Below are 111,542 nucleotides of genomic sequence, written 5' to 3'. Positions count from 1 at the left end.
GCGAGCATCGGGCCCCACTGGTGGTAGGGCCCGCGCGCCCACGAGCTGGAGGTCAGCCCCGCCTCGGCGGCCAGCCCGGGAAACTGCGGATCGTGCCCGAACGCGTCGAGCTGCCAGGCCGTCGCCGGATCGCCGCCGAGCACGTCGCGCTGGAAGCCGATCCCGTGCACCATGTTGCGGATCGTCGCCTCGGGCCCGGTCAGGTTGGTGTTCGGCTCGTTGTACGTGCCGCCCATGATCTCCACCCGGCCCTCCGCGAGCAGGCGGCGCAGGTACGCCCGATCCTCGGGGTGGGCGTTCCAGTACGGCTTCAGGTAGTCGACCTCCGCGAGCACGAACGCGTAGCCGGGCTCCCTCCTGGCGGTGTCCAGGTGGAGCCGGACGAGATCGAACCCCGCGTACTGGAACTCCTGCCGGTTCGCCTGCGCCAGGCCGCCCGCCCGGTCCCAGGTGGCGGTGTAGGCCGCCTGGGTGTTCCACCAGACCGGGTCGTAGTGAAAGTGGGGGATCATCCAGACCGTCCACCCCGGCTCGGCCACGAGCAGTTCGCCCTCGGCCGTGCACCGCTCCCGGCCCGCGGCGGCCCGCACGCTGATCGGGACGCGCGCGCCCGGGGCCGCGGCGGGCGCGGCCGCCTCCACGGGCACTTCGATCACCAGGGGCACTTCGACAGCCATCGGCATCTCGGCCCCCACCGGCGCCATGCCGGGGGGCCGTCCGTCCGCCGCGTGCTCGCCCCGCACCCCGGGGCCGGTGACCTCCACCACCGGGGACGCGCCGTCCGGCACCTCGTCGAGGACGACCCGGACCACCTGACGCGGGTCGTCCCGGCCGGCGGCCGGGCGGACGAACAGTTCGGTGGACTCGACGGCGATGACGCGCATGCGCACCCCTAACTGCGGCTCCCCACGGCGGCCGCTGGGGGATGGGGGACGGTCGAGACATCCCCCGCCCGCGCCGGCCTCACCCATGTGATCTTCCGCGGCGCGCCGCCGGGGACGTTGCCGTACGCTGACCATGATCAGCGGTCAGTCGTCCCGTCCGAGAGGGGACCCGGCGATGTCGGTGTGTGTGGCGATCCTGCGGGCCAAGCCCGAACACGCGAACGAGGTGGAGGCGGCCGTCCGCGGCATCGCCGCCGCCACCCGGGACGAGGAGGGCGCCCTGGCCTTCGTGCTCCACCGGCAGGGCCCGGACACGTTCATCATCTACGAGAAGTACGTCGACGACGACGCCCGCGAGGCCCACTTCGCCACGCCGTACGTCTCGGGTCTTGTGGCCCGGTTCGGGGAGCTGCTCGTCGCCGAGCCGCAGATCGAGTTCGCGGAGGAGCTGACGGGCTTCATCCGGTGAGGCGGGCCGCGGTGTCCCCGATGAGCCGGGAGGCGCCCTCCGTGACGGGCTCGCCGTGGCCGAAACAGGCGATCTCGACGTCGAGGGCCGCCTGCCGTGCGAGCGAGGCGACGGCCGCGGGCGGGTCGGCGTTGAACACGCCGAGGATGACCTGCCCGTCGGGGGCGCGCGCGATCGTGTCGCCGGTGAACAGCACCCCCGGCTCCGGCAGGTGAAGCGCCAGGCTGCCCGGAGTGTGACCGGGGACGGCCAGCACCCGCGCCCCGCCGCCGAAGTCCAGCGTGTCGCCGTCGTCCAGTTCGCGGTCCACGCGCACGGGCGGCGCGGGCACGTGCGGCATGCCCGCGTGAACCGCGTCCCACAGCTCCTGCTCCCATCCGGACAGAATCGGCGGGGGTCCGTCCGCCTCGCCCCGGACGAAGGGCGCGTCGTCGCGGTGGGCGTACACGGTGACGTCGCCCCAGGTGGCGATGTCGGCCGCCGAGCCGGTGTGGTCCTCGTGGAAGTGCGTCAGGACCAGGCGCCGTACGTCGGACGGCACGTGCCCGAGCGTACGGACGGCGTCCGCGATGAGCGGCGCGGAGCCGGGAACCCCGGAGTCGATCAGGGTCAGCCCGTCGGGGTCGCGCCACAGGTAGACGTGCCCCACGGGAAACCGCAGGAAATACAGGCTGGGGAGCAGTTCGACCAGATCCATGGGGCGACGTTAGGGCCGCCCCGCGGGCCATCGGTGAGATCTTCGCCGGCAGCGGATCCGCTCTGGGCGGATGCCGGGCATGGAACGTGAAACTTTCCTCGCCCACGGCTGGTGGCGAGTGTCCGGGAGTCACCTCGTTTGACCCGAATTCCCGGCGATTCCTACGGTCGGCGGGACCCCCTAGGAGGACGCGATGACATCCCGGCTGAGACCCGTCTGGATACCGGCGCTCGTGGCGCTGCTCGCCGTGGCGCTCGGCGCCGTCTTCGCCGGCGGTCGCGAGGCCGCGCGGGCGGCGGACGCCCCCTACAAGGATCCGAGCCTTCCGGTGGCGACGCGGGTGAACGACCTGCTGTCCCGGATGTCGCTTGACGACAAGGTCGGGCAGATGACCCAGGCCGACCGGTCGGCCCTGACGACGATCTCGGACGTCGCGGCGTACCGGCTGGGCTCGATCCTGTCCGGCGGCGGCTCCGCGCCCTCCTCGAACACCCCGTCGTCCTGGGCCGACATGTACGACAACTTCCAGCGGCAGGCGCTGTCCACCTCGCTCGGCATTCCGATGATCTACGGCATCGACGCCGTGCACGGGCACAACAACGTCGTCGGGGCCACGATCTTCCCGCACAACATCGGGCTCGGCGCGACCCGCGACCCCGACCTGGTGGAGCGGGTCGGGCGGGCGACGGCCGAGGAGGTGGCGGGCACCGGAATCGACTGGACCTTCGCGCCCTGCCTGTGCGTGGCCCGCAACGACCGCTGGGGCCGCACGTACGAGTCCTTCAGCGAGGACCCGCAGCTCGTCACCCAGATGACGACGATCGTGGACGGCTTCCAGAAGGCCGGGAACGCCTCCATCCTCGCCACCGCCAAGCACTATGTCGGCGACGGCGGCACCACGGGCGGCAGGGACCAGGGCAACACCGAGCTGAGCGAGGCCGACCTGCGCGCGATCCACCTCGCGCCGTTCAAGGCCGCCGTGCAGCGCGGCGTGGGGTCCGTCATGGTGTCCTACAGCTCCTGGAACGGCGCGAAGATGCACGGCAACAAGTACCTGATCACCGACGTGCTGAAGGGCGAGCTGGGCTTCACGGGCTTCGTGGTCACCGACTGGGCGGGCATCGACCAGCTCGACGGCCAGAGCGGCTTCACCGCGAGCGAGATCACCACGGCGATCAACGCGGGCGTCGACATGGTGATGGTGCCGAACGACTACAAGCGGTTCATCTCGCTGCTGAAGTCGGAGGTCCAGACGGGCCGGATCGCGACGTCGCGGATCGACGACGCCAACCGGCGCATCCTGACGAAGAAGTTCGAGCTGGGACTGTTCGAGAGGCCGCTGACCGACCGGTCCTACACCTCCACCGTGGGCAGCGCGGCGCACCGCGCCATCGCCCGCGAGGCCGTACGCAAGTCGCTGGTGCTGCTGAAGAACGCGGGCAACGTGCTCCCGCTCGGCAAGAGCGGCGGCAAGATCTTCGTGGCGGGCAAGAGCGCCGACGACATCGGCAACCAGAGCGGCGGCTGGACGATCAGCTGGCAGGGCTCGTCGGGCAACATCACCACCGGCACCACGATCCTGCAGGGCATCCGCGACGCCGTCGGCTCGGGCGCCCAGGTCACCTACAACCGCGACGGCAGCGGCATCGACTCCTCCTACCGCGCCGCGATCGCCGTCGTGGGCGAGACGCCGTACGCGGAGGGCCAGGGCGACCGCACCGGATCGATGGGCCTGGACTCGACCGACCTGGCCACGCTGCAGCGGCTCAAGGCGTCCGGCGTGCCGCTGGTGGTGGTGCTCGTCTCCGGCCGGCCGCTGGACATCGCCGGTCAGCTCGACCAGTGGAACGCGCTGGTGGCGGCCTGGCTGCCGGGCACCGAGGGGCGCGGCGTGGCCGACGTGCTGTTCGGCGACTACGCTCCGACGGCGAAGCTGCCGATGACCTGGATGCGCAGCGCCGACCAGCAGCCGATCAACGCCGGGGACGGCAAGCAGGCGCTGTTCGAGTACGGCTTCGGGCTGACCTACACGGGCGCCAGCCCGTCCCCCTCCCCGTCGCCTTCCCCCTCGCCGTCTCCGTCTCCGTCGCCCTCGGCGTCTCCGTTCTCGTCCCCGTCCCCCTCGCCGTCTCCGTCGCCCAGCCCTTCTCCCAGCGCCAGCCCGTCGGCGCCGACCGGCGGCTGCGTGGTGACGTACAAGGTGAACGACTGGGGCAGCGGGTTCACCGCGGACGTGACGATCACCAACAGGTCGTCGAGCCCGGTCAACGGCTGGCGGCTCCAGTGGACCTACGCCGGCAACCAGACGGTCACCGGCTACTGGAACTCCACGATCACGCAGTCGGGCCGGCAGGTCACCGCGTCCAACGCCGCCTGGAACGGAACCATCGGCGCGAATGGCGGCACGGCGAGCTTCGGCTTCCAGGGGTCCTACAGCGGCGCCAACCCCGCCCCCACCGCCTTCACCCTGAACGGGACGGCCTGCGCGACCGGATGATTCATGCGCCGGAGGGGGCGGGGACAGAGCGTCCGTGCTCGGAGTGTGCGGGCTCAGAACGTCTGGGCCAGCGCCACCCCCGCCCCCGCGGTGAACAGGATGATGCCGACCGCGAGGAAGATGCCGCCGAGGAGCGTGCCGCGCCCCGCCGCGCTGTCGATGCGGATCCGGGTGGGCCTGGCCGGGTCGTACAGCACCGTGACCTCCTCACCCGGCCGTGCGGGCGGCGGGTTGCTCCCGAAGGTGGTCTCGGCCTCGACCTGCTGGCCGTAGACGGTGGTGAAACGAATGGTCGGGTAGTACGAGGTCCCGTCGTCGGACCGGCTCGCCCGCAGTCCGACGACCAGGCCGCGGGCGCGCTGCGCCCGGCGGCGGAACTCCCGGGCGTTCATGGTGATCCCGCCGCCGATGAGGCCGAAGACAAGCCCGATACCGGAGAGGATCAGTGTGATGAGAGCGGTTTGTGACACGATCGGACCTTAGGGCCCGGCGCTTGCGACCGGCTTGCATCGTTCCCGAACCGCGATGCGCGTACGGTCAGGGGCGCATCCGCATGAGCGTCTCGGCCACGTCGACGACCGGCTCGCCGAGGTCGAAACGGCTGAACAAGTGGATCTGCTCGCCGGCGTCGATCTCCAGCAGCTCGGTCGTCAGTCCGTAGCGGCGGTGGGAGTCCACCCGGATGCGGTCCACGTCGTTCCAGGAGATGCGTTCCCGGCCGGACAGCCCGGTGACGACCAGGCCGTCCTCCCCCGCCGCGAGCCGCACCGGCGCGACCAGGTCGCGCCCGGTCAGCAGGCCGAAGCCCAGGGTCGCCACGCCCGCGAGGAAGAACTGCGCGCCGTCGCCGGCGATCGCCAGCACACCGCACAGCACCATGCCGGCGCCCTTCAGCGCAACGATCCCGCGCGGCACCCGCCATTCGTGCCGCGACTCCTCAACTCCCGCCATCGGGGCAGCGTAACGAATGCGAGGACCTCTCGCGGCTTCTTTCCCGGCCCCCCACGCCGGGCGGCGGCGGCCTGGCCGCACGGGCGCCGCCGCCGTTCCCCGTGGCGTCTCGTCCCGTCTCGTGTCGTCCCGCCGGCAAGATCCACCTTGCCGCCCACCGCAAGTGCCGTGGGCCCGGTCGATCCTCAAAGGGCCCTCGATTCAGATCTCTGACGAGGGTCTTTATCCTTGAGCGGCACCCTGAGCAGATTCTGAGGCTGAGAAGACCATGGCCCTGCGGTTCGAGCATCGCGACACCGAGATCGACGTGAGCATCGTCGACCGCGTGTGGCGCACCCGCAGCGGCGCCGATGACACGATGACGTCCGCAGCGCGTACCTGCTGGCAGCTGATCCTTTCACGGACGCAGGAATGCCTGCTCGCCAGCCTGCGCGGGCCGGAGACGAGGGCGACCACCGCACCGGTCCCGCCGTACACCGAGTTCCTCGGGGTCCGATTCACACTCGGTGCGGTTCTTCGGCCGCATCCGGCAGTCTCGATCATCAATGGGTACGTGCCGTTCCCAGTGACGGACTCGGGCAGAGTCGTCATCGGCGGTGAGGACTGGGAGGCGCCGACGTACGAGAACGTCGAATGCTTCATCCGGCGACTGCTGGACGCGGGTCTGCTGGTGCGGTCGCGCCTCCGGGACGAGGAGCACGTCGCCGGGCATGCCAAGGCCGGCCCGACTCTGCGTACCCTTCAGCGTCGATACCGTGCGGTCACCGGACTGTCGCAGACCGCCGTGACGCAGATCGACCGCGCGAACGCCGCGGCCACGATGCTGCGCGACGGCCACGACTGGCGCGCGGTCGTCGAGGCGCTCGGCTACTTCGACCAGGCCCACCTCGCACGTTCGCTACGTCGCTACGTAGGGCGCACCGCGCGCGAACTGCGGGAGGGCGACCAAGCCTCGATGTCGTTCCTGTACAAGACCCACCCTGGGCCCGGAAGCTAGCGTCTGCCTGCCGGTCAGCCCTGGCCGGCTGTCCGCGACCCGATTTCCGGGGGAGAATCGTGCTGCTCAGCGTCAACACCTTCATCAGTCTCGACGGCGTCATGCAGGGGCCAGGAGCCCCCGACGAGGACCGCTCCGACGGCTTCGACCGCGGCGGGTGGCTCGTTCCGCACGCCTCGGCGCACACCAATGAGGTTGTCGAGAACTGGTTCCGTGAGGCCGACGCCTTCCTCTTCGGCCGCACGAGCTTCAATCTGCTCGGCGGGTATTGGCCGAAGGTCACCGAACCGGACGATCTGATCGCCACCAAGCTCAACACGCTGCCGAAGTATGTCGTCAGCTCGACGCTGACCGACGAGGAAGCCGACTGGAGCCCGACGACCGTCCTGCGCGGTGAACTGGTCGACGAGGTACGCCGGCTCAAGGAGCTTCCCGGTAGGGAACTCCAGGTTCACGGAAGCTGGAAGCTGGTGCAGACGCTGCATCAGGCAGGACTTGTCGACGTCTACCGGCTGCTCCAGTACCCGGTCGTCGTCGGGACGGGAAAGCGCCTGTTCCCGGACGGATCGACGCCCGCGACGTTCACGACCGTGGACGAGAACTCCCGCGTACTGCCCGGCGGCGTCGTCTCGCTGACCCTCACCCCTGCGAGTCTCGGCGCGATCTCCGCGGGTGCGTACACCGTGGACGAGGGGCGCTCGGCGACGGTCCTCGGCTGACACCGGTGTCCGACCGGCTTGATCGCCGGCCAGGGCGAAGGGGCCCCGCCGTACGGCGGGGCCCCGGTGGGTCGGATCGGGGAGAGCTGTCCTTATCCGGCGTCGGCGAGAGTCCTGGACCACCCCCGCGCCCGTGCCGTTCGGCATGGCGTCCGCTGGGCGAGCGAGGCCCGATCCCGGACCTGGGGGGCAGTAGAACGGGGTGTTGTGACACTTCCGCACGAGCAGCCCCGGCGGGACCTGCCCGCGGAGTACGGGCCGTGGTCCACCGTCCACGTGGCAGGGGCGTACTCTCACAGCTCACCGTTGCACCAGGCGTCGGCCTCGGCGCGCAGCGCGTTCTCGTCCGGCACCAGCGGCCTGACGTGGTCGGTCCAGTGGCGCAGGAGCCGGGCGAGGAAGTCCGCGTGCTCTGGACGTGCCGACCCGTGGATGGCGAAGTAGGTGACGATCGGGTGGCCCGCGTCGCAGTGCGTGCACAGGTGCACCTCCCTGATCCCGCGTACTGGGCGGCCCGACGTGTTCGTCCAGGTGTGCGGCAGACGCAGGACGGCGAGGACCTCGCCGGTGCGGCAGCGGGGGCAGGTCTTGTCGGAGGCGGGGGCGTGGCTCATGCGCCGCCGATCGCCGTGGCTCCCAGGAGTGCTTTGACGTCGCCGTAGAACGCCGGCCCTGCGGTGACCTGGAAGTGGACGAGGTCGAGCAACAGATTCTTGGCGTTGCGGCGGTGCAGATGCACGTGTACAGGCGCGCGGCCGGGATGGGCGGTGAGGACGTGTTTGAGCTCTCGGACGAGCAGCGCGTTGAGCAGACCTTCCTGGATCGAGATCACCACGGGTGGCTCGGTGTCGCCCTGGGCGACGTCGAGGAGGGTGATCTCCTCGGCGTAGACGCTCACCATCTCGTCGCGTACGTTGATCCGGCCGCGCAGGGAGATCACGCGGTCCTCGGCCAGTGCGTCGCCGTACAGAGTGTAGGTCTTGGGGAAGACGAGGCACTCTACGGCGGCGTCGTGGTCCTCAAGGGTGACGATCGCCCACGGGTTGCCCTGCTTGGTGACCTTGCGCTGCAGGCCGGAGATGATGCCGCTGATCCTGACCGCGCCATCCTGCCGTCCGGAGGCCAGCAGGTCGGCGATCGTGGTGTCGCGACCGGCGTCCAGGACGCGCTCGGCGCCGTCGAGGGGGTGGCTGGAGACGTACAGGCCGAGCATCTCGCGTTCGTAGGCCAGCAGGGTGGGTTTGTTCCACTCCCCCTGCGGAACGACGATCGAGAAGGCGCCGCTGTGGCCCTGCTCGCCGAAGAGTGTGTTCTGGCCGTGGGCCTCGTTGCGCTTGACATCGATGATCGTGTCGATGGCCTGTTCGTGCACCGCGACCAGGCCCTTGCGGGGGTGCCCGAGGCTGTCGAACGCCCCGGCCTTGGCCAGTGATTCGATCACGCGCTTGTTGCAGACGGCGGACGGGACCTTGGTGAGGAAGTCGTCGAAGTCCCCGTAGGGGCCCTTGGCCTCGCGGGTGGTGACGATGGCGTCCACCACGTTGGCGCCGACGTTGCGTACCGCGCCGAGGCCGAAGCGGATGTCGGAGCCGACGGCGGCGAAGTCGAGCCTGCTGGCGTTGACGTCGGGCGGTAGCACTTTGATGCCGAGACGTCGGCAGTCGGACAGGTAGACGGCCATCTTGTCCTTGTCGTCGCCGACGGAGGTGAGCAGGGCAGCCAGATACTCGCTGGGGTGGTTGGCCTTGAGGTAAGCCGTCCAGTACGAGACCAGGCCGTATCCGGCGGTGTGCGACTTGTTGAAGCCATACCCGCTGAATGGCACCAGCACGTCCCACACGGCCTTGATCGCCTCGTCGGAGAAGCCGCGGCCGCGCATACCGGTCGAGAATCTGTCCCACTCGGCGTCCAGGACCTCTTTCTTCTTCTTGCCCATGGCGCGACGCAGCAGGTCGGCGGCACCGAGGGAGTAGCCGGCGAGTTGCTGGGCGATGGCCATGACCTGCTCCTGGAAGACGACCAGGTGGTAGGTGTCGCCGAGGATGGGTTCGAGCACCTCCTCCAAGGACGGGTGGATCGGCTCGACCTTCTGTTTGCCGGTCTTGCGCAGCGCGTAGTTGGTGTGGGCGTTCATCTCCATCGGGCCGGGCCGGTAGAGCGCGTTCACGGCCGCGATGTCGGTGAACGTGGTGGGCTGCATGAGTCTCAGCAGCACCCGCATGCCGCCGCTGTCGAGTTGGAAGACGCCGAGCGTGTCGCCGCGGGCCAGCAATTCGTACGTCGTGGCGTCGTCGAGCGGGACCTCGAAGACGTCGATGTCGATGCCCTTGTTGGCGCGCACGTTCGCGATCGCGTCGCCGATCACCGTCAGGTTGCGCAAGCCGAGGAAGTCCATCTTCAGCAGCCCCATGTCCTCGGCCTGGGTGAAGGGGAACCCAGTGATGACCGGGCCGTCGGCCTTGGGCTTGACCAGCGGGATCATGTCGATGAGTGGCTCGCTGGACAGGATCACGCCGGCGGCGTGGACGCCGGTGCCGCGGGTGAGGCCCTCGATGCCGGCTGCGGTGTCGATCACGCGTCTGACATCGGCGTCCTGCTCGTACATGGCGCGCAACTCGGCCGCCTCGCCGTGGCGGGGGTGGCTCTTGTCGTGGATGGCGGACAGCGGGATCTCCTTGCCGCCGACCGCGGCGGGGAACGCCTTGGTGATGCGGTCTCCCAGCGCGTACGGCAGGCCCAGCACGCGGCAGGCGTCCTTGACGGCGGCCTTGGCCTTGATGGTGTTGAACGTCACGATCTGGCAGACGCGGTCATCGCCGTACTTGCGCGTGACGTAGTCGATCATCTCGTCCCGCCGCCGGTCGTCGAAGTCGAGGTCGACGTCCGGCATGGTGATGCGTTCGGGATTGAGGAAACGTTCGAAGATGAGCTTGTGCTCGATCGGGTCGAGCTGAGTGATGCCCGTGCAGTACGCGACCATCGATCCGGTGGCCGAGCCCCGCCCCGGCCCCAGCCCGATGCCGTGGTCGCGGGCATACCGGCAGATGTCGGCCACCACGAGGAAGTAGCCGGGGAAGCCCATGACGTCGATGACCGACAGCTCGTAGTCGATGCGGTCGAGCACCTCCCGCGACGGGTCGCCGCTGTAGCGGCGGTGGGCACCGGTGAGGGTCTCCTTGCGCAGCCAGCTCGACTCGGTCTCCCCCTCGGGCACCGGAAAGCGCGGCATCAGGTCCCGGTGGGCGAAAACCTCGCCGTAGTCGCCGACGCGTTCGGCGACCAGCAGCGTGTTGTCGCACGCGCCGGGCACCTCGGCGTCCCACAGCGCCCGCATCTCACCGGAGGGTTTGATGAAGTAGCCACTACCGCTGAACCGGAAGCGGTCAGCGTCTGCCAACCGCTTGCCTGTGCCCACGCACAGCAGCGCGTCGTGCGCCGGAGCCTGCTTCTCTGTGACGTAGTGGGAGTCATTGGTGGCCAGCGGCGGCAGGCCGAGCTGCCTGCCCAGTCTCAGCAGGTCGTCGCGGACCCCGCGTTCGATGGCCAGGCCGTGGTCCATCAGCTCCAGGTAGTAGTTCTCCTTGCCGAAGAGGTCGCGGTAACGGGCGGCGGCCTCGACGGCCCGCTCGTACTGGCCGAGCCGGAGCCGAGTTTGCACCTCCCCCGACGGGCAGCCGGTGGTGGCGATGATGCCCGGGCCGTGTTCGGCGAGCAGCTCGTCATCCATCCGCGGATATTTCTGGACGTGTCCCTCGAGCCAGGCTCGGGACTGGAGACGAAACAGGTTCCGTAGACCTTGGGCGTCGGCCGCCCACATCGTCATGTGCGTGTACAGGCCGCGCCCGGAGACGTCGCCGCCCTCGCCGGTGTCGTCGTTCGAGCGGCGCAGCGCCAGGTTGTCGCTGTAGTACACCGCCTGTCGATGGTGCCGAGAAGCCGGGGCGACGTACGCCTCGATGCCGATGATCGGTTTGACGCCGGCCTTGCGCGCGGACTGGTAGAACTCGTACGCCCCGTGCAGGTTGCCATGGTCAGTCATCGCCACGGCGGGCATCGCCTGGCGGGACACCTCGTCCAGCAGCAGGCCGATCTTCGCAGCGCCGTCGAGCATGCTGTACTCGGTGTGCACGTGCAGATGGACGAAGGATCCCACCAGCTGGTCACCTCTCCTGGTTGTAGGCTCTGGGACGGCTCGCGCAATTCGACCCGAGAGCAGGTGGGGTTGTCCAACAATCGACACGCCGATAAATCACAACCGCTGGTTGTGGCTGAAGGTGGAGGGGATTTAGATCTCGGCGCGGTGCGCGCGTTCGTCGCCGTCATCGAGGAGCGGTACTTCAGCCAGGCTGCGGCCCGGCTGGGGATCAGCCAGCAGGCGGTCTCCAAGCGGATCGCGCGGCTGGAGTCCGATCTCGGTCTGAGGCTGTGCTCCCGCTCCCGCAATGGGGCCGAGCCGACCGAGGACGGCCTGGCGTTTTTACCGCACGCCCGCGCCCTGATCGGAATCGCGGACCGGGCGCGGGAGGTGCTGGGGGGGCGGCGGCGCACGCTGCGGGTGGACGTCCTGGACACCCGGCTGGCCGCCGTCATCGACGTGATCAGAGCCTTTCATGACCGGAGCGAGGGCGTGGACGTCGAACTCGTCACCTCCAACGGCCTCAGGACCGCTCGCACCACGCTCGCCCGGGGATCGGTGGATGCGGCCTTCTGCCGTGTGAGCGGCCCATTGGAAGACCTCGACAGCGTGCCCGCTCACCTGGAGCCGCTGCACCTGCTCGTCGCCCGCGGAAATCCGCTCGCGGGCCGGCAGGCGATCCGTGTGGCGGAACTGGCCGGATCCACGGTGTGGATGCCCGGCAACGCCCCGGGCAGCGAGTGGGCCGAGTACTACCGCCTACTCGGCGCCGCGTTCGACATCGGGATCGACGCCTCAGGGCCCGACTTCGGCTGGGAGCATTTCGTGGCCGACGTCGCCGCCGGCAGGGGAGTGAGCCTGGTCGGCGAGGGAACGCTCGTACCCCGGCATCCGGAGATCATGCGGATCCCGCTGGTCGATCCGACGCCTGTCTATCCATGCTCACTGCTCTTCCACCGGCACAACCACCAATCAGTATTGGAGGCGTTCATCCGCTTCGTCACGGCCCGCTACCTCCGCTTCGACCCCGGCCGTCAGTGGCTCCCGGAAGCCGACCGGGCCTCGTTCAGCTAGGGGGGCCGTCCTAGGGTGTCTCGTCCTCCACGTGCATCGCCTGCTCCTCCGCCGTGTAGCCGCCGAGGTCCGGCCCCACATCCTCCGCGATCATGTCCTTCTCGGTGTCCACACCCATGCCGCCGTCCGGATCGACGAGCCGGCCGGCCTGGCCGGGCTCCGCGGTGCCGTACCTGCCGGGCTGGGCGGGATCGACGGTCACGTAGTCGGCCGGATCGCCCGTGCCCGGCTCCGTGCCGAACCGGACGTCCGCATCGGGCACCTCGCGGGACAGGCGCCCGCCGATGGACTCGCCCTCGCGCATCTCGTTGGGCGTGGTGCCGTACTCGTCGAGGCCCAGGGGCCGGTCGCCGGGCAGCGGCATCTCCTGCGGGTCCTCGGCCCACTGCTGCCCCGGTGTGCCCTCCTGCAGGTCCGGAATGCCTTCGTCCTCGAACCGCGAACGCGGGTCGGGCTGTGGTCTGTTCTCTCTCATACCGGCCCCATGCCCCGCCGTACGGCCTTTAGGCAGGTCAGGTGACGGGGACGATCTCGGCCTGCCGCAGCACGCCGCCGTCGACGTCGAGTATCCCGATGGTGCCGTGCGGCTGGCGGCGGCGGTCGGTGGGCGAGCCGGGGTTGAACACCCGCACCCCGTCGCCGGTGAGGTCCATGGGAATGTGCGAGTGGCCGAAGACGACCAGGTCGGCCTCGGGGAAGCGGCGCCGCATCCGTGCGGTCCGCCCGGCGGCCTGTCCGCTGTCGTGGATCATCGCCACCCGGAACCCGTCGAGGTCGAGGCCGAGCGTCTCGGGGGCGCCCCAGGCCACGACGTCCGGGCCGTCGTTGTTGCCGAGCACCGCGTGGACCGGAGCGTACGCGGACAGCTCCACCAGGACGTCGGCGGTGCAGACGTCGCCGGCGTGCAGGATCAGGTCCGCCCCCCGCAGATGCGCGGCGACCGCGGGCGGGCAGGACTTCCAGCGCCGGGGAGCGTGGGTGTCCGCTAGCACGACGACCTTCACCGTTCCATCTTCCCCGCGAAGAAGAGGTGCCAAATCACATATTCGGGGAATAGGGATTCAGGATCCGCACGACCCTCATGCCCTGCACCCCTACACCGGTCTCCCCCGGCCGGTCCCGCTCGGGAGGAACGATGAGCAGGCAGATCGCCGACGGCTACCAGGCCCCCACCCTGTCCGAGCTCGAGGCGCGCGTACGCGGGCTGGAGACTCAGGTCGCCCGCCTCACCGAGCTGGTCAAGACGCTGTCCGGCCAGAGCAGGGAGAGCCGCTGACAACCGCGCCGCCCGGCCGCGAGGCGGCCCGGACGACCGCGTCCCCGCCAGGAAAAGACCTGACACGACCGCGTCCCCGCCAGGAAAAGACCTGACACGACCGCGTCCCCGCCAGGAAAAGACCTGACACGACGGCGTCCCCGCCAGGAAAGACCTGACGGGGACGCAGACGCCGGCGTGGGTCTCTCTATGCGCGACGCGCGGAGGCGGCGACGGCACGGACCTTCCGGCCCGCGGCCCGCCCGTTGACGTGTCCGTTGCCGGACGCGCCGACGGGCGCCCTGCCGGACCCGGCCGCAGGTGCTCGGCCGGAACCCGGCGCAGGTGCTTTACCGGACCCGGTCACAGGTGCCTGGCCGGACCCGGCCGCAGGTGCTTGGCCGGATCCGTCGGCGGACGCACCGGTCGTCACGGCCTCGGGCCGGGAGTTCCGCGCGCGTCCGTCCAGGCCCGTGCCCTCCGGGACGGGTGTCGCCCGCCCGTAGGACTCGCGCCCGGTGCTCATCGCCATCGCACCCAGCCACACGAGGGTCGCGATCGCGATCACCAGCACGACTCCGAGCACCAGCACCGCCACCGCCGCCAGGGAGACCACGGCTCCCAGCAGCTCCACCATTCAGATTCCTCCAGAGGTCGACCCCGATTACGGCACTCCGGTGGCCGGCGGAAGATCACCCGCCACGTAGAGGAACGGAAATTGCCGGTTATTGGTGCCTTGCCCCGTTTGGATGACTCTCATACCTTACTGATCGGCCAGCGAGGGCCCACCCATGGGCAGGCCGTCGAGCCTGCGCAGGATCACGCCCTCCCGCAGCGCCCACGGGCAGATCTCCAGCACCGGCACCTCGAACAGGTCCATCGCGGCGTCCGCGACGACCGCGCCGGCGAGAAGCTGCGCGGCCCGCCCGGCGGACACGCCGGGAAGCTCCGCCCGGCGGGCGGCCGGCATCGTGGCCAGCCGGGCCGTCCACTCGGCCAGGTCCTCGTGCGTCAGCGTCCGCTTGACGTACGGGCCCTCGCCGGACGAGGCGGCCCCCGCGATGCGCGCGAGCTGGCGGAAGGTCTTGGACGTGGCGACCGCGTGGTCCGGCCTGCCGTACTTCGCGACCGCCCCGACCGTCCGCGCGATCTCGGTGCGGACGTGCCGCCGCAACGCGCGGAGCTCCTCCGGATCGGGCGGGTCGGCGGTGAACCAGTCGCGGGTGAGCCGTCCCGCGCCGAGCGGGAGGGAGACGGCGACGTCGGGCTCCTCGTCGAGACCGGAGGCGATCTCCAGTGACCCGCCCCCTATGTCGGTCACCAGCAGCCGCCCGGAGGACCAGCCGAACCAGCGGCGGACGGCCAGGAACGTGAGCCTGGCCTCGTCGTCCCCCGACAGCACCTGGATGTCCACCCGGGTCTCGGCCTTGATCTGGGCCAGCACGTCCTCGCCGTTGACCGCGTCGCGGACCGCCGAAGTGGCGAAGGCGACCAGGTCCTCCACACCCTTGTCCTCGGCGATGCGGGCCGCTTCGCGCACGAAGGCCGCGAGCCGCGCCGCGCCCTCCGCGCTGAGCCTGTCGCCGCCGACGAGATGCTCGGCCAGCCGCAGTTCCTCCTTGTGGGAGAACGCGGGCAGCGGCCGGGCGCCCTGATGCGCGTCCATCACCAGCAGGTGCACCGTGTTGGAACCGACGTCCAGCACTCCAAGTCGCATGCCCCGACGCTACCGCCCGCGCGGGAAAGATCCATCGTCCCTCCCGGCTCGCAGCGCCCACCCTGGACCCGCCCGGCGCTCACCCTGGGCTCACCCGGCGCTCACTCCGGCGCGACGTCGACGAGCACCTTGCCGACCGTGCCCGACTCGACCGCGTCGTGAGCGTCGGCCGTACGCTCCAGAGGGAAATGGTGAAGGGGCAGCCCGGCCTCCTCCCCCACCCGCAGCGCGCCCGCCTCGACCGCCGCGCGCACGTCGGCCACGGCGGCGTCCTTGACGGCCTCGGACACCGTGTAGACCAGGACGAACTGGTAGCGGACGTTGCGGGTGAACAGGTCGCGCACCGACAGCGCGACCTCGTCTCCCCCGTCGTTCGCGTACACAGCGACGACCCCGCCGGGAGCGGTGACCGCCGCGTCGAGGGCGGCGTTCGGCGCCGGCGCGACCTCCACCACGATGTCGACGCCGCCCGGGGCGACGCCACGGATCTCCGCCGCCGGATCGCCGGTGCGGTAGTTGACGACGTGATGCGCCCCCGCTGCCCGGGCCAGCGCCGCCTTCTCCGGCCCGCTGACGGTGGTCACGACGGTCGCCCCGGCCCAGCGGGCGAGCTGGATCGCGGCGTTGCCCACGGCCCCGGCCCCGCCCGCCACAAGGACGGTCCTGCCGTCGAGCGCTCCGGGGGCGAGCCGGTCCGGTCCGCCCTCCGCCACGGTCAGGCAGCGATGCGCGGTCAGCGCGGGAATGCCGAGGCTCGCGCCGAGGTCGAGCGAGGCTCCGTCCGGCAGCGGCACGACCTGCCGCTCGGGCAGGACGACGTGCTCCTGCGCCGTGCCGTCCGGCCGCCCCCAGGCGGCCTCCCACACCCACACCCGATCCCCCGGGCCCACCGCCGTCACACCGGGCCCGACGGCGTCCACGATGCCGGCGCCGTCCTGGTTGGGCACGGCCTCCGGATGGCCCAGCCGGCCGCGCCGCGCCTTCCAGTCGGTGGGGTTGACGCCCGAGCGCACCACCCGCACGCGTACCTCTCCTGGCCCCGGCTCGGGCACCGGCCGTTCGGCCAGGCGCAGGACGTCGCTGTCCCCGGTCTCGGAATACACGATCGATCTCATACCGGCTCCAAGGCGCCGGTCCGTACCGCTATTCCGGTTCGGCCGTTTCCGCTCGGGTAGTTGCAGGCCGATCGGCGAGGGGGTGCGATGGCATGAGCGTCAGGCAGAGGTACGGAGGCCTGTCGGGCGGAAGGGCCGGTGACCGGCTCGGCGGCACGGCGGGCGGCTGGTCGAGGGACTGGTCGGGAAGCTGGGCCAGGGGCTGGGCGGGGGGCCGCTTCGGCCGGCATTTCGGACGCAGGGGCAGGCGCCTGCGGGCCACGGCCAGGGAGGCGTTCGGCTGGCAGCAGCTGCGCCCCGGCCAGCAGGAGGCGATGGAGCACCTGCTCGCGGGGCGCGACGTGCTGCTGGTGATGCCGACCGGCGGCGGCAAGTCGGCCGTCTACCAGGTGCCCGGCCTGCTCCTCGACGGCCCGACGGTCGTCGTCTCGCCGCTCATCGCCCTGCAGCGCGACCAGGTCATGGGCCTGCTCAAGGCGGGGGCGGCGGGCGCGGTCGCGGTCAACTCGGCCGGCTCGGTCGAGGCGGGCCTCGACCAGGTCACGGCGGGCGACGCCGAGTACGTGTTCCTGTCGCCGGAGCAGCTCGCCAAGCCCGAGGTGGTCGAACGGCTGGCCGAGGCCCGGCCCTCCCTGATCGCCGTGGACGAGGCGCACTGCGTGTCCGCCTGGGGCCACGACTTCCGGCCGGAGTATCTGCGGCTCGGCAAGGTGATCGAGCGCCTGGGCCATCCCCCGGTGATCGCGATGACGGCCACGGCCGCGCCGACCGTGCGCGAGGAGATCGTCGAGTCGCTCGGCCTGACCGGCGCGCAGCAGATCGTGCGGGGATTCGACCGGCCCAACCTCCAGCTCGAGGTTCGCCGGTTCACGAGCGACGACGACAAGCGCAGGGCCCTGGCCGACCACGCCGCCGGGCTCGACGGCGTGGGGCTGATCTACGTGGCGACGCGGCGCCAGGCCGAGGAGTACGCCGATCTGCTGAAGGAGCGCGGCCGCCGGGCCGAGGCGTACCACGCGGGGATGAAGGCGAAGGAACGCCGCCGCATCCACGAGCGGTTCCAGGACGGCGACCTCGACACCGTCGTGGCGACCTCGGCCTTCGGGATGGGCATCGACAAGCACGACGTGCGCTACGTGCTGCACGCCGCGCCTCCGGAGTCGCTCGACGCGTACTACCAGGAGATCGGCCGGGCGGGCCGGGACGGCAACCCGGCCGACACCGTGCTGTTCTACCGGCCCGAGGACCTCGGGCTGCGCAGGTTCTTCGCCGCGGGCCGCGCGGACGAGGCCTTGATGCGGCGCGTCGCGACGCTGGTGCACGAGCACGGCGGGGAGGTGGCCGCCGCCGACCTGCGCGGGCTCCTCGACGTGGGGGCGGCCAGGCTGACCTCGCACGTCAATCTGCTCGAACGGGCGGGCGCGGTCGAGGTCGCCCACGGTGGCGCCCTGCGCTACGCGCCCGACGGCCCGCCGCCGGACGAGGCCGCCGCCCACGCGGTGGAGATCGACGACCTCCGGCACCGGATGGAGGACTCCCGGCTGGAGATGATGCGCGGCTACGCCGAGACAACCGGCTGCCGGCGCCGCTTCCTGCTGGAGTACTTCGGCGAGCCGTACGAGCGGTCCTGCGGCGACTGCGACACCTGCCGCTCCGGGACGGCGACCCCGCCGGAGACCGGCGACGGGCGGTTCCCCATGCACGCGAACGTCCGGCACGCCGAGTGGGGGCACGGGATCGTGATGAGCCGCGAGCAGGACCGGATCACGGTGCTGTTCGACTCCGTGGGCTACAAGACGCTGGCGCTCGGCCTGGTCGACGAGCTGCTCGAAGTGGTCTGACGGAGCAGGAGAAGCACCCGGCCTGCTGGGCAATCATTACCGATCGTGTCCTTCACACCACTTGCAGTGGTTTCACCCTGTGTTGAGACTCGTAGGCGGAGGTCGTCAGTTCGGGGGTGGTACCGGTGCGGGAGGCAGTCAGCGCCAGGGAGACGTGGCCGTTCGAGTGCCTGCACTGCCTGCGTGTCTGGGAGGAGGAGTACATCGTCCACCGCACGCGCGACGAGCAGGGCGTCGACATCGTGATGTGGACCCGGGACGAGGTGGTCGTCCAGCCGCCCTGGTCCGGGATGACCTGCCCCGGATGCGGCTGCGGGACCGTGACCTCGTTCCCCACCGGCTACCTGGCCCACCATCCGGAGACCACGCCGAACCGGCCCGCGGTGGAGACCCCGGCCGGCGAGACGCCCGCCAGGGGCGCGCCGTTCGCGCCACACGCGCTGCTCACCCTCGCGTTCCTGCTGCTGGCCTGCGCCGGTCTGTACGAGCGGCTCCAGATCCGCTGAGCCCGCGCCGGAGCCGCGGCGGCCCCGGCGTCGAATGCCGCGTGGCCGGCGTATCGCTCCCGGCCGCTCGCTCCCGGCCGCCGGCATCGTGGCCGCTCCGGTTGTCCACAGGTTGAATGAGGGGGCCCGGCGGATCCGGCAGAATGAGAGCCTCCCGGAGAGGGCGGCCCCCGAAAAAGGGCGGACCCGGAAGAAGGCGGATCAGGATCGTGACGACGTCCATTCAGCAGCGGATCGCCGAAGAGCTCGGCGTGCGCGAGAGTCAGGTCACCGCGGCCGTCGACCTGCTCGACGGCGGGGCGACGGTGCCGTTCATCGCCCGCTACCGCAAGGAGGCCACCGGCGCGCTCGACGACGCCCAGCTGCGCACGCTGGAGGAGCGGCTGCGCTACCTGCGCGAGCTGGAGGAGCGGCGGGCCGCCATCCTCGAGTCGATCCGTTCGCAGGGCAAGCTCGACGAGGCCCTGGAAGCGCGGATCATGGAGGCCGACTCGAAGGCCCGGCTGGAGGACATCTACCTGCCCTTCAAGCCCAAGCGCCGCACCAAGGCCCAGATCGCCAGGGAGCTGGGGCTGGAGCCGCTGGCGGACGCGCTGCTCGCCGACCCGTCGCTGGACCCTCAAGCGACCGCGGAGGGATACGTGCGCGAGGGCGTGGCCGACGCCGCCGCCGCGCTGGAGGGTGCCAGGGCCATCCTGGTCGAGCGCTTCGCCGAGGACGCCGACCTCATCGGCGACCTGCGGGAGCGGATGTGGTCCCGCGGGCGGCTGATCTCCCAGGTGCGGGAGGACAAGCAGGAGTCCGGGGCCAAGTTCTCCGACTACTTCGACTTCTCCGAGCCCTTCACCCGCCTGCCCTCGCACCGCATCCTCGCGATGTTCCGGGGCGAGAAGGAGGAGGTGCTCACGCTCACCCTCGACCCGGAGGCCGAGGAGCCGAACGACTACGAAGCGCGGATCGCCCGGCGCTTCGCCATCGCCGACCTCGGCCGCCCCTCCGACAAGTGGCTGCTCGACACCGTGCGCTGGGCCTGGCGGACCCGCGTCCTCGTGCACCTGGGCATCGACCTGCGCACCCGCTTGTGGCAGGCGGCCGAGGAGGAGGCCGTGCGCGTGTTCGCGGCCAACCTGCGCGACCTGCTGCTGGCCGCGCCCGCCGGGGCACGGCCGACCATGGGCCTCGACCCGGGGCTGCGCACCGGCGTGAAGGTCGCGGTCGTGGACGGCACCGGCAAGGTGGTGGCCACCGAGACGATCTATCCGCACGAGCCCAGACGGCAGTGGGACCAGTCGCTCGCGGTGCTGGCCCGGCTGGCGACCGAGCACAACGTGGAGCTGATCGCCATCGGCAACGGCACCGCGTCACGGGAGACCGACAAGCTCGCCGGTGAGCTGGTCAAGCACATGCCGCATCTCACCAAGATCGTGGTCTCGGAGGCCGGGGCCTCGGTCTACTCCGCGTCGGCGTACGCCTCCCAGGAGCTGCCCGGCCTGGACGTCTCGCTGCGCGGCGCGGTGTCGATCGCCCGGCGCCTGCAGGACCCGCTGGCCGAACTGGTCAAGATCGACCCCAAATCCATCGGCGTCGGCCAATACCAGCACGACGTGTCCGAGGTGAAGCTGTCGCGCTCACTCGACGCGGTGGTGGAGGACTGCGTCAACGGGGTGGGGGTGGACGTCAACACCGCGTCCGCCCCGCTGCTGACCCGTGTGTCCGGCATCAGCGCCGGACTGGCGGAGAACATCGTCGCGCACCGCGACGCCAACGGGCCGTTCCGCGCGCGGACGGGGCTGAAGGAGGTGCCGCGGCTCGGTCCGAAGGCGTTCGAGCAGTGCGCGGGCTTCCTGCGCATCCCGGGCGGCGACGACCCTCTCGACGCCTCCAGCGTGCACCCCGAGGCCTACCCGGTCGTGCGCCGCATCCTCGACTTCACCAGGAGCGACCTGCGCACGCTGATCGGCAACACCTCCGCGCTCCGCTCGCTCAAACCGTCGGAGTTCGTCGACAGCACCTTCGGCCTGCCGACCATCACCGACATCCTCAAGGAACTGGAGAAGCCGGGCCGCGACCCCCGGCCGGCGTTCAAGACCGCCACCTTCAAGGACGGCGTCGAGAAGCCGTCCGACCTGTCGCCCGGCATGATCCTGGAGGGCGTCGTCACCAACGTCGCCGCGTTCGGGGCGTTCGTCGACATCGGCGTGCACCAGGACGGCTTGGTCCACGTCTCCGCGATGTCCAACTCGTTCGTGAAGGACCCCCGCGACGTGGTCAAGCCCGGCGACATCGTGCGGGTCAAGGTGCTCGACGTGGACCTCCAGCGCAAGCGCATCTCGCTCACGCTGCGCCTGGACGACGAAACGGCGGCCGGCGGCCGCAGGGGCGGGCCGAACGGCGAGGCGCGCGACGACCGGCAGGACGGCCGGCGCGGCCAGGCGCGCCGGAACCAGTCCCGCCAGAACCCTGCTGGCCAGAACCCCGCTCGCCAAAACCAGGGCGGCCAGAGCCAGAGCGGCAGGGGCGGGTCCGGCCGCGGCAACGGCCGGGGCTCGGGCGGCGCGCCGCTCGGCGGGGCCATGGCCGAGGCCCTGCGCCGCGCCGGGCTGACCGACCCCGGCTCCGGCGACCGCCGTTCCCGCTGACGCACCCTGCGTCCCCGCTGACGCACCCTGCCGGATCCAACGGCCTCTTGCGCCCGGCGCCCGCGTTCAGGGCGCCGGGACCGCCGTCAGCGGCCGTAAGAAGTGCCCCGCGAGACGGTGGACGCGGGGCACGGGGCTGATCAGGCACGATGAACGGTCATCCGGTCACTGCTGCTGTTGCTGCTGTTGCTGACCCCCGCGGCCCTGTTGCTGTTGCTGCTGCTGTTGTTGCTGGTGACGGCTGCGGCCCTGTTGCTGCTGCTGTTGTTGCTGTTGCTGTTGCTGTTGCTGGTGACGGCTGCGGCCCTGCTGTTGCTGCTGCTGCTGTTGCTGCTGTTGCTCCCGAAGGTGGCGATGGTGACGGTGATGGTGCCTGCCGTGGCATCTGCCTCCCGGGCAGTCCCCCGTAACCGACGGCCGGACGACCTGCTCGGTCGTGCCGGCGGCGTTGGCGGGCTGCGCCTGAAGCGCGACAGGGACGACGAGGGCCGAAGCCGTCATGACGGCAGCAGCCAGTGCTTCCTTGAACATGGGGTATCCCTCCGTCGGCTCCGTGTCGAGAAAGCGGACGACATCCGCATTCACGGAGCTCGAATCGATCCATCGAACCTTTGGATCTGGACCCTGATTCTCACGCTAAAGGCAACAAACGCCCCAGTCACCCATCAGAGGGCAAATAAGCACTTTAAGCGACAAAAGGCTCAACTATCGAGAACGTCGGACTATCTGCCCCTATTCGAACAGGTCGACGATCACCACTTTGCCGAGGCCTGACACCGTTTCCCCCTGCCGTGGAATTCCACTTTTCACTTTCGGGGTAACGGGCGTCCTCACGGTCTTCCCCGAGGTCGTCCGTGCTTCGCCGGGTCGTCCCCGCTTCCCGGGCGTCGCCCGTGCTCTCCGGGCATCGCCTGGCGGGGCCGTCCGCGCGCAGCTGGCCCGTCGGGGCGGTCCGCACGCTCAGCGAGCCCCGCCGGAGCCGTCGGCGGCCGACGTGAGCAGATCTGCCAGAACGGCGGCGAGCGCGGCGACCCCGGCGAGGCAGTCGGCCTCATCGGCGTGCTCGTACGGCGAGTGCGAGACGCCCGTGGGATTGCGCACGAACAGCATGGCCGCCGGGACCTCGCCGGCGAGGATGCCCGCGTCGTGCCCCGCCCCCGTGGGCAGCACCGGCGCTCCCCCGAGGACGTGCGCGACGCGGTCACGCAGCGGCACGTCGAAGTTCACGACCGCCGTGTAGGACTCCCGGGTCACCTCGGCCTCCTCGGCCGCTCGCGCCGTCTCCTCGACGAGCCTGTCCAGCAGGGCGGCGTCCGGCGCCCGGCAGTCGAGCCAGGCGCTGACCAGCGAGGCGATGGCGTTGGTGCCGTTGGGCTCGACCCTGATCCTGCCGAAGGTGGCCAGGGCCCCCAGGCGCTCGGCGTTCGCCCGGGCGGCCAGCACCGCCGCCGCGTACGCCGGCATGGGATCGCGCCGGTCCTCCAGGCGGGTGGTCCCGGCGTGGTTGGCCTCCCCGCGGAAGTCGAAACGCCAGCGGCCGTGCGGCCAGATCGCGGAGGCGACGCCGACCGGGTGTGGCGTGGCGGCGAGGTGGCGGCCCTGCTCCACGTGCAGTTCCACGAACGCGCCGATCCGCGTCAGGCGCTCGTCGTCACGCCCGGCGGCCGCCGGGTCGCGTCCCGCCCGCTCCATGGCCGCCGCCAGCGTGACGCCGTCCGCGTCGCGTAGCGCCCCTGCCGTCTCGGGACGGACGGCGCCGGTCATCAGCCGCGATCCCAGGCAGGCCAGTCCGAACCTGGCGCCCTCCTCCTCGGTGAAGTTCACCACCGCCAGCGGCCGCTCCGGCCGGAGTCCGCGCGCCCGCAGGGCGTCGAGCGCGGCGAACGCCCCCGCCACGCCCAACGGCCCGTCGTACGCCCCGCCGTCGGGCACCGAGTCCAGGTGGGAGCCGGTCACCACGGCGTCACCCGCCGTGGGATCGCCCAGCCAGGCCCACTGGTTGCCGTTGCGGTCGGTCTCGTACGTCAGGCCGCGGTGCCGCGCCTGTTCGGTGAACCAGGCCCGGCACTCCGCGTCTGCCGTCGTCCAGGCGTGCCGGCGGTATCCGCCCGTCGCGTCGCACCGGCCCACGGGAAGCAGGTCGCGCCACAGCCGGCGGAAACCGTCCGCCACCTCCTCCGGCAGGACCCGCGCCGCCCCCTCAGACATCGGCGTCGGGGCCGGCCGGCTCCGCCTCGGCCATCGGGACGCGTACGCCGCGCTCCCCCGCCACCTGGGCGGCTCGGTCGTATCCGGCGTCCACGTGCCGGATCACGCCCATCCCGGGGTCGTTGGTCAGCACCCGGCGGATCTTCTCCCCGGCCAGCGGCGTGCCGTCGGCGACGGTGACCTGTCCGGCGTGGATGGAGCGGCCGATGCCGACCCCGCCGCCGTGGTGGATCGACACCCAGGACGCGCCGGAGGCGACGTTGACCATGGCGTTGAGCAGCGGCCAGTCGGCGATCGCGTCGGAACCGTCCAGCATGCCCTCCGTCTCGCGGTAGGGCGAGGCGACCGAGCCGCAGTCGAGGTGGTCGCGGCCGATCACGATGGGCGCGGAGATCTCCCCCGAGGCGACGAGGTCGTTGAACCGCGCACCGGCCCGGTCGCGCTCGCCGTACCCCAGCCAGCAGATCCGCGCGGGCAGGCCCTGGAACCGCACCCGCTCGCCCGCCATCCTGATCCACCGGGCCAGCGGCTCGTTGTCGGGGAACAGATCGAGGATCGCGCGGTCGGTCGTCGCGATGTCGGCAGGGTCGCCGGACAGCGCCGCCCACCGGAACGGGCCCTTCCCCTCGCAGAACAGCGGCCGGATGTAGGCCGGCACGAATCCGGGGAAGTCGAACGCCCGCGCATACCCCGCGAGGCTCGCCTCGCCCCTGATCGAGTTGCCGTAGTCGAACACCTCCGCGCCCGCGTCCTGGAAGCCGACCATCGCCTCGACGTGCCGGGCCATCGACTCGCGGGCCCGGTGGGTGAAGCCCTCGGGGTCCTTGCGCGCCAGCGCGGCCATGTCCTCGAACGCGACGCCCAGCGGCAGGTAGGCCAGCGGGTCGTGCGCGCTCGTCTGGTCGGTCACGATGTCGATCTCCGCGCCCCCCGCCAGCAGCGCGGGCACGGCCTCGGCCGCGTTGGCCACGACTCCGATGGACAGCGGGCGGCGGGCGTCCCTGGCCTCGTACGCCAGGCGCAGCGCCTCGTCGAGGCTCTCGGCGCGGACGTCGAGGTATCGGTGGCCGATGCGGCGCTCGACGCTGCGCGGGTCGCAGTCGACGCAGATCGCCACGCCGCCGTTCATCGTGACCGCGAGCGGCTGCGCGCCGCCCATGCCGCCGAGCCCGGCGGTGAGCGTGATCGTCCCGGCGAGACTGCCGCCGAACCGCTTGGCCGCGACCGCCGCGAACGTCTCGTACGTCCCCTGCAGGATGCCCTGGGTGCCGATGTAGATCCACGAACCGGCCGTCATCTGGCCGTACATCGTGAGCCCGAGCCGCTCCAGCCGGCGGAACTCCGGCCACGTCGCCCAGTCGCCGACGAGGTTGGAGTTGGCGATGAGCACGCGGGGAGCCCACTCGTGGGTGCTCATCACGCCGACAGGCCGGCCCGACTGCACGAGCAGGGTCTCGTCGGCGCGCAGGGTGGTGAGCTCGCGCACGATCGCGTCGTACGACGGCCAGTCGCGGGCCGCCTTGCCGCTGCCGCCGTAGACGACGAGCCGCTCCGGATGCTCGGCGACCTCGGGGTCGAGGTTGTTCATGAGCATGCGCAGGGCGGCCTCCTGCTGCCAGCCGCGCGTGTTCAGCGTGCCGCCGCGGGGAGCCCGGATCGGAGCCCGGCCCCCGGAAGCCCCGTCATCGGAAACCCCGTCGTTGGAAACCCGGCCGTTGGGAACCCGGTCGCCGGAAACCTGCTCGTGTGGGGCCCTGCCGCCGAGGGCACCGCCGCCGTCGTCAGCCACGAGTCCTCCTTCCACCCGCGCCCGCGGCGCATGGTCCTATTCAGTGAGTCCCATCCATCGTGGGTGAATGAATAGATTCAGTCAATGAGGAACACCCCGCGGGCCGCGGCCGACGCCTCGAACGCCTCCAGACGGGCCTGCGCCCCGGGCAGTTCGTCGCACATCGCCTCCAGGAGCACCCGGCCGAGCATCATCGGCGCGCACGCCGTGTCGAACACCAGGTGCGTGCCCACCCCGGCGGTGAGCAGAACGTGCGACAGTCCGGCGAGGGACGGCACCCGCCGGTCGGCGACCGTGACCACGGCCAGCCCGGCCGTGCGAGCGGCCCGGAGGGCGTCCACCAGTTCGGCGGGATAGCGGGGCAGCGCGAAGCACAGCAACGCCGTCGCCCCGGCCGCCGCCGCCTGCTCGACCCGATCGGCCAGCAGCGACCCCGCCTCGTGCAGGGGCCGTACGTCGGGGTGGACCTTCGCCGCGAAGTAGGCGAATCCGGCGGCCTGGGCCGCGGCGGCCCGCAGGCCCAGCACCGGCAGCGGCCGTGACGCGGCGAGCAGGCGGGCCGCCTCGGCGACGGGCCCGGGGTCGTCCAGCGACCGGGCGAGGGCGCGCAGGTTCTCGATCTCCGCCAGCACGGCCCGCCGATATCCGCCACCCGCGCCCGTCGCCCGATCCAGGCCGGGCTCGGGATCCCCGGGCACGGGCCGCTCAGACACGGGCCGCTCAGACACAGGCCGCTCAGACACAGGCCGCTCAGACACAGGCTTTTCGGACATGGGCCGCGTGGACGCGCCGGGTCGCGACGGCGGACGAAGCGAGTCCTCCGCCGTGGCGGGAAGCATCGCCCCGGGCCCCTCCCCCCGGCCCTCGGCCCACCCGGCCGCGCCGCCGTCGGAGAGCCGGGAGGCGGCCGCGTGCGCGGAAGCGTGGGCGTCGGGTCCCGCGTCCTCTCCGTTCCGGCCGGCGCCGTCCCGTTCCCGGCCTGGCCGTACGCCCAGCTCGCGGAACCTGCGCCGGAGACCGGGGTATCCGCTGTAGCCCAGCGCCATCGCGAAGCGGGTCACCGAGGGCTGGCTGACCCCGGCCAGCTCGGCCACTTCGATGCTCGACAGGAACGGCGCCTCGGCGGCGTGCTGTGCGAGGCAGTGGGCGATCCTGCGCTGCACGGGCGTCAGCCGATGCCCCTCGAACAGCCGCAGCAGGCGGGACGCGGCGTCGCCGTCAAGGCCGCCGAGGTCCCCGGAAACGTCGCGGCCGTCGTGACCGGCACCCCGATCGTGGTCGTCACGGAGGTCGCCGCCGTCACTCTGGTCGCGGCCCCCCGGGATGTCGCGGATGTCGCGGCCCCCGGGCAGGTCGCGGCCATCACCCTGGTCGCGGCCCCCGGGCAGGTCGCGGTCATCATGGTCGTCGTCGTGGGCGGCCGGGCCGTCGTCCGCGTGGTGGCCGGTCTTCATCGTCCTCCGCCTCGCCTGCCCGCGCCGGGCCGGTCGGTCTGCATGGTTTCATTCAACACGCAGTCTCCGGGGAGGGTTGTCCACAGGCAAGACGCCGCCGCCGCGACCCGCACGGAGATTGCCTAGTCTGATCGGCAGACCTCAGCAAGGAGATTGCCGTTGATGACCGGTGTTCTGAGAAGTAATGCCCTGGGCCGTCGCCTGGGGCTCGTCGCGGGAGCGGCCGCCCTGGCGGCGGCGGTGTGGGCGGTGCGGGACGTCCCCGCCGCGCTGGGAGCGCGGCCCTCGGGAGAGCGGGCGCATCGGGTGCGGCGCTCGAAACAGTTCCGCGACGGCGCGTTCCGCAACACGACCCCCAGTCCCATCCTCCCGCCGGGGACCAGGCAGCAGGTCCTCCGCGAGTTCCTCCGCCGGACGCAGCGCAAGCCCCGCCTGCCCGTTCCCCTGATGACTCCCGGCCCGTCCCGGGGCGGCGACCTCGACGCCGTCTGGTACGGCCACTCCTCGGCCCTGATCGAGATCGAGGGGCGGCGGGTGCTGCTCGATCCCGTGTGGAGCGAGCGTTGCTCCCCGGCGTCGTTCACCGGGCCGCGCCGGCTGCACCCTCCGCCGGTGCCGCTGCACCAGTTGCCCGAGCTCGACGCGATCGTCATCTCGCACGACCACTACGACCACCTCGACATGGACACGGTGCGTCTGCTGGCCCGCACGCAGTCCGCCCCGTTCCTGGTGCCGCTCGGGGTCGGCGCCCATCTCGAACGGTGGCGGGTCCCCTCGTCCCGCATCATCGAGCTCGACTGGAACGAGGAGGCCACGGTGTCCGGCCTCCGGTTCGTGGCGGCCCCCGGCCGTCATTTCTCCGGCCGCGGATTCCGCCGGGACCAGACCCTCTGGGCCTCGTGGGTCATCGCGGGCGAGCGCCGACGGGTCTTCTATACCGGCGACTCCGGCTACTTCGACGGGTATGCCGCGATCGGCGAGGCGTACGGGCCGTTCGACCTGTCGGTGATCCAGATCGGCGCCTACAGCAAGGCCTGGCCGGACATCCACATGACGCCGGAAGAGGCGGTCCTCACCCACCTCGACGTGCGCGCCGGGGTGCTGCTGCCGGTGCACTGGGGCACGTTCTCGCTCGCCGCGCACGCCTGGAGCGACCCGATCGACCAGCTGTGGCGGGAGGCCAAGGCACGCGACGTGCGCCTCGTGGTGCCGCGGCCGGGTGAGCGCGTGACGGTCGACGACCCGCCGCCGGTGGACGGCTGGTGGCAGACGATCCTGTGAGGAGCCGGTCCCGCGCCGGCCGGTCAGTTCATCCGGGCCGTGTCAGGAGGCATGGCCGCCGGGTGGCTCAACGCGTCGGCGCGGGTCGGATACACGGTGAGCCGCGAGATCAGCCCGAGCAACGAGAACAGGTGACGCATCTGCGGGCTCATCCCGCAGAGCGCGCCGTCACCGTCCTTCGGCGGGGTGCGGACGCAGGCGTCGATGAGCACCCTCATGCCGGCGCTGTCGATGAACCGCAGCTTCTCCACGTCGAACAGAATGCGCGTCGCGGGACGCGCCAGGAGGGGTGCCACCCGCTCACGCAGCCGGGGGACCGTGATCACATCGAGTTCGCCGCTGAGCGTGACGAGGGTGAAGGGAGGTGACTGCGCCACCGACACCTGGAAATCGTGCAAGGATCCCACCTCCGCTGGTGAGATGACCCTACCGGAACAGCTTCCGGAAATACCCATTTTACGCGTCACAGGCGATAAATCCCATATCGCCGACGAGAACTCTGTTCAGGTTTCACCTCCGCCCCTCGGGTAGTCGCGGTTCATGGGCATACGAGCAACGGCGGTCGTCTGCCTCGGGCTGGTCACCGCGCAGGTCACCGCGGGCTGCGCCTCGGCGGAGGACACCTCGGTCGCCGCGACGGCCCAGCGGTTCCTGTCCGCGGCCGGAGACGGCCGGGGCGGACCGGCATGCCTTCTCCTGGCCCCCGAGGCCGCCCGTTCACTGGACGACTGCGAGAAGGACATCGTGTCCGCCGGACTGCGGGCGGGCGCGATCCGCGGCGTCGACGTCTGGGGCGACGAGGCGCGCGTGCGGGTGGACGGCGACACGCTCTTCCTGCACCGCTTCCCGGACGGCTGGCGGGTGCGGGCCGCGGGCTGCCGGCCCCGCCCGGATCAGTCACACACAGGGCAGCCGTACGAATGCGAGGTGCGGACGTGAACGGTGCGCGCACGCTCTACGCGGTGCTGCTGGTCACGATCGCGCTGGTCCTCGCGTACGTGATCGTCGTCGGCCTGGCGGGGAGGTAGCGGCGTTGAAGCGTCTGGTCAGGGACAACGCGCTCGCGCTGTGCTTCCTGCTGCTCTTCCTGGCCGCCCTGGCCGGGCAGTCGGTCGCGGGCGCGGCGGCCTTCAACGAGGAACAGGCGGCCAACGGCGGCTCCCCCGTCACCTGGGCCGGATACGTCACCTCGTCGAGCTTCGCCGTCGACGTCGCGGAGAACTGGCAGTCGGAGTATCTGCAGTTCTTCCTCTACATCCTCATCACCGTCTGGCTGATCCAGCGCGGCTCGCCCGAGTCGAAGAAGGAAGGCGAGGAGGGCCTGGAGTCCGATGCCGAGCAGAAGGTCGGCCCCTACGCCGCCCCCGGCTCCCCCGCCTGGGCCGCGGCGCCCGGCTGGCGGCGGACGGTCTTCAGCCATTCCCTGGGCATCGCGATGGGCCTGCTCTTCCTGCTGTCCTGGCTGGCCCAGTCGGTCGCCGGCCTCGCGGCGTACAACAACGAGCAACTCGCCCAGTTGGAGGACCCGGTCGGCTGGGGCGGCTACGTGACCTCACCCGACTTCTGGAACCGCACTCTGCAGAACTGGCAGTCGGAGTTCCTGGCGGTCGCCTCCATGGTCCTACTGGCGATCTTCCTGCGTGAGCGGGGCTCACCGCAGTCGAAGAAGGTCGGCGACCCGCACGCCGAGACGGCGTCCAGCGGCTGACGGACCTCACCCCACCGGATGACAATCTCGGTCAAAGGCTCCGAATGTCCACGTTTGTCGCATTCCACGGTTTGGGTACGCCCAGCGCCAATCGTGGGAGGAGCACGGAGATGACGTTCAATCCGCTGCAGGAGCGGGGGATCCCGCTGGATCGGCAGCTGCGCAACTGGCGCGAGCTGAATGTCGAACCGATCGATCCCGACCGCGCCGATCCCTACACCCGGTGCCGGATCATCACGATGAACGGCATCGAGATCGAAGCGATCATGTTCAGCCACCATTTCGCCAGGCGCTGCCAGGACCTGGAGGTGCGGCAGCGCCTGGCGGAGGTGCGCTACATCGAGGCCCAGCAGCAGAAGGCGGTCAACTGGCTGCTCCCGGGCACGTCCTCGGTGCTGGAGACGACCCTCGCCTACGAGCAGGTGGCGGTGGACCTGACCGCCTGGGTGGCCCGCATGGAGCCCGACCCCTATCTCAAGCAGGCCTACCAGTTCGGCGTGCTGGAGGACTTCGACCACCTGTACCGGTACGCCAACCTGTACGAGATGATCGAGCACCGCAAGGCGGAGAAGATCGTCGACCAGCTGACCGAGGTGATGCCGGGCCGGCCGACGAAGATGCACCACCGCCACCCGGTCGACAACGTCCGCGAGCACTACGACCGGGAGACGGCGCAGGCGATCTCCAAACTGCACGCGTTGACCGTCATGTCCGCCGAGCAGCAGACGATGAACTTCTACATGAACGTCGGCCCGATGTACATGGAGCCGATCGCGCGGCAGCTCTACCAGGAGATCGGGCTCATCGAGGAAGAGCACGTCACGCACTACGAGTCGCTGCTCGATCCGGGCGAGTCGTGGTGGGAGCAGTGGCTCAACCACGAGTACAACGAGTGCTACCTCTACCACTCGTTCATGCAGACCGAGTCCAACCCGAGGATCAAGGCGATCTGGGAGCTGCATCTGAACATGGAGCTGGAGCACCTGCGGATCGCCGCGGACATGTTCCGCCGGCACGACGGACGCGACCCGGAGCAGGCGGTGGCCCGGGAGCTGCCGAAACCGGTGACGTTCGAGCCGAACAAGGAGTACCTGCGCGAGCTGATCTCCACGCAGATCGACTACACGACCCTGGGCACCGGGTATGTCCAGGAGGCCCACGAGCGGTTCCAGCGCTGGCAGGACCAGCTCATGGGCGGGGAGGAACCGCCCAGCGAGCGCGTCATCGACGAGAACCGCGCCAGGTCGGGCGACGAGTACCGCCTGGAAACCGAGGGCACCCACCCCCTCTACAGCCTGCGCACCCACTGAACACTGAGAACGGGCCCCGGCCCGGGTCCGCGGCGTACGCGTGCGGACCCGGGCCAGGGATCACGCCCTTACCTGCGCAGCGCCTGCCGGATCAGGTCGCGCGCTCGATCCATGATCGCCGCCGGCGGGCCCAGCAGCAGGTTCCTCGTCATCGACTCCACCCCCGGGCGCGGACGGGTCGGAGCCATCGCCTCGGCGGCCCGCACGCCGAGCGCCATCGCCCGCCGCTCGGCCGCCGTCGTCTCGGCCCGGAGCCTGGTGAACTCGTAACGCTCCTCGGCCCGCGCGTGCGCGAGCACGGCCAGCCGCAGCCTGTCCAGCTCCGCCATGAAGCCGGGGTGCTCCGGGCCCATCTCGTCCAGCCTGCGGAGCATCTCCTTGGCCTCGCGCTCCTCCTTGAGACGGTCGGCCACCACGCCCGCTCCCCCGTCCACCCGCAGCCGGGTGTAGGGGTGGACGATCTCCTCCTCCGCCGTCTCGTGGACGGCCAGCATGCGCACCAGCCGCCGGAACGGCTCGTCGCGCTGTCCTGGCGCGGCGTGCTCCACCTCGTCGAACATGTCCCTGATCAGCGCGTGCTGGTGGACGAGCAGGTCGACGACGTCGCCTTCCTTCATCAGTTCCGGCACCGGGTGCTGCACGTCGGTCATGTCCCTCTCCCCTCGGATACGGCGCCCGGCCTCCCGCGGGAGGCCGGGCGCCGGACGAAACGGGACCACGGTCGAGCCTGACCGCACATGGCGGATACCCGGCTATCTACCCCTGCCGCACGGTGATCAGCAGCCGATCGGGCTCGACCCCAGCGCCACGTCGTCGTACCAGATGGTGTCGGAGTCGCTGCCGTAGCTCTCCCAGCCCAGGCGGAACGTCGTGGGCCGGGGCGCGGTGGAGCGGCGCAGCCACTGGGAGTCCACGTCGGTGGTCGGCGTGCCGTCCACCCGCAGGCCGGCGACCTCCTGGTCGTCCAGGTACGTACGCATGGCCTGCTGCGTGGTGTCGATCTGGAAGCGCAGGCAGACCCAGCGGTTGACGGGCAGCGGGGCGCTCAGCGCGACGCCGGACGGGCTCTGCTCGGGCAGCGTGGCGTCGTCGGACTCCCGGTTCCACTGCAGGGCGCCGTTCTGGCCGCCGATGCGCAGGTCCTTGCCGCCGTCCCTGGAGTCCGACATCGTGATCATCGCGACGTGGCCCGAGGGGAGCGCGGTGGTGTGGCGCACCCACATGCGGCCGTACACCACGGGCGCGATGCCGGAGACGTTCTTGGTGGTCGAGGCGAAGATGTGGTTGCAGTAGTTGCCGCCGCCGTTGATCCGCAGCGACCTGCCGCCGCTGTGCGCGGTGGCGGTGTCGATCGTGGCGGTGCCGGTGCCCGAGCAGTTCGGAGTGGTCACCTGCCACTCACCGGACGGCGTGCCCGACTGGTCCTCGAAGCCGGCGCAGACGACCAGGCCGGTCCCCGAGCAGCCGGACGGCGAGGGCGTCACCGAAGGACTGGGCGAGGGAGACGGCGAGGGCGAGCGGGACGGCGAAGGCGAAGGGGACGGAGACGGCGACGGCGACGGCGACGGCGACGGCGAGTGGTCGACGGTCGGCGAGGGTGAGGGTGACGGAGACGGTGACGGCGAGTGGTCCACCGTGGGCGACGGCGAAGGCGAAGGCGAAGGCGACGGCGAGGAGGAGCCGCCGCACGGCACGCCGTTCAACGACCAGTCGGACGGCGTCGCGAGGCCGCCCGACCAGGTGCCCTGGAACCCGAAGTCGGCGACGCCGCCCGTGGCCAGCGAGCCGTTCCAGGCGACGTTGGCCGCGGTCACGGTCGTGCCCGACTGGCTGACCTGCGCGCTCCAGGCGTTGGTGATCTGCTCGCCGGTGCCCGCCGTCCAGCGCAGCGTCCATCCGCTGACCGCCGCGCCGAGGTTGGTGAGCCGCACCGAGGCGGTGAAGCCGCCCGGCCACTGGTTGGTCGTGTAGTCCACCTTGCAGACGGGAGCCGCGGAGGCGGTGCCGGGCACCAGCACGACCACGAGGCCGGCGACCAGCGCGGCCAGGGCCGCGACCAGGCGCGCCACCGGAGAGCCCGGCAGGCCGCGGGCGGCGGGGCGATGCCCTCGGACGGGACGGAACTGCTTCATGCGTACCTCGATTTCTGCGCATCTGCTCGTTCGGCACACCGCCCCGCTCGCGCGCCGCGCTCCCTCCCCGAGACAGGCGCCGGGCGATGCGCGGGCGGACACGGGCAAGCGCGGGCATGCACGGACAGGCGAAGGTAGGCGCGCTCCCGCTCGGGGCCGCGGCCACTGGGACAGACGGGTCGCGACGCTGCGGCCCCCGGACGCAGATGTTTTCTCCGGGTCGCGGAACCGGTCAACGGACGCCGCCGCTCCCGAGCCGGGCCCGCCCCGGCGCAAGCGACGCCCGCGCAGCTCAGGGGCACGGCATGGGCCGGAGACGGCCGGGCGCGGGCGACGGGGCGAACTGAATCTTTCACCGTGCGCACCCGCGCGTCGTCACGCCCGGGCCCTCTCATGCCCGCACCTGCCTGGGTTGTGCCCCGCCTGTTGCGAGGGGGCCGGTGCCCCGCGCGCCCGACTCTCGTAGTCTTCGCACTGACACGCGCGAACGCAAAGGACAACCCCCAATGGCAGATGCAGGGTCCTGGGTCGTCGTCGGGCTCGACAACGGCGGCACAAGCAACAACGCGACCGTCCTCGACGCCTCCGGGCGGTTCCTCGTGGACCGGTTGGTCGAGACCCCCAGCCTCGTCCGGGAGGGTCCTGAGGTCGCGGTCGAGCAGCTGCTGCTCGCCCTCGACAACGTGCTGGAACTGACCGGCACGCCGCGCTCCACCGTACGCGCGGTGGGCCTGGACACCCCGGGCCCGGCCAGCGCCGACGGCGTGATCTCCTCGAAGGGCGCGACCAACTTCGTCGATCCCGGCTGGTTCGGCTTCGACTTCCGCGGGGCCCTGGAGTCCCGGCTGGGGCTGCCGGTGGTCTACAACAACGACGGCAACGCGGCGGCCCTCTACTCCCACCACGTACGCTTCGGGCCGGACGCCTGGCAGCACTCGTCGGTCTCGGCGATCGTCGGCACCGGGCTCGGCGGCGGCGTCATCCAGTCGGGACACGTGGTGAAGGGCGCGGCCGGGATGGCCGGCGAGCTCGGGCACGTCCACATCCCTCTGCAGGGCCTGCTGGAGGACGGCCAGCCGCTCCCCGAGTGCAACTGCGGTTTCGTCGGGGACGCCGAGAGCGTGGCGTCGCTGACCGGCATCGAGAAGAACCTGCTGCCCTACTGGCTGACCCGCTTCCCGGACCACGAGCTCCACGGGGTCGAGCCCGTGGGGAAGGCCGCCAAGCTGCTGCGCGGCTACGCCGAGAACGGCGACCCGCTCGCGCTCAAGGTCTTCGAGCAGCAGGCCATGGCCATCGGCAGGCTGTTCACGATCGCGGCCAACTTCACCGACCCGGACGCGTACTTCCTGGGCGGCGGGGTGGTCGAGGCGGCCCCGCACTTCCGCGAGTGGTTCCTGGAGAAGGTCCGCGAGCACACCCTGCTGCGCGAGGAGCAGCGGCGGGTGGCCTCGGTGACGCTGGTCGAGGACCTCGACATGGCCGGCGCCCGGGGCGCGGCGCTCGCCGCCCTCGCCGAGATCGTCGGCCGCTGACACCTGTTCACGATCGGACCCCGCCGCGGCGGGTGGGCTGGACGGATCACCGGCCCGGCCGGGGTCCGGTGAGCGGAACGTCCAGAGCGGGTTGCGAATCTCGTTCGGTTCGGCACGATGCGGACTCGTGAACGACACAGACCTGCTCAACGGCCGCCGCTTCGTCATGATCAGCTCCACGGCCAGCGCGGTCGACGCCGACGCGCCGACCGAGTTCGCCTACGAGGAGTCGGGCGGCGTCATCTGGGGGCACTACACGGGCGACACCGTGGTCCACGGCCGGTTCGTCGGCACGCGGGACACCGACCGCATCGAGCTGTCCTACGTCCACCTGCTGAAGACCGGCGAGCGCGCGAGCGGCCGCAGCACCAGCCGCATCGAGACGGCCGAGGACGGCCGGCTGCGCCTGGTGGAGGAGTTCCAGTTCGAGGGCGACGACGCCACCCACGTCAGCGTCTGCGCCGAAGTGGTCCCCTGACCGTCCCCTCCGGCTAGGTCGCGTCACGCAGCGCGGCGCGGCCCTCGGCCGCGCCGACGAAGCGCATCTTGCCGAGCGGCAGCCCCTGCCCCTGCCCCTGCCCCTGTTCGGGCTCGGGGGAGGCCGCGGGCGCGGGCCGCCGCGGGGCGCCGCGGCCCCGGTCCCGCTCCCGGTCGCCCGGCAGCACGTACGGCCGCCTGAGCACCTCGTCGAGGATGAACACGGTCTCGGTGGCCTTGACGGCCGGGATGTTGGCGAGCCGTTCCGTGACCATCGCGTGCACCTCGGCCACGTCGGCCATCCGCACCTGGATCATGGCGTCGTGCTGCCCGGTCGTGATGGCGCAGTACTCCACCTCCGGCATCTGTGCGAGCTGGGCGCGGAACTGCCGCCACATCTGCTGTCGCACGGTCACGAAGATCAGCGCGACGATGCCGAGACCGGCCCGCTGGTGGTCGATCTCGGCCGTGAAGCGCTTGATCACGCCGTCGGCGCGCAGCGCCTCGAACCTCGTGTAGGCGTTGGCCCGGGAGATCCCCACCCGCTCGGCGAGGGCGGACACCGAGATCCGCCCGTTCTCCCTGAGCACCTCGAGGATCTTCAGATGGGTGGCGTCCAGCTCCAGGCCGATGCCGATCCGTCCAGTGGCGCCGCCCCCGGACCCCGAGTTGCTTGACATTTCGGTCACTGGTCGATCCTCCGTGGGAGATACGTCTCGGCTTGGCCGCACGAGCTGGACTTTCTGCCGGACAATCCTGGACGATCGGCGACCAAACGTCCATACGGCCAAGAGTTGGCCTGTTTTCGGAGGACACATAATGACGACCCGTTCGTGGCAGGTGAGGGCCGGCCTGCTGCCGGTTGCGCTCACCGGCGCCCTCGCCCTCGCGGCCTGCTCCGGCGGCGGCTCGTCCAGCAGCACCCAGAGCGGCGCCGCGGGCAAGACGCTCGTGATCGACACCTCGTTCGACCTCAAGACGGCGGACCCGGGGCGGACGTACGAGCCGACCGGCCTGATCGTCGACAAGGCGACCTACGACACGCTTCTCACGTTCGAAGGCTCCGACGTCACCAAGCCGGTGCCGTCGCTCGCCGAGTCGTACGAACTGTCGCCCGACGGCAAGGAGCTCACCCTCAAGCTGCGGCAGGGCGCGAAGTTCGCCGACGGCTCCCCGGTGACGGCCGACGACGTGGTGTTCTCGCTCACCCGCGTGCGCGACATGAAGGGCACGCCGTCGTTCCTGCTCGACGGCGTGGAGATCGCCAAGACCGACGACACGACCATCACGCTGACGTCGAAGACCTCCAACCCGGCGCTTCCGTACATCCTGCCCAACCCGGCCCTCGGCATCCTCAACTCCAAGGCGGCCAAGGAGCACGGCGCGACAAACGACCCGAGCGACAAGGCCGAGCAGTACCTCAACTCCGCTTCGGCCGGCTCGGGGCCGTACACGATCGAGTCGTTCAACGTGAGCAGCCAGGTCGTGCTGAAGGCGAACGCGCAGTACTGGGGCGCGAAGAAGCCGTACTACGACAAGGTGGTCATCCGCAACGTCGAGTCGGCCACGCAGAAGCTCAACGTGCAGCGCGGCGACAGCCAGGTGGCGCTGAACCTGTCCGGCGACCAGGTGGCCGGCATCTCCGGCGGGCTGCAGGTCAAGCGGACCACCTCGGCGTACGTGTTCTTCCTGCTCGCCAACCAGGACTCGGGCGTCAGCAAGATCACCTCCAACCCCAAGTTCGTCGAGGCGGTGCGCAAGGGCATCGACTACCCGGGCCTGCTGGAGCTGGCCGGTGAGGGCTCGACCCAGGCGTCGGGCATCATCCCGTCGATGTTCCTCGGCGCGCTCCCGGCCGACCAGGCGGCCACGCGTGACGTCGAGGGCGCCAAGGCGGCGCTCGCGGCGAGCGGCGTGACCGACCCCACGGTCAAGCTGGAGTACCCCAGCGAGCTGACCGTGAACGGCCTGTCCTTCCAGCCGCTGGCCGAGCGCATCCAGGCCAACCTCAAGGAGGTCGGCATCACGGTCGAGCTGGCCCCCGCCCCGGTCACCACCGCGCTGGACAACTACCGCAACGGCAAGGAGGAGCTGGGCCTGTGGTACTGGGGCCCCGACTTCCCCGACCCCAGCAACTACCTGTCGTTCGCCCCGGGCAAGCTGGTCGGCCTGCGGGCCGGATGGAAGGCGGGCGCGGACAAGGACGTCGAGTCCGCGGCCGACAAGGCCGGCGCCGCGGTGACCGACGACGACCGCAAGCAGGCGTACACCGACTTCCAGCAGAAGCTCAACGCGACCGGTCCGTTCATGCCGCTGATCCAGCCCGGCCAGAACATCGTGACGGCGGCGTCCGTCACCGGTGTGGAGTACCACCCCGTGTGGACGATCAATGTCGCCGACCTCGGCGCCAAGTAGACGCCGTACGGGGAACCGGGCGGTGCGCAGTCCGCTCGCCCGGTTCCTGGTGCGGCGCATCCTCACGGCTCTGCTGCTGGCGGTCGGGATCACGCTGATCACCTTCGTGCTGACCAACCTGGTGCCGGGCGACCCGGTGGCGGCCAACCTCGGTCAGCGGGCGGTCGGCGACCCGGCGATCGTGGCCCAGTGGCGCGCCGACCACGGCCTCGACCGGCCGCTGCCGCAGCAATACCTGATGCACCTCGAAGGGCTGCTGCACGGCGACCTCGGGACGAGCCAGCAGAGCCACCGCCCGGTGCTGGACGACCTCGCCGAGTCCGTGCCGGCCACGCTGGAGCTGGCCGGGGCCGCGATCCTCGTCTCGCTGATCCTCGGCGTCGGATTCGGCGTGGTCGCGGCGCTGCGCCGCGACCGGCTCTCCGACCACGTGCTGCGGGTGCTCAGCCTGATCGGCATCTCGGTGCCGACGTTCTGGCTCGCGCTTGTGGCGTTCTACGTGTTCTTCTTCCGGTTGCAGGTCACCCCGGGCAGCGGCCGGATCGACCCAGGGATGACCCCGCCGCCGCAGGTCACGGGCCTCTACACGGTCGACGCCCTGCTGTCGGGACGCTGGGACGTGTTCTCCTCGGCCGTCGGCCACCTGGCCGCGCCGGCGCTCGTGCTGGCCCTCTACACGATCGGCCTGCTGACGCGGTTCACCCGCTCGGCGGTCCTCGAAGTGCTCGGGCAGGACTACGTGCGCGCCGCCCGCGCCAAGGGCCTCCCCGGCCGCGTGGTGCTGTTCCGGTATGTCCTGCGCCCGGCGCTGGTGCCCGTCATCACCGTCGCCGGCCTGGCGTTCGGCAGCCTGCTGTCCGGCACCGTGCTGGTGGAGGCCGTCTTCGCCTGGCCCGGGGTCGGCCAGTACGCCTACAAGAGCGCCACCACCCTCGACCTGCCCGCCGTCATGGGCGTCGGCCTCGTGGTGGGCGTGGTCTACCTCGTCATCAACCTGGTCGTCGACGTGCTGTACGGCGTCATCGACCCGAGAGTGAGGGTCTCGTGAAGCGCGCCGGCCTGTTCGCGCGCCGCCGCGGGAGCCGGCTCCCGCAGGCGTGGCGGCGGCCGCTGGCGATCGTCGGCACCGTCGTCGCGCTGGCCTGGATCGTGGTCGCGCTGGCCGCGCCGCTGCTCGCGCCGCACGACCCGCTGGCGCAGGAGCTGCCCAGGCTCGCGCCGCCCGGCCCCGGCCACTGGCTCGGCACCGACCAGCTCGGCCGCGACATCCTCAGCCGGATCATGTACGGCGCGCGGGTGTCCATCCCGCTGACGCTGCTGCTCGTGGCGCTGTCGGTGGTGTTCGGAGGCCTGCTCGGCGCCTGCGCGGGCTACTTCGGCCGGTGGGTGGACGAGACGATCATGCGCCTGGCCGACCTCGTGTTCGCCTTCCCCACCGTCATCCTCGCGATGGTCGTCGCCGCCGCCCTCGGCGCGAGCCTCGGCAACGCGGTGCTCGCTGTGCTCGTCGTCGCCTGGCCGGCGTACGCGCGGGTGACCCGCGGCCTCGTGCTCGGTGTGCGGGAGCGGGAGTTCGTGCTGAGCGGCCGGCTGCTGGGCTTCTCCGCCTGGCGGTCGCTGCGCGTGGACGTGCTGCCGAACGTCACCGGGCCGGTCCTGGTGCTCGCCACCCTCGACATCGGCACCGCGCTGCTGCTGCTGTCGGGCCTGTCGTTCCTCGGGCTCGGCGCGAAGCCGCCGTCGCCCGAGTGGGGCGCGATGGTCGCGGGAGGCGTGGAGGTCTTCGACAGCTGGTGGGTCGCGACGTTCCCCGGGCTCGCGATCCTGACGGTCGTCCTCGCGTTCAACTTCCTCGGCGACACGCTGCGCGACGCGCTCGACCCGCGTACCGCCCAGGCGATCAAGGAGCGTGCGCTGTGACGGCCGCACAGAAGACGGCGGCGCTGACGATCGAAGGGCTGCGGGTGTCGATCGGCGGCCACGACGTCCTGCACGGCGTCGACCTGACCCTGGAGGCGGGCCGCGTGCACGGCCTCGCCGGCGAGAGCGGCTCGGGCAAGACCATGACCGGTCTGGCCGTGCTCGGCCTGCTCCCCCACGGCTCCCGCGCGTCGGGACGGATCGCCTTCGGCGGCCGTGACCTGCTGGAGATGCCCGCCCGCGAGCTCAACGAGGTGCGCGGCGCGAAGATCGCCATGGTCTTCCAGGACCCGGCGACCAGCCTGCACCCGATGCTGACGGTGGAGCGGCAGCTCACCGAGCACATGCGCCACCACCTGGGCATCGGCAGGAAGGACGCGCGGGAGCGGGCCGCCGCCCTGCTCGCCAAGGTGCGCATCCCGGGGCCCGAGGAGGCGCTGAAGCGCTACCCGCACCAGTTCTCCGGCGGCATGCGGCAGCGGATCGCCATCGCCGTCGCGCTGGCCTGCGAGCCCGAGGTGCTCATCGCCGACGAGCCGACGACCGCGCTCGACGTCACCGTGCAGGCCGGGATCCTCCGCCTGCTGCGCGGCCTGTGCGACGACCTCGGCCTCGCCGTCCTCCTCGTCACCCACGACCTCGGCGTGATGTCGGCGGTCGCCGACGAGGTGAGCGTGATGAAGGACGGGCTGGTCGTGGAGACCGGCCCGCGCGGCCGGGTGCTGCGCGAGCCGCGCCACCCCTACACCCGCTCGCTGCTCGACGCCCTGCCCGTGCCTCCTGGGGAGAACTCGCCATGACCGTGCCGCAGACAGGGCCCCTGTTGTCCGTGGAGGACCTGGTCGTGGAGCACCGCACGCCGGGCCGCCCGGTCGTGAGAGCGGTGGCCAGGGCCAGCCTGCACGTCGCCGCCGGCGAGGTCGTCGGCCTGGTCGGCGAGTCGGGATGCGGCAAGTCCACCTTGGCCCGGGCGGTGTGCGGGCTGCACGGCGCGGCCTCGGGACGGATCCACGTCGGCGGGCGGCCGGTGACGCCCCTCGGGCTGCGCCGCAGGGACCCCGCGCTCACCGGCGTGCAGATGGTGTTCCAGGACCCGTACTCCTCGCTGAACCCGCGCCGCCGCGTGGGCGCGCAGATCGCCGACGGGCTGCGGACCGCGGGCGACACCGCGACCAGCCCCGCCGACCTGCTCGAACGGGTCGGGTTGCCGCGCGCGTTCGCCGGCCGATACCCGCACGAGTTCTCCGGCGGGCAGCGGCAGCGCGTCGCGATCGCGCGGGCGCTCGCCGCCCGGCCGTCGCTGCTGATCGGGGACGAGCCGATCTCGGCGCTGGACGCCTCCGCCCAGGCGCAGGTGGCCCGGCTGATGCGCGACCTCGCCGTGGAGTCCGGCGCGGGCCTGCTGTTCATCAGCCACGACCTGTCCGTCGTACGGCTGATCGCCGACCGGATCGCGGTCATGTACCTCGGCAAGGTGGTGGAGACCGGGCCCACCGCCGAGGTGTGGGCCGACCCCCGGCACCCGTACACGCGGGCGCTGCTCGCCGCGATCCCCTCCCCCGACGGCGCCGGCGTGCTACCCGCCGAGTTGCCCGGGGACGTGCCCGACCCCGCCGATCCCCCGGCGGGCTGCCGGTTCCACCCCCGCTGCCCGTTCGTCATGGACGTGTGCCGGGAGAAGGAACCGGACTTCGGGCCGGTGGCCTGCTGGCTGCACGCGCCGGAGCCGTCCTCCCTGTCATGATCGACCCGCTCATGCTGGAGGACGTACGCGCGGGGATGACCGGGGCGGGGGTCGACGCCCTCGTGCTGCGGCCCTCTCCGGACTTCCGGTACCTGCGCGCGGCCTCGCCGAAGGGCGCGGGCGGCGAGAGCTATCTCGTGGTGGCGCTCGACGGGCCGCCCGCCCAGGCCGGCGACCTCGCGCAGGCGGCGGCCCTCGTGCCGCCGACGGCCCGCCGCGTGGCGGTGGACCCGCAGATGCACGCCGCCGAGCTGTTCGCGCTGCGCCTCGACGCGGAGCTCGTGCTGGCCTCGGCCGTGCTCGCGCCGCTCCGCCTGCGCAAGCGGGCCGACGAGGTGGCCGCGATGCGGCACTCCGCCGCGGCGGCCGACGCCGTGCTGCTCGCCGCCCGCGAGCTGGCCTGGTTCGGCGCCACCGAGCTGGCGATGGCCCGCAGGCTGCGGGCCATGCTCGCCGAGACTGGCTCCGAAGGGGCGTCCTCCGTGCTCGTCGCGGCGGGCGAGCACTCCGCCGACGCGCGGCACCAGCCGTGCGAGCGGGTGATCAACCCCGGCGACGCGCTGCTCGTCTCGGTCGGCGGGCGCTGGAACGGCTACTGCGCCGAGGTCACCCGGGTCTTCGCGGTCGCCGAGCCGCCGGAGGACTTCGACGCCATGTACTCGGTCGTCCTCGCCGCGCAGCAGGCCGCCGTCGACCTCGTACGCCCCGGGGTGGCGTGCGCCGAGGCCGCGACGACCGTCCGCGAGGTCATCGACGGCAGCGGCTACGGCGCGTACGCCGCCGCCCGCGCCGGCCGGGGCATCGGGCTGAGCCCGGCGGAGGGGCCCTGGCTGGCGGCCGGCGAGAGGTTCGAGGCCGGGATGACCGTCTGCCTGGAGCCCGCCATCTACCTGCCCGACCTCTTCGGCGCCCGGGTGGCCGACGTGGTCGTGTGCGGCGAGGACGGGCCGGAGCTGCTCAGCACCGGCTCCCGCGCGCTGCACGTCCTCGACCACTAGGTCGTGCCGGACACTCCCTGGCACCGCGCGCCGAATCGGCACCGGCCAGGGCCCCGATCACGGTGGTGCCGCCGACGCGGGCCAGGCGCCGTTCAGCTCGTCACGATGCCGTGCAGGAGCAGGTCGATGAGCCGTGCGGCAAGGCCGGGTTCCTGCTCGGTGCCCGCCATGTAGCTGATGCCGCCGAGCGCCATCAGGACGTCCTGGGGCCTCACCAGTTCCCGCATGACCTCGTGCCTTCTCCCGGCAGCGAGAAGGCGATCCACTGCTTCGGCGAGGTCGGCGCGGGTCTGCAGCCGCTCGCTGTCGTCGGTCAGCACCACGCGGAGGGCGTCGGCCATGCCGTGCTTGGCGGCCATGAAGTCGATGAAGCGCTCCATCCACGTCCGTAGCGCGTCCACCGGGGGCAGCATGGCCACGAGCTCGGGCGCCGCCTCGCACAGGAGCCGCACTTCCTGCCGGTACATCGCCTCGATCAGCAGTTCCTTGGACGGGAACCGGCGGTAGAGCGTCCCGACACCCACGCCGGCCTCACGGGCGACGTCCTTGACCGAGGCGTCGGCTCCGTCGCGGGCGAAGACGGCCGCCGCGGCCTTGAGCAGACGGTCTTCGTTGCGCTGCGCGTCGGCTCGCAGCGGCCTGTGCCGCCGCGCGGCGTCGTCCTTGCCGTTGTCGGCCACTCCCAGTCCCTTCCCTGGCCCTTGAAAGCGGAACCAGTTCCGGTTATGGTTCAAGCGGAACCGGTTCCGGATAAGAGGCTATCGCGGCTACGGGCCTCTCCGCGAGCGGCCGTACTCGGCCGTCGCCGGCGGACGGCATGTGCCGCTGCACACCCCCGCGAAGACAACGACTGCGACATCTGGAGGAAGACGACATGACCGGACGACTGCGGAACACGGTGGCGCTGGTGACCGGCGCCGGCAGCGGCATCGGCGAGGCGACCGCCCGACGCCTCGCCGCGGAGGGCGCGGCTGTCGCCGTCCTCGGACGGCGACGCGGCAGGCTGGAGGATCTCGCGGACAAGGTCCGGGCCGACGGCGGCACCGCCCTCGTCGTGGAGGCCGACCTCACCGACCGGCGGCAGGCCGCGGCGGCGGTGGAAAGCGTGGTGACCGAGCTCGGCCGCCTGGACACGCTCGTCAACAACGCCGGTTTCATGGGCATGGGACAGGCCGCGGAATCCCCGCTCGAGGAGTGGGATCACATGCTCGCGGTCAATGTCCAGGGCCTGCTGTACGTCACCCATGCCGCCCTGCCGCACCTCCTCCGCGCCGCGGAGGACTCCCCGCGGAAGGTGACGGACCTGGTCAACATCAGTTCCACGGGAGGCCGGGTCGCCCGGCCCGGCATGGCCGTCTACAACCTGACGAAGTTCGGCGTCAACGGGTTCACCGAAGCCCTGCGGCAGGAGGTCCTGCTGAAGGGCCTCCGGGTGAGCGCGGTGGAGCCCGGCACGGTGGACACCGAGCTGAGCTCGCACCTCCGCGACGGCGTGCGGCAGGCCGTGGAGCGCCAGATCGCGACCATGGAGTTGCTGCGTCCGGACGACATCGCCGACGCCGTCTCCTACATCGTCACCCGGGACCGTCGAGTCGCGGTCAACGAGATCCTCGTGCGCGCCGGCGAGCAGACCTGGTGACAGGCGGGCCGCCGGCCCGCGCCTCTGGTGTCCGAGCGGCCTTCGTCAGTGGCATTCCATGCCGGCGGCTCACACGGGGGGCTCGGGGTCGTACTGCATGTGCCGGCGCACCTCGCGGGCCCGGACGGCCCCCGCGAGCCGTGCCACCAGGTGGAGCGCCATGTCGATGCCCGCCGACACCCCCGACGAGGTGACGACGTCGCCGTCGTCGACGAAGCGCTCCGCGCGCCGCACCTCGATGGTCGGGTCGAGCTCGGCGAGCAGGTCGAGGGCGCCCCAGTGCGTGGTCGCCGGACGGCCCGCCAGGAGCCCGGCCGCGGCGAAAACGAGCGACCCGGTGCAGACGCTGGTCATCAGGGGCACGCGTCCGCGCAGGTCCCGCACCCAGGCGAGGTGGTCCGGGTCCTTCAGCTGGGGGCGGGTCCCCGCGCCGCCCGGGTGCAGGAAGACGTCCAGGTGGCCGACGTCGGCCGCCGACATCTCGGCGTGCAGCGTCAGCCCCTTGGACGCCCGTACGGCTCCCGCCCGGGGCGCGAACGCGACGACCTCCGCCTCGTCCGGGCACAGTTTCGCCCACACGCCGAAGACCTCCCAGGGGCCCACCGCGTCCAGTTCCTCCACCTGGTCGAACAGCAAGATCCCGATCCGTGTCATGCCCCCATCCTCGCCCAGGGGCCTCCGGAGACGAAAGCACCGGCAAGAGTGGGCAAATAGTCGCTATCAGCACCAGCAACCACAGGAGGCTCGATAGAGGATGGAAAGGTCATTTTCCCGAAGCTCTCGCGGGTCGGGCAGAGATCCGCGTCGGGGACACGTCATCGGGGAGGATCCATGACCACGACCGAGGCGACGCCGGAAACGACCACGGCAGGCACGACTGCCGGCACGGCCACGACCGGCACGACGACCGCCCGGGGCCGGGCGACCCGCGCCCGGACGACGCCCACACCCACGCCCACCCCGGCTCCGCGCACCGGCCCGGGAATGGAGATGAAGGAGGAGCACCGGCCCCAGCTGGACCTGAACCTGCCGTTCCTGCGCGTCCAGCTGCGGGCGCCCGAAATGCACCTGCCGCACGTCGGCATGCCGCACATCAGCGGCCGCGACGTCGGGCACGCCATGGACGTCGCCCGCACGTTCCTCCCGCCGCCCGAGCGGATCATGTACTACGGCGGTCTCGGCGCGCTGGCCGCGCTCGGCATCCTGGAGTGGCCGGTGGCGGCGGCGATCGGCGCGGGAACCTTGATCGCGCAGCGCGCCAGGGGCCGCGAGCAGCGCTGGTCCCCGTTCGGCGGCCCCCAGAAGGAGACCCGCGGGACGATCACGCCCACGCCGGGGACGGCCGCCACCGGTGCCGGCATGCCGGAGCCGGCGACGCCGGCGGGGCGGGCGGCCGGAAGGAGGAGCACCACGGCCAAGGGCGAGGCGAAGACTCCCGCCACCACCGCCCGGCGCACCAGGGCCGGCGCCAAGTAACGCGGGGCGCTCGCGCGGTCCGCGCCGGCGGCACCGCGCGATCGGCGTACAGATCGGCGTACGGTTCTGCGATCGATCGAGGCGCGTTCAGGGGGCGTTCCAGGCGCGCGTTCGAGGGGTGTTCGGGGCGCGCGTTCGGGGCGCGCCGGGACATACGGGGCATCCGGCGGACAAGCGGTGCCGGCCGATGCGCGGCGTCTGGCACACGGCTCGACACGGGCCCACACAGGCTGACAGGCCCACATAGGACGACGGGCCCACACGGGCCGACACGGGCCCACACGGTCGAGGCCGACAGGGCCGGCGCGTGAGCCCGCGTGGTCTGGGGCACGCTCAGGGCCGCGCGGGGGGCGAATCGCGCCCGGGGACCTCGTGATCGGGACTCGTGATCGGGGACTCGTGATCGGGGACTCGTGATCGGGGGCAACGGCAGGGGACGCATGATCAGGACGTGTATCCGCAACGGCCATCGGCCGTTCACCGAACGGTAACCTTAACTACGCCGTTTCGGGAGGTTCATGCGTCACTCTTCCCTAGAAGCCGATTTGTCCTACCGAGGTGTTAAGTGTCCGAGTTCCTCGCCGCCGTCCTCTCCCGGGCGGCCATCATGGTCCTGGAGGCGCTGCTCGTGCGTCTCTTTCAGGCTCTTGTGACGTCGGCCTTCCGCGTCTCGCTGCCACACGCGGCCTGACCGGCGGGCGTCATCACCGTCGCGGGCCGGCGCCACCGGCCCGGAAGCACCGGTTCTCCCCGGGACGACGACTGTCGCATCAGGCGGCGCATCCGGCGTACTGCCGGGCACACTGCCGGCCACTGTCTCGCTCCCCGCGAACCGTCCGGCTCCGCTCATGTGGAGCCCCTCCGCTATCGCGCCTCCGCCGACCTGTCGTCCCACTGACCTGTCATGCCGGGTGAACAGCCCGGTGAATGCGGAAGCCGGCCCCCTCAGGGAGCCGGCCGCTCTCCACACCATCAAGCGGGGACGGGAGCGCCGGGAGATCGTCCCGGCTCGGCGGCCCCTCGTCCCCCGGCGACGGCCACCGGCCCCTTCGTCCGGGCTCCTGGCGGCCTGTCGCCTCCCGCGGGATCGCCGCCCTCGCGCGGGTCAGTCCTTGAAGGCGTCCTTCACCTTGCCCGCGGCGTCCTTGACCTTCTCGCCGGCCTGCTTCATGTGGCTCTTGGACTGGTCGGCCCGGCCCTCGGCCTCAAGGCTCTCGTCGTCGGTGACCTTGCCGAGCCCCTCCTTGGCCTTGCCGGCGACCTCTTCCGACTTGTTGCGGAACTTGTCCTCCGTGCTCATCCGGACGCTCCTCTCAGTTCCCAGAAGCTGACGAACACCCTCTTTCCCCAGGTGAAGGGACTAAACGCCGCTCGGCGTGTCGCCGCTCACACCCCGCAAACACAATCCCACCAAAACGGGAAAAAGTGACGAATCGGGCGTACGCTAGGAATAAGGACTACAGCACACACCTGAAGGGTGGTGTGACGTATGACACACGGTGCCGATATCGGGACGCATCCCGACATCATGCAGATGCGGGCTCGTTACGAGGCCGCCGCGGCGAATCCGGCCGCGCAGCTCGCCGACGGTCTCACGCTCCTGAGCGGCCTGTATCTAGCGCTCTCGCCGTGGATCGTCGGGTTCAGCGGCACGCGGACTCCGCTTACCGTGAACAACCTGATCACGGGCCTCGCCGTGGCGCTCCTGGCGATGGGTTACAGCTCGGCGTTCGGGCGCACCTACGGAATCTCCTGGGTCGCTCCGCTGCTCGGTATCTGGACCATCATCGCCCCTTGGGTGATCCGCGGCGGCATGGCGACGACCGCGACGATCATCAGCAACGTGGTCGTCGGCGCACTCATCCTGCTCTTCGGCCTGGCGACCATGCGGTTCGGCATGATGGAGCGCGGGCGGCCCGGCGGCGGCTTCCGCACGACGGGACCGGCGCACATGGGACCGGCCCACTGACCGGACCCCGGCCTCCGGCGGGCGGCGCCCCGCCCCGCGCCGGCCAGTCGGCGCGCAGGCGCGGCACCGCCGTCCCGGAGACGGCGCATCGGCGCGGCCGACGCCGTTGCCGACGTGTCACCGGCTCCCGTTAGTCTCGTCTCGTCGGGAGACGAGAGGACGGTGGCGGCGTGACGACAACGGCCCCCGTCGCGAGTCCGGTGGACTTCGCGGCCTACGGCGACTACGCGATCAAGGCGGCGACCCGGCCGGACGGGTCGTTCGAGCGGCCCCTGTACCGGTTCCGCGACCGCGTGGCGGCCGACGGGAGCGGCGCGTATCCCGCCGAGCCCGGGCGGTATCACCTGTACGTGTCGCTGGCCTGTCCGTGGGCCCACCGCTCGGTCATCGTCCGTGCGCTCCTCGGCCTGGAGGACGTCGTGCCGATGTCCGTGGTCGATCCCGTGCGCGACGGGCGCGGGTGGGCGTTCCGCGAGGGCCCGGGCCACGGGCCCGACGAGCTCAACGGATTCACGCTGCTGCGGGAGGCGTACGAGGCGACCGAGCCCGGCTACGACGGCCACGTGTCGGTGCCCGTGCTGTGGGACCGGCGCACCCGCCGGATCGTCAGCAACAACTTCCCCGACATCAGCATCGACCTCGGCCAGGCGTTCGCGCGGTGGGCCAGGCCGGGGATCGACCTCTACCCGGAGGATCTCAGGGGCGACATCGACGCGCTCAACGATCGCGTCTACGCCGACGTCAACAACGGCGTGTACAAGTGCGGCTTCGCCGAGAGCCAGGAGGCGTACGACGCGGCCGTGACGGCGCTGTTCGCGGCGCTCGACGAGCTCGACGAGCGCCTGGCCGGCCGCCGCTACCTGTTCGGCGACCGGCTCACCGAGGCCGACGTCCGTCTGTGGGTCACGCTGGCCCGGTTCGACACCGTCTACGTGACCCACTTCAAGGCGAACATCCGCCGCCTCGCCGACTACCCCAACCTCTGGCGCTATGCCCGGGACCTCTACGCGAACCCGGCCTTCGGCGGCACGACGAACTTCGACCACATCAAGCGGCACTACTACGGCACCCACCCGAAGATCAACCCGCTGCGGATCGTACCCGCGGGGCCGGTCGTCGACTGGAGTTCGTAGCTCACGCGGAGGGCAGCGCCTCGCACAGCCGGTCCAGCTCCTCCTCGGTGTTGTAGTAGTGCACCGAGGACCGCACGAGCGAGGGCAGCGCGCGGGCCTCGAAGTCCCACCGGGCGGAGGACGCGGCCGACACCGAGACGTTGACCTTCGCGGCCGACAGCCGGGCGGCCACGTCCCCGCTGTCGTGCCGGTCCACGGTGAACGTCACGATGCCGCACCGCCGCCCGCCCCGGTCGTGCACGGTGACCCCGGGGATCGCGGCCAGCCGCCCGCGCAGCGTCTCGGCGAGGCCGGTCACCCGCTCCTCGATGGCGTCGAGCCCGAGGCTCAGCGCGTAGCCGGCCGCCACGCCGAGACCGATCTTGCCGGCCACGTAGCCCTCCCAGTTCTCGAAGCGCCGGGCGTCGCCCCGCACCTCGTAGGAGCCGGCGGAGGTCCAGGTGGCGGCGTGCAGGTCGAGGAAAGGGGGCTCCAGACGGTCGAGCAGCCGCCGCGAGCAGTACAGGAACCCGGTGCCACGCGGCCCGCGCAGGAACTTGCGGCCGGTCGCCGACAACAGGTCGCAGCCGATCTCGCGCACGTCGACCCGCAACTGCCCGATCGACTGGCAGGCGTCCAGCAGGAACGTCACCCCGGCCTCCCGCGCCACGGCGCCGATCTCTGCCGCCGGGTTGACCAGGCCGCCCTGGGTCGGCACGTGGGTGACGGCGATCAGCTTGACCCGCTCGTCGAGCATGTCCCGCAGCGCGTCTACGGACAGGGCGCCGGTCTCGTCGTCGGGAACCACCTCGACCCGCACGTCGTGCCGCCGGGCGGTCTGCAGGAAGGCGATCGCGTTGCTGGCGTACTCGGCGCGCGAGGTGAGGATGCGGTCGCCCGGCTTCCACGGCAGGGAGTAGAAGGCCATGTCCCAGGCGCGGGTGGCGCTCTCGACGAGGGCGATCTCGTCGCGGTCCGCGCCGACGAGCCCGGCCAGCGCGTCGTAGGTCCGCTCCGACCGGTCGAGGGCGGCGGCGGCCGCCTCGTAGCCGCCGATGCGCTCCTCCAGCCGCAGGTGATCCACCACGGCGCCGGTCACCTGACGCGGCGGCAGGGACGAACCGGCGTTGTTGAGGTGGACGACGTGCTCGCATCCCGGCGTGTCCGCCCGTACCTGTCCGACGTCGATGGTCACGTGGATCCTCCCGGAAGCTGCTGAAAGCCCTATTCTGTCGGGTACGTTGGCCCGTCCCCCGTGCGTGATGCTCCTCAACGGGCCGCCCAGCGCCCCGGTACGGCCACGCTCCCGCCGGGCCGGGTGACGGCCCGAGGGTGGCCCGACCTGGGTTTCGCGAATCCGCCATCGCATAATGAGGTATGAGCACCTCCTCCCCGGCGGGCGGCTGGACGTTCCTCACCAACCACGCGCACGTCCTGCTCGCGCTGTCGCGCGATACCGACGCGCGGCTGCGGGACGTCGCCGAGGCGGTCGGGATCACCGAGCGGGCGGCCCAGGCGATCGTCTCCGACCTGGAGGCGGCGGGCTATCTGCGCCGTGAGCGCGTGGGCCGGCGCAACCACTACACGATCAACCCGCTGGCCCCGTTCCGCCACCCGGTCGAGCGGCACCGGCACATCGGCGAGTTCCTCGACCTGTTCGGGGCCACGATTGACACACGAAGCTGATTTCGTGAATACTTGACCATAGTTCGAGGGGGAGTACCCGGCTTCCTCAGCGTCGTCATCACGGCCGCCGACATAGGGCGTCCCGGCGCGAGGGTCACCGCTGGCGGTGGCACGGGGAGACCGTCGGCCTGCCGAGCCCGCCCATGCGGCGGTGAGGAGGTTGACGATGTCTGTGCCCCTGTGGGTCTGGGCCGCGGTTCTGGCGGTCATTCTCGCCATGCTCGCCGTGGACCTGTTCGCCCATCGCCGGGCCCACGTGGTGGGCGTCCGCGAGGCGCTGGGCTGGTCGGGCGTGTGGATCGCGCTGGGCCTCGGATTCGGGGTCGTGGTCTGGCTCGTCTGGGGGCCGGAGGCGGGCGGGGAGTACCTGGCCGGTTACCTCATCGAGAAGTCGCTGGCCGTCGACAACGTCTTCGTGATCGCGCTGCTGTTCTCGTTCTTCGCGGTTCCCCGCGAACTGCAGCATCGCGTGCTGTTCTTCGGCGTGCTCGGCGCGCTGGTCTTCCGCGCGGGGTTCATCGGCGCGGGCGCCGTCCTGCTCGACCGCTTCCACTGGATCCTGTACGTCTTCGGGGCGTTCCTGCTCTACACCGGCGTGAAGATGGCCAGGCATTCGGCGATCGAGGTGCACCCCGACCGCAACCCGGTGCTGCGCGCGATGCGCCGGCTCATCCCCGTGACCGACTCCTACCACGGCCAGCGGTTCCTCGTACGGCAGGACGCGGACGGGCGGCCTGGCGGACGGTGGGCCGCGACGCCGCTGCTGGCCGTCCTGGTCGCGGTGGAGACCAGCGACATCGTCTTCGCCGTCGACTCGATTCCGGCGATCTTCGCCGTGACCTCCGAGCCGTTCCTCGTCTTCACCTCCAACGCGTTCGCGATCCTGGGGCTGCGGGCGATGTACTTCCTGCTGGCCGGAGCCATGCACCGGTTCGGCTACCTGCGATACGGCCTGGCGGCGATCCTGGTGTTCGTCGGCGCGAAGATGCTCCTGGCGGACGTGTACAAGATCCCCGTATGGCTGTCGCTCGCGGTCATCTGCGCCTGCCTCGTGGTCGCCGTGGCCGCGAGCGTGTACCGGAACCGCCGCGAGGAGCGCGCGGAGACGAACCTGACCGCCCGGGATCGCCGGTAGCGGGTGCTCCTCCGTCTCGCAGGCCCCGCACGCCCGGACACCGGGCCGTACGTCGCCTGAATCGATCTTCCGCTGCGGCGCGGCGATCTGTACTCTCCACACATGGCCGCCTCGGTGAAAGGGATGTCCACGGCGCCGGGGACGGCCGCGTGATCGATGCGATCCTGCCCTCGTGGGTGGCGTCGGCCGAGAAGTTCGGCGACGCGCCGGAGGAGACGCTGTTCCCCGAGGAGAGGCCCTTCATCTCGCGGGCCGTCGACCGGCGGCGGCGGGAGTTCGTCACCGGACGCCACTGCGCCCGGCTCGCGCTGGCCCGGATCGGCGTCACACCGGCGCCGATTCCGCGCGGCGAGCGGGGCGCGCCCGTCTGGCCCGCCGGCACGGTCGGCAGCATCACGCACTGCTCGGGCTACCGCGCGGCGGCCGTCGCCCCCGCGGACGTCGCACGCGCGGTCGGCATCGACGCGGAACCGCACGAACCCCTCCCCGACGAGGTCCTTCCCACGATCGCCTCTCCCGATGAGATCGCCGCCCTCCGGGTGATGGGCGAGGCGGACGGCGCGGTCTGCTGGGACAGGATCCTGTTCAGCGCCAAGGAGTCGGTCTACAAGGTGTGGTTCCCGCTGACCGGCCGCTGGCTCGACTTCTCCGAGGTGGTCGTGGACATCGAGCCCTCCGGCACGTTCCGCGCACGGCTCCTGGTCGCCGACCCCGCCATCGGGACGAACGACCTGCCGGGCCGGTGGACGGTGAGCGACCGCCTCATCGCGACCTCCATCGCCCTCCCCCGGCCTTGACGAACCCGCCCTGACGAACCCGCCCTGCCGAACCCGCCCTGACGATTCAGTTGCGAGCCGTACCGGCGCGGCGGCCGCTCGCCGGTTCCGGTCAGCGCTCGCCGGTCACTTCGCGCGGAAGTAGTGGCCCTTGTCGAGGTCGTCGATCAGCCCCGGCTGCACCGGCTGCCACCCCAGCAGTTCACGGGTCAGCGCGCTCGACGCCGGGGCGTCGAGCCCGATCATGCCGCCCAGCCAGGAGAAGTGCGCGCCCGCCTCCTCGCCCGGGATCGAGACCGCCGGCAGGCCGAGGTGGCGGCCGATCACCTCGGCGACGGTGCGGATCGCCACCCCCTCGTCGGTGACGGCGTGCAGCACCGATCCCGCCGGGGCCTTCTCCAGCGCGAGGCGGAACAGGTGCGCGGCGTCGAGCCGGTGCACCCCGGGCCAGCGGTTGGACCCGTCGCCGACATAGCCGGAGACGCCCCGGTCGCGGGCGATGCCGACCAGGGCCGCCATGAAGCCGTGGTCGCCCTCGCCGTACACCGTCGGGGGCAGGCGCAGCACCGACGAGCGGACGCCGTAGGAGGCGAGGTCGAGCGTCCTGTGCGCGGTGGCCTGCCGGGCGCGCGGGCCGTCGTCGTGCGACGCGTCGGCGGCCGAATCACGCCCGTCCCTTTCGGTCACCACCCGCCCGGGCGTGAGCCCGAGAATCCCAGAGGCGAGGACGAACGGGCGGTCGGAGCCCGCCAGCACCTCGCCGAACGTCTCGACGGCGCGGCGATCCGCGTCGGCGGCGCCCCGGAAGTCACCGCTGAAGGCGATGTCGTGCTTGAACGCGAGATGGATCACACCGTCCGACGCCGCGGCCGCGTCGCGCAGGGTGCCGAGATCGTCGAGAGTGCCGCGGCACACCTGGGCCCCGGCCCTGGCCAGTGCGGCGGCCGAGGCGTCGGACCGCGCCAGGCCGACGACCTCGTGCCCCGCGCCGATGAGTTCGGGGACCACGGCCGAGCCGATCCAGCCGGAGGCCCCGGTGACGAATACACGCATTACGTACTCCAAGCGGTTGGTCGCCCTCCACGCGGGAACACGCTCCGGGGAGGGCATGTCAGTGACTGCCATCAAGTTAGCACCGATGTCAGTGACTGTCATCCGGGTAGGATCCGAGGCATGGGTCGATGGGAGCCGAACGCGCGCGGCCGTCTCGCGAAGGCGGCGCTGGAGCTCTACGTCGAGCGCGGCTACGAGCAGACCACGGTGGCGGAGATCGCCAAGCGGGCCGGGCTGACCGAGCGCACATTCTTCCGGCACTTCGCGGACAAGCGTGAGGTGCTGTTCTCTGGCTCGGACGCGCTGCGGGAGCACCTCGCGGACGCGGTCGCCGGCGCCCCGGACTCCATGGCGCCCATCGACGCGGTGGCCGCGGCCTTCGAGAAGGTCGGCGTCCTGTTCGAGGAGGGCCGCGAGCGTTCCCTGCAGCGGCAGTCGGTCATCGCCGCCAACGCCGAACTGCGGGAGCGCGAGCTGATCAAGCTCGCCTGGTGGTCCGCGACGCTCGCCGACACGCTCCGGCGGCGCGGCGTCGCGGATCCGGCCGCGAGCCTGGCCGCCGAGGCGGGCGTCGCCGCCTTCAAGGTCGCATTCGAACGCTGGATCAGCGGTCCCGCCGAGCCGGACCTGTCGCAGATCGTCCGGGAGTCGTTCGACGAGCTGAAGGCCGTGACGGCGGGCAGGTGACGTCTCCGCCGGCGCGCGGATCGGCCCGGGACTGACGCGCGCGCGTGTCGATCCGGCCTCAACGCGCGCGCGTTCCGGTCAACCCCGTGTGATGACCTGCTTGAGGAAGACCACGCCGTCGATCACGCCGAGCCGAGCCGGGTCGAGCGGGAAATAGGCGAAGTCGCGGGAGACGCGGGGGGCGGGCTTCGTGACGGCCTTCGTGACGACCTGGGCCAGGCTGCGGGCGTCGATCAGGCAGTGGTCCCACGGGAGCGTCGACAGGATGCCCTCGACGGTGTCCGGTGGCGGGATGTCGTCGCCGGCGGCGCCGAAGGCCGAGGCCAGGAAGGCGTACCGGTCGCCCAGGCGCGTCGCGGTGATCGCCCCCGCGCTCCACCACTCCAACTGCTGGTCGCCGAACGGCATCACGCTCTTGTCGCGCTGCAGGTGGAGATTGCCGGCGAAGACCAGGGCCGGGCCGTTCTCGGCGACGGCGCGCAGGTTGGCGGCCATCATCGCGTCCCGCAGGGCCGACAGCCGGGTCCACCGCGCCGGGGACGCGTCGGCCATCCAGTAGTGGTAGCGGAGCAGGCCGACGGCGGTGCGCGCGTACAGCGCCGCCCGGTCCCCGTCCTCCGCGCTCAGCTGCGGCGCCTGCGTCTCGAGCAGCGCCACCAGGTCGTCGGCGATCAGCCGCAGCCGCCGGGCGTCGGCGGACCGGCCGATCGACTGGGACGGGTCCATGGCCGCGGCCTCGTTCGACCAGCGGCCGTCCGGGCCAAGCAGCGTGTCGAGGGTTTCCCGGCTCACCACAGTGCCGGGGAGCGGGCCGTCGAGGAGGGCGTAGAGGCCGGTGAGCGCTTGGCGCGGGCTCGCCGCCCAGTACTCCAGAGGGCCGTCGAACCCGAAGAACCGGAGCTTCTCGTCGTGCTCCTCGTTGTACGCCCGCATCCAGCGCACGAGCTCGCGGTTGGCCGTCAAGGCGCCGAAGCCGTGGCTGAAGCCGCGTTCCAGGGCGTCGTCGAGCGTGCCCGCGCCCGTCGTGACGTAGTCGTCCACCACGAGGCCCATGAGGCAGTCGCTCTCGATGGCGAACGACCGGTAGCCCTCGTGCTCGACCAGATGCCGGAAGATCTCGTTGCGCACCTCGCCCAGCTCCTCCACGAAGTGCCTGGCCTCGCCCAGGCCGAGCAGCCGGGGGCGGGCGGGAAGCGACCGCAGGAACGCCGAGACTCCCGCGCCGTCGAGCGGTCGGGCCGTGTCCTTGATATCCATACCTTTGACGGTATCGTTGAACCCTCGATGTAAACTTTTGCCCGGAAACCCCTCTCTCATCGCACTGGACCTTCAATCGGTGATGCATTCATGAGGCCGGTGGACCTGGCGCGCGAGCACGGCCTGTCCACCCAGGCGATCAGGAACTACGAGGACGCCGGCATCCTGCCCGCCGCCGGACGCACCGCCCACGGCTACCGCACCTACACGCCGCTGCACGCGCACGCCCTGCGCGCGTTCCTCTCCCTCGTGCCCGGGCACGGGCATCAGACGGCCACGTCGATCATGCAGGCGGTCAACCGGGGCGCCGCCGAGGACGCGCTGCGGCTCATCGACGAGAGCCACGGTCAGCTCCTCGACGACCGCCGCACCCTCCACGCCGTCGAGGCCGCGCTCCGCGATCTGGCGCCCGTGCCGCAGGAGCGCGGCGACACGTTCATCGGCCCCCTGGCCAGACGGCTCGGCCTCCGCCCCGCCACCCTGCGCAAATGGGAGAAGGCCGGGTTGGTCCGGCCGCGCCGCGATCCGCGGACGGGCTATCGGATCTACAGCGCTGCCGACGTACGCGACGTCCGGCTGGCCCACCAGCTCAGGCGGGGCGGCTATCTGCTGGAGCAGATCGCCCCGCTGATCGCGCAGGTCCGCTCCGCCGGAGGCGTCGCCCCGCTGGAGTCGACCCTGCGCGACTGGCAGGCCCGCCTGTCCGCCCGGGGCCGCGCCATGCTCAGGGGCGCCGCCGATCTCGACGCGTACCTCCGCGCCCGCCAATCCTGAGGCCGGGTCCCGAGGGCGTCAGGCGACGGCCTCCGGCAGGCAGAGGCCGAGCTGGCTGAACAGCTCCAGCTGGTCGTAGTAGTCCCGGTCGCTGATGATCAGCCCGTTCTCGATGGTGCACAACCCCGCTGCGCGGACCGCGATGCGATGCCCGGTCGCCTCAAGCGCCGACCCTCCGGGCAGCAGAAGCGGCCCGAGGTGCGTGCCGGTCATGACGTACTCGGAGACGGCCGAGACGGCCGGATCGAACACAGGGACCTTGCACCACGGTGTGAGTTGGAGATCCGGAAAGGCCTGCAGCAGGTGCTCGAAGTACCAGCCGATCTGCTCGTGCCCCTCGGCCGCGCCCACCGGACCGACATAGACGGCGTCACGCGCGAAACACCGCATGGCTGCTTCGAGATCGTGATCGTTCAGAGCCGCGATCACTCGATCCTTGACCTCTCGAGCGGTGACCATCATCTTCGCTCCCCCGATGCGACCATCACCGGCTCATACGACACCACGGTAACGCGGCGCCTGATGGTGGGCCCATTCCCCCCGGCACCCGGAGGGTGAGCGACGCGCTCACCGGTGCGGACGAGGCCGAGCCAGGCGGCCCGCGTGCGGACGCGTGCGGGTCCTCGACGGGGTCGCCCACCCCGAAGATCTCGAGAGGACCTTTTCTCCCGCCCGAAATCGGCTCTAGTATCCGGAACACGACCGCGCTGCCGCTCGCCCCCCCGCGGGCGGTATCCGGCGGCCTGTCGTCCATCCGTGCGATCAACGCCGGCCAGGAGGTCGTATGACCGGGCAGTTCACCGCCACTCAGGCCTCCGGCGAGGTGTACGCGCTCGGCGAGGGCCCCGTGTGGGATCCCGACAGGCAGCGCCTGCTGTGGGTGGACATCGACGCGGCAGCGGTGCACGAGGGACGGCTCGACCCCGCGACCGGCGCCGTCGCCGCCACCACGGCGCACACCTTCGGCCCAGCGGGCAACACGGCGGGCGGCGCGGTGGGCAACACGGTGGGCGCGGTCGCCGTCTCCGCCGACGGACAACTCGTCGTCGCCGAGCGCGAGGTCCTCACCCGGGTCGACACCGCGGGCCGCCGCACCGAGCTCGCCCGGGTGCTGCCTCCCGGCGCGCCGAGCCGGCTCAACGACGGAGCGGTCGACCCGGCCGGGCGCTTCCTGATCGGCAGCATGGCGCTGGACGACCGGAAGGGCCAGGAGGTGCTTGCCCGCCTCGACGGCACGGCCCGCGTCCGCCTCGACGACGACCTGACCCTGTCGAACGGCCTGGCCTGGAGCCCCGCGGGCGACCGCCTGTACAGCATCGACAGCACGCCGCACGTGGTGTGGGAGCGTGACTACGACCCGGCCACCGGGGAGACCGGGCCGCGGCGGGAGCTGTTCACGCTCACCGACGGCATGCCCGACGGGATGTGCGCCGACATCGAGGGCAACCTGTGGATCGCGATCTTCGGCGGCGGCCGGGTCGAGTGCCGCGACCCCGGTGGTCGCCTGCTCGCCACCGTGGAGGTCGGCGCGCCCAACGTCACCTGCCCCGCCTTCGCCGGACCGGATCTCGACGTGCTCGTCATCACCACGTCCTCCAGTGGCGTCGATCTGGCCGAGCATCCGGGGTCGGGCCACCTGTTCACCGCCCGAGTGGGCGTACGCGGCCTGGCGACGCCCTACTGGGTGCCGCCTCGATGGTGATGAACCCCGATCCCCCTCAAGGAGACACGACCTTGCCCCTCACCCGCATCGGCGCCGGCGCGCCCGTCCCCTTCTCCCGGTAGTGCGGGCACTGGTCATCACCGGCCCCGGCAGGGCCGAGGTCGTCGACCTCGAACCGCCGGTCGCCGCGCCCGGGCAGGTGGTCGTCGAGGTCGAGCGGGTCGGCGTCTGCGGCACCGACGTGGAGCTGTTCACCGGCGAGATGAGCTACCTGCACTCCGGCCACGCCTGGTATCCGCTGCGTCCCGGCCACGAGTGGTGCGGCGTGGTCACGGCGCTCGGGGACGGCGTCGACCCCGGCTGGCGGGGCCGCCGGGTCACCGGCGACACCATGCTGGGCTGCGGGCGCTGCCGCTTCTGCGGCGACGGACTGCACCATGTCTGTCCCGACCGGGCGGAGATCGGCATTCGCCGGGGTTTCCCGGGGGCGCTGGCCGAGCGGCTCGCCGTACCGGCGCGGGCGCTGCACGCGCTGCCCGAGACGATCGACGCGACGATGGGCGCGCTGGTCGAACCCGGCGGCAGCGCCCTGCGCGCGGTGCGCGGCGCCGCCCTGCAACCCGGCGACCGGCTGCTGGTGCTGGGCACGGGCACGATCGGCCTGCTCGTCGCGCTGCTCGCACGGGCGCGGGGCGCGGAGGTGCATCTGATGGGCCGCGACGAGCCCACGCTCCGGCTGGCCCGCGGCCTCGGTTTCGCAGGCGCGTGGACGCGGGCGTCACTGCCGTCCCTGCAGTGGGACGCCGTGGTCGACGCGTCCAACGCGGCGGACCTGCCCGCGCTCGCGCTCGACCTGGTCAGGCCCGCGGGCCGGGTAGTCTATGTCGGCCTGGCCGGGTCCCCCAGCCGCATCGACACCCGCGACCTCGCGTTCAAGGACGTCACCGCCGTCGGCGTGCTCAGCGGATCGGCCGGTCTGGCCGGGACCATCGAGGCGTACGCGGACGGGTCGGTCGACGCCCGCCCGCTCGTGGCCGCCACCGTCGGCCTGGACGACGCCGCCGGTGTGCTGGCGGGGAGCCGCCCGGCCGGCGCGGGTCCGGGCCCGAAGATCCACATCGACCCTCGGCGATAAAGGGGCGCAGCGGCGCCTCCGGACGGAAGCCTTCAATCATGAGCCTCATCCACGTGGATCCCCCGCACCGCATCGCCCCGGCGGACCCCGCCGTTCTGGCGGCGGTGGAGGCCGTCGCACCGGGGATCACCCGGTCCCGGGTGAGTGACCGGCTGGGCATGGCGCACGACGCCTCGCACTACCTGCTGACGCCGCAGGCGGTCGTGGTGCCGGAGAACGCCGCACAGGTGGCGGCGCTGATGCGGACCGGGTTGCCGTTGACCTTCCGGTCCGGCGGCACCAGCCTGTCCGGGCAGGGCGTCACCAGCCACCTGCTGGTCGACACCCGCCGCCACTTCAGGGATGTCGAGGTGCTCGACGGCGGTGAGCGGGTGCGGGTGCAGCCCGGAGCCGTGCTGCGGCAGGTCAACGCCCGCCTGGCCGCCTATGGCCGCAGGCTGGGCCCCGACCCGGCCAGCGAGTCGGCGTGCACGATCGGCGGGGTGGTGGCCAACAACTCCAGCGGGATGACCTGCGGCACCCACGCCAACACCTACCGGACGCTGGAGTCGATGGTCGTGGTGCTGCCCAGCGGCACCGTGATCAACACCGGAGCGCCCGACGCCGACGCGCGGCTGCGCGCTCTCGAACCCGCCCTGGCCCAGGGGCTGGAACGGCTGCGCGACCGGATCCGCGGCAATGCCGACTCGGTGCGCCGGATCACCGGCCAGTTCTCGATCAAGAACACCATGGGCTACGGCCTGAACAGTTTCCTCGATCACGACAGCCCCGCGCAGATCCTCGCCCACCTGGTCGTCGGCAGCGAGGGCACTCTCGGTTTCGTCGCAGAGGCGGTGCTGCGCACCGTGCCCGCGCACCGTCTGGCCGCGACCGGCCTGCTGGTCTTCCCGGCCTTGCGGGAGGCGATGGCCGCCACGCCCGAACTGGTCGCGGCAGGGCCCGCCGCTGTCGAACTGCTCGACGCGGAGTCGCTGCGGGTGGCCCGGCTCGACCCGTACGCCGATGAGGTGCTGCGGACGCTGGAGGTGCGCGACCACGCGGCGCTGCTGGTGGAGTGGCAGGAGTCCGACCCGGAGCTGCTCGCGGCACGCGAGCGGGAGGCCGGGCAGGTCTTCGCCGGGATGAGTCTGGCCGCTCCGGCCCGGCTCAGCGGCGACAGCGCCGGCCGCGCGGCCCTGTGGCGCATCCGCAAGAACCTGTACGCCGCGGTCGCCGGCGCCCGGCCGTCCGGCACCACCGCGCTGCTTGAGGACGTGGCCGTTCCGGTGCCCGCGCTGGCCGGGCTGTGCGACGCGCTGACCGGGCTGTTCGACCGCTACCGCTACGAGCGCAGCGTGATCTTCGGGCACGCCAAGGACGGCAACCTGCACTTCATGCTCAACGAGCGCTTCGGCGCCGACCTGCGGCGCTACGCCGACTTCACCGAGGACCTGGTGGACGCCGTACTGTCGCGGCGCGGCACGCTCAAGGCCGAGCACGGCACCGGCCGGGTCATGGCCCCCTTCGTCCGCCGCCAGTACGGCGAGGAGCTGTTCGAGGTGATGCGGGAGGTCAAGCGGCTGTGCGACCCCGGCGGCACGCTCAACCCCGGCGTCGTGCTCACCGACGACCCCAAGGCGCACCTGCGCGACCTCAAGACCGTCGCCACGGTCGAGCCCGAGGTCGACCGGTGCGTGGAGTGCGGCTACTGCGAGCCGGTCTGCCCCAGCCGCGACCTGACCACCACCCCGCGCCAGCGCATCGTGCTGCGCCGCGAACTGGCCGCGGCCCAAGCGGCCGGCGACCAGGCGCTCGCCCGGCAGCTCACCGAGGAGTACGGCTACGACGCCGTCGACACCTGCGCCGTGGACGGCATGTGCGCCACCGCCTGCCCCGTCCTGATCAACACCGGCGACCTCACCAAACGGCTGCGCGCCGAACGGCACGGCCGCTCCGCACGGGCGGGGTGGAAGGCAGCCGCGAAGCACTGGGACGGGGTGACCCGGGCCATGGACCTCGCAATGGACGCGGCCGCCGCGTCCCCGGCCCGGCTCGCCGAGGGCGCCAGCCGGGCCGCCCGCGCCGTCGCCGGCCCCGACGCGGTGCCGCAGTGGACCCGCGACCTGCCGCGCGGCGGCACACCCCGGCACGCGGCGCCGCGTCACGACGCCGACGCCGTCTACGTGCCGTCCTGCCTGAACACCATGTTCGCCCCCGCCGACGGCGGGCCCGGCGTCATGGCCGCGCTGCTGCGGCTGACCGAGCGGGCCGGCCTGCGGCTGCACGTGCCGGAGGGCGTCGCGAGCCTGTGCTGCGGCACCCCGTGGTCCTCGAAGGGCTTCGGCGAGGGCTACGAGGTGATGCGCCGCCGGGTGCGGGAGGCGCTCCTGACCGCGACCGACGGCGGCAGGCTTCCGGTCGTCAGCGACGCCGCCTCCTGCACGGAGGGGTTCGAACGGCTGACCGCGGCGGGGGCCGAACCGCCCACGGGCGCGGCCTCGCCCGTCGTCCGGGTGCTCGACGCCGTGACCTTCGTGGCCGAGCACGTCCTGCCGCGGCTGCCGCACCCGCCGGAGGACCGCAGGCGGGCCTCGCTCGCCCTGCACCCGACCTGCTCGTCCGCCCGGCTCGGCCTCGACGCCGCCATCGCCCTGGTCGCCGAGGCGGTCGCGAAGGAGGTCGTCGTCCCGGACGGCTGGCAGTGCTGCGCCTTCGCCGGCGACCGGGGGCTGCTGCACCCGAAACTGACCGCCTCCGCTACCCGCGCCGAGGCCGCCTCGGTGGCCGAGGGCGGCTTCGCCGCGCACGCGTCGGTCAACCGCACCTGCGAGATCGGCATGACCCGCGCCACCGGGAAGACCTACCACCACCTGCTCGAACTGCTCGACGAGATCACCGCCTGAGGGGCTCCGGGACCTGCTCCGGACCTGCTCCGGAACCTGCTCCGGCGCGACGCCGTCTCGCGCCGCCGCCTCCGCCTCCTCCGACGGCCCCGGACGCCGGTTCCGTCCGCCGGGCGAGTATCGTCGCAGGGCGGACGGCATAGGCCAGAACGGACAGGAGTCGCCCATGAAGTTCCTGAGGGCCCGGGAGGTGCCGGGGCGGGTGGCCACCGGTGCGTACATCCTGCACTCCGGCCTGGAGAAGTGGAACGGCGGCGACGAGCAGGCCGCCGGCCTCCACGGCACGGCCGCCGCCGCCTTCCCGTTCCTCAAGTCCGTCCCGCCGCGCCGGTTCCTCAAGCTGCTGTCCGCGACCGAGATCGCGACGGGCGTGGCGCTCCTGACGCCGTTCGTGCCGGCAGCGGTCGCCGGAGCCGCGCTCACCGGATTCTCCGGCAGCCTGGTCGCGCTCTACCTGCGTACGCCCGCGCTGCGCAAGCCCGGCAGCGTCTGGCCGTCCCCGGCGGGCACCGGCATCAGCAAGGACGTGTGGATGCTGGGCGTCGGGCTCGGCCTGCTCGCCGACGCCGCGACCCGGCGGCGCGACGGCTGACCCTGCCGCCTGCGGGAGGCGCGTCAGCGCCACCTGCGGGAAGGCGCGTCAGCGCCATCTGCGGGAAAGCGCGTCAGCGCCCTCCCAGCGCGCGCCGCAGACGACGTCCCAATGTGAGGGGTTCGTCCTCCTCCGGCGCGGCGTCGTCGTCCGGCAGGTCGTACCAGTGCGTGTCGCCGGGGAACGGGTCCGGCTCCGCACCGGGCTCGTCCTCGGCTGCGGCGTCGGCGTCCGGTGCCGCGAACGGCGGGAACTGCTCGGAAACGGCCACGGGTGCGGTCCTCACGGTGAAGCGGGCGCGTCCCGCCCCCCCGGGGACGCCTGCGAGAACTGTACGCGTAGCTTCTGGGCAGCTGCCCCGGTTTGTCCCTGCCGATGTTCGTCCCCGCTACAGAAGATCCGCCGGGCGGGCACGGAGGATGCGGGCCAGCAGGGCGGTCATCTGCTCGCGCTCGACGGGGCCGAGGCAGGCGAACCACTCCCGCTCCCTGCGGGTCTGCTCGGCGAACGCCTCACGCACGGCCGCCTCGCCCGCCTCGGTCAGCGCGACGACCACCGCGCGGCCGTCCTCGGGCACCGGTCGCCGTTCGACCAGGCCGCCGCGTTCGAGGGTGTTGACGGCGTTGGTCACCGCGGACCTCGACATGGCGGAGATCTCGGCGAGCCGTACGGGCTGGGTGGGGCCGAGCAGCCAGAGCTTGAACATCAGCCGGAAACCGGGCAGCGTCAGGCCGCGCGGGCGGTGGATGCGGGTCTCCAGGTCGGTGACCAGCACGTAGGCGAGCTGGAGCAGGTGATAGGCCAGCGCGAACGCCTCCGCGTCGGCCGGAGGCGACATCGCCGCCAGTCGCTCGCGCGCGTAGGCGGCGTACCGCAGGTCCGGTGGCGTGTCCCCGCCGGGATCCGGCCGGATGCCGGGCTCGCTGTCCATCGGTCAAGTCTTGCGTAGCCGCAGGAGTGCCGTGAATATTGTTACGGCCATAACAACTTCTCCTCATTTCCCCGGAGGCCCTCGTGCGCATCGTCATCGCCGGAGCGGGCATCGGCGGGCTGACCGCCGCGCTCAGCCTGCACGCGGCCGGGTTCGAGGACGTGACCGTGCACGAGGCCGCCCCCGAGATCCGGCCGCTGGGCGTCGGGATCAACCTCCTCCCCCACGCCGTACGGGAGCTGACCGAGCTGGGGCTGGCCGACCGGCTGGCGGAGATCGGCGTGGCCACGGCGGAACTGGCCTACTTCAACCGCTACGGCGCGCCGATCTGGTCCGAACCCCGGGGAGTCGCCGCCGGCTACGCCTGGCCGCAGTACTCCGTCCATCGTGGGACGCTCCAGATGCTCCTGCTGAAGGCGGTGATCGAGCGGCTGGGCCCGGACTCCGTACGGAGCGGAAACAGGATCACCGGTCCCGGCGACGAGGACCTGCTCATCGGCGCGGACGGGATCCACTCGGCCGTGCGCGCCCATCTCTACCCCGGAGAGGGCCCGCCGCCGTGGAACGGCCTGGTCCTGTGGCGGGGCGTCACCTACGGCGAGCCGTTCCTCACCGGCCGATCCATGATCATGGCTGGTGACGGCACGCAGAAGTTCGTCGCCTACCCGATCGAGACCGGCGAACACACGCTGATCAACTGGATCGCGGAGCGGCCGCTGGACGGCGAGGCCCCGGACCGGGGGAACTGGAACCGCCCGGCCGACCTGGCCGAGATCGGCAGGCACTTCGCCGGCTGGCGCTTCGACTGGCTCGACGTGCCCGGGATCATCGCCGGGGCCGAGACCGCGTACGAGTACCCGATGGTCGACCGCGACCCCCTGCCCCAGTGGACTTTCGACGGCATCACGCTCCTCGGCGACGCGGCGCACGCCATGTATCCGATCGGCTCCAACGGCGCCTCCCAGGCGATCATCGACGCCCGGGTGCTGGCGTACGCCCTCGCCCAGGGCGATCTGGCGGCGTACGAGGAGATGCGCCGGCCGGCCACGGCGGCGCTGCAGCTGTCCAACCGGGAGATGGGCCCGGAGGTCGTCATGAAGCTCGCCCACGAGCGCGCGCCCGAAGGGTTCGACGACATCGAGCGGGTCATCCCCCACGAGGAGCGGGCGGAGATCGCCGCCTCCTACAAGCGGACCGCCGGGTTCGACCCGGCCTCGCTCAGCGAACGCCCCTCGTGGAGCGTCGATCGGAGTGCCGTCTCGTGAACCTTGAACCGCTCGCCACCTTCCACGTGGATCTCGACCCCGTGCTCGACCTCGGCGACTCGCAGTGGGGCCACCGCCGTGTGGTCAACATCGTCGGCGGCACGTTCGACGGTCCTCGCCTGTCGGGCGCCGTGCTGCCCGGCGGGGCCGACTGGCAGGTCGTCCACGCCGACGGCATGATCAGCGTCGACACGCGTTACACGCTGCGCACCCACGACGGCGCGCACGTCTACATCACCACCAGCGGAGTCAGGCACGGCTCCCCCGAGGTGCTCGGCCGCCTCGGGCGGGGTGAGCACGTGGACCCGTCGGAGTACTACTTCCGGCTGTTCTGCCGCTTCGAGACCGGCGACGATCGATATCTGTGGCTCAACCGCACCCTCGCCGTGGCCTCGGCCGCCCGCGTGGCCGCCGCGGTGCACTACGACGCCTATGCCCTGACCTGAGGAGCCCGCATGCCGAAGCTCGACCGCTCCCCGCTTCCGGTCGCCGTCGAGCACGACGTGCCGATGCCGATGCGGGACGGCACGCTCCTGCGCGGCTCCGTCCAGCGGCCGGCCGACGGCGGCCCGTTCCCCGCGCTGCTCATGCGCACGCCGTACGGCGAGGACTCGTTGCGGACGGCCCCGGTGACGCCCGCGCTGCGCGCCGGGTTCGCGGTGGTGCTGCAGCACTGCCGGGGACGCGGGAGCAGCGACGGCGAGTTCCGGCCGTGGGCGGACGAGGGCGCCGACGGCCACGACACGATCACCTGGATCACCGCGCAACCCTGGTCGAACGGCGAGGTCGTCATGAGCGGCATGTCCTACCTCGCCGGATGCGCGCTCCAGGCGGCGGCGACCCGCCCGCCGGGGCTCAAGGCCGTCGTCGCCTCGATGACGCCGCACGACTTCCACGACGGCCTCAAGTATCACGGCGGGGCCTTCGCGCTGGGCTCGGCCCTCAACTGGGGTGCCTTTCAGACGATGCTCGGCCTGCTGCACGCCGCCCAGGCGGGCGAGGACGTCGGCGCCGGCTTCGCCGCGATTCTTCCCGTCATGGGCGACCAGGACGCCGTGGCGCGCACCCTGCCGGTCGGCGACATCCCCGGCATCCCGTGGTGGCGCGACTGGACCTCGCACGCCGAACGCGACGCCTACTGGGAGGAACTGGCGGAGACCCTGCGCCACGACCGGATCGAGGTGCCGGTCATGCACGTGGCGGGCTGGTTCGACCTGTTCCTCGCCGGGACGCTGGAGAACCACCGCCGCCTCGGCGGTCCTCTGGTCATCGGCCCCTGGTCGCACCTCGCGCCGGGCGCCGCAGGCACCGGACGGCTGTTCTTCGGGGCCGCCGCCTCGGGGCAGGCGATCGGGCTGGAGCAACGGGAGCTCGCGTTCCTGCGAGGCGAGGACACCGGCCCCGCCGTGAAGATCTTCGTCATGGGCGACGACGTCTGGCGGGACGAGGAGGCCTGGCCGCTGGACCGCGCCGTCGAGACTTCCTACTACTTGCATTCGGACGGCCTGCTGTCGCCCAGGCCGCCCACGGCGTACGAGCCGGCCACCTTCACCTTCGACCCGCGCGACCCGGTCCCGACCGTCGGCGGCCCGACCCTGCTGCCCGACCCCACCAATGTCGGCCCGCAGGACCAGCGCGACCTGGAGCGGCGGCCTGACGTGCTCTGCTACTCGACCGAGGTGCTCGCCTCCGACGTCGAGGTCACCGGCCCGGTGTCGGTGACCCTGCACGCGGAGACCTCGGCGGCCTCGACGGACTGGACGGCGAAACTCGTCGACGTGTATCCCGACGGCCGGGCGATGAGCGTGATCGACGGCATCGTCCGCGTCACCGAGCCGTCAGGGATCTTCACCATCGACCTGGTCGCCACCAGCCAGGTCTTCAAGGCCGGTCACCGCGTCCGGGTGCAGATCTCCAGCTCCAACTTCCCCCGTTTCGACCGCAACCCCGGCACCGGCCGGAGCGGAGCGACCGAGGCGGACCTGGTCGTCCAGCACCAGAAGGTCTTCCCCGACTCGTCCATCACCCTGCCGATCGTCCCCCGCCAACGCCGGTCGTCAGTCGTCCGGTAGCGATCAGCGACTCCGCCGCTTCCGTGGACGTATCCCACGGGAGGGTGCCTGTCCTTCGAACGACGCCGCCACAGGACCATCACGAAGAACACGACCGCGCCGATGAACCGTACGGCGCAGGGAGCCACCCTGCTGGTCACGGTTCCCGATCACGCTTCAGCTGCGCTCTGGCAAAGTTGATCACGTACGTGCACAATGACCTTTTGTGAAGGCGTACGTCGGGGTGACCGACGACAGCTGGTACCGCTTTCTGGCCGGACGTCCGGACCTGAGCGAGGTCAACTTCTGGCGGCCCTCCAGCGGCCGGGAGTTCCGCGCGATCGACCATGGCGAGCCGTTCTTCTTCAAGACCCACTACCCGCACAACCGCGTCGTCGGCGGGGGCTTCTTCAGCGGGTTCGCACCCCTCCGCGTCTCCGAGGCCTGGGAGTTCTTCGGTGAGGGCAACGGCGCCGCGAACCTGGTCGAGCTCCATCAGCAGGTCGGGCGGTACCGCAGCCGGCCGATGGAACCGGGCGAGGACCCGGTCATCGGCTGCGTCATCATCCGCGACGTCTTCTTCTATCCCGGGGACCGCGTCGCCGGCCCGCCGCCCGAATTCGCGTCGAACATCGTCCAGGGCAAGAGCTACGACCTGGCCGCGCACCCAGCCGCCGGCTACTTCTACGACCTGCTGAAGCGGGCCGGGATCGGTGAACACGTCGACCTGTCCGAGCCGTGGCACCGCCATGGGCCCGTCTTCGGCGACCCTCGGCTGACGCCGCGCAGGCTCGGCCAGCGGGCGTTCCAGGCCGTGGTGCTGCACGCGTACGAGCGGAGGTGCGCGATCACCGGCGATCGGATCAGGCCGGTCTTGCAGGCGGCGCACATCCGTCCGGTCACCGCGGGAGGCGAGCACCGGCTGGACAACGGGCTCCTGCTCCGCTCGGACGTGCACACGCTCTTCGACCGCGGCTATCTGGCGGTCGACCCCAGGCACCGATTACTGGTCAGCCCGCGCCTGCGCGAGGAGTTCGGCAACGGCGAGGAGTTCTACCGGCGGGCCGGACAGGAGATAACCGTCCCCAACTGCCCTCGCGACCGGCCGAACCGCGAGGCCCTCGAATGGCATCTCGACGAGGTCTTCCTCCGCGCGTAGGCCAGGAAGGCACGGCGCACAGGTGAAGGCCGTGAATGCGAACCGCCGTGGGACGACGTACATCGCAGAGCCTTCCGGCAGCCCTGTCACCGGTGATCAGCGTCAGAGCTCCTCGTCGAGGAGCGCGTCCGAGGACTCGATCGTGGCGGCTGCCGCGATCCAAGCGTTCAGCCGATCGAAGTCACGGCACACGAGGATCTTGTCCTTCAACTCGTCGGGCACCTGGATGTTCCGGGCGTCCAGGATTATCACGACGGCCTCTGCCATGGCCTCGGCCTTGCCTTCTGCCTGTGCCTCGGCTCTGCCCTCGGCTCTGCCCTCGGCTCTGCCCTTGGCGATGTTCTCGCGGGCCCAGTCGCTGAGGTACTCGTAGGTCTCGGTGTTCACATGCTTCTCCAAGTGGTCCCAGATCTTTCCGGGCAGCGCCGCACGCACCATGTCCTTCGGGCAAGGCGACCACGCCGGCTGGCCCCGGTGCTGCGCGTACGAGCGGAAGTGCGCGATCATGGGCTTCCTCCGCGCGCATGCAATGAAGGCAGGCTCACGCGAGGGCCGTGGGTGCGAACCGCCAGGGGACGACATCCATAGCGGAGCCTTTCGCCTGCGGGCTCGATGAGCAGCCCGGCGGCATTCCGTGACGCCCCCACAGTGGGGGGCCACGTCACGGGACGGTGTCAGGAGATGTCATCGAGCAACGCGTCAGAGGAGTCGACTGTGGCGGCGGCCCGGAGCCAGGCGTCCAGCCGGTCGAGGTCGTGACATTTCCGGATCTTTTCGGAGAGGTCCTCGGACACCTCGATGCCCCGGGCCGACAGAACCGTCAGGATTGCCTCGGACTGTCCCTCCGCCTTGCCCTTGGCAAGGTTCTCGCGGGCCCAGTCGCTGAGGTACTCGTAGCTCTCGGTCTTCAAGTGCTCCTCCAAGTGATCCCAGACCTCTCGAGGCAGCGCCGCACGAACCATGTCAGCGTACATACCCCCCAGGTCTCGGTCGAGATTGTGCAGCGCGGCGAACAGGGCGTTGAGGATCTCGGGGCCCTCCGGCGTGGCGGCGTGGTGAATCGCCGAGAGCACCGCGAGCTCGATGTCCTCGGCCGCCTGCCCGGGGTCGGTGATGACGGGTACCTCGTTTGGGCCGGCGACCAGCGGTTTCAGCACCAGGCCAGGATGACCCAGTTCGATCGGACGGGCGCACCAGCGGGCGACCGACGCCTCGGGACACACGACCAGCAGAATGACCGGGCATTCGAGGCGGGTGCGCAGGCTGACGAGGTACATCGGCCAGGACCACATCTTGCCGGGGTCCTGGCGACGCTGGACCTCGACGATGACAGCGAGAACGGGCTGGGGGTCGGCCTCCGGCCGTTTACGGCGGAACACAATGACCGAGTCGGCACGACGTTCGGTGGGTGTGACCTCGGTGAGATCGGCCGATTCGAGGCCCGCGTAGTCGTAGTCGGGCAGCTGGACTCTGAGAGATCGAGTCAGCAGGTCGGCGGCGAGGTCGGGTCGTTCGCAGAACAGGCGGACGAGGGCTTCGTGTTCGGCTAGTGCCACTGCGTGAACGTATCCACGCCGAGATCGACGATGAGGTCACTATAACAATCTGTGATTGTCTCGTTACTCTTCGTCCTTGCCGGCTGCGAGACGGGAGCGGGCCTGTCGCTTGTCTACCACAGGGACCGTTCGCCGGCCGGACGGGTGAGGAGGGCTCGGAAGCTACTATCGCCAGTAGGCCCATACGGGCCTACCTGGAATCGAACCAGGATTGAGAAGGAAGCCACCGAATGGCCTCACCCGCCGGGGCGCAAGGAAGGCGGGAGAGCTAGAACCAGCCCGGCGCCCGTACGGGCAGACCGGATCCAAAGAGTGAGAAGGAAGCCCTCCCATGGCCTTGCGGTCTGGACGATATCAGGCCGGGATCAACTCGTGCAGCGTGGCCGACGTGTAGATCCGCGCCCCTTCGGGGAGATCGGCGGGGGCCTCGAGCCCGATGTACGTGACCTGCCCGCCCGTTGAGGACGCGGAGGACCTGGCGCGGAGCAGGCCGACCAGGTAACCGACGCTGAGGTAGTGCCGCTCCACGATCGAGCGTACGAGCAGCGACGCGGTGATCCGGTTGCCCTCCACCTGGTTGAACGACGGACGGCCCGACAGGTAGAGGTGCAGCCACTTCACCCGCCAGGCATCGTCGTCCCCACGCAGGAAGACGAGCGGCAGCGCGATGCGGCCGGATCCACGCAGGTCGGACTTCATCCGCACGGTGCGCGGTTCGAACGGCCTGCCCTCCTGGGCGGCGTCCCTGGTCATGTAGCCGAAAAACGCCTCGGCGGCCTCGTCGAACGGCTCCCCCGCGTAGATGTGGACCTGCGGGATGATGATCGGCTTGGTCGCCCCGGCGAGACGTACGTCGACGAACTCCGACGCGCCGTCGGGGGCCTCGGTGAGGTCGCCCGAGTAGGTCGCGAAGTCGTTGGCGTAGGACGTCCACGAGATGTGGGTCGGGTTGTCATAGGTGGAGTCGAGCATCAGCGCGGACAGGTCGTAGTCGGTGCGCCGCTCGCGCTGCCGCCAGTGGACGAAGAATCGCAGCAGCTCACCCTCCACGGGCGACAACGACCCGCGGGGTAGCATCCCGAGCCCGGGCACGACGGCCTTGCCCGACAGGGGCAGCGCCACGTCGAGTACGGCGGGATCGACGATCAACTCGCCCGGGTCGGGCAGGCGGCGGCCGATCTCCTCATCCAGGATGGCGAGCATCCGGTTGAGGGCCTCCTCGTCGAGCGGGGCCCGGGTGTCGGATGTCGTCCACGCTCTGCCGTGCCGGTTGGTGAAGACCCGGTCCACGGGAGCGAGCCGGTTCTGCAGGTGCTCGCGCAGGGACAGCAGCACGCGGCCGGAGGCCTGGGCGGCGGCCCGCTCCGCCGCCTCCAGCACGGCGGAGCCGCCACCCGCACGCAACAGGTGGTCGAGGCGGCGCAGCAGTGCGCCGGGCGTGTGCTCCAGCAGCGACACGGCCTCTCCGGTACGGCCCGCGGCCAGCGCGGTCTCGACCCGGCTGCCGAAGCTCGCCGCCTTGCGCACTCCCCTGGCCACGTCGAAGACCTGGGCCGCCCGGGGGAACCGCGGGTGCTCGTGGGGGTGCAGCCGCTCGCCGAGCCGCTTCCACTGCTCCCGGTGGCGGAGCACGTCCCCGTGCTTGGCGGCCGGAACGGCGTCCAGGGCGGCCAGCAGGATGCGGCGTTCGGCACGGCGGAAGGAGCGCAGGCGGGTGGGGGTGGTCAAGGTGACGTCGCCGCCGGAGCAGAGCGCGGCCAGCCGAAGCACGTCCGTCACGGTGTCGACGAGCAGCGGCCGCCCGGCGGCCAGCCGTGCTTCGTTGATGACGGCCCGGTTCTCGCGCACCGGAACGCGTTCGGGCTGGTCGTCGGCGTGCAGGTCGGCGCAGAAGGCGGCCAGCGCGCGCAGAGCGGCCAGGTCTTCGGCGGCGAGCGGGACCTCGGACTCGGCCAGCGAGAGGTAGAGGTCTCGCGCTTCGTCCCGCAGGCTTCCGCCCAGCTCCAGCACCGTCACCCGGTCCTCGGCCAGGGAGACCAGCTCGGCGTGCGCCGCCAGCAGGTCGGCGTAGGTGTGCTGGTAGCTGCCGTACCGCGGCAGGTCCAGCAGGTTGAGGATGCCCGGCCGGACCCGGGCTGCGGCGACCGGGTCGAGCATGGCCTCGCGCAGCAGCCCCGCCCAGAACTCCAGGGTGTCCGGGACGTTTCTCGGGAAGTCGACGAAGTAGGCGTTGTGTTCGACGTGGTCGCCGACCAGGCGGCGGACCGCGGCCAGGACGCGCACGCCGAGGTCGATCACCTGCTCGCCGGGCAACCTGGCCAGGCGGTCGAGCAGCGCCGGCGAGCAGGTGAACCCGACGCTGAGCAGCGCCGCGTCGAGCTGGCGGGCGGCCACCTGACCCCAGCCGGAGGTCTCGTCCCCCGCGCCCTCGACGGGAACGCGGAGACGCCGAGCAATGATCAGAGCTTCCACGCACGCACGATATAGGGCGGATATGTGCTGTTCGCCACTGAAATAAGCAGCGCATGCCGATGACTTCCCGACGGCAGCGCGGCCTCCGTCTGCTGCTCCGTCACCATTCGATGAAGCCGGGCGGGACGTGGTCCACCAGCCAGACGCCGTTGGCGCTCACCCGGAAACGATGCCCCGCCGCATGCATCGCACCCGCGTCGACCACGAGCACGACCGGCTTTCCTCTGCGTGCGCCGACCCGGGTGGCGGTCTCCCGGTCCGGCGACAGGTGGACGTGATGGCGTGCCATCGGCCGCAGCCCCTCCGCGCGGATCGCCTCCGCGTTCCGGGCGACCGTACCGTGGTAGAGGATCGGGGGCGGCGCGACCACCGGCAGGTCGAGGTCGACGGGCACCGAGTGTCCCTGACTGGCCCGGATGCGATCGCCCTCGATCACGTATCGCCGCTTGTCGTTGCCGGCGACCACCTGCTCCAGCTCGGCGCGCGAGACCGGGAACCCGTGCGAGGCCGCCGCCGTCAGCAGCGCGTCGATGTCCACCCAGCCGTGCGCGTCGAGTTCGATGCCGATGCGCTCGGGCTGGTGGCGCAGATGCTTGGCGAGGTACTTCGAGACCCGCACCAGCCGCTGTTCGTCCACACCTTCCTCCAGTCCCCGGCGCCTCGCCGTCGAGATCACCCTATGGTGCCGGTCATGGACTGGGTCCAGCTCGATCCGAACGAGCAGATCGCTCCCGCCGAGCCGGTCGTGCCGTCCGATGGCCGAGCGGATGGTCCTCGCCCTGGCGGGCACGCCCGTACGCGATCCCCAGACCGGTCTCGACCCCGTCGGCACGAGCCACATCGAATGGCACAGCCGCCAGGTCTTCCGGACCCGGCGCGTCAGGGATAGCCGATAGGCTTCGGACCTTATGGACAGCTCGATCCTGGAGAAGGTCCGCGAGCTTCGCGGACAGGGCAACTCCCCCAAGCAGATCGCCCGGGCTCTGGGCATGGCGCCGGCCGCGGTCGCGCCGTACATCAGGGCGGTGGCCGAGCAGACGGGCGGGCAGGCCGCCGAACCCGAACTCGCGGGGTGCTGGATCAACGCGGGCTGGAGCGAGGGACTGGCCGTCCCGGACACGACCGGCTGGGCGGACGACGCCCCGGATGGCCAGGAGACCGCGGGCACGGTGAGCGTCGTGGTGGCGCGCAAGCACGGCTGGGACAAGCTGTCGGTCTGCGCCTATCTCGTCGACGTCTACTGCCTCGGCATCAAGCACGCCCTCGGCCCCGACGTGATGAGCGAGGTGGAGCTGCACCGCTTCCTGCCCAGGTATTTCAGGATCTACCCGCGCGGCTGGCGGGAGGCTCCGCTCGACCTGGCGCGGCACCTCGTCTTCGGCGCGGTCGACTACGCCCGCGATCTCGGCTTCGAGCCGGCGGCGGACTTCGCCGGGACGGCCGGGCATCTCGGCGCGTGGGAGGAGAAGTCGGCCATCACGTTCGGCAGGGACGGCAAGCCCCTCTACCTCGCGGGCCCGAACGACGACGTCAGGCACGTGGTGAAGACGCTGGAGCGGAGGGTCGGCCCGCCGCCCAACTTCGACTTCTTCGCCCCGATGCCGGAGTCGCAGATCTCCCTGGGCGGCCACCGGCTCACCCCCTGACGCCGGAGCGCATGAGGGGCCGGCCATGCCGGACCGGTTCGCTCATCTGTGCGCGAACAGACGGTCCGCCGCAGGGCCGGGCGTGCCAGACTGCCAGGCATGGCAGTCTCGGGCCGACCAGTGGTCATCGACATCCGGACGCGCCGGGCCGCCGAGGAGCGCGGCCCGGCGATCCCCGACGGCTCGGACCCGTTGCTGCGCACGGTGTACGGAGAGATCCTCCGCGACGAGCGGCTGGACCAGGACCGCACACTCGATGACGTGGCGCGTGCGGTGGGCATGTCGAAGCAGTATCTGTCGGAGGTCGAGCGCGGCCGGAAAGAGCCGTCCTCGGAGATGCTGCATTCGGTGTGCGACGCGCTCGGCTTGCCGATCGAGCACCTGCTCACCCGTGCCGTCCGGCGGATCACGGCGTCGCGGCGGATCGCGACCGGCCGGCCGTCGGGTACGCCACAGGCGCAGCTGCTGGCGGCGTGAGCGCTACGACGGCTCGCGGGTGTTGATCAGCTCGTCGGCCAGGCCGTACTCGACGGCCTCGCGAGCGCTGAAGACGCGGTCCCGGTCGGTGTCCTCGCGCAGCCGGGCGACGTCCACCCCGGTGTGGCGGCTGAGGATTTCCTCGGTCTGCGCGCGCACACGCATCACCTCGGCCGCCTGCAGCGTCAGGTCGGAGATGGTGCCCTGCCCCTGCGTGGACGGCTGGTGCAGCAACACGCGGGAGTGGCCGAGCATGAACCGCCGTCCGGGGGCGCCGGCGGCGAACAGCACCGCGGCGGCGGAGGCCGCCTGGCCCATGCAGTACGTCGCGACCTTCGCGCGGATGAACTGCATGGTGTCGTAGATCGCGAGCATCGCGGTCGACGAGCCGCCCGGGGAGTTGATGTACAGGTTGATCTCCTGGTCCGGGCTCTCCGCCTCCAGGTGCAGCAGCTGTGCCATCACGACGTTGGCGACACCGTCGTCGATCTCCGTGCCGAGGAAGATGATCCGCTCGTTGAGCAGCCGGCTGAAGATGTCGAACGACCGCTCCCCCACCGGGGTCTTCTCGACCACGTACGGGATCGTGTACTGGCTCATGACGAGAACCCCATCCGGTTGGGAACGGCGTACGGCGCGATGGTGGGGAAGGAGTCGACGATCGTGTCGATGATCCCGTAGTCGCGGGCCTGCTCCGGGGTGAACCAGCGGTCCCGGTCGCTGTCGGCGGCGATCTCCTCGATCGTGCGTCCCGTCTCCGCGGCGAGGATCTCCTCGGACTGCCGCTTCATGTACTTGAGGTTCTCGGCCTGGATGGAGATGTCGATCGCCGTGCCGCCGATGCCGGCCGACGGCTGGTGCATCATGATCCGGCTGTGCGCGAGACTGACCCGCTTGCCGTGCGTGCCGGAGGCCAGCAGCACCTGGCCCATGCTCGCCGCCATCCCCAGGGCGACGGTGACCACGTCGTTGGGCACCAGCTTCATCGTGTCGTAGATCGCCAGCCCGGCCAGCACCGACCCTCCCGGCGAATTGATGTACAGGACGATGTCACGTTCGGGGTCCGCCGAGGCGAGCAACACCATCTCGGCGCATGCCCGCTCGGCCATCTCGTCGTCGACCTCTCCTGTCAGCAGCAGGGTCCGTTGCTGGAACAGCTTCTCGTTCAGCCGATCCCGGTAACTCGTGCTCGGTGAAACACTCATGGCGCAGTTGTATCCGCCGCACCCCCGCGACCTGTCGATATGTCTGCTGAGGGCAGACCGGTTCGCCCCGCTCCGCCCGGCCGCGGGCGCGGGCGCCCTCCCGGCGCCGGACGCCGCGTCAGGCCGCCCGACGACCGCGCCGATCGCCGCTAGCCCACGTTTGTGGGGTTGTCTCACCCACTTCTCACCAGCACATACTCGACATACACCGCATTCCCGTCAGACAGAGAGGTGAAGGCATGGCCTTCGATCCGAGGGAAGCTCTGCGTGAAGCCGGCATCCTGAACAGCCCGCTGGCCGCCGAAGTCGAGGAGGCGTTCGCCACCTTGACTCGCGAGGAAGTCGCCCTGCTCATCTCGCTCAAGGACAAGCTCCCCACCGCGCTCCCCGGTGTGCTGGCGCACGCCGGCGCCGGTGGCGAGTGGTCGCGGCCCGAGGTCGAGGCCCACACCTATGTGGCGCCGGTCGAGGGCAAGTGCCTGTGCGGGGCCTGGTCGGGCTCCGGGTCCGGAGCGGAGTAGTCAGAACGGTTCGCGGGTGCGGCTCCGGCCGCGCGTCGCCCACAGAGTCTGGGGCCGCACCTGCGGCTGAGAGCGTAAAGGGGAATGATGCCTGGGAAACTGGCCCGGAACCGCTCGTTGATCGACGTACCGGCAGACCTGACCTACTTCGTGCACGACGGGAAGTACCTGGTCCTCAACCCGCAGGTGGGCGGCCGGTACGTCCTCGACGCGCGCGAGTTCGCCGTCCTGGCGGCCCTGGCCCGTCCCCGGGCGGACGGGGAGCCGGCCCCCCTCGACGAGACCGACGAGACCGATCGGATCCTCGCCAGGCTCATCCTGAACTGCATCGTCTACTACAACGGGAACCGTCCGAAGCTCAGCATCAGGGAGCCGGCGCTCCGCCAGGTGTATTACGCGATCACCGACGGATGCAACCTCCGCTGCCCGTACTGCTACGCCTCCTCCGAGAAGTGCCTTCCCGGGGAGCTCACCACCGCCGAGTCGCTCGACCTGGTCTCTCAGGTCGCCGCCATCGGGGCGAAGACGATGATCTTCACCGGCGGCGAGCCCATGCTCCGCAAGGACCTGTTCCGGATCGTGGAGCACGCCAACGACAGCGGGCTCACGTCGAACATCGTCACCAACGCCACGATGATCAGAAAGCCCGAGCAGGCCAAGCGGTTCGCCGAGCTGTTCGGCATGGTCACGGTGAGCGTCGACGGCGGCACGGCCGAGACCCACGACCGCACCCGCGGCGCCGGCTCCTTCGCCCGCACCTACCGCGCCCTGCGGCTGCTCAACGACGCCGGTGTGGTGCCGCGGATCAACCACATCGTCACCTCGGACAACGTGGACGAGCTGGAGGACTTCGCGAAGTTCGCCGAGGGCCTCGAGGTCCACAGCATCCGGCTGATGTACCACAACGACCTGGGCCGGGGCGAGACGGACGAGTACGACTTCGGCTGGGAAGACCACATGCGGATCCAGCGGATCACCTGGACGTCTCCGGCCGCGGGCAAGCTGCTGCCGGACGGCCCGAGGCCGATCACGCCGTGCTCGGTGAAGGCGAACTGCGGGATGGGCGGCAACGAGATCTACGTCAACTCGCTGGGCGACGTGTATCCCTGCAAGCTCGTCACCGGGCGGGCGCACCACGCGGGCAACGTACGGCGGCAGCCGCTGTCGGAGATCTTCGCCGGGCCGCTCCTGCGCCAGATGCGCACCAGCACCGTGCTCGGCGGCGACTACCACGCCGACTGCGCGAAGTGCTACATCAAGGCGTCCTGCGGCGGCGGATGCCGGGCCGCGCACATGGCCGAGTCGAGGGACCTGCGGCGCAACAGCCGTCACCAGTGCCGGATCCTGCGGCACGGCATCGCCACACAGCTGTGGCTGGAGGCCGGTGTCACCCCGTCGGAGCTCGCCGCCGACGACCGCGAGATGACGACACCCCGACTGGTCGTCAGCGGCGACGTCCATCCCGTCTTCGACGACTGGACGACCTACGTTCCCCCCTCGCGCGGCACCGTCAGGGTCGGCGAGTTGCTTCCCATCACGCCGGTATAGAGGAGGTCAGTGTGTCACTGCGGATCAGCGAGGCCGTGATCTGGCAGGAGACCGGGGAGGGTGTCTCGCTCTACCACACCGAGACGGGCGACTTCCACAGCCTGAACGACACCGGCTCCCGGATATGGAAGCTGGTGGCGAGCGACGGCGAGCGGGAGCCGGTCATGTTCAAGCTGTCCCGCGAGTTCGCCGGCAGCAACTCCGCGATGAGCAGGCGCATCGTCGCCGACGTCGAGGAGTTCATCGGCACCATGATCGAGCAGGGCTTCATCGAGGAGGTCCCGGCCGAGCAGCCCGCGGTCAAGGAGGAATCGCTGTCGTGACGCGCCCGCCGGCCCCGTGTCCGCCGATGCCGTGTCCGCCCCTGCCGTGTGCGCCGGGCGCGCGCCCGCCTGGCCTCGTCCGATGACCAGGGCGGTCGTCCTCGGCGGTGGCCTCGCGGGCGTGCTCGCCGCCACCGTGCTCGCCGGGCACGCGGACGAGGTGGTCCTGGTCGAAGGCGACCGCTATCCGTCCGGTCCGCGCCCCCGGCGGGGGCTGCCGCAGTCGCACCACAGTCACGTGCTCGTGGCCGGCGGCGCGCGGGCGCTGGACGCGTTGCTGCCCGGAACGGTCGACGCCCTCCTCGCGGACGGCGCTCATCTGCGGGATCTTCCCGGCGACGCCCTCATCTACTCCGCCGACGGCTGGTTCCGCCGCCTCCACACCGGCGCCCACCTGATCTCCTGCACCCGCGGGCTGCTGGACCAGGTGGTGCGGCGGCGTGCGCTCGGCGGCGGCGACGTCGAGGTCTGGGAGGACACTCGGGCGCTCGGGCTCACCGGAGACGAGGTCCGGGTCACCGGCGTCTCGGTCAGCAGGCAGGGCTCCCCGCCCGAGACCGTACGCGCGGACCTCGTCGTCGACGCGACGGGACGCCGGTCGCAGTCGCCTCGATGGCTCGCCGAGATCGGTGCCGCGGACATCGAGGAGGTGTCGGTCGCCACGGGGCTGGCCTACGCGACGCGCCTCTACCGGGCGCCCGTCGACCTGGCCACCACGATCCCGGCGATGATGCTGCACCCCGGCACAGAGAAGGGGCGGCCGGCTCGGGGGGCGACGCTGTTCCCCGTCGAGGACGGCCGATGGATCGTCACGCTGACCGGCACCCGTGGCGGCGAGCCGCCGACGGACGAGCAGGGCTACGCGGCCTTCGCGCGCTCGCTGCGCCACCCGATCGTGGCGGACCTCATGGCGGAGGCCACCCCCCTCGGCGTCGTCCGGCCGTATCGCGACACCGTCAACAGGAGGCGGTTCTTCGAGCGGGCGCGCCTGCCCGCCGGTTTCGCGGTCGTGGGCGACGCCGCCGTCGCGGTGAACCCGATCCACTCGCACGGGATGTCGGTCGCCGCGCTCGGCGCACTCAGGCTGCGCGAGGAGCTGGCGCGGCACGGAATCGGGCCGTCCCTGTTCGCGGGGCTCCAGGCCGCCCTCGCGGAGGAGGCGGAGCGGTCCTGGCGCATGGCAGTCGAGCAGGACACCCAGCGGGCTGGGCAGCAGGCCGGGCGACGGGCTGGGAGCCGCGTCGAAGAGCGGGCCGGGGACCGCGTCGCGGAGCAGGCCGGGGACCGCGTCGCGGAGCAGGCTGGCCGCGACGGCGCGCCACGGCGGGAGCCCAACGCGTTCGAACGGGAGATCCGCACCCGCCTGGCCCAGGCGAAGCTGAGCAGCCCGCGACTCGCCGCCGAGTTCTTCGGTGTCCAGACGTTGATCTCCGCCGGCACCGCGACGGACAGGTCGGAGATCGCCCGGGTGCTGACCGGGCGGCCGGAGCCCCTGCTCACCGACGAGGAGGCGATCGGGCAGTACCCGGCCCTGGCCGCATGGCGGCGCACCCGCCTCACCGCCGCCACCCGGTGAACCCCCGCACCCAACTGTGATCGCCACCCCGCCGCCGAAGCCGTGTGCCGTTTGGCGGCGATCTCCGGAATGGCGTGGCGTCTTACTCGCGGACACGCCGGCAACCACGCCCCCTGAATCGCCCGATCAACGTTTTCCAATTCGCGTCAGAGGCATCAAGCCGGCGTGACGCTGTTACCGAGGGCAGGCGTTCTGCGGGGGGACCGTGTACTTCGGGGGGTCGTCCATATTCCTGCCGTAACCCTGACCCGTCCAGTACACCCCTAGTACAGCCTTGGGCACACCCGCCGATAGGACGATCGGAAAATCCGAAACATACTTCTGGCCATCGAGTGTTCTCCCCTGAACCACCAACTGCCACGTCTCTTCGTACGTGTCCGTGGCCGGGAGATGCACCGATTGCTTCACGATGGGCTTGTCTCCAGGCAGCAGACACCGCCCCAAGGCGTCCTTCAGAAGAGTCTCACATGTCCCTGTGCTGCGCGCGAATTTAGAGCAGAAATCGGCGACGCCGTTCTTGCCGACTCCAGCGACGACTTCCGCGAGGACCGACTCCGCCATCTCCGGCGTGAACGCGACCGCAGAAGGTGGTTTTGACGGCTCCGGCGCAAATGTGCAGCCGGCTGCCATCAGTGCGGCCACTGCCGTTACCGCGATTCGACGCACGATGATTCGACGCACGATCGGGAGCATATTCCTCTTTCGGGGCATGCCGCACGGCATGCGGCGGCGATAGCCCGCGGGAAATCCGGTCCGCCGAGAGCAGGCGCCCGCCGAAATCACACGCCCGCAGCCACCTGCGCGGTCTCTGGGGAGCGCTCAGGCAGGTTTCGCGACGAGGGCCCTGATCTCCGATCCCCCCAGCGGCGGTGTGACCCTGGTCAGGTCGAAGCCCGCCGCGGCGAGCAGGTCCCGGAACTCGGTCACGCCGCGTTCCCTTCCGCCGGTGTAGACGAGCATGGCGATGTCGCTCATGACGGCTCCCGCCGCCTCCGGCGTGCCGAGGCCGGACGGCATCACCGGCTCCAGCACGAGCAGCCTGCCGTCCGCCGCGATCGACCTGCGGCAACTGCGCAGGATGGCGATGCAGCGCCGGTCGTCCCAGTCGTGCAGGACGCCCTTGACCAGCATCACGTCGCCCTCGGGCACGGCCTCGAAGAAGTCGCCGGCCTCGATGGAGCACCGGTCGGACAGCCCCGCCCGCCGGAGCTCCTCGGCGGCGCCCGCGACCCCGTCAGCGGTGTCGAACAGGACTCCCTTGAGGCCCGGGGTCGCGGCCAGCACCGCGGCGAGCAGCGCGCCGTTCCCGCCGCCGATGTCCACCACGGTGTGGGCGCGGCCGAAGTCGTACGCCCTGGGGAGCGCGGGCGCGATCCGCTCGGTGCCCTCGTGCATCGCCCTGTTGAACACCGCCGACAGCTCCGGGTGGCGGGCGAGGTGGTCGAACAGCGGCCTGCCGTGCGCGTGGTCCCACGCCGCCTCACCGGTCCGCACGCTGTCGGTCAGCGCCCCCCATGCCCGCCAGGTGTCCGGGTCGCCGAGCAGCAGGAGGCTGGAGCGCATCGACCACGGATGGTCCGCGCGCAGCGGCTGCCCCTGCTCGGTCAGCCCGAACCACCCGGGCTCCCCCTCCTCCACCACGCCCAGCACCGCCAGTGCGCGCAGCAACCGGCCCAGCGCGTGCGGGTCGGACCCGGTCGACTCCGCGAGCAGCGTCACCGGCGCGGGCCCCTCGGCCAGCAGGTCCGGCACGCCGAGCCGTACGGCGGCGTAGAGGATCTGCGAGGACTGGTAGCCGAACGCCTTCCGGGACAGGGTGGCGTACCCTGCGAGGCCTCGCGGTCGGTCGCTCATGGGCCGGCTCCTTTCGGCGTCCGACAGGTGGTCTCGCGAGCGCGCAGCCGCAGGGGCAGGCGGCGTACGCCGTGCAGGAACAGGTCGGGCGTCCACTCCAGGTCGGCGGGATCGACCGCCAGGTCGATCCCGGGAAAGCGGCGCACCAGCGCGCCGATGGCCGCCGCGGCCTGCAGCCGCGCCAGCGCCGCGCCGAGGCAGAAGTGGGCACCGTGACCGAAGCCCAGGTGACGGTTCGGGCTGCGGCCGATGTCGAAGAGGTCCGGCCGGGGAAAAGCCGCGGGATCGCGGTTGGCCGCCAGCAGCACCGGCACCACGATGTCCCCGCGCGGGATCACGGCGCCGCCGATCTCGACGTCGGCGAGCGCGTACAGCGGCCGGGAGTGCCCGACGGGGCCGTTGTACCGCAGCGCCTCCTCGACCATCGAGCCGATCAGCTTCGGGCACGCGCGCAGCCGCTCCAGCTGGCGAGGGTGCCGCAGCAGCTCCAGCACGCCGTTCCCGATCAGGTTGACCGTCGTCTCGTCCCCGGCGAGCAGCAGCTGGAACACGCTGGAGACCAGTTCGATGCGGCTGATCCCGCCCGCCCGCTCCGCCTCGGCGAGCCGGGACAGCAGGTCCTCCCCCGGGTGCGCCCGCCGCTCTTCGATCCTCTCGTTGGCGTACGCCATGAACTCCATGCCGGCGCGGCGCACCCGGAACGGGTCCCCGCTGCCCACGATCTCGTCGCTCCACCCCCGCAGCCGGGCGCGGTCCTCGAAGGGCAGGCCGAGCAGCTCGGCGACGACCAGGATCGGCAGCGGCAGCGCCAGGTCCCGGATCAGGTCGGCCTCGCCTCCGGCTGCCGCCATGCCGTCCACCAGCTCGCCCGCGACCCGGTTGACGTGCCGCTCCAGCACGGCCACCGTACGGACGCCGAAGGCGGGCGCCATCAGCCGGCGGATGCGCGTGTGGTCGGGCGGGTCGAGATGGAACACGTTGCGCCGCAGCATGGCCAGCGGGTCGCGGCTCTCCGCCCGGCGGTGCGGCGCGGCGAGATCGGGGGGCAGCCGGTCGAGCTGACGCCCGACGTCCGGGTCCAGCAGGACGCGCTGCACGTCGGCGTACCGCGTCAGATACCACAGCACCCGGCCGCTCGCCGGGCTCACGTACCGGTAGACCGGCGCGTGCCTGCGCATGCGATGGAACAGCGGGTGGGGGTTCGGACGATGCCGCGCGGCCGCCGGGTCGAACGGCTGCTCAAGCGTGATCGCGGTCATGACCCTCCCCTCACGGAGCGCGCCGGCGGTTCTGGGCACGCCGTCCGCCGGTCGTCCCCCCGGTCGTCGTCAGCGGCTCCCGTACGCACGGTCGCGCCCCCTCCTCAGTCGTCCCGCAGGCGGCCTCGTCCCTCGGCCCACCGCTCCGCTCATTCGCCGGCTCACCGTTCGGGGGCACGCGCGCGTTGGACGTCGAGGGCGAAGAACCTCCTGACGGTGTGTCCCAGGTCCGGCATGCCGGTGAAGCCCCGCCGGGCAAGCTCCACCTCGGCCGAGGTTCCCTTGCGGTGCCAGTGGCGCAGGAAGATCTTCGCGCAGATCTCCGGCGGTGGGACGGCGAGCCTGCCCCGGGCCCGCTCCGCGGCCTCGTCGGCGCGCTCGACGATCTCGGACCACTCGTGCCAGTGGCCCGACTCCCTGACCCGTTCAAGGACGACCGGCCTCCAGTCTTCGGACTGCCAGACCGGCCAGACCCGTACCATGACCAGCCGGAGCTGCTCGGCGACGGGGAGGGCGGCGAGCTCCGTTTCCGTGAGCCACGACGCGAGGACGGGCGGCAGGGCCGCGGACTCGGCGACCCCGAGCCGGGCGCGAGTGTACGCATCCAGGCCGAGGCCCTGAGCTGCGGCGAAGTCCGACAGCAGACCGGTCAGCGCCTCCTCGTGCAGGCGGGGGTAGTCGTCGCCGAACAGCCGCCCCGCGTTCACGACGTCCAGGTCGGTCATCCACCTGCCGGGCGCGTACTCGCGCCTCGACCGCCATCGCAGGGCCTCGTAGTGGGTGATCCCCGTCAGCGCCGTGCCGGCCGCCCAGGCCGTTGACCCCTCGCCCGGCCCCTTTCCGAACATTTCGCCGGGCCTCCCGGCGAGGCGCTCGCCGACCGCGCGCAGCGCCGCCATCGCGTCCCGCCGCTTGACGTCCCACTCTCCCGTGCCGATCAGCCGCTCCAGCGTCGCGAGATGGTCGCGGTCGCCGGAGTCCACCGCCGCGTCCAGCTCGCGCCAGGTCCGCCGCATGAAGGGCAGCGCCTTCGCGGCCCGCACGATCCGCTCCCCGGCCGCCGCCGGGACCAGCCCCGTGCGCGCCCCCTCGCGGCAGCCGTACCGGATGTTGACCAGCGCCACCGTCCCGGCGGGGTATCCCCGCTCGGCCGGTCCGTGCACCACGGCGACCTCGTCGTCCCCGTCGACCTCCCCGGTCGCGTACATGTCGAACACGGTGCCGGCGCCGCTCATGCCGTACGGGCTCAGCTCCGCCGCGCGTAACGCGCCCATGCTGGCCGCCCCGATGACGTGCACGCCCTCGTCGAGCAGCCAGAGGATCTCCTTGTGGCCCACCGACAGCCGTTCGCGGTAGTAGCCGTCGATGATGACGGCGGTGTCGTCGGGGCTCCAGGCCTCGGCGAGGAGGTCGCCGCGGGCCACGGGCGGCCGCACCCGCGCGTGCGGCACGACGCCCAGGACCTCGTCGCGGGAGATCGTCGGGCCGGTGTAGACGACCACGTCCGGCGCGCTCATCAGGACACCCCGCTCATCAGAAGACCCCGCCTCATCAGAAGACCCCGGCCCATCAGAAGACCCCGGCCCATCAGAAGACCCCGGCTCATCAGAAAACCTCCGCGCAGACGCGGCTCCCCGGCGCCAGCACCCTGACGACCGGGACGCCGACGTCCTCCCTCGTCAGGTCGACGACGAGGGGCGCGTGCGAGAAGGCGACCGTGGCCCGTTTCACCACGTCCTCCAGGTCGTCGACCAAGCTCTCGTGCGCGTGGACGGGCGATATCGGCGCTCCTGCCTCCTCGGCCGGCTCCGGCCGGCGCTTGGCGCCCAGGTCGTCCTGGATGTCGGGCCGCAGGTCGTCACGCGCGCCCGAGACGTAGCCCAGCCTGGCCTGCGCGGCCTCGGTGAGGGCGCGGCTGAGCGCGATCTCCGAGCTCAGGTGGCAGCCGAAGCCCAGGAACGGCGGAGGGTAGTCGTCACAGGTGATCCGGGCGACGAAGCACGGCAGCCCGGTCGGCGAGGTCAGGGACCTCGCCTCCAGGCGGACGCCTGCCCGTTCCATCGTCACGCAGAGGTCGTCGACCACCGGAGATCCGAGCGAGCGGGGGTCGACCCGGACGCCCCGGTCGCCGCCGGTGACGAAGGCCGTCACCGCGTCCCGCTCGATCACCTCGTACAACGCGTGCAGTACGGCCTCCGCCTGGGTGTTCCCGCTGGCCAGACCGTTGGTCGAGGAGAAGAACGCCGGCGCGTTCCAGCCCCTCCTGCGGACGAGGGTGAACTCCACCACGTCCCTCGGCACGAGGATCCGCGACCCGTCGACCAGCGACCTGGCGGCGACCCACTCCACCGGCAGGCCGTCGTGCAGCAGGGTCGGCGTGCACAGCGGGAGGGCGCGGACGTCGTAGCCCAGCTCTCCGGCCACGTCGCGGGGGGAGGCCGTCGCGACCGGGCTCATCGGCTGCTCCGCGTGCCACAGCTCGATGGCCTCCATCATCGCGGACAGCTTCGCCAGGTCGGGTGTGACGCCCTTCCCCTGGGAGACGGCGAGGGTCCGGGCCGTGGGCCTTATCGCCTGGAAGGTAGGGATGCCGAGGGTGTCGAGCATCGTGATGTCCGCGACCCTGGTGACCCCCGCCCTGCGCGCGGCACGGCCGGCCATCTCCAGCGACGCGGCCGGGTCCCGGGCCCGGTCCGTCCCCGGCAACCGGACCTTCGACTCGTCGGAAAGGGAGAGGATCCACGAGTGGGAGGAGGTGTCTGTCCGCATCGTCCCCTTGCCCTGGTCGAGGTGAGGTGCCGAGGTGAGGTGCCGGATCGGGCCGGCCGGGCCGGCGAGTGCGGGTGCTGGTGCTGGTGCTGGTGCGCTCAGATGTTGCCGGCGCGCTTGAGCAGGGCCCGGCCGCCCACGGCGTAGCCGACGACCGCCATGACGGCCAGCACGAGCAGATCCGCCCATGCCTCGCCGAAACCGAAGACGGCGCCGTCCCGCATGCCGTTGATCGCGTACGTCAGCGGGTTGACCACGGAGACCCACTGCAGCACGGTGGGCATGCTCTCGGTGGTGTACATCGAGGGGGCGCTGAAGACGAGAACGGGCATCGACACGTTCGACAGCACCATGAACGCCTGGTAGTCCGTGATCGTGATCGCGGCCGCCAGGTAGAGCCCGTTGAGCGCCAGGGCCGACAGCGTGAGCGCCGTCAGCAGCGCGAGCCAGTTCTCCGGGCCGAACGGAAGGTCGAACATGATCGCGGCGACGGCGAGGCCGAGCAGGGTCTGCCCCAGCACGAGCGACACTCCGGCGATCATCTTGCCGAGCAGGAAACGCGACCTGCGCATGGGGTACGACCACAACTGGGTGGCCACCCCGCTCATCTCCTCCTGGAACACCGCCATGGCGGACGTGCCGGCCGCGCTGACGACCGACATCGCCAGCGTCATGGGGAGCAGGAAGACCGCGAACCCCACGCTGACGCCCTTGTAGTCGACGACCCTGACGAGGTTGCTCAGCGAGGTGTTCACCAGCAGCAGGTACACCAGCATCGGCGTCAGGCCGAGGATGAGGTAGACCCGGTTGCGGGCGAGCAGCGCGTACTCCCGGTAGAGCACCGCGGACAGGTCCGCCGCCCTCGCGGTCCTTGCGGGGGGCGCGGTGTGGAAGTGCAGCCCGGCGGCCATCGTCACCCCTCGTTCCCGGTCATCCGGAGGAAGACCTCCTCAAGCGAGTCCACGGCGGTCGACACCCCGGTGATCGCGATCGCGTGGTCCTGGCAGTATCGGGACAGTTCCGGCAGCACGTCGCGCGCGTTCGCGTCGTCGATGCGCACCTCGTCGTCCTCGGCCTTGGCCCGCAACCCGGCGGACTCCGCCCACGCGGCCACGAGGATCCCCGAGGCGGGATCCTCGACGGTCACCAGCAGGTGCGTGGTGCCGAACTCCTCCACGAGCTCGCGCGGCTTGGCGAAGCGCAGCACCTTCCCGCGGTCGACGACCAGGACGCGCTGGCTGTTGCGCTCCAGCTCGTCGATGTGGTGGCTGGTCCACAGCACGGTCACGCCGTGCTCCTCGCGCAGCCAGGTCACGAAGCGCTCGACCTGCCGCCGCCCCGCGACGTCCAGGCCGGCGGAAGGCTCGTCGAGGATGAGCAGCTGCGGAATGGTGAGCAGCGCACGCACCAGCTGCAGCCGCTGCCGCTGACCGCCCGACATCTGGAAGACCAGGCGCTGCATCGCACCGGCGAGGCCGAGGAAGTCCGACACCTCCAACGCCCACGGCCGCACGTCGCGCCACCGCAGCCCGCGGAACCGGGCGGCGATCCGCAGGTTGTCGAGCGCCGGCAGCATCATGTCGAAAGGACCGGTCTGGTGCATCGCCCCGATGCCGCTCTTCGCGAGGACGGGCTGGCGCACCGGATCGGCGTCGAAGACCCGGATCTCACCGGAGGTCGGGGTGGTGACCCCGCAGATCATCTTGATCAGTGTCGTCTTGCCGGCGCCGTTGGGGCCCAGGAGTCCGACGGTCTCCCCCTCGGCGATCCCGAAGGAGACGTCGTCCACGGCCGGTCTCTCGCTGCCCCGATAGCGTTTGGTGACCCCCACGGCCGTCACGACATCTCTCAACTCAGCCTGCCCTTCACTTCGCCCTCCCGCTGTCGGAGTGCTCCTGAGCGATGTGAGCGGCTCTCCGCTCGTCCCCGGCCTGACCGGAACGCGTCGCAGGTCGAGTATGAGCCGGGGACGAGCAGGTAACACAACCCCACAAACGTGGGCTACCGGCGCGGCCGGAAGGGCCATAACCGCGGCCATGGTCGGGCCATACCGATCGTTAAGCGCCCCTTTCTAGGGTCGCCGCAAAGGGAGCCCCACCAGGCTTCCCAGTCGAACGGCGATCCGACCCGGGACTGCACATGGACCTTGCTTCCGACGGCCTGATTAATGATCGCGACAGGTGGCTGATCGTCATGCTGGCGAGGGGCTACACGACGACGAGGATCGCCCGCGAGATGCACCTCAGCCGCTACACGGTGGCGGAGCGCATCAGCAAGCTGCTCGTCCAGTTCGCCTGCAGCAACCGCAGTCAGCTCGTGGCCTACTTCTACGCGCACCGGCTCCTGAACGTCGGCATCTGGCCGCCCAGCGTCTCCGGCGTCGTCGGGTAGGCCGCGCCGCCCATCCGCGTACGGACAGGAGAGGCCGGGCGCGTGCATCCCTGCCGCGCCGCCCGTCCGCGTACGGACAGGAGGAGCCGGGCACGCGCATCCGGGCCCGGCCCCGGCGACTCCCTGCCGGGCCGCCCGGTCACCGTGCCGGGCCGGGCCCTCCGGGCCGCGTCATGAGCCGGACGCCGTCGCCTTGGGTGAGGCGCCGGCGGACGGCGACACGGCCGCCGGCGGCGTGGCCGATTTCGCCTCCGGCCCCGTGGCCGCTTCGGTGGCCGACCCCTTGGCCGATCCCGTGGCTGTTCCCGCCGCTGTTTCCGGGGCAGAGGATGTCGGATGCGGCGAGGCGTTCGCGACAGGCGTCGCCGTGTCCGGCGCTCCGGCGGAGATGAAGACCAGCACTCCCGTCGCGACCGCCACCACCGCCACGACCGCGGCGGCGGCAAACGTGATCCTGCGCTTCAGCCGCCTGCGCTCCTCGCGCCGCCGGGCCTCCTCGCGCCGCATGGCGGCGCGCACGCGCTTCACCTTTCGCTGTGACATGGGCACTCCCGAGACCGCTCCCCGAGACGTCGTCGGGCGTCACCATAGCCGCGAGCGCGTAATGGGGATCTAAAACCCGCTCGCGCCGCTCGGCCGTTTCGCGGCACCCGCCGTCCGGCGGGTAGTCTCCGCCGCGTGGCGCTGGATCGTCGCCGCCGTGTTTCCAACGATGGTGAGCACGGACCAGTTGGTCGCAGGCAACCTCCTACGATACGGGAGCCTCCATTGAGCAACACCCTCCCCTCGGCCGCCACCCCACCGCCCTTCGACCCGGAGCTGGCCGCGGCCCTCGCCGTGCTGGGCGAGACCCTGCCGTCGTCGCTGACCCCGGACATGATCCCGCTCCTGCGGGCGGGAATGGCGAACGGCCCCAGCCTGCCCGACGAGGCGCTCAGCCGTGGCGGCGCCTTCGAGGTGGAGGAGCGGGCGGTGCCCGGCCCGGCCGGCGCGCCCGACGTCTCGCTGCTCATCTGCCGTCCGGCCGCCGCCACCGCCCCGCTCGCCGCCGTCTACCACACGCACGGCGGCGGGATGATCATCGGCGACAACCGCGTGGGCGTCGACGTCGTGCTCGACTGGGCTCAGGAGCTCCAGTTCGTCGTCGTGTCGGTGGAGTACCGGCTGGCGCCGGAGCACCCCCACCCGGCGCCGGTCGAGGACTGCTACGCGGGTCTGGTGTGGACTGCCGCCCACGCCGGTGAGCTGGGCATCGACCCAGAGCGGATCATCATCGCCGGAGCGAGCGCCGGAGGCGGGCTGGCCGCGGCGCTGGCGCTCATGGCCCGCGACCGCGGCGGCCCCGCGCTGGCGGGCCAGATGCTCATGTGCCCCATGCTCGACGACCGCAACGACACCCCGTCGTCCCACCAGATGGCCGGGCTCGGCGTCTGGGACCGCACCGCGAACGAGACGGGCTGGACCGCTCTGCTCGGCGCCGCCCGCGGCGGCCCCGGCGTCTCCCCCTACGCGGCCCCGGCCCGCGCCACCGACCTGTCCGGGCTGCCGCCCGCCTTCATCGACGTCGGCTCGGCCGAGACCTTCCGCGACGAGGACGTCGCGTACGCCGGCGCCATCTGGCGGGCGGGGGGCAGCGCCGAACTGCACGTGTGGCCGGGCGGGTTCCACGGCTTCGACCTCATGGCCCCGCAGGCGGCCGTCTCGCAGGACGCCCGAGCCGCCCGCCTGCGCTGGCTGCGCCGCGTTCTCGGCAGCTGACCCGGCCGGGAGCACGGGATGCGCGACCTCGTCGGACGGCTGTCGGCGCTCGACCCGGACGCCGGCGCGGCGGTGCAGGTCATCGCCTACTTCGACCGCCTGGTGGAGACACGGGCGGGACTGGAGGCGATCGTCCGCGGCGCCGCCGTCCTGGCGGGCTGCCCGGCCTGCCTGACCGACTCCGAGCGCGGCGTCCACGTGCGCGTCCTCCCCGACGGCGGCCGTACGGACGCCGGTCCGCCGCCGGATCCGGTCTGGCCCCGCATCACCGTGCCCGGCGGGGCGGCCACCCTCTGGCTGGAGCGCCCATCGCCGCCGGGGCCGGTCGGGGCGATGGTGCTGGAGCGGGCCGCGGCGGCGGCTCGGGGTGTGCTGGACCGGACCCGGGGCCGCGCCCCGGCCCGCCGCGACGGGGACGACCCCGCCCTTGTCGAGGTGCTGCTGGACGCCGCCGCTCCCTCGGCCGTGCGATCGCTCGCCGCTCGCGCGCTGGGCCTGCCCGGTGACATCCCCGTACGGGCCCTCGCCCTGGAGGGCGGCGTGCCCCGCGTCGGGCCCGCCCATCACCCACCTCCCGAAGGGGTCCGGGCCGGCATCGGCCCGGCGGTGACCGTGCCCGACCTGCCGCGCTCGTGGGCGCTCGCCCGCACGGCGCTGCGGCTGGCCGCCGAGGGGACCCCGCAGGATCCGGGGCCGCGGGTGGTGCACTCCGACGAACTGGGCGGGCTGGCGGTTCTCGCGGCGGCCGTCCCGCCCGGCACCGCGCCCCACCCCGACGTCCGCGCGCTCGAACGCGCCGGGTCCGAGGCGCCCTGGATGCTCGCGACCCTGTACGCGGCCGCCTACGCACCGAGCCTGCGCGCCGCCGCGGCACAGCTGACCGTGCATCACTCGACGCTGCAGGACCGGCTCGCGCACGCCGAGCCGCTCCTCGGATGGACGGTGCGCGACCCCCGGGGACGGCTGCGCCTTCAGCTCGCCTTCGCGCTACGCCGCCTCCACCGCGACGCCGGCTCCCCATGAGAGAGCCGATCTTCCGGGCATCGGTCTCCCGCTGACACCTGGTGCCCTCCGTCGCCTTTGGGCACCTGCACGACGACGGGCGGTTGCGCGACGACCGGGACGCGTGGCCGTCGTCAGCCGCCGAGGGCGGCGGACTCCTCTTCCTCGATGCTGCGGTTCCACTCCGGCTTGGAGGACCGCCAGCCGTCCTCGTCACGGCCCCGCCGCCAGTAGCCGGAGATCGACAACCACTCCAGCGGCAGCCCGCGCTCCACCCGCAGATATCGGCGCAGTTCCTTGACGAAGTTCGCCTCGCCGTGGACGAAGGCGTGCACGACGCCCTCGGGGAACTCCAGCTCCCGCACCGCCCGCACCAGCGCCTCGCCCACCTGCGCGCCGCGGCGGTGCAGCCACACAATCTCCGCGTCGCCCTCCGTCTGCAGCTTCTGCTCCTCCTCCGGGCCCTCCACCTCGACGAACACCCGGGCGGACGCCCCTGCGGGGAGCCGCTTCAGCGCGGCGCCGATCGCCGGGAGCGCGCTCTCGTCCCCGGCCAGCAGGTGCCAGTCCGCCTCCGCGCTCGGCGCGTACGCCCCGCCGGGGCCCAGGAAGTGGATCACGTCGCCCGGCCGTGCCCGCAGCGCCCAGGGTCCGGCCAGTCCCTCGTCCCCGTGGTAGACGAAGTCGACCGTCAGCTCCCGCGCCTCCGGGTCCCAGGCCCGGACCGTGTACGTCCGGGTCTTCGGCCACTGGTCGCGCGGCAGCTCGGCACGGATCACCGCCATGTCGAACGGCTCCGGATAGGCCACTCCCGGCAGCGGGAACAGCAGCTTCACGTAGTGGTCGGTGAACTCACCCGCCTCGAAACCGGCGAGCCCCTCACCGCCGAGCACCACCCGGATCATGTGCGGGGTCAGTCGCTCGGTGCGCTCCACCACGCCGGTGGTCGCGCGGGGTGCGCGCCGCGCCGGTTCGGTCGTCGCCATAGGTGGTTCCCTTCATCAGACTTCTTAGGTAACCCTAACCTCGTCCCGGGGACATCGTCACCGTGCCGGGCCCCGCTCAACGGCGGCAGCGGCCCGATCGCGGACCGGATCACGGCTCGCACCACGGCTCGGATCACGCTCGGGATCGCGGCTGCGGACCGGGACGGCGCCGGCGCCGATGCACACGAAGCCGGCCGCCGCCGCGGCCGTCCGCGGGTCGTCGCCCCGTACGGCCCGCTGGGCCTCGGCGAGGGCGGCGGCGGGCGGGCGCCCGGCGGCCAGCCTTTCGTGGAAGGCCACCATGACGGGGGTCGTCGCCGCGTCGGGGATCGGCAGCACCGAGGCGACGAGCTGGGACGTGCCGCGGGCGAGGAACGCCACGGCGAGGCCCATCAGCTCGTCACCGGTGCGCACCACGGAACGGCCGCTGTCGCAGGCCGCGAGCACCAGCGTGTGCGGCACCCGCGGCATCCGTTCCACGTCGTAGGCCATCAGCGGCCCGTCGGCGAGGGCGATGCCGGAGAACAACGGGTTCTCCGCCGACAGGTGGCCGTGTGCGGCGAGATGCGCGAGCCCGGCCTGCGACAGGGCGGCGGAGACCGCCTCCACCGACGCCGCGGCTCCGGCGAGCACGGCGCCGTCGTGGATCGCGCCGACCGCCGCCGCCTCGGGCCCCGCGGCCGGCAGCCGCGGGCCCGCCACCGCGACCACCCGTCCCCCGGCCGCGACACCATCGCGCCCCGGGACCGCGCCACCATCGCGCCCCGGGCCCGCGCCGCCACTGCGGTCACCGTCCGTTCCGTCCGCCGGCGCGGGGCGGGTCCGGGCGAGGTGCCACAGGGTCGCGGACGGCGCGACGGTCACGGGCCGTCCCGCGCAGGACGGCAGGAGGGACCACGGCATGCTGTGCAGCGGTCCGGTGGGCACCACGACGAGCGGCCGGTCGCCGATCTCCGCCAGCGGCCCGAGCAGCAGGGCGTCGAGCCGGGCGGCCGCGGCGTCCCGCAGCGCGGCGGACGCGGCCAGCGCTTCGGGCCGGGCGTCCGGGCGCGCGTCGCGCCGCACGGCGAACGTCAGCCGCTCGATCAGGTCGGCCGCCTCGGCCGTCGCCCCGAGACGCCGGACGGCCACGCGGCCGTCCACCACGGTGAGCGCGTGCAGGTCCGCGCCCCGGCGGACGTACTCGACCAGCGCCCACGGACCCAGCGAGGCGGCGAGGTCCCGGGGCGTGACCGGCGCGGCCGGCGCGTCGCCGGGAGTGCCGGCGAGCCGGCGGCTGTGGTCGCGGATGCGCCGTTCCAGGTCCGCCTGCCGGGCCAGCAGCGGGGCGGGCGCCGCCGCCTGACCGGCCAGGTCTCTCGTGACGGAGCGCAGCCGGGCCAGCAGCGCGGTCAGCACCGGGTCGTCGGGCGGACGGACCGGCGCGGCCAGCAGACGGCTGGCCCTGGCGCGCTCCGACCATTCGAGGAGGCCGTCGGGGCGGCCGGCCTCGAAGGCCACCTCCAGCCCCAGCGCCACCAGGTCGGCCCGGTGCGCCGCCGCGTGGACCCGCAGGTCGGTGGCCCCCATCGCAGAGGCGTGCTCGTCCAGGACCCGCAGGCCCGTCCGTACGGCGGCGAGCACGCCGCGCGCGTCCCCCTCGGCCCGCCGTTGCAGCGCCCGCGCGTACCAGCCGCGGGCCCGGACGAGCGCCGGTCCCCGGGACCGGGACGCCGTCGCGGCCCGGCTCAGGTAGGCGGCGGCCGCATCCGCCGTCCGGGAGCGCCGCCCGGCGGCCGGCTCCACTCCCGCCCGCGCGTCACCGGCGTCTCCGGAGGGGTCATGCTCTGCTTCATCCCGGCGGACGCGGCGCTCGGCGGTCACCTGAGCGGCCACGATCGCGGCGTCCAGCGCCGCCGCGGGCCATCCCGCCGCGTCCAGGGTCGCGACCATGACGTCGATGACCTCACCCGGGAGGCGCGGCCGGTGGCCGGCGGCGCGCTGGGCGGACAGGACGGACAGCCGGGCCAGTTCCGTCCATTCCCGCCGCCCCTGGGCGCGGAAGCGGCGCAGCGCCGCACGCGCGTGGCCCAGCGCGGCGACCGGATCGCCGGACAGGATTTCGGCCTGCGCGAGCAGCACCTGCACCTCGGGCACCTTGAGTGAGCGGCGTTCGCGGCGGTAGGCGTCCACCGCGCGGGCGGCGGCCGCCTTCGCCTCGGCCGTGAGCCCCACCGACAGCAGCAGCTCGGCCCGGTCCTGGTGGAGCGTGCCGAGCTGGGCGCCGTGCGCGCCGATGATGCGCTCGGCGCGGTCGAGGTGGCGCAGCGCGGCCGGTACGTCGCCCCGCAGCGTCTCCATGAGACCCAGGTTGTTGGCGATCAGGCCGATCGTCAGCGGGCGGCCGAGCTCGCGCGCCAGCGTCTCCGCCTCCAGCAGGTCGCGTTCGGCCGCGGCGAAGGCGTGCCGGTCGGAGTGGACGAGGGCCCGGTTGATCAGCATCCGCTGCACGCCGAGCAGGTCGGCGTGCCGGCGCAGCACCTGCAGCGCCACCTCGAACTCGGCGAGCGACTCGTCGAGACGGCCGATCACGTGCAGCACGATGGCCCGCTGCGCGCGGGCGCGGGCGGAGGCCATGCCGGTCAGATCCGGCAGGGCGGCGTCGATCTCGCGCAGCGCGGCCTGCGGCCTGCCCCGTTGCAGGATCGCGAAGGCGAGCTTGTATCGCGCCTCGGCGGCCAGGTCGGCGCGGCCGGCCCGCACACCCCAGGCGGCGGCGCGGCTGAGGTGCCTGACGGCGTTGTCGAGCTCGCCCACGTGCAGGAGCGCGTGCCCCCAGGCGCGTTCGGCCGTGGACGCCGCCACGGCGTGGCCCGCGCGGGCCGCGCGCCGGGCGGCCCTCTCGGCCGCCGGGAGGCCCGAGACGGGGTCGCGGTCGACCGCGGCCAGCGCCGCCTCGGCCTCGGCCAGCGGCGCATCCGCCGGCTCCGGCGACCCGTCCACGCGCGCGCCCGCCGTCCCTGCCGACGTCCGGGCCCCTGCCGACGTCTGGACCCCGGTCGGCGTCCCGGCCCTGACCACTGATCCGTCCGGCCGACCCTCGCCGTCGCCGTCGCCGTCGCCGGGAACGGCGGGGGCGCGACCTGGAGCGTTCCCACGAGCCCTTGCGCCCGGCGGCGTTTCCTGCGTTGGATGTATCACGGCCAGGCCCTCGTGGTTCCGTCTGAGGAAGTTCGCGTTCCGGAAAAGTCATGACCCCGGGAAGGACACTATCCAGATGCCAGTCGACGCGGGCACCACATCGCACCAACCGGACCAACTCATCGTCGACCTCCTGCATCTGGAGGTCGTCGAACGCATGCTGGACGACTTCGGCGTCGTGCACGCCGCCCTCACCCCCGACGACCGGGACGAGCTGCTCGGACTGGCCCGCCTGCGCGACCTCAAGGACGCCGACGACGATCCCGTCGAGGTCGGCGAGCTCCTCGCCCTGCTGCGGGAAAGAGCGGCCGCCGACCGCGGCGGCTGGATGCCGACGATCGGCAAGAACCGGGTCGTGGACGCGGTCATCGGGGACGGCCACAAACCCATGTCCCTGCCGGACGGCGCGGTCCTGGCGAGCGGCCACAAGCCCATGCACCTGGTGGGCGGCGGGTTCCCCGCCCTCGGGCACAAGCCCATGTCCGCGGGCGCGTTCGACGTGCTGGGGCACAAGCCGATGGACGGCGGGCAGCCGGAGCCCGCCGGCCCCGCCGACGTGCCGCCGTCGCTCGCCGGGCACGAGGACGCCGGACGCGGCGTTCGGGTCGGCGTCGTCGACACCCCGCTCGCGTCCACACGGCCGGGTACGGCCGAGCACCCGCTTCCCTACCGCTCGGGGCACTCCGCGTTCGTGCGCAGCCTCATCCAGCGGGAGGCGCCGGCCGCGGAGCTGTCCGTCGAGGGGGTCCTCGACCCCGGCACGGGACGGGCCGACTCCTGGGACACGGCCCGGGCCATGCTGCGGCTGGCGGCCGCCTTCCAGCCGGACATCCTCAACCTCTCCCTCGGCTGCTTCACGCTGTCCGGGGGGCCGCCGCTGGTCATCGCCCGCGCGATCGAGCGGCTCGCCCCGCGGATGCTGGTCGTGGCCGCCGCGGGCAACCACGGAGCGCTCCCCCACCTCAGCTCCGGACGCAGCCGGCGCTCGGCCTGCTGGCCCGCCGCCGTCCCGCCCGTCGTCGCGGTCGGCGCGTACGGCACGGTGGACGGCCGCCCGGTCATGTCCGGCTGGAGCCCTGGCCTCCCGTGGGTGGCCTGCCTGGCGCCCGGGGAGGGGGTCGTGGGCTCGTACCTGACGGGAGAGGTCGACATCGACGGCCGTCTCCAGACGTTCGAGGGCCATGCCCGGTGGAGCGGCACCTCCTTCTCCGCCGCGCTCGTCAGCGGCGCGGTCGCCGCCCGCACGGTCCCGGGCTCGGTGACGCCCCGGCAGGCGCTGGACAAGCTTCTCGCCGAGGCCGGCGAGGTCCGGCCGTACCCGCTTGAGGGCTGACGGGGCATGCGCGACGATCCGGTCGTCGTCGACCTCGTGCTCCGGGCGCGCGAGGGCGACGCCGCGGCGTGGAACGCAATCGTCGAGCGGTACGCGCCGCTGGTCTGGGGGGTGTGCGGCCGGTACGGCGTGTCCGGCAGCGACGCGGACGACGTCGCCGGCGGCGTCTGGCTGCGGCTGGTGGAGCGCCTCGGCACACTGCACGAGCCGGCCGCCCTTCCCGGCTGGCTCGTCCGCACCACCCAGCGCCAGTGCCTGCAGCTGCTGCGCGCCCGCAAACGGCAGGTTCCGGTGGACGCTCCCGAGCCTGGCCCACGCGGGGAGGAGCACGGGGTGGACGGCGAGATACTGGTGGCGGAGCGGCGGCACGCCCTGCGCACGGCCTTCGCCGAGCTGCCGGCCCGGTGCCGGGAGATGCTGAGCATGCTGTTCGCCGAGCCGCCGGCCTCCTACGCCGAGATCAGCGCCGCGCTCGGCGTCCCGGTGGGGGCGATCGGCCCCAACCGGGGGCGCTGCCTGGACAGGCTGCGCAGGAGCCGGGCGCTGGCCGCCCTCGAACTGGCCTAGGTGGTCGACGTGGACGGAGGCGACGGTGTGAGGGACGGACCGAGCTGGTGGGACGACGACGACCGGCTGCTCGACGAGCTGGGGCACGCGGTGCGTGAGGCCCGGGTGCCCGAGTCCTTCGTGCGTGCAGGGAAGGCGGCCTTCGCCTGGCGGACCGCCGACGCCGAGCTGGCCGAGCTGCGGCTCGACTCCCTGCTTCCGCCGCGGGAACCGGCGGGCCTGCGCGACGAGCCGCGGCCGGACGGCTCGGGGCCGCGCGTGCTGACCTTCGCCGCCGGTGAGCTGTCCATCGAGGCCGAGATCCATCCCGACGCGCTGCGCGGGCAGCTGGTTCCCCCGCAGCCAGGCGCGGTCCTCGTGCGGGACGACGACGGCCCCGTCAGGGAGGTCCCGGTCGACGAGGTCGGCTGGTTCGTGATCGAGCCGGTCCCGGCCCGGCGCTTCCGGCTGCACGTCCGCACGTCCGCCGGTGCGACCGTCATCACCGGATGGATCGACGCCCGGCCGTAGACGACCGCGCCTTCGGCCGGGCCGGGCCCGGCTCGTATGCCGATCGCGGCCCGCCGGAAATTCGTGGAGATTCGCTGTATCACCGGTCCCCCTGCGCCATCCGTCGTGCGACAGACCACCGCGTCAGCGGTGACGTACCGCATCGGAAGGACCAGGATCGTGAGCGATCCCGCACGCGCGATGAGCAAGGAAGACGCCTACGCCGAGCTGCTCGACCTGCAGTCGGGCGACGTGATCCGGCTGGAGGGACAGGGCGGCCCCGACGGGGTGAGCCTGGACGGCTGGGACGGCGAGCAGCCCCAGGACGGCAACGTCGCCGGAGTCGTCGTCCGCTACCTGGCGTCGGGCACGGTGACGTTCGGGCAGCCGAGCCACCCGGCGGCGCCCGACCGGCTTGACCCCCGCAACGCGCTCGCCCTGGTGCGGCTGTGCCAGTGGCTGAAGGACACCTACAACGTGGTCGAGCTCTACCACCTCGGCATCTCCGGCGGCGGCGTCGACAGCCAGGGCCGCCCGCGCACCGACTGCCACGGCCAGGGCCGCGCGGTCGACTTCGTCGGCGTCAAGGCGGTCGCCGAGGACGGCGAGGAGTGGACGCTCACCGTCAGCGACGACTGGGGGACCGTGTCGACCGCCGCGACCCCCGGCGGAAACTGGCCGCCCGGCACCGGGTCGGACACGTTCTACCGGCTCGACGACGAGGACGCCGACCCGTTCACGCGCGACTTCTGGCGCGCGGTGTACGAGTTCGCCGCCTCGGAGTGGCAGGACCGCACCGACGGCCCCGACGGGCTGGACACGCCCACGTCCATCGGCGAACGCAGCTTCGTCATGCACCCCGACCACCCGGCCACCGCCCCCGGGACGCCGCACGGCCGAGAGGCCCACAAGAACCACATCCACCTGCAGATCGGCGTCACCGGAACGGCGGCATGACCATGCGCAACCTCACCTTCTGCGACATCCGGCTGCACCCCTCGACGGTGGACTCCGCCTTCGAGGAGGCCATGACCGGCGACGTCATGCCGGGCGCGGACACCCCGCCGCACCCGCCCGGCACCCTGTTCGTCCGCAGCCTCTACCGAGAGGCCGGCTACGGGTTCCCGCCGGCGTACCGCTGCGTCGTGCACTCGGTCCTGGTCAGCGACACCCGGTTCTTCGGCATGCGCCCCCGGATCGCCCGGCTCGGCGCCGACACCAAGGAGCCGCGCTTCCGGCTCGTCGCGGGCGCGGCGCCGGACGACGAGACGGCGCTGGACGTGCTGCGGGCGCAGGACGGCCACTCCCTGGTGATGGCCACCGTCCACCTCCCCCTGCGGATGATCCAGGAGAGCTTCGAGAAGGAGCTCGCGGCCGCGATCGAGGAGGAGGTCGCCGAGCCGTCCCGGATCAGCGCGGTGTCCGGCGCGATCTGGACGCGCGACGACGAGGCCGTCCACGGCCGGATCGAATACCTCGTCGCCGCGACGGGCGACTTCGCCGAGCTGCGGCTGCGGTCCCGGACGGTCGAGCGGATCGAGGCGGCCGGCGGCACGCTGGTCGAGTCGCGCGGGTTCCACCACGTCGGCACGGTGTTCGCCGGCACGGGGTCCGTCGGCACGGGGTCCGTCGGCACGGCGTTCGGTGGCACGGTGCCGGGTGAGCCCGCGCCCGGGGCCGGGGGGTGACCGCCGTGGACAAGCTCTGCGGGTTCGTCGCCCCCTCCGGGGCCAAGGCGTATTTCTTCACCGGCGAGCGCTACCTCCGCTACGACGTCGAGGCCGACGGCGCCGACGAGGGCTACCCGCTGGCGATCGCCGACCAGTGGCCCGGCCTGTTCGAGGCGGACATCGACGCCGCCCTGCCGTGGAGCGACGGCTCGGTCTTCTTCTTCCGCGGCGACCAATGCCTGTCGTACGACATCGAGAACGGGGTCGTGCTGGACGGCCCGCGGCCGATCGCCGAGATGTGGCCCGGGCTGTTCGAGTCCGGCATCGACGCCGCGATCCTGTGGGGCAGCGGCAACGCCTACTTCTTCTCCGGGGAGGAGTACCAGGAGTTCGACGGCGCGACCGGCATGATCGATCCCGAGGTCAAGCCGATCGCCGACGACTGGCCTGGAGCGTTCCCACGGATCGAGACGGCGCTGTGGTGGCCCAGCGGAAACCCGTACATCTTCTCCGGGAACGAGTACGCGAGGCTCGACCCCGACGACGGCTCCGTGGCCGCGGACTTCCCCCGGCCCGTCGAAGAGGACTGGCCGGGGCTGCCGATCGGGCCGCTGGCCGAGGACGTGCCCGAGCCTGTCGCACCGGACGGGCCGACCGGCTCGGCGCGCTCGGTCAGGGACTTCTTCCCCGAGTTCAGCGCCCCGTTGGAGGGCCGGCTCCCCTACCTGTACCAGGACGTCAAGGGCCTGGTCACCACCGGCGTCGGCAACCTCGTCGACTCCCCGGAGGAGGCGGCCGCCCTGCCGTTCGTGCACAAGGACACCGGGACCCCCGCCACCCGCGCGGAGATCGTGGCCGAGTGGCACCGGATCAAGGACGCGCCCGGCCTCGCACAGAAGGGCCACCTGGCGGCCAAGGCCATCCACACCCTGGAGCTGCCCGACGCCGCGATCGACGAGCTCGTCCGCAAGCGGTTCGACGTCAACGAGGCCCGGCTGTCGGCCTTCTTCCCCGGGTGGGCGGACTGGCCCGCCGACGCCCGGCTCGGGGCGCACAGCATCGCCTGGACCGGCTCGTTCTTCCCCACCCGCTGGCCGGGCTTCAACGCCGCCGCGAACGCGGGCCGGTGGGAGGAGGCGGCGGCCCAGTCCCACCTGCGGGAGGACGGCAACCCCGGCCTCGCCCCGCGTAACCGGGCGAACCTCCGGCTGTTCCGGAACGCGGCCGCCGTGGTCGGACGCGGCCTCGACCGGTCCCTCATCTACTACCCCGCCGCCCTGTGAGCGGCCTCTCCGTACAGTTCAGGAGCCAGCGATGGTGAACCCAGCAGGACCGATCATGGCCGGCGGCTTCGAGACCGTCACCCTCAACGACGCCGACGTCGAATACTCCCTCGTCTTCCTTCCCGACAAGCACAACGACGAGCTCCAGGCCCAAGGGTCCAACCCCGTCTTCTACTGGCTGCCCGAGCGGATGCGCCTGGCGCGCAAGCCGAACGGCGACCTGAGGCTCAGCTTCCTGCACTTCCTCGGCGTGCAGGACGGCCAGACGAACCTCGGCGTGGCCCCCGGGCAGACCCGCGAGACCTCGGGCGGGGTGCTCAGCTTCGCGATGACCGGCGCACCGCCCGAGGGCGTCCTGCGGGACGCGCACAAGCAGATCCTGGAACGGATGCAGCAGGGCAGCCGGGACCGGTTCTGGCAGGTCAAGCCGGGCGTGGCCGACCGGTCCACGATCGCCGACATCCGGCCGATCCCGATCAGGAGCTCCACGCTGCGCCTGATGATCACCGACCAGGACGGCACGCAGGGCGGCAACGCCGGCGACCCGTTCTTCGTCACCGCCCAGGGCGCCGGGCCCGGCAGCCTGATCCCCACCGCCGAGCACCCGTTCGTCGTCAATCTCGGCACGTTCGCGGCGGCGCAGGTGGAGCAGGGGCTGCTGGGCACCGAGGTGCCCATCGGGGTGACGGCCGACCTCACACTGCCGCTGTGGGCGCCGATCACGCGGCTGCATATGACCGCCAACTGGGAGCGGGTGTTCAGCCACTTCACGGCCCAGGCCAACGCCAGCTGGTGGTGGAGCTCGGGCGACCTCAAGGCCACCTGGAACACCCTGCGGATGAACGGCGACATCAAGGTCGAGCTGGAGATGGACCGCACCATCCCCGGCGCGGACAACAAGGAGGCGATGGTCACCAAGTACATCGACATGCTCGTGGCGATGTGGCTGGACCAGGCGAAGCAAGTGATCTTCCAGCCGATGCCGGAGGTCCAGGACCCGGGCCCGCCCAAGCCCGGCGGGCTGCTCAACCTCTTCGGCTGGGGCTTCGGCGCGGGGTTCAGCCTCAACTTCCGCCACGATCGGGTGGAGATCGCCAACTCCTTCACCTTCGAGGTCGACGAGATGTACGCGCAGCCGAGCACGATGGGCGGCAACGTGGACGGCGTGGCCGACCTGCTGGCCGCCCACCCGGAGCTCAAGAGCCGCTACATGCGCACGCTGTACCTGGACAACTGGGAACGCAAGATCACCACGGTCTGCCGGCCCGTCATCAAGTGGCCCGACCCGGACAACGGCGTGAGCGGCGACCCGGTGAAGTTCGCCAGCGTCCAGATCGGCTACCCCAGCGTGAACGGCGAGATCGCGTGGTCCGCCCACGACTTCCTGCCGCCGCCGCGCCCGCAGGAGGTCGACGCGACGACCGACGTGCACGGCGAGGGCGCCCCTGTCGGGGAGACCACCCCGCTCGCCCCCGCCTCCTCACCGACCCTCGTGTACGCCAGCGGCGCGACCAGCGAGGTCTTCTTCGCCCGGCAGACCCAGAAGAAGGCGGCGGAGGTCGCGGGCGCGCCGGAGGGATGGCGTCCGGACAAGGTGTTCGTCCGGCGCACCATTCAGTTCGACGAGTCGCCGTCCGCCCTCGACGACCGGTTCTCCCGGATCATCGTCGAGGCCAACGAGGTGGACCTCGACCCGGGCCCGTTCGGCACGCTCACCGACAGCCTGAACGTGGCCGTGCGCGCCGACAACGCCGGCGCGCTCGTGCTCGCCCCGATCTCGATCAACCGGGACCTGACGGCGAGCAACCAGATCGTCGAGGTGCAGGTGCAGCCCAAGGGCGAGGGCCCCGACGGCGGCGAGCGCCCGATCGTGACGTTCACCTTCACCATGGCCGACACCGGAGAGCACTACAAGGAACGCCGGTTCGCCCTCTACACGGGACAGCCGGGACGGCCGCCGGCGTACCGCTACCGCGTACGCGTGATCATCAAGGGCACGCTGTTCGAGGACGGGGACGAGTGGATCGGGCCTTGGACGGACGGCGAGGGCAGCGGCGACCTGCCCGTGCGGGTGCCGAAGAAGACCGCGCCCGGCGTCACCGTCGTGAGCCAGGACTGATCGCGATGAACACGCCAGGACTCCAGGCCGACGAGCCGGGCCCCCGCGTCGGGGCGGCCGACCGGAACGAGCCCCTGCTGCCGGACTGGCAGCTGGGCCCGCCCTGGTGGGCGCCCGCGCCGGAGCTCGTGCCCGCCGCCGAGGGCACGTTCCGGTTCCTGTTCCGCGTCACCGGTCACGACGACGAGGGATCGCCCGTCCTCACCGCGACGGTCACCGCCGTGCTGCGCTTCCCCCCGCCGCCCGCCGGGGCCCAGTCCGTCCCCTGGACGGACGTGAGTGTACGGCTGCGCATCCCGTTCGTGGACGCCGACACCGGCCGGCCGACCTCCACCGAGCTTCCGGTCGACGTGGATCGGCGCGACGACGTCGTCCACTGCCGGGCCGAGATCAGCGGAGCCGTGGCCAGGGCCGCGTACGGCGCGCTGAGCACGCCGGGCTTCCAGCCGGGCGACGGGGCGGGGGTGATCGTCAGCACGAGCTTCGTCGGCGTGCAGGAGACGCTCGCCGCGTGGGCCACCTCCGTGGTGGAGCAGGACAGGCCGCACCGTCTGGAGGTCGTTCCGGTGCGCGGATGGCCGTTCGAGGAGCCGCCCCGCGAGGAGCACCCGATCCCCGACGAGCATCCGAACTGGTCGGACGTGGTGACCACCGAGGTCCGCGTTCCCGGCGAGCTCACGACCGCCGGGCGGGGCGCGGTCCGGCTGACCCAGGTCCCGCAGCCGTTCACGTCACCGTTCAAAGAGTCACCGTTCAAAGAGTCACCGTTCGCGGAGTCGGCGGTGGCGGGGCCCGCCTTCCTGGCGGCGTCACCGGCCGAGGCCCGAGCGGAGTTCCCGGTGGAGGCCCTGATGGAGGCGACAGCGGAAGATCCGGCGGCCCCGCTGACCCTCGCCCGGGTGCCGCTCCCCCTGCCGTCCGCCGTCCGGCGCCTGGTGCTCCGGGACGACCTCGGCGGACGGCGCGACGGGATCCGCACCGGGTTCCCGGGCTCGGGCGGGCTCGCCACGGACCCCCCGTCGTTCACGATCGACATGGGCGTGTCCGTGACCCGCTCGCACCGCCTGCCGCTGCTGGTGCCGTGCCGGGACAACCCCGGCCTCTACCGGCAGGACGCCGGGGGCGCAGAGCCCGTGATCGTCGGATGCCAGGACGCCTTCCAGCTCGGCCGCGCCCCGGCCCGGCGGTTCGCGCCGGCTCCGCGCCTGGACCGCGACCACCGATACTCGGTGTGGGAGTCGCTCCAGCAGCCGGCCACCTACCTCGTCGTGCCCGCCCACTACCGGGTGGCCCGCGACGTGGCCGGCCGCCCTCAGCTGGAATGGCTGCAGGTGTTCGACGCCACCGTGGACGCGGGCCTGCCGTGCCGCCTGCAGGCCCGGTGCGTGCCCGATCTTTCGGCGGCCGAGCTCACCGAGCTGGAGTCGCTGCTGCGCGCGGACGCCGGCGGGCGCGAGGTCCGCGTGCTGCTTCCGACGTCCCCCTCGGTGGGGTCGACCGGGGTGTCGGTGCGGTCGAGCACCCTGGAGGGCGGCCTGCGCGCCGTCCTGGACGACGACGCGATCCGGCTGGCGCTGCACGTGGACTACGACGACGCCGTCGTGGCGGTCACCCAGTTGCGCGGCGGCGAGGCGGTCTCGCAGGTCGTCTTCGACACCGGCGACTCCTCCACCTCGATCGCGACCACCGTGCACCTGGACGTGGACGAGCTGGCCGGCCCGTACCCCGGCGGGCCGGTGCGGGTCACCGCGACCGGGCTGCGCAACGACGCCGACACGGCGGCCACGGTGACGGCCCTCTGGGTGCGGCCGGCGGTCGGGGGGTGGGAGCGCGTCCCGCTCGACCCGCCGGCGCGCGTGCCCGCCCACGGGGACCTCGCGCTGCCCGCCGCCGTCCGGGACGGGGCCGTCGTGCCGCAGGCGCTGCTCGACCCCGCCGACCCCGCCCAGCTGGTCGTCCGCAACGTCTACCTGGAGAACCTGCACACGGCCGTCCTGATCCGGCGCGACGTGGATCTGCGGGCCGCGGGCATCTCCGGCGTGGGGCTGGTCTTCGCGGTGTCCGGGATCGAGGTGGCGCGGGCCGTCCTCCCCGCGGACGCGCCCACGCTCGAGGTCACCCTGGTGCAGCCGCTGGTCGCCGACCGTTCGACGTTCGACCGGAAGGTCTCCGTGTCCGTCACGCTCACGAGGGACGACGGCACCGTACGGCCGGCGGCGGCCGCCCCCGTGGTCGTGGACCTCGCGGCCGGCGCGATCGTCCGGCTGTCCCGGCTCATGGAGGTGTGACGGCGGACTGGAGGCGCGCGAGCAGGGCGAGCGCCGCCTCCGACGGGCTTCCCGGTTCGGCCTGGCAGACGACGAGCTGCTGGCCTGGGGCGCTGTTGACCGTGAAGGTCTCGTAGGAGAACGTCAGCTCGCCCACCAGGGGGTGGTGGAAGCGCTTACGCTCCATGCACCGAGGCAGGATGTCGTGGCGAGCCCACATCCGTACGAAATCCGCGCTCTGGTCGGACAGCTCGTCCACGAGCAGGGGCAGGAAGGGATCTTCGGGGTCGGTGCCGGCGACGGCTCGCAGTTGCGCCACCTTCGTCGCCGCCGCATCCTCCCATTCAGGGAAGAAGGTGTGTGCCTGCGGGTCGAGGAAGCACAGGCGCAGGAGGTTGTCCTTGTGGTCGAGACCCTCGCAGAGGGCGGCGGCCAGGCGGTTGGTCGCGAGCACGTCCATCCAGCGGCCGAGGATGAACGCCGGGGTGGCGTCACACACCCGGAGCAGGCGGAGCAGGCGCAGGCTGACCTGCTCCTCCCTGCGGACCGGCCGGGGCCGGGGACGCGGGTAGGCGAGCTCGTACAGGTGCTCGGTGGCGGCGTCGTCGAGGCGCAGCACCCGGGCGAGCGCGTTGAGGACCTGCTCGGACGGACGGCGTTCCCTGCCCTGCTCCAGCCGCACGTAGTAGTCGTTGCTGACGCCGGCGAGCATGGCCACCTCTTCCCTGCGCAGGCCAGGGGTACGGCGGCGCCCCATTCGCGTCAGCCCGGCGTCCTCCAGGCTCACGGCCTCGCGGCGAGCCCGGAGAAAGTTTCCCAGGAGTCGCGGACGATCCACTTTTTCACCTTATGTCACTTATGGATGATTTTTATATAATTTGTCCTGAATTGGGGTAGTATTGGGCGAGTTGCCGATCGTTCACGAGGGCGGCGCCGACGACGTCGGAGAAGCCGAAGTGCTCGCCCCGGGCCGCCAGGACGACCAGCTCTGGGTGGCCGTGTCACACCCAGGATGGACGCTCACAGGAAGACCACGGCCTTAACCACGCGGTCTCCCTCGGCAGACGATGGCCACGTACATGGAAAGACGGCTCCCCGCCTCAGCATGCGACCTCCTCGAAGAGGAGCGACCGTGGTGCCCTTCCGAGGGCGCGGAGCCGGGCGGCCTCCCAGAAAGAGCCCTCTCGTGCGAAACACGCTCAATCTTGCCTGCGTCCCCTCGTCGCTGGCCGAATTCACCACGGCGCACCGCCGGCGGATCGTCGACACGCTGCTGGCGATCGCGATCCTCTGTTTCACCGTCCCGCAGACGCTCCTGGGTCTGTCCTTCTCCCTGTGGGGCCCGGTGCCGGAATGGATCGAGATCACCATCGAGGTGATCACCGCGGGCGCCTTGCTCGTGCGCCGGCGCACCGGGCTACCCATGATCATCGCTTCGATGCTCTGCGCCGTGATCACCGGGCAGATCGTGCCCATGGCCTTCGCCGCGTACTCGATGACGGCGGACAGCAAGGTGCGCCACTGGCAGCTGGTGACCGTCCCCCTGATCATCACTGCCACAGCCGTCGACTACGTGGACCCCAAGACGGACGACGTCCTCTACCTCTGCCTGGCGCGCGCGCTGATGCTCATCTTCATGCCCGCGCTGGTCGGCACGTGGGTGCGCGGCTATCGGGGGATGATCTCCGAGTTGCGGGCGGGGGCGCGGGAATGCGAGCAGCGGGCCGCCGTCCGGGAGCGACGCAGGATCGCGCGAGAACTCCACGACACCGTGACGCACGCGGTCACCGTGATGGTCCTCAACGCGGGGATCATCCGCGACGACGCGGACCCCGAGACCGGCAGGCTCGCCACGACTATCGAGGACAAGGGCGTGGAGGCCCTCGCCGAGCTGCGTGAGCTGCTCGCGGTGCTGCGGCGCGAGGACGGGTCCCGGATGACGGCGGGGGCCAAGGCGATCCCTTCCCTCGTGGAAGAGGCGGCCGCCACCGGCACCCAGGTCAGTCTCGACTACGACCTGCCGGACATCGGCCTCCCGATTCAGGTCGGGCACGCCTGCTACCGGGTCGTGCAGGAGGGGCTGAGCAATGTCAGGAAGCACGCTCCCGGGTCCCGCGTGCGAGTGGGCTGCGAGGCGCGCGACGGTGTCGTGACCGTCTCGGTGGTGAACGGCAGGGATGAGGGACGAGCGCGGATGTCCCTCCAGCACCTGCTTCCCCACTCCGGTTTCGGCCTGGCGGGGCTCGAGGAGCGCATCGCGATTCTGGACGGCCGGCTGGAGCGAAAGGGGACGCCCGACGGCGGCTTCATGCTGGTGGCGCGGATCCCCTTCCACCCCGCCGACGACCGCGCCGAAGATCAGGCCGACGAGATGGCGGACGGCGAGAGCGCGTGAAGCGGCCACATCTGCCGGACACTCCCTGAGTTGCTCGTCTCGCCCGCCGCGTGTGGCCGTGCGCGGGCGGACAGGGGCGCCTACAACAGCTGGGCGACCGTCTCGGCGAACTCCTCGGGGGAGACGACCCGCACGCCCAGGGATTCGGCCTTGGCCCGCTTGGATCCCGCGTTGTCGCCCGCGACGACCAGCGTGGTCTTCGCGGAGACGCTGGACGAGGCCCGGCCTGCCGCCCTCGTCACCGGCCACCGCCGCCACGCCGGGCTCGACCATGTTCACTCCGGCACGGACGAGCCCAGGACGATGAGGACGAGGAGGAGGTCCTCGATGACAACGACCTTCTCCGTCCACCCCACGCCACCTTGCACCACTATGGCGAACAACATGATCACGATGCCGGCCGCGATCGCCAGCAGCACTGCCGACACCACATGGAGAATCACGCGTTCGGCCGCGGCGAGCACCTTCAGCAGCCGCACGTCCAGGTTGGTGCGCGCGTACCGGATGACCGATGGGTGGTCCCCGAACCGCGGGTCCCGCGCGGGCGGGTCGTCGTTCACGCCTCGGCCGTGAACTGGTCGTGGTGGCCGACGAGCGCGCTGACCGATGGGCGGGGCGCGCAATGCACCTCGATCTCGGGGGGCAGTCCGCTCAACTTGGTCTCGCCGCTGCCCCACACCACGAGGTTGACTCGGCCACCGCCAGCACCATCGACGCCGGCCCGCCGTGCGAGGACAGCAGGGCCTGCTTCCAGTCCACGACCAGGACGGGCCGGTCGGCGACATGGCGCACGGCCGCCGTCACCACCACAACGTTGAGTGACAGGTAGACGCCCACGAGGACGACGGCGAGGCCGATCCCTCGCTGAAGCCCAGCAGGAACACGGCGCCGAGCAGCACCAGCAGGCCGAGCGTCACGGCCAACTGGTGCCCCTGGAGGGCACGCGGCACGAAGGGGTTCTCCAGGATGTGCGCTGTCGCGTCGGCCGCCGACAGCGTCATCGTGATCACGAAATCGGTGGCCGCGAACCCGAGCAGCACCAGGACGAGCAGCTTGCCCCACCACCTCGGGGCGAGCCGCTCCAGCATCGCGACCGAGCCCTGGCCGTGCGGACTCTCCACCGCGACCCGCCGGTAGAGCGGCAGCGCGCCGAACAGCGTGAGCGCGACGAGGAACAACGTCGCGACGGGCGACAGCAGGCCCGCCGCCAGCGCGGCGATCCCCGGCTGGTAGCCCAGGGTGGAGAAGTAGTCGAGACCGGTGAGGCACATGACCCGCCACCAGGCATGCCGCCTGTGCGGCGCCTCCACCACGTGGGGCCCGGCGGGCATCACGTCCTCGTGCTGAAGCCCCTCCAGAAGCCAGGAGCGGACGCTGTCCCTGGTCGCCATGCCGCCCACACTCGCCCTACTCCACGCATTCGCCGCCGATGGGGAGCCCCGTCTGCTCGGCGTGGCGGCGGATGATCCGCTGCGCAGTGACAATATCCTTCAACGCCCCGTCGAGCCCGGTGAGCGGTGGTTCGTCCTGGGTGACAAACCGGTGGAAGGCCACCAGTTGCCGCTCGTACGCTTCCGCGAGGTCGCGGTAGGCGACCGTGCGCTCGGCCGTGCCGGTCCGCGACAGGACGGTGAGGCTCGTCGGGGCGTTCAGCAGGTAGTGGGTCGGGAAGCACAGTTCCAGCGAGCCGTGGTCGTGGTGTACGGCGATCGTCTCCCGGTAGACGGGGTAGTCCGGCAGGTGGTGCCAGCACAGGCCGTACCTGCCGCGGGCGGGGTCCGGCAGTCTCCCGCTCACCTCGACCGAGGGCGGGAAGACGTCGCCCGGCCAGACGGACACATGGTCCACAGTCGCGGGCGAGCCGACCAGCAGCCGCATGACGGACAGCTCGTGCCGGACGTCGCCGAGCAAGACCTGGGAGTAGAGGCGCCGCAGCCGTTCCGGGACCGTTCCCAGAGCCTCGATGATCGCCTCGTTGTCGGCTTCCAGGTAGGGGGCGAGCCGACAGCAGGCGCTGCGTGGCCGGATCGTACTGCTTCACATAACCCACCATCAGCCGCGCGTCGCCGGGGATGCCGCGAAGCTCGGCCCGGCTGTAGGCGAGCGGCTTCTCGCACAGCACCCAGCAGCCGCAGGCGAGGGCCGCCTTCACGAGCGGCCCGCGAGAACCGGGCGTGAGGACGATCAGCGCGTGGAACCCGCCCGCCTCCAGCATGGCCATGGCGCGGTCGTAGGATCTAACGCCCAACTCCCGGCCGAGCGTCTCTGCGTGGTCGCCGTCCAGGTCGCACACGGCGGACACCTGGAAGATGTCCCGCCGCTTGGCGAGCAGCGGCAAGTACACGACCTGGGCCGCCACGCCCAACCCCACGAGAGCCACCTTCAGCGCGCCCACGCTCTCACCCACTCCCACGACGGGCCGTCGCCCGGCCGCTACCCCTCCTAGATCTCCCTCCAACCGGCGCTGGAGTTCGCGCTCACGAGCGCGTCGACGCGGTCGGCCAGGTACGCGTCGCGCTGGCCCGCGCTCATCACGTCCCAGCTGGCCCGTGGAACCCGGATCTCCTCGCTGACGACGTCGTGCCTGCACTGGAAGAACAGCTCGACCGTCACCATGTCACCCATGTCCTTTGACGGCATCGCTCAGTCCTCCGCTCGCCGCTCACGCGGCGACAGCTGCTCGTCGAAGACGAGGCGCCCGCCGAGCCGGGTGTAGATCTCCAGCTGGTCGAAGTACATCCGGTGACTGATGATCTTGTCGTTGCCGACCGAACAGGTACTGGTGCCCCGGACGGCGACATGGCGGCCGGTTCGTTCCAGCACCTGGCCCCCGGGCAGTAGAAAGGGCCCGGTGTGGGTGCCGGTGAGCAGCCATTCGGTCACCGCCGGATCGGCGCACAAGACGGTGTGCCAGACCGTCATGCGCATGTCGGGGAAGCCCCTGAACAGATCTTCGTAGTAGGAGGCGATCTGCTCATGCCCCTCCGCGACGCCCGCGGGGGTCACCAGGACCGCGTCCTGACTGTGACACTGGATCACCTCGTCCAGATCGTGCCTGTTGAAGGCGTCGTGCAGCCTTTGCTTGAGCCAGCGCGCGTCCGGCATGCGCATGGCGCGTCCCCCTCACTGCCAACGGTCGGACCGCGGGGCCCGCGGCCCCATGGGAGGGTCAGCGGGTGCCGGCGGGATGTAGGACAACCTTGGTCCAACCGGGATCCCGCTGGTCGAAGTGCTCGTAGCCGCCGGGCGCGTCGTCCAGATCCAACTCGTGTGAGACGACCCACGACGGCCGGGCCTTCCCTTCGTGGATGAGGGTGCAGAGCTGCCGGTTGTAGTTCTTGACGTTGCACTGGCCGTTGCCCATGGTCTGGCCCTTGAACCAGAACATCCCGTAGTCGAAGGCGATCTCGCCCTGCTTGTAGAGGTCGTCGGGGCTGCCGGGATCCATGGCGACGAACACGCCCACGACCCCGATCGTCCCGGCGAACCGCACCGACTTGACGAGGTTGTTCAGCGTCATGTTGGGATGCTCGTGCCCCTGGGGGTCGTGCGCCTGGTAGCCCACGCACTCGCAGCCCCGGTCGGCGCCCCTGCCGTGCGTGAGCTCCATGACCCGGTCGACCGGCGACGTCTTGGAGTCGTCGATCGGGATCGCCCCGATCTCCTCGGCCTTGGCCAGCCGGTCCGGGTGGCGGTCCACGACCATCACCATGCCCGCGCTCTTGAACGTCGCGGAGTAGGCGGCCATCAGGCCGACCGGCCCCGCCCCGTAGATCACGACCGAGTCGCCGGCCTGCACACAGGCGAGCTGGGTCGCGTGCCAGCCGGTGGGCCAGATGTCGGCCAGCATGACGTAGTCGGTCTGCCTCTCCCGCGCGTCCTCCGGCAGGACGAGGCAGTTGAAGTCGCCGAACGGCACGCGCAGCAGCTCGGCCTGACCGCCGTTGTACGGTCCCATGTCCGCGAAGCCGTAAGCGGCCCCGTCCACCCCCGGCTCCGGGTTGGTGGTGAGGCAGAAGGCGGTCAGGCCGCTCTCGCAGTTGGCGCAGAAGCCGCACGCGACGTTGAACGGCACGCAGACCATGTCGCCGACGCGGACGCGTACCACTCCCGGCCCCACCTCGACCACCTCGCCGAGGTTCTCGTGGCCGAGGACGCGGCCCGGCTCCAGGTCGGTCCGGCCTTCGTACATGTGCAGGTCCGACCCGCAGATGTTGGTCGTGGTGACACGGACCAGGACGTCGGTGGGCATCTCTATCCGCGCGTCCGGCACGTTCTTGACGCCGACCTGTCGGGGTCCCTCGTATACGACTGCCTTCATGATGTCCTCGCTTCTAGAGCAGCAGCTCGAAAAGGCGGATCACGCGTTCCCACTGCTCGGTTCTCGGATTCTTCAGGCCGGGATCGAGGATGGTGAACGTGCGCGCCAGCGCCAGCGACAGTCCGCCGACGATCTCGGGCAGCCGTTCCCTCACCTCCTCGCCGATGGACAGGTCGAGCGGAGGCAACGCCGCGAGCTGCTCCAGGATGGGCTTCAGCTCGATGTCCTCGTCGAGGTCGCGAAACCGGTGGATGCTCTCCTGGAGACCCTTGGTGATGGGCAGGTCCCAGGTCTCGACCACGTCCCGGACGTTCGCCTTCGCGTGGGCCTGGCCGATCACCAGCAGGTCGTACAGCTTCTGGTTCACGAAGTCGCTGTAGCGCCGGAGATCCTCCTTGTCGACGTCGAGACCCGCCGCCGTCCTGAAGAACCGCTCGAACCTCGGCACCGCCATCACTTCTGCCATCGCCAGTCCCCTTCCTCCCCGCGTGGGCGGCTCAGCCCCTCAGCTGAAGGTGTTCGTGCACGAGGCGCACGGCCATCGCGCCCTCGCCGACGGCCGACGCGACCCGTTTGATCGATCCGTTCCGCACGTCGCCGGCCGCGAACACACCCGCTCTGCTGGTCTCCAGCGGGAACGGCCGGCCGGTGGAGTCCGGCACGCCCTTCCTGCCGGAACGAGCGGCGTCCAGCCCGGTCAGGATGTATCCCCGGGAGTCGAGCGCGACCTCGTTGGCCAGCCACCGGGTGTACGGCTCCGCACCGATGAAGACGAACATCGCGCGGGCCTCGACGGTGAACCGCTCCCCGGTGACGTTGTGCTCGGCGACCACCGCTTCGAGCGTCTCCCGCCCGACCAGCCGCTG

111 protein-coding genes and 2 pseudogenes (2 of these 113 cut by a window edge) are annotated in these 111,542 nt (G+C 71.8%); 59 read left to right on the top strand and 54 right to left on the bottom strand.

Features of this window, described 5'->3' with window-relative positions; translation table 11 throughout:
* Window positions 1-884, bottom strand: partial view of a glycoside hydrolase family 38 N-terminal domain-containing protein gene (locus ACIBK1_RS31410; protein ID WP_396739315.1) — the beginning only. The gene continues 3,472 nt to the left of window position 1, outside the view; the window shows 884 of its 4,356 coding nt (coding positions 1-884); it begins with the start codon at window positions 882-884; the stop codon falls past the left edge of the window.
* 175 nt (window positions 885-1,059) lie between these two features.
* Between ACIBK1_RS31410 and ACIBK1_RS31405 the strand changes: the two genes are divergently transcribed.
* A complete protein-coding gene (locus ACIBK1_RS31405) occupies window positions 1,060-1,353 on the top strand; it encodes a putative quinol monooxygenase (RefSeq protein WP_051761390.1) in 294 nt (97 codons plus the stop codon).
* Here the strand turns inward: ACIBK1_RS31405 and ACIBK1_RS31400 are convergent.
* Window positions 1,343-2,050 carry an MBL fold metallo-hydrolase gene (locus tag ACIBK1_RS31400; RefSeq protein ID WP_396739313.1) on the bottom strand — a complete coding sequence of 236 codons (708 nt, stop codon included), beginning with the start codon at window positions 2,048-2,050 and terminating at the stop codon, window positions 1,343-1,345. The genes ACIBK1_RS31405 and ACIBK1_RS31400 overlap by 11 nt on opposite strands.
* A 193-nt stretch (window positions 2,051-2,243) precedes the next feature.
* Between ACIBK1_RS31400 and ACIBK1_RS31395 the strand changes: the two genes are divergently transcribed.
* Entirely contained in the window at window positions 2,244-4,547 is a 2,304-nt protein-coding gene (locus ACIBK1_RS31395) for a glycoside hydrolase family 3 N-terminal domain-containing protein (protein ID WP_449566891.1), read from the top strand.
* A gap of 53 nt (window positions 4,548-4,600) precedes the next feature.
* Here ACIBK1_RS31395 and ACIBK1_RS31380 read toward each other — a convergent pair whose 3' ends face one another.
* Window positions 4,601-5,017 carry a DUF3592 domain-containing protein gene (locus tag ACIBK1_RS31380; RefSeq protein ID WP_051761391.1) on the bottom strand — a complete coding sequence of 139 codons (417 nt, stop codon included), beginning with the start codon at window positions 5,015-5,017 and terminating at the stop codon, window positions 4,601-4,603.
* Between the two features lie 67 nt (window positions 5,018-5,084).
* A complete protein-coding gene (locus ACIBK1_RS31375; RefSeq protein WP_030506575.1) occupies window positions 5,085-5,498 on the bottom strand; it encodes a PH domain-containing protein in 414 nt (137 codons plus the stop codon).
* Between the two features lie 268 nt (window positions 5,499-5,766).
* Here ACIBK1_RS31375 and ACIBK1_RS31370 point away from each other — a divergent pair, with 268 nt between their 5' ends.
* Window positions 5,767-6,495, top strand: coding sequence for a helix-turn-helix domain-containing protein (locus tag ACIBK1_RS31370; RefSeq protein WP_357328387.1), 729 nt, complete (start codon window positions 5,767-5,769; stop codon window positions 6,493-6,495).
* 59 nt (window positions 6,496-6,554) lie between these two features.
* Window positions 6,555-7,214 carry a dihydrofolate reductase family protein gene (locus tag ACIBK1_RS31365; protein ID WP_030506577.1) on the top strand — a complete coding sequence of 220 codons (660 nt, stop codon included), beginning with the start codon at window positions 6,555-6,557 and terminating at the stop codon, window positions 7,212-7,214.
* A gap of 293 nt (window positions 7,215-7,507) precedes the next feature.
* On the opposite strand, the gene ACIBK1_RS31360 is transcribed toward ACIBK1_RS31365, so the two are convergent.
* Complete coding sequence (locus ACIBK1_RS31360) at window positions 7,508-7,828, bottom strand: DUF6300 family protein (RefSeq protein WP_030506578.1); 321 nt, start codon at window positions 7,826-7,828, stop codon at window positions 7,508-7,510.
* Window positions 7,825-11,370, bottom strand: a complete 3,546-nt coding sequence (gene dnaE, locus ACIBK1_RS31355; protein WP_396739453.1) for a DNA polymerase III subunit alpha — start codon at window positions 11,368-11,370, stop codon at window positions 7,825-7,827. Before dnaE ends, ACIBK1_RS31360 begins: the two co-directional genes overlap by 4 nt.
* Before the next feature lie 144 nt (window positions 11,371-11,514).
* Between dnaE and ACIBK1_RS31350 the strand changes: the two genes are divergently transcribed.
* Window positions 11,515-12,423, top strand: coding sequence for a LysR family transcriptional regulator (locus tag ACIBK1_RS31350; protein WP_396739310.1), 909 nt, complete (start codon window positions 11,515-11,517; stop codon window positions 12,421-12,423).
* 10 nt (window positions 12,424-12,433) lie between these two features.
* Here ACIBK1_RS31350 and ACIBK1_RS31345 read toward each other — a convergent pair whose 3' ends face one another.
* On the bottom strand, window positions 12,434-12,898 hold the full coding sequence (locus ACIBK1_RS31345) for a DUF5709 domain-containing protein (protein ID WP_396739308.1): 465 nt from the start codon (window positions 12,896-12,898) through the stop codon (window positions 12,434-12,436).
* 37 nt (window positions 12,899-12,935) lie between these two features.
* The gene (locus tag ACIBK1_RS31340; protein ID WP_396739306.1) at window positions 12,936-13,427 is read right to left on the bottom strand and encodes a metallophosphoesterase family protein; all 492 of its coding nucleotides are present in this window, start codon (window positions 13,425-13,427) and stop codon (window positions 12,936-12,938) included.
* Window positions 13,428-13,558: 131 nt separating this feature from the next.
* Between ACIBK1_RS31340 and ACIBK1_RS31335 the strand changes: the two genes are divergently transcribed.
* Window positions 13,559-13,699 carry a hypothetical protein gene (locus tag ACIBK1_RS31335; RefSeq protein WP_156080805.1) on the top strand — a complete coding sequence of 47 codons (141 nt, stop codon included), beginning with the start codon at window positions 13,559-13,561 and terminating at the stop codon, window positions 13,697-13,699.
* A 187-nt stretch (window positions 13,700-13,886) separates the two neighbouring features.
* Here the strand turns inward: ACIBK1_RS31335 and ACIBK1_RS31330 are convergent, their stop codons facing one another.
* The 3 genes from ACIBK1_RS31330 to ACIBK1_RS31320 form a co-directional block, all read right to left on the bottom strand.
* Window positions 13,887-14,315: a hypothetical protein gene (locus ACIBK1_RS31330; RefSeq protein ID WP_030506583.1), complete on the bottom strand. Its 429-nt coding sequence runs from the start codon at window positions 14,313-14,315 to the stop codon at window positions 13,887-13,889.
* Between the two features lie 126 nt (window positions 14,316-14,441).
* Entirely contained in the window at window positions 14,442-15,395 is a 954-nt protein-coding gene (locus ACIBK1_RS31325) for a Ppx/GppA phosphatase family protein (protein ID WP_030506584.1), read from the bottom strand.
* Between the two features lie 101 nt (window positions 15,396-15,496).
* Window positions 15,497-16,510 carry an NADPH:quinone reductase gene (locus tag ACIBK1_RS31320; RefSeq protein ID WP_396739304.1) on the bottom strand — a complete coding sequence of 338 codons (1,014 nt, stop codon included), beginning with the start codon at window positions 16,508-16,510 and terminating at the stop codon, window positions 15,497-15,499.
* 92 nt (window positions 16,511-16,602) lie between these two features.
* On the opposite strand from ACIBK1_RS31320, the gene ACIBK1_RS31315 reads away from it, so the two are divergent.
* From ACIBK1_RS31315 to ACIBK1_RS31300, 4 genes are all read left to right on the top strand, one after another.
* The gene (locus tag ACIBK1_RS31315; protein WP_396739302.1) at window positions 16,603-18,351 is read left to right on the top strand and encodes a RecQ family ATP-dependent DNA helicase; all 1,749 of its coding nucleotides are present in this window, start codon (window positions 16,603-16,605) and stop codon (window positions 18,349-18,351) included.
* Between the two features lie 125 nt (window positions 18,352-18,476).
* A complete protein-coding gene (locus tag ACIBK1_RS31310; RefSeq protein ID WP_396739300.1) occupies window positions 18,477-18,857 on the top strand; it encodes a hypothetical protein in 381 nt (126 codons plus the stop codon).
* Window positions 18,858-19,066: 209 nt separating this feature from the next.
* Window positions 19,067-21,496: a Tex family protein gene (locus tag ACIBK1_RS31305; protein WP_396739298.1), complete on the top strand. Its 2,430-nt coding sequence runs from the start codon at window positions 19,067-19,069 to the stop codon at window positions 21,494-21,496.
* Between the two features lie 177 nt (window positions 21,497-21,673).
* Window positions 21,674-22,270: a hypothetical protein gene (locus ACIBK1_RS31300; RefSeq protein ID WP_396739296.1), complete on the top strand. Its 597-nt coding sequence runs from the start codon at window positions 21,674-21,676 to the stop codon at window positions 22,268-22,270.
* A 186-nt stretch (window positions 22,271-22,456) separates the two neighbouring features.
* Here ACIBK1_RS31300 and ACIBK1_RS31295 read toward each other — a convergent pair whose 3' ends face one another.
* From ACIBK1_RS31295 to ACIBK1_RS31285, 3 genes are all read right to left on the bottom strand, one after another.
* The gene (locus ACIBK1_RS31295) at window positions 22,457-23,704 is read right to left on the bottom strand and encodes an allantoate amidohydrolase (protein ID WP_396739294.1); all 1,248 of its coding nucleotides are present in this window, start codon (window positions 23,702-23,704) and stop codon (window positions 22,457-22,459) included.
* Complete coding sequence (gene hutU / locus ACIBK1_RS31290) at window positions 23,697-25,361, bottom strand: urocanate hydratase (RefSeq protein ID WP_396739451.1); 1,665 nt, start codon at window positions 25,359-25,361, stop codon at window positions 23,697-23,699. The genes ACIBK1_RS31295 and hutU overlap by 8 nt, the downstream gene beginning before the upstream one ends.
* Window positions 25,362-25,570: 209 nt before the next feature.
* Window positions 25,571-26,947, bottom strand: a complete 1,377-nt coding sequence (locus tag ACIBK1_RS31285) for a hypothetical protein (RefSeq protein ID WP_396739292.1) — start codon at window positions 26,945-26,947, stop codon at window positions 25,571-25,573.
* Between the two features lie 162 nt (window positions 26,948-27,109).
* Here ACIBK1_RS31285 and ACIBK1_RS31280 point away from each other — a divergent pair, with 162 nt between their 5' ends.
* On the top strand, window positions 27,110-28,228 hold the full coding sequence (locus ACIBK1_RS31280) for an MBL fold metallo-hydrolase (protein WP_396739290.1): 1,119 nt from the start codon (window positions 27,110-27,112) through the stop codon (window positions 28,226-28,228).
* Between the two features lie 23 nt (window positions 28,229-28,251).
* Here ACIBK1_RS31280 and ACIBK1_RS31275 read toward each other — a convergent pair whose 3' ends face one another.
* Window positions 28,252-28,626: an STAS domain-containing protein gene (locus tag ACIBK1_RS31275; protein ID WP_030506595.1), complete on the bottom strand. Its 375-nt coding sequence runs from the start codon at window positions 28,624-28,626 to the stop codon at window positions 28,252-28,254.
* 142 nt (window positions 28,627-28,768) lie between these two features.
* On the opposite strand from ACIBK1_RS31275, the gene ACIBK1_RS31270 reads away from it, so the two are divergent.
* The 3 genes from ACIBK1_RS31270 (at window position 28,769) to ACIBK1_RS31260 (ending at window position 31,246) form a co-directional block, all read left to right on the top strand.
* Entirely contained in the window at window positions 28,769-29,167 is a 399-nt protein-coding gene (locus ACIBK1_RS31270; RefSeq protein WP_357325708.1) for a hypothetical protein, read from the top strand.
* Window positions 29,168-29,261: 94 nt separating this feature from the next.
* Entirely contained in the window at window positions 29,262-29,936 is a 675-nt protein-coding gene (locus tag ACIBK1_RS31265) for a DUF6766 family protein (RefSeq protein ID WP_363536111.1), read from the top strand.
* A gap of 110 nt (window positions 29,937-30,046) precedes the next feature.
* Window positions 30,047-31,246 carry a hypothetical protein gene (locus tag ACIBK1_RS31260; protein ID WP_030506598.1) on the top strand — a complete coding sequence of 400 codons (1,200 nt, stop codon included), beginning with the start codon at window positions 30,047-30,049 and terminating at the stop codon, window positions 31,244-31,246.
* Window positions 31,247-31,314: 68 nt separating this feature from the next.
* Here the strand turns inward: ACIBK1_RS31260 and ACIBK1_RS31255 are convergent, their stop codons facing one another.
* Both ACIBK1_RS31255 and ACIBK1_RS31250 read right to left on the bottom strand, forming a co-directional pair.
* Window positions 31,315-31,896 carry a hemerythrin domain-containing protein gene (locus tag ACIBK1_RS31255; RefSeq protein ID WP_363421318.1) on the bottom strand — a complete coding sequence of 194 codons (582 nt, stop codon included), beginning with the start codon at window positions 31,894-31,896 and terminating at the stop codon, window positions 31,315-31,317.
* Between the two features lie 126 nt (window positions 31,897-32,022).
* Window positions 32,023-33,378 carry a cellulose-binding domain-containing protein gene (locus ACIBK1_RS31250; RefSeq protein WP_396739288.1) on the bottom strand — a complete coding sequence of 452 codons (1,356 nt, stop codon included), beginning with the start codon at window positions 33,376-33,378 and terminating at the stop codon, window positions 32,023-32,025.
* A 506-nt stretch (window positions 33,379-33,884) separates the two neighbouring features.
* On the opposite strand from ACIBK1_RS31250, the gene ACIBK1_RS31245 reads away from it, so the two are divergent.
* Together ACIBK1_RS31245 and ACIBK1_RS31240 are read left to right on the top strand one after the other, a co-directional pair.
* Window positions 33,885-34,913, top strand: a complete 1,029-nt coding sequence (locus tag ACIBK1_RS31245; protein ID WP_030506601.1) for an ROK family protein — start codon at window positions 33,885-33,887, stop codon at window positions 34,911-34,913.
* A 127-nt stretch (window positions 34,914-35,040) separates the two neighbouring features.
* Window positions 35,041-35,391 carry a hypothetical protein gene (locus ACIBK1_RS31240; protein ID WP_030506602.1) on the top strand — a complete coding sequence of 117 codons (351 nt, stop codon included), beginning with the start codon at window positions 35,041-35,043 and terminating at the stop codon, window positions 35,389-35,391.
* Window positions 35,392-35,404: 13 nt separating this feature from the next.
* Here the strand turns inward: ACIBK1_RS31240 and ACIBK1_RS31235 are convergent, their stop codons facing one another.
* Window positions 35,405-36,070 carry an Lrp/AsnC family transcriptional regulator gene (locus ACIBK1_RS31235; protein ID WP_396739449.1) on the bottom strand — a complete coding sequence of 222 codons (666 nt, stop codon included), beginning with the start codon at window positions 36,068-36,070 and terminating at the stop codon, window positions 35,405-35,407.
* Window positions 36,071-36,209: 139 nt separating this feature from the next.
* Here ACIBK1_RS31235 and ACIBK1_RS31230 point away from each other — a divergent pair, with 139 nt between their 5' ends.
* The 6 genes from ACIBK1_RS31230 to ACIBK1_RS31205 are packed head-to-tail and all read left to right on the top strand — an operon-like array spanning window position 36,210 to window position 42,467.
* The gene (locus ACIBK1_RS31230) at window positions 36,210-37,805 is read left to right on the top strand and encodes an ABC transporter substrate-binding protein (RefSeq protein ID WP_396739285.1); all 1,596 of its coding nucleotides are present in this window, start codon (window positions 36,210-36,212) and stop codon (window positions 37,803-37,805) included.
* A gap of 22 nt (window positions 37,806-37,827) precedes the next feature.
* Window positions 37,828-38,853: an ABC transporter permease gene (locus ACIBK1_RS31225; RefSeq protein WP_231513771.1), complete on the top strand. Its 1,026-nt coding sequence runs from the start codon at window positions 37,828-37,830 to the stop codon at window positions 38,851-38,853.
* Window positions 38,850-39,725, top strand: a complete 876-nt coding sequence (locus tag ACIBK1_RS31220) for an ABC transporter permease (RefSeq protein WP_396739283.1) — start codon at window positions 38,850-38,852, stop codon at window positions 39,723-39,725. The genes ACIBK1_RS31225 and ACIBK1_RS31220 overlap by 4 nt, the downstream gene beginning before the upstream one ends.
* On the top strand, window positions 39,722-40,525 hold the full coding sequence (locus ACIBK1_RS31215) for an ABC transporter ATP-binding protein (protein ID WP_030506607.1): 804 nt from the start codon (window positions 39,722-39,724) through the stop codon (window positions 40,523-40,525). The genes ACIBK1_RS31220 and ACIBK1_RS31215 overlap by 4 nt, the downstream gene beginning before the upstream one ends.
* A complete protein-coding gene (locus ACIBK1_RS31210; RefSeq protein WP_396739281.1) occupies window positions 40,522-41,469 on the top strand; it encodes an ABC transporter ATP-binding protein in 948 nt (315 codons plus the stop codon). The genes ACIBK1_RS31215 and ACIBK1_RS31210 overlap by 4 nt, the downstream gene beginning before the upstream one ends.
* Window positions 41,466-42,467 carry a M24 family metallopeptidase gene (locus ACIBK1_RS31205; RefSeq protein ID WP_396739279.1) on the top strand — a complete coding sequence of 334 codons (1,002 nt, stop codon included), beginning with the start codon at window positions 41,466-41,468 and terminating at the stop codon, window positions 42,465-42,467. Before ACIBK1_RS31210 ends, ACIBK1_RS31205 begins: the two co-directional genes overlap by 4 nt.
* Window positions 42,468-42,559: 92 nt before the next feature.
* On the opposite strand, the gene ACIBK1_RS31200 is transcribed toward ACIBK1_RS31205, so the two are convergent.
* The gene (locus ACIBK1_RS31200) at window positions 42,560-43,147 is read right to left on the bottom strand and encodes a TetR/AcrR family transcriptional regulator (protein WP_051761398.1); all 588 of its coding nucleotides are present in this window, start codon (window positions 43,145-43,147) and stop codon (window positions 42,560-42,562) included.
* 194 nt (window positions 43,148-43,341) lie between these two features.
* Between ACIBK1_RS31200 and ACIBK1_RS31195 the strand changes: the two genes are divergently transcribed.
* Entirely contained in the window at window positions 43,342-44,106 is a 765-nt protein-coding gene (locus tag ACIBK1_RS31195; RefSeq protein ID WP_396739276.1) for an SDR family NAD(P)-dependent oxidoreductase, read from the top strand.
* Between the two features lie 69 nt (window positions 44,107-44,175).
* Here the strand turns inward: ACIBK1_RS31195 and ACIBK1_RS31190 are convergent, their stop codons facing one another.
* On the bottom strand, window positions 44,176-44,760 hold the full coding sequence (locus ACIBK1_RS31190; protein WP_030506612.1) for a DJ-1/PfpI family protein: 585 nt from the start codon (window positions 44,758-44,760) through the stop codon (window positions 44,176-44,178).
* Between the two features lie 177 nt (window positions 44,761-44,937).
* Here ACIBK1_RS31190 and ACIBK1_RS31185 point away from each other — a divergent pair, with 177 nt between their 5' ends.
* Complete coding sequence (locus ACIBK1_RS31185; RefSeq protein ID WP_396739274.1) at window positions 44,938-45,582, top strand: hypothetical protein; 645 nt, start codon at window positions 44,938-44,940, stop codon at window positions 45,580-45,582.
* A 565-nt stretch (window positions 45,583-46,147) separates the two neighbouring features.
* Window positions 46,148-46,273, top strand: a complete 126-nt coding sequence (locus ACIBK1_RS31180) for a hypothetical protein (RefSeq protein ID WP_269321769.1) — start codon at window positions 46,148-46,150, stop codon at window positions 46,271-46,273.
* Between the two features lie 414 nt (window positions 46,274-46,687).
* Here the strand turns inward: ACIBK1_RS31180 and ACIBK1_RS31175 are convergent, their stop codons facing one another.
* Window positions 46,688-46,882: a CsbD family protein gene (locus ACIBK1_RS31175; protein ID WP_030506614.1), complete on the bottom strand. Its 195-nt coding sequence runs from the start codon at window positions 46,880-46,882 to the stop codon at window positions 46,688-46,690.
* 189 nt (window positions 46,883-47,071) lie between these two features.
* Here ACIBK1_RS31175 and ACIBK1_RS31170 point away from each other — a divergent pair, with 189 nt between their 5' ends.
* Together ACIBK1_RS31170 and ACIBK1_RS31165 are read left to right on the top strand one after the other, a co-directional pair.
* Window positions 47,072-47,551, top strand: a complete 480-nt coding sequence (locus ACIBK1_RS31170; protein WP_030506615.1) for an SPW repeat protein — start codon at window positions 47,072-47,074, stop codon at window positions 47,549-47,551.
* Between the two features lie 170 nt (window positions 47,552-47,721).
* Window positions 47,722-48,684: a glutathione S-transferase family protein gene (locus ACIBK1_RS31165; protein ID WP_081903329.1), complete on the top strand. Its 963-nt coding sequence runs from the start codon at window positions 47,722-47,724 to the stop codon at window positions 48,682-48,684.
* A gap of 1 nt (window position 48,685) precedes the next feature.
* Here ACIBK1_RS31165 and ACIBK1_RS31160 read toward each other — a convergent pair whose 3' ends face one another.
* Window positions 48,686-49,858 (bottom strand): aminotransferase class V-fold PLP-dependent enzyme, encoded by a 1,173-nt coding sequence (locus ACIBK1_RS31160; RefSeq protein WP_396739271.1) that lies wholly within the window; start codon window positions 49,856-49,858, stop codon window positions 48,686-48,688.
* A 182-nt stretch (window positions 49,859-50,040) separates the two neighbouring features.
* On the opposite strand from ACIBK1_RS31160, the gene ACIBK1_RS31155 reads away from it, so the two are divergent.
* The 3 genes from ACIBK1_RS31155 (at window position 50,041) to ACIBK1_RS31145 (ending at window position 52,281) form a co-directional block, all read left to right on the top strand.
* Window positions 50,041-50,349, top strand: a complete 309-nt coding sequence (locus ACIBK1_RS31155; protein ID WP_030506618.1) for a helix-turn-helix transcriptional regulator — start codon at window positions 50,041-50,043, stop codon at window positions 50,347-50,349.
* Window positions 50,350-50,515: 166 nt separating this feature from the next.
* Entirely contained in the window at window positions 50,516-51,484 is a 969-nt protein-coding gene (locus tag ACIBK1_RS31150) for a TerC family protein (protein WP_036405435.1), read from the top strand.
* Window positions 51,485-51,633: 149 nt separating this feature from the next.
* Entirely contained in the window at window positions 51,634-52,281 is a 648-nt protein-coding gene (locus ACIBK1_RS31145) for a 4'-phosphopantetheinyl transferase (protein WP_396739269.1), read from the top strand.
* Window positions 52,282-52,386: 105 nt separating this feature from the next.
* On the opposite strand, the gene ACIBK1_RS31140 is transcribed toward ACIBK1_RS31145, so the two are convergent.
* Window positions 52,387-53,313, bottom strand: coding sequence for an SDR family oxidoreductase (locus ACIBK1_RS31140; RefSeq protein WP_396739267.1), 927 nt, complete (start codon window positions 53,311-53,313; stop codon window positions 52,387-52,389).
* A gap of 120 nt (window positions 53,314-53,433) precedes the next feature.
* On the opposite strand from ACIBK1_RS31140, the gene ACIBK1_RS31135 reads away from it, so the two are divergent.
* On the top strand, window positions 53,434-54,000 hold the full coding sequence (locus ACIBK1_RS31135; RefSeq protein ID WP_030506622.1) for a TetR/AcrR family transcriptional regulator: 567 nt from the start codon (window positions 53,434-53,436) through the stop codon (window positions 53,998-54,000).
* 78 nt (window positions 54,001-54,078) lie between these two features.
* Here the strand turns inward: ACIBK1_RS31135 and ACIBK1_RS31130 are convergent, their stop codons facing one another.
* A complete protein-coding gene (locus ACIBK1_RS31130) occupies window positions 54,079-55,257 on the bottom strand; it encodes an erythromycin esterase family protein (protein ID WP_396739265.1) in 1,179 nt (392 codons plus the stop codon).
* 90 nt (window positions 55,258-55,347) lie between these two features.
* On the opposite strand from ACIBK1_RS31130, the gene ACIBK1_RS31125 reads away from it, so the two are divergent.
* A complete protein-coding gene (locus tag ACIBK1_RS31125; RefSeq protein WP_396739263.1) occupies window positions 55,348-56,031 on the top strand; it encodes a TioE family transcriptional regulator in 684 nt (227 codons plus the stop codon).
* A gap of 18 nt (window positions 56,032-56,049) precedes the next feature.
* On the opposite strand, the gene ACIBK1_RS31120 is transcribed toward ACIBK1_RS31125, so the two are convergent.
* A complete protein-coding gene (locus ACIBK1_RS31120) occupies window positions 56,050-56,493 on the bottom strand; it encodes an ester cyclase (RefSeq protein ID WP_197042491.1) in 444 nt (147 codons plus the stop codon).
* Between the two features lie 322 nt (window positions 56,494-56,815).
* On the opposite strand from ACIBK1_RS31120, the gene ACIBK1_RS31115 reads away from it, so the two are divergent.
* The 4 genes from ACIBK1_RS31115 (at window position 56,816) to ACIBK1_RS31100 (ending at window position 62,303) form a co-directional block, all read left to right on the top strand.
* Window positions 56,816-57,733: an SMP-30/gluconolactonase/LRE family protein gene (locus ACIBK1_RS31115; protein ID WP_396739261.1), complete on the top strand. Its 918-nt coding sequence runs from the start codon at window positions 56,816-56,818 to the stop codon at window positions 57,731-57,733.
* A gap of 82 nt (window positions 57,734-57,815) precedes the next feature.
* Entirely contained in the window at window positions 57,816-58,829 is a 1,014-nt protein-coding gene (locus tag ACIBK1_RS31110; protein WP_396739259.1) for a zinc-binding dehydrogenase, read from the top strand.
* A 38-nt stretch (window positions 58,830-58,867) separates the two neighbouring features.
* Complete coding sequence (locus ACIBK1_RS31105; RefSeq protein WP_396739257.1) at window positions 58,868-61,711, top strand: FAD-binding and (Fe-S)-binding domain-containing protein; 2,844 nt, start codon at window positions 58,868-58,870, stop codon at window positions 61,709-61,711.
* 166 nt (window positions 61,712-61,877) lie between these two features.
* Window positions 61,878-62,303 (top strand): DoxX family membrane protein, encoded by a 426-nt coding sequence (locus ACIBK1_RS31100; protein ID WP_030506629.1) that lies wholly within the window; start codon window positions 61,878-61,880, stop codon window positions 62,301-62,303.
* A gap of 73 nt (window positions 62,304-62,376) precedes the next feature.
* Here the strand turns inward: ACIBK1_RS31100 and ACIBK1_RS31095 are convergent, their stop codons facing one another.
* Both ACIBK1_RS31095 and ACIBK1_RS31090 read right to left on the bottom strand, forming a co-directional pair.
* The gene (locus tag ACIBK1_RS31095; protein ID WP_030506630.1) at window positions 62,377-62,574 is read right to left on the bottom strand and encodes a hypothetical protein; all 198 of its coding nucleotides are present in this window, start codon (window positions 62,572-62,574) and stop codon (window positions 62,377-62,379) included.
* A gap of 117 nt (window positions 62,575-62,691) precedes the next feature.
* A complete protein-coding gene (locus ACIBK1_RS31090) occupies window positions 62,692-63,234 on the bottom strand; it encodes a MarR family winged helix-turn-helix transcriptional regulator (RefSeq protein WP_396739255.1) in 543 nt (180 codons plus the stop codon).
* An 83-nt stretch (window positions 63,235-63,317) separates the two neighbouring features.
* Here ACIBK1_RS31090 and ACIBK1_RS31085 point away from each other — a divergent pair, with 83 nt between their 5' ends.
* The 4 genes from ACIBK1_RS31085 to ACIBK1_RS31070 all read left to right on the top strand — a co-directional run bounded on the left by ACIBK1_RS31085 (window position 63,318) and on the right by ACIBK1_RS31070 (window position 67,709).
* Complete coding sequence (locus ACIBK1_RS31085; RefSeq protein WP_396739253.1) at window positions 63,318-64,499, top strand: flavin-dependent oxidoreductase; 1,182 nt, start codon at window positions 63,318-63,320, stop codon at window positions 64,497-64,499.
* Window positions 64,496-64,945 (top strand): DUF3237 domain-containing protein, encoded by a 450-nt coding sequence (locus ACIBK1_RS31080; RefSeq protein ID WP_396739251.1) that lies wholly within the window; start codon window positions 64,496-64,498, stop codon window positions 64,943-64,945. The genes ACIBK1_RS31085 and ACIBK1_RS31080 overlap by 4 nt, the downstream gene beginning before the upstream one ends.
* Before the next feature lie 9 nt (window positions 64,946-64,954).
* Window positions 64,955-66,571: a CocE/NonD family hydrolase gene (locus tag ACIBK1_RS31075; RefSeq protein ID WP_396739249.1), complete on the top strand. Its 1,617-nt coding sequence runs from the start codon at window positions 64,955-64,957 to the stop codon at window positions 66,569-66,571.
* 205 nt (window positions 66,572-66,776) lie between these two features.
* Window positions 66,777-67,709, top strand: coding sequence for an HNH endonuclease (locus ACIBK1_RS31070; RefSeq protein ID WP_396739247.1), 933 nt, complete (start codon window positions 66,777-66,779; stop codon window positions 67,707-67,709).
* A 102-nt stretch (window positions 67,710-67,811) separates the two neighbouring features.
* On the opposite strand, the gene ACIBK1_RS31065 is transcribed toward ACIBK1_RS31070, so the two are convergent.
* The 4 genes from ACIBK1_RS31065 to ACIBK1_RS31050 all read right to left on the bottom strand — a co-directional run bounded on the left by ACIBK1_RS31065 (window position 67,812) and on the right by ACIBK1_RS31050 (window position 72,374).
* Complete coding sequence (locus tag ACIBK1_RS31065) at window positions 67,812-68,216, bottom strand: hypothetical protein (protein WP_396739245.1); 405 nt, start codon at window positions 68,214-68,216, stop codon at window positions 67,812-67,814.
* Window positions 68,217-68,383: 167 nt separating this feature from the next.
* Window positions 68,384-69,265: a hypothetical protein gene (locus ACIBK1_RS31060; protein WP_396739243.1), complete on the bottom strand. Its 882-nt coding sequence runs from the start codon at window positions 69,263-69,265 to the stop codon at window positions 68,384-68,386.
* Between the two features lie 354 nt (window positions 69,266-69,619).
* Window positions 69,620-71,737, bottom strand: a complete 2,118-nt coding sequence (locus ACIBK1_RS31055) for a hypothetical protein (protein WP_396739241.1) — start codon at window positions 71,735-71,737, stop codon at window positions 69,620-69,622.
* Window positions 71,738-71,837: 100 nt separating this feature from the next.
* The gene (locus ACIBK1_RS31050; protein WP_396739239.1) at window positions 71,838-72,374 is read right to left on the bottom strand and encodes an RNA 2'-phosphotransferase; all 537 of its coding nucleotides are present in this window, start codon (window positions 72,372-72,374) and stop codon (window positions 71,838-71,840) included.
* A gap of 115 nt (window positions 72,375-72,489) precedes the next feature.
* Between ACIBK1_RS31050 and ACIBK1_RS31045 the strand changes: the two are divergent.
* The 3 genes and pseudogenes from ACIBK1_RS31045 to ACIBK1_RS31035 all read left to right on the top strand — a co-directional run.
* A pseudogene (locus tag ACIBK1_RS31045) lies at window positions 72,490-72,626 on the top strand (phosphorothioated DNA-binding restriction endonuclease); the annotation flags it as partial.
* A gap of 19 nt (window positions 72,627-72,645) precedes the next feature.
* Complete coding sequence (locus ACIBK1_RS31040) at window positions 72,646-73,383, top strand: helix-turn-helix domain-containing protein (protein ID WP_396739237.1); 738 nt, start codon at window positions 72,646-72,648, stop codon at window positions 73,381-73,383.
* A gap of 99 nt (window positions 73,384-73,482) precedes the next feature.
* The gene (locus tag ACIBK1_RS31035) at window positions 73,483-73,860 is read left to right on the top strand and encodes a helix-turn-helix domain-containing protein (protein WP_083744317.1); all 378 of its coding nucleotides are present in this window, start codon (window positions 73,483-73,485) and stop codon (window positions 73,858-73,860) included.
* 3 nt (window positions 73,861-73,863) lie between these two features.
* On the opposite strand, the gene ACIBK1_RS31030 is transcribed toward ACIBK1_RS31035, so the two are convergent.
* Window positions 73,864-74,460, bottom strand: a complete 597-nt coding sequence (locus ACIBK1_RS31030; protein ID WP_030506642.1) for a ClpP family protease — start codon at window positions 74,458-74,460, stop codon at window positions 73,864-73,866.
* A complete protein-coding gene (locus ACIBK1_RS31025; RefSeq protein WP_030506643.1) occupies window positions 74,457-75,065 on the bottom strand; it encodes a ClpP family protease in 609 nt (202 codons plus the stop codon). Before ACIBK1_RS31025 ends, ACIBK1_RS31030 begins: the two co-directional genes overlap by 4 nt.
* Before the next feature lie 239 nt (window positions 75,066-75,304).
* Here ACIBK1_RS31025 and ACIBK1_RS31020 point away from each other — a divergent pair, with 239 nt between their 5' ends.
* From ACIBK1_RS31020 to ACIBK1_RS31005, 4 genes are all read left to right on the top strand, one after another.
* Complete coding sequence (locus ACIBK1_RS31020) at window positions 75,305-75,586, top strand: StsA-related sactipeptide RiPP (protein WP_030506644.1); 282 nt, start codon at window positions 75,305-75,307, stop codon at window positions 75,584-75,586.
* Between the two features lie 87 nt (window positions 75,587-75,673).
* The gene (gene stsB, locus ACIBK1_RS31015) at window positions 75,674-77,134 is read left to right on the top strand and encodes a StsB family radical SAM/SPASM domain sactipeptide maturase (RefSeq protein WP_030506645.1); all 1,461 of its coding nucleotides are present in this window, start codon (window positions 75,674-75,676) and stop codon (window positions 77,132-77,134) included.
* Window positions 77,135-77,145: 11 nt separating this feature from the next.
* Entirely contained in the window at window positions 77,146-77,457 is a 312-nt protein-coding gene (locus ACIBK1_RS31010) for a PqqD family protein (protein WP_030506646.1), read from the top strand.
* Between the two features lie 82 nt (window positions 77,458-77,539).
* Entirely contained in the window at window positions 77,540-79,033 is a 1,494-nt protein-coding gene (locus ACIBK1_RS31005; protein ID WP_396739235.1) for an NAD(P)/FAD-dependent oxidoreductase, read from the top strand.
* Window positions 79,034-79,207: 174 nt separating this feature from the next.
* Here ACIBK1_RS31005 and ACIBK1_RS31000 read toward each other — a convergent pair whose 3' ends face one another.
* The 7 genes from ACIBK1_RS31000 to ACIBK1_RS30970 form a co-directional block, all read right to left on the bottom strand.
* On the bottom strand, window positions 79,208-79,714 hold the full coding sequence (locus tag ACIBK1_RS31000) for a hypothetical protein (RefSeq protein ID WP_396739233.1): 507 nt from the start codon (window positions 79,712-79,714) through the stop codon (window positions 79,208-79,210).
* 138 nt (window positions 79,715-79,852) lie between these two features.
* Window positions 79,853-80,887, bottom strand: a complete 1,035-nt coding sequence (locus ACIBK1_RS30995) for a methyltransferase (RefSeq protein WP_396739231.1) — start codon at window positions 80,885-80,887, stop codon at window positions 79,853-79,855.
* Window positions 80,884-82,146, bottom strand: coding sequence for a cytochrome P450 (locus ACIBK1_RS30990; protein ID WP_396739229.1), 1,263 nt, complete (start codon window positions 82,144-82,146; stop codon window positions 80,884-80,886). The genes ACIBK1_RS30995 and ACIBK1_RS30990 overlap by 4 nt, the downstream gene beginning before the upstream one ends.
* Before the next feature lie 161 nt (window positions 82,147-82,307).
* The gene (locus tag ACIBK1_RS30985) at window positions 82,308-83,663 is read right to left on the bottom strand and encodes a TfuA-like protein (protein ID WP_396739227.1); all 1,356 of its coding nucleotides are present in this window, start codon (window positions 83,661-83,663) and stop codon (window positions 82,308-82,310) included.
* A gap of 88 nt (window positions 83,664-83,751) precedes the next feature.
* Entirely contained in the window at window positions 83,752-84,915 is a 1,164-nt protein-coding gene (locus tag ACIBK1_RS30980; RefSeq protein WP_396739225.1) for a YcaO-like family protein, read from the bottom strand.
* Window positions 84,916-85,013: 98 nt separating this feature from the next.
* Window positions 85,014-85,826 (bottom strand): ABC transporter permease, encoded by an 813-nt coding sequence (locus tag ACIBK1_RS30975; RefSeq protein ID WP_030506652.1) that lies wholly within the window; start codon window positions 85,824-85,826, stop codon window positions 85,014-85,016.
* A gap of 2 nt (window positions 85,827-85,828) precedes the next feature.
* Window positions 85,829-86,755, bottom strand: coding sequence for an ABC transporter ATP-binding protein (locus ACIBK1_RS30970; protein WP_396739223.1), 927 nt, complete (start codon window positions 86,753-86,755; stop codon window positions 85,829-85,831).
* Between the two features lie 299 nt (window positions 86,756-87,054).
* Between ACIBK1_RS30970 and ACIBK1_RS30965 the strand changes: the two genes are divergently transcribed.
* The gene (locus ACIBK1_RS30965) at window positions 87,055-87,306 is read left to right on the top strand and encodes a LuxR C-terminal-related transcriptional regulator (RefSeq protein WP_076435699.1); all 252 of its coding nucleotides are present in this window, start codon (window positions 87,055-87,057) and stop codon (window positions 87,304-87,306) included.
* A 171-nt stretch (window positions 87,307-87,477) separates the two neighbouring features.
* Here ACIBK1_RS30965 and ACIBK1_RS30960 read toward each other — a convergent pair whose 3' ends face one another.
* On the bottom strand, window positions 87,478-87,849 hold the full coding sequence (locus ACIBK1_RS30960; RefSeq protein ID WP_396739221.1) for a hypothetical protein: 372 nt from the start codon (window positions 87,847-87,849) through the stop codon (window positions 87,478-87,480).
* Between the two features lie 225 nt (window positions 87,850-88,074).
* Here ACIBK1_RS30960 and ACIBK1_RS30955 point away from each other — a divergent pair, with 225 nt between their 5' ends.
* Together ACIBK1_RS30955 and ACIBK1_RS30950 are read left to right on the top strand one after the other, a co-directional pair.
* A complete protein-coding gene (locus tag ACIBK1_RS30955; protein WP_396739219.1) occupies window positions 88,075-89,064 on the top strand; it encodes an alpha/beta hydrolase in 990 nt (329 codons plus the stop codon).
* Window positions 89,065-89,082: 18 nt separating this feature from the next.
* Window positions 89,083-90,087: a helix-turn-helix domain-containing protein gene (locus ACIBK1_RS30950; RefSeq protein ID WP_396739217.1), complete on the top strand. Its 1,005-nt coding sequence runs from the start codon at window positions 89,083-89,085 to the stop codon at window positions 90,085-90,087.
* Between the two features lie 113 nt (window positions 90,088-90,200).
* Here ACIBK1_RS30950 and ACIBK1_RS30945 read toward each other — a convergent pair whose 3' ends face one another.
* Together ACIBK1_RS30945 and ACIBK1_RS30940 are read right to left on the bottom strand one after the other, a co-directional pair.
* Entirely contained in the window at window positions 90,201-91,052 is an 852-nt protein-coding gene (locus ACIBK1_RS30945) for a siderophore-interacting protein (RefSeq protein WP_030506658.1), read from the bottom strand.
* Window positions 91,053-91,109: 57 nt separating this feature from the next.
* The gene (locus ACIBK1_RS30940; RefSeq protein ID WP_396739215.1) at window positions 91,110-94,034 is read right to left on the bottom strand and encodes a CHAT domain-containing protein; all 2,925 of its coding nucleotides are present in this window, start codon (window positions 94,032-94,034) and stop codon (window positions 91,110-91,112) included.
* A gap of 274 nt (window positions 94,035-94,308) precedes the next feature.
* Between ACIBK1_RS30940 and ACIBK1_RS30935 the strand changes: the two genes are divergently transcribed.
* The 8 genes from ACIBK1_RS30935 (at window position 94,309) to ACIBK1_RS30900 (ending at window position 103,981) form a co-directional block, all read left to right on the top strand.
* On the top strand, window positions 94,309-95,565 hold the full coding sequence (locus tag ACIBK1_RS30935) for a S8/S53 family peptidase (RefSeq protein WP_396739213.1): 1,257 nt from the start codon (window positions 94,309-94,311) through the stop codon (window positions 95,563-95,565).
* 6 nt (window positions 95,566-95,571) lie between these two features.
* Window positions 95,572-96,132: an RNA polymerase sigma factor gene (locus ACIBK1_RS30930; RefSeq protein WP_357326615.1), complete on the top strand. Its 561-nt coding sequence runs from the start codon at window positions 95,572-95,574 to the stop codon at window positions 96,130-96,132.
* Window positions 96,133-96,141: 9 nt separating this feature from the next.
* A complete protein-coding gene (locus ACIBK1_RS30925) occupies window positions 96,142-96,642 on the top strand; it encodes a hypothetical protein (protein WP_363537368.1) in 501 nt (166 codons plus the stop codon).
* Window positions 96,643-96,801: 159 nt separating this feature from the next.
* Complete coding sequence (locus ACIBK1_RS30920; protein ID WP_143734356.1) at window positions 96,802-97,578, top strand: hypothetical protein; 777 nt, start codon at window positions 96,802-96,804, stop codon at window positions 97,576-97,578.
* Window positions 97,575-98,309, top strand: coding sequence for a hypothetical protein (locus tag ACIBK1_RS30915; protein ID WP_030506664.1), 735 nt, complete (start codon window positions 97,575-97,577; stop codon window positions 98,307-98,309). Before ACIBK1_RS30920 ends, ACIBK1_RS30915 begins: the two co-directional genes overlap by 4 nt.
* Window positions 98,310-98,314: 5 nt before the next feature.
* Window positions 98,315-99,574 (top strand): hemopexin repeat-containing protein, encoded by a 1,260-nt coding sequence (locus ACIBK1_RS30910; RefSeq protein WP_197042495.1) that lies wholly within the window; start codon window positions 98,315-98,317, stop codon window positions 99,572-99,574.
* Window positions 99,575-99,605: 31 nt separating this feature from the next.
* Window positions 99,606-101,693, top strand: a complete 2,088-nt coding sequence (locus ACIBK1_RS30905; RefSeq protein ID WP_396739209.1) for a hypothetical protein — start codon at window positions 99,606-99,608, stop codon at window positions 101,691-101,693.
* A 5-nt stretch (window positions 101,694-101,698) separates the two neighbouring features.
* Window positions 101,699-103,981, top strand: coding sequence for a hypothetical protein (locus ACIBK1_RS30900; RefSeq protein ID WP_396739207.1), 2,283 nt, complete (start codon window positions 101,699-101,701; stop codon window positions 103,979-103,981).
* Here the strand turns inward: ACIBK1_RS30900 and ACIBK1_RS30895 are convergent.
* Entirely contained in the window at window positions 103,968-104,798 is an 831-nt protein-coding gene (locus tag ACIBK1_RS30895; protein WP_030506668.1) for a helix-turn-helix transcriptional regulator, read from the bottom strand. The two genes, ACIBK1_RS30900 and ACIBK1_RS30895, sit on opposite strands and share 14 nt — an antisense overlap.
* A 348-nt stretch (window positions 104,799-105,146) precedes the next feature.
* Here ACIBK1_RS30895 and ACIBK1_RS30890 point away from each other — a divergent pair, with 348 nt between their 5' ends.
* Entirely contained in the window at window positions 105,147-106,355 is a 1,209-nt protein-coding gene (locus tag ACIBK1_RS30890) for a sensor histidine kinase (RefSeq protein WP_030506669.1), read from the top strand.
* An 80-nt stretch (window positions 106,356-106,435) separates the two neighbouring features.
* Here ACIBK1_RS30890 and ACIBK1_RS30885 read toward each other — a convergent pair whose 3' ends face one another.
* The 10 genes and pseudogenes from ACIBK1_RS30885 to ACIBK1_RS30840 form a co-directional block, all read right to left on the bottom strand.
* Window positions 106,436-106,597: a BRCT domain-containing protein gene (locus tag ACIBK1_RS30885; RefSeq protein ID WP_156080812.1), complete on the bottom strand. Its 162-nt coding sequence runs from the start codon at window positions 106,595-106,597 to the stop codon at window positions 106,436-106,438.
* A gap of 33 nt (window positions 106,598-106,630) precedes the next feature.
* Window positions 106,631-106,915, bottom strand: a complete 285-nt coding sequence (locus tag ACIBK1_RS30880) for a hypothetical protein (RefSeq protein ID WP_396739204.1) — start codon at window positions 106,913-106,915, stop codon at window positions 106,631-106,633.
* A 240-nt stretch (window positions 106,916-107,155) separates the two neighbouring features.
* Window positions 107,156-107,746, bottom strand: coding sequence for a hypothetical protein (locus ACIBK1_RS30875; RefSeq protein WP_231513774.1), 591 nt, complete (start codon window positions 107,744-107,746; stop codon window positions 107,156-107,158).
* 16 nt (window positions 107,747-107,762) lie between these two features.
* The gene (locus ACIBK1_RS30870; RefSeq protein ID WP_396739202.1) at window positions 107,763-108,266 is read right to left on the bottom strand and encodes a hypothetical protein; all 504 of its coding nucleotides are present in this window, start codon (window positions 108,264-108,266) and stop codon (window positions 107,763-107,765) included.
* Window positions 108,267-108,495: 229 nt separating this feature from the next.
* A pseudogene (locus ACIBK1_RS30865) lies at window positions 108,496-108,699 on the bottom strand (Gfo/Idh/MocA family protein); the annotation flags it as partial.
* A gap of 98 nt (window positions 108,700-108,797) precedes the next feature.
* A complete protein-coding gene (locus tag ACIBK1_RS30860) occupies window positions 108,798-108,995 on the bottom strand; it encodes a DUF7167 family protein (RefSeq protein WP_030506672.1) in 198 nt (65 codons plus the stop codon).
* 3 nt (window positions 108,996-108,998) lie between these two features.
* On the bottom strand, window positions 108,999-109,466 hold the full coding sequence (locus tag ACIBK1_RS30855; protein WP_051761411.1) for an ester cyclase: 468 nt from the start codon (window positions 109,464-109,466) through the stop codon (window positions 108,999-109,001).
* A 58-nt stretch (window positions 109,467-109,524) separates the two neighbouring features.
* Entirely contained in the window at window positions 109,525-110,676 is a 1,152-nt protein-coding gene (locus ACIBK1_RS30850; protein WP_030506674.1) for a glutathione-independent formaldehyde dehydrogenase, read from the bottom strand.
* Between the two features lie 13 nt (window positions 110,677-110,689).
* A complete protein-coding gene (locus tag ACIBK1_RS30845) occupies window positions 110,690-111,142 on the bottom strand; it encodes a DUF1931 family protein (protein ID WP_030506675.1) in 453 nt (150 codons plus the stop codon).
* 31 nt (window positions 111,143-111,173) lie between these two features.
* Window positions 111,174-111,542, bottom strand: partial view of an FAD-dependent oxidoreductase gene (locus tag ACIBK1_RS30840; protein WP_396739199.1) — the end only. Its footprint extends 1,302 nt past the window's final position; the window shows 369 of its 1,671 coding nt (coding positions 1,303-1,671); the start codon falls outside the window, past its right edge; the stop codon is at window positions 111,174-111,176.

The organism is Microbispora rosea (assembly GCF_044460045.1).
GTDB lineage: Bacteria > Actinomycetota > Actinomycetes > Streptosporangiales > Streptosporangiaceae > Microbispora > Microbispora rosea.
This window is presented reverse-complemented; position numbering and strand designations above follow the sequence as displayed.

Bases quoted from the DNA above. Each gene is read 5' to 3' on its own strand.
- ACIBK1_RS31115 (WP_396739261.1), top strand. From the start codon at position 56,816: ATGACCGGGCAGTTCACCGCCACTCAGGCCTCCGGCGAGGTGTACGCG.
- ACIBK1_RS30995 (WP_396739231.1), bottom strand. From the start codon at position 80,887: ATGAGCGACCGACCGCGAGGCCTCGCAGGGTACGCCACCCTGTCCCGG.
- ACIBK1_RS30945 (WP_030506658.1), bottom strand. From the start codon at position 91,052: ATGGCGACGACCGAACCGGCGCGGCGCGCACCCCGCGCGACCACCGGC.
- ACIBK1_RS31185 (WP_396739274.1), top strand. From the start codon at position 44,938: ATGACCACGACCGAGGCGACGCCGGAAACGACCACGGCAGGCACGACT.
- ACIBK1_RS31135 (WP_030506622.1), top strand. From the start codon at position 53,434: ATGGGTCGATGGGAGCCGAACGCGCGCGGCCGTCTCGCGAAGGCGGCG.
- ACIBK1_RS31395 (WP_449566891.1), top strand. From the start codon at position 2,244: ATGACATCCCGGCTGAGACCCGTCTGGATACCGGCGCTCGTGGCGCTG.
- ACIBK1_RS31360 (WP_030506578.1), bottom strand. From the start codon at position 7,828: ATGAGCCACGCCCCCGCCTCCGACAAGACCTGCCCCCGCTGCCGCACC.
- ACIBK1_RS30975 (WP_030506652.1), bottom strand. From the start codon at position 85,826: ATGGCCGCCGGGCTGCACTTCCACACCGCGCCCCCCGCAAGGACCGCG.
- ACIBK1_RS31255 (WP_363421318.1), bottom strand. From the start codon at position 31,896: ATGACCGACGTGCAGCACCCGGTGCCGGAACTGATGAAGGAAGGCGAC.
- ACIBK1_RS31155 (WP_030506618.1), top strand. From the start codon at position 50,041: ATGAGCACCTCCTCCCCGGCGGGCGGCTGGACGTTCCTCACCAACCAC.
- ACIBK1_RS30875 (WP_231513774.1), bottom strand. From the start codon at position 107,746: ATGGCGACCAGGGACAGCGTCCGCTCCTGGCTTCTGGAGGGGCTTCAG.
- ACIBK1_RS30930 (WP_357326615.1), top strand. From the start codon at position 95,572: ATGCGCGACGATCCGGTCGTCGTCGACCTCGTGCTCCGGGCGCGCGAG.
- ACIBK1_RS31330 (WP_030506583.1), bottom strand. From the start codon at position 14,315: ATGGTGGAGCTGCTGGGAGCCGTGGTCTCCCTGGCGGCGGTGGCGGTG.
- ACIBK1_RS31345 (WP_396739308.1), bottom strand. From the start codon at position 12,898: ATGAGAGAGAACAGACCACAGCCCGACCCGCGTTCGCGGTTCGAGGAC.
- ACIBK1_RS30950 (WP_396739217.1), top strand. From the start codon at position 89,083: ATGCGCGACCTCGTCGGACGGCTGTCGGCGCTCGACCCGGACGCCGGC.
- ACIBK1_RS30935 (WP_396739213.1), top strand. From the start codon at position 94,309: ATGCCAGTCGACGCGGGCACCACATCGCACCAACCGGACCAACTCATC.
- ACIBK1_RS31280 (WP_396739290.1), top strand. From the start codon at position 27,110: ATGACCGGTGTTCTGAGAAGTAATGCCCTGGGCCGTCGCCTGGGGCTC.
- ACIBK1_RS31295 (WP_396739294.1), bottom strand. From the start codon at position 23,704: ATGTCTGAGGGGGCGGCGCGGGTCCTGCCGGAGGAGGTGGCGGACGGT.
- ACIBK1_RS31260 (WP_030506598.1), top strand. From the start codon at position 30,047: ATGACGTTCAATCCGCTGCAGGAGCGGGGGATCCCGCTGGATCGGCAG.
- ACIBK1_RS31370 (WP_357328387.1), top strand. From the start codon at position 5,767: ATGGCCCTGCGGTTCGAGCATCGCGACACCGAGATCGACGTGAGCATC.
- ACIBK1_RS31025 (WP_030506643.1), bottom strand. From the start codon at position 75,065: ATGAGTGTTTCACCGAGCACGAGTTACCGGGATCGGCTGAACGAGAAG.
- ACIBK1_RS31245 (WP_030506601.1), top strand. From the start codon at position 33,885: ATGGCAGATGCAGGGTCCTGGGTCGTCGTCGGGCTCGACAACGGCGGC.
- ACIBK1_RS31130 (WP_396739265.1), bottom strand. From the start codon at position 55,257: ATGGATATCAAGGACACGGCCCGACCGCTCGACGGCGCGGGAGTCTCG.
- ACIBK1_RS31040 (WP_396739237.1), top strand. From the start codon at position 72,646: ATGGACAGCTCGATCCTGGAGAAGGTCCGCGAGCTTCGCGGACAGGGC.
- ACIBK1_RS30990 (WP_396739229.1), bottom strand. From the start codon at position 82,146: ATGACCGCGATCACGCTTGAGCAGCCGTTCGACCCGGCGGCCGCGCGG.
- ACIBK1_RS31105 (WP_396739257.1), top strand. From the start codon at position 58,868: ATGAGCCTCATCCACGTGGATCCCCCGCACCGCATCGCCCCGGCGGAC.
- ACIBK1_RS31030 (WP_030506642.1), bottom strand. From the start codon at position 74,460: ATGAGCCAGTACACGATCCCGTACGTGGTCGAGAAGACCCCGGTGGGG.
- ACIBK1_RS30980 (WP_396739225.1), bottom strand. From the start codon at position 84,915: ATGCGGACAGACACCTCCTCCCACTCGTGGATCCTCTCCCTTTCCGAC.
- ACIBK1_RS31205 (WP_396739279.1), top strand. From the start codon at position 41,466: ATGATCGACCCGCTCATGCTGGAGGACGTACGCGCGGGGATGACCGGG.
- ACIBK1_RS30915 (WP_030506664.1), top strand. From the start codon at position 97,575: ATGACCATGCGCAACCTCACCTTCTGCGACATCCGGCTGCACCCCTCG.
- ACIBK1_RS31125 (WP_396739263.1), top strand. From the start codon at position 55,348: ATGAGGCCGGTGGACCTGGCGCGCGAGCACGGCCTGTCCACCCAGGCG.
- ACIBK1_RS31315 (WP_396739302.1), top strand. From the start codon at position 16,603: ATGAGCGTCAGGCAGAGGTACGGAGGCCTGTCGGGCGGAAGGGCCGGT.
- ACIBK1_RS31235 (WP_396739449.1), bottom strand. From the start codon at position 36,070: ATGTCAAGCAACTCGGGGTCCGGGGGCGGCGCCACTGGACGGATCGGC.
- ACIBK1_RS31325 (WP_030506584.1), bottom strand. From the start codon at position 15,395: ATGCGACTTGGAGTGCTGGACGTCGGTTCCAACACGGTGCACCTGCTG.
- ACIBK1_RS30960 (WP_396739221.1), bottom strand. From the start codon at position 87,849: ATGTCACAGCGAAAGGTGAAGCGCGTGCGCGCCGCCATGCGGCGCGAG.
- ACIBK1_RS31090 (WP_396739255.1), bottom strand. From the start codon at position 63,234: ATGGACAGCGAGCCCGGCATCCGGCCGGATCCCGGCGGGGACACGCCA.
- ACIBK1_RS30860 (WP_030506672.1), bottom strand. From the start codon at position 108,995: ATGCCGTCAAAGGACATGGGTGACATGGTGACGGTCGAGCTGTTCTTC.
- ACIBK1_RS31120 (WP_197042491.1), bottom strand. From the start codon at position 56,493: ATGATGGTCACCGCTCGAGAGGTCAAGGATCGAGTGATCGCGGCTCTG.
- ACIBK1_RS31175 (WP_030506614.1), bottom strand. From the start codon at position 46,882: ATGAGCACGGAGGACAAGTTCCGCAACAAGTCGGAAGAGGTCGCCGGC.
- ACIBK1_RS31405 (WP_051761390.1), top strand. From the start codon at position 1,060: ATGTCGGTGTGTGTGGCGATCCTGCGGGCCAAGCCCGAACACGCGAAC.
- ACIBK1_RS30850 (WP_030506674.1), bottom strand. From the start codon at position 110,676: ATGAAGGCAGTCGTATACGAGGGACCCCGACAGGTCGGCGTCAAGAAC.
- ACIBK1_RS31210 (WP_396739281.1), top strand. From the start codon at position 40,522: ATGACCGTGCCGCAGACAGGGCCCCTGTTGTCCGTGGAGGACCTGGTC.
- ACIBK1_RS31020 (WP_030506644.1), top strand. From the start codon at position 75,305: ATGGCCTTCGATCCGAGGGAAGCTCTGCGTGAAGCCGGCATCCTGAAC.
- ACIBK1_RS31400 (WP_396739313.1), bottom strand. From the start codon at position 2,050: ATGGATCTGGTCGAACTGCTCCCCAGCCTGTATTTCCTGCGGTTTCCC.
- ACIBK1_RS31335 (WP_156080805.1), top strand. From the start codon at position 13,559: ATGAGCAGGCAGATCGCCGACGGCTACCAGGCCCCCACCCTGTCCGAG.
- ACIBK1_RS31285 (WP_396739292.1), bottom strand. From the start codon at position 26,947: ATGAAGACCGGCCACCACGCGGACGACGGCCCGGCCGCCCACGACGAC.
- ACIBK1_RS31190 (WP_030506612.1), bottom strand. From the start codon at position 44,760: ATGACACGGATCGGGATCTTGCTGTTCGACCAGGTGGAGGAACTGGAC.
- ACIBK1_RS30900 (WP_396739207.1), top strand. From the start codon at position 101,699: ATGAACACGCCAGGACTCCAGGCCGACGAGCCGGGCCCCCGCGTCGGG.
- ACIBK1_RS31375 (WP_030506575.1), bottom strand. From the start codon at position 5,498: ATGGCGGGAGTTGAGGAGTCGCGGCACGAATGGCGGGTGCCGCGCGGG.
- ACIBK1_RS31075 (WP_396739249.1), top strand. From the start codon at position 64,955: ATGCCGAAGCTCGACCGCTCCCCGCTTCCGGTCGCCGTCGAGCACGAC.
- ACIBK1_RS31230 (WP_396739285.1), top strand. From the start codon at position 36,210: ATGACGACCCGTTCGTGGCAGGTGAGGGCCGGCCTGCTGCCGGTTGCG.
- ACIBK1_RS30855 (WP_051761411.1), bottom strand. From the start codon at position 109,466: ATGCGCATGCCGGACGCGCGCTGGCTCAAGCAAAGGCTGCACGACGCC.
- ACIBK1_RS30965 (WP_076435699.1), top strand. From the start codon at position 87,055: ATGGACCTTGCTTCCGACGGCCTGATTAATGATCGCGACAGGTGGCTG.
- stsB (WP_030506645.1), top strand. From the start codon at position 75,674: ATGCCTGGGAAACTGGCCCGGAACCGCTCGTTGATCGACGTACCGGCA.
- ACIBK1_RS31195 (WP_396739276.1), top strand. From the start codon at position 43,342: ATGACCGGACGACTGCGGAACACGGTGGCGCTGGTGACCGGCGCCGGC.
- ACIBK1_RS31250 (WP_396739288.1), bottom strand. From the start codon at position 33,378: ATGAAGCAGTTCCGTCCCGTCCGAGGGCATCGCCCCGCCGCCCGCGGC.
- ACIBK1_RS30905 (WP_396739209.1), top strand. From the start codon at position 99,606: ATGGTGAACCCAGCAGGACCGATCATGGCCGGCGGCTTCGAGACCGTC.
- ACIBK1_RS30845 (WP_030506675.1), bottom strand. From the start codon at position 111,142: ATGGCAGAAGTGATGGCGGTGCCGAGGTTCGAGCGGTTCTTCAGGACG.
- ACIBK1_RS31320 (WP_396739304.1), bottom strand. From the start codon at position 16,510: ATGAGATCGATCGTGTATTCCGAGACCGGGGACAGCGACGTCCTGCGC.
- ACIBK1_RS31005 (WP_396739235.1), top strand. From the start codon at position 77,540: ATGACCAGGGCGGTCGTCCTCGGCGGTGGCCTCGCGGGCGTGCTCGCC.
- ACIBK1_RS31270 (WP_357325708.1), top strand. From the start codon at position 28,769: ATGGGCATACGAGCAACGGCGGTCGTCTGCCTCGGGCTGGTCACCGCG.
- ACIBK1_RS30985 (WP_396739227.1), bottom strand. From the start codon at position 83,663: ATGAGCGCGCCGGACGTGGTCGTCTACACCGGCCCGACGATCTCCCGC.
- ACIBK1_RS31150 (WP_036405435.1), top strand. From the start codon at position 50,516: ATGTCTGTGCCCCTGTGGGTCTGGGCCGCGGTTCTGGCGGTCATTCTC.
- ACIBK1_RS31140 (WP_396739267.1), bottom strand. From the start codon at position 53,313: ATGCGTGTATTCGTCACCGGGGCCTCCGGCTGGATCGGCTCGGCCGTG.
- ACIBK1_RS31035 (WP_083744317.1), top strand. From the start codon at position 73,483: ATGGCAGTCTCGGGCCGACCAGTGGTCATCGACATCCGGACGCGCCGG.
- ACIBK1_RS31170 (WP_030506615.1), top strand. From the start codon at position 47,072: ATGACACACGGTGCCGATATCGGGACGCATCCCGACATCATGCAGATG.
- ACIBK1_RS31065 (WP_396739245.1), bottom strand. From the start codon at position 68,216: ATGATCGCGCACTTCCGCTCGTACGCGCAGCACCGGGGCCAGCCGGCG.
- ACIBK1_RS31100 (WP_030506629.1), top strand. From the start codon at position 61,878: ATGAAGTTCCTGAGGGCCCGGGAGGTGCCGGGGCGGGTGGCCACCGGT.